This window comes from Bdellovibrio bacteriovorus, from assembly GCF_002208115.1.
In the GTDB taxonomy this organism is placed as follows: Bacteria; Bdellovibrionota; Bdellovibrionia; order Bdellovibrionales; family Bdellovibrionaceae; genus Bdellovibrio; species Bdellovibrio bacteriovorus_C.
On sequence record NZ_CP020946.1, the window covers coordinates 2925946 to 3041288 of the forward strand.

At 50.6% G+C, this 115343-nt stretch carries 107 protein-coding genes, 3 tRNA genes, 3 rRNA genes and 1 other annotated feature (1 of these 114 running past the window's edge); of the genes, 21 read left to right on the forward strand and 92 right to left on the reverse strand.

The features are described from left to right. Nucleotides 1–65: 65 nt before the first annotated feature. Nucleotides 66–371, reverse strand: coding sequence for a hypothetical protein (locus B9G79_RS14040; RefSeq protein ID WP_015090029.1), 306 nt, complete (start codon nt 369–371; stop codon nt 66–68). A gap of 177 nt (nt 372–548) precedes the next feature. On the opposite strand from B9G79_RS14040, the gene B9G79_RS14045 reads away from it, so the two are divergent. Continuing rightward, a complete protein-coding gene (locus tag B9G79_RS14045) occupies nt 549–1415 on the forward strand; it encodes a DUF72 domain-containing protein (protein WP_088566071.1) in 867 nt (288 codons plus the stop codon). 3 nt (nt 1416–1418) lie between these two features. Here B9G79_RS14045 and B9G79_RS14050 read toward each other — a convergent pair whose 3' ends face one another. From B9G79_RS14050 to B9G79_RS14075, 6 genes are all read right to left on the reverse strand, one after another. Continuing rightward, on the reverse strand, nt 1419–1781 hold the full coding sequence (locus B9G79_RS14050) for a 4a-hydroxytetrahydrobiopterin dehydratase (RefSeq protein ID WP_088566072.1): 363 nt from the start codon (nt 1779–1781) through the stop codon (nt 1419–1421). A gap of 62 nt (nt 1782–1843) precedes the next feature. Next, the gene (locus B9G79_RS14055) at nt 1844–4942 is read right to left on the reverse strand and encodes an efflux RND transporter permease subunit (protein WP_088566073.1); all 3099 of its coding nucleotides are present in this window, start codon (nt 4940–4942) and stop codon (nt 1844–1846) included. A gap of 1 nt (nt 4943) precedes the next feature. After that, complete coding sequence (locus B9G79_RS14060) at nt 4944–6221, reverse strand: TolC family protein (RefSeq protein WP_088566074.1); 1278 nt, start codon at nt 6219–6221, stop codon at nt 4944–4946. A 120-nt stretch (nt 6222–6341) separates the two neighbouring features. After that, nucleotides 6342–7787, reverse strand: a complete 1446-nt coding sequence (locus tag B9G79_RS14065) for a L,D-transpeptidase family protein (protein WP_232468704.1) — start codon at nt 7785–7787, stop codon at nt 6342–6344. Nucleotides 7788–7964: 177 nt separating this feature from the next. Continuing rightward, on the reverse strand, nt 7965–8294 hold the full coding sequence (locus B9G79_RS14070) for a DUF1904 domain-containing protein (protein WP_232468705.1): 330 nt from the start codon (nt 8292–8294) through the stop codon (nt 7965–7967). Nucleotides 8295–8315: 21 nt separating this feature from the next. Next, entirely contained in the window at nt 8316–11471 is a 3156-nt protein-coding gene (locus tag B9G79_RS14075) for a tail fiber domain-containing protein (RefSeq protein WP_088566076.1), read from the reverse strand. Between the two features lie 245 nt (nt 11472–11716). Here B9G79_RS14075 and B9G79_RS14080 point away from each other — a divergent pair, with 245 nt between their 5' ends. Then, nucleotides 11717–12823 carry an OmpA family protein gene (locus tag B9G79_RS14080; RefSeq protein ID WP_088566077.1) on the forward strand — a complete coding sequence of 369 codons (1107 nt, stop codon included), beginning with the start codon at nt 11717–11719 and terminating at the stop codon, nt 12821–12823. Between the two features lie 53 nt (nt 12824–12876). On the opposite strand, the gene B9G79_RS14085 is transcribed toward B9G79_RS14080, so the two are convergent. The 7 genes from B9G79_RS14085 to B9G79_RS14115 form a co-directional block, all read right to left on the reverse strand. Next, on the reverse strand, nt 12877–13185 hold the full coding sequence (locus tag B9G79_RS14085; protein WP_088566078.1) for a hypothetical protein: 309 nt from the start codon (nt 13183–13185) through the stop codon (nt 12877–12879). Beyond that, nucleotides 13182–13670 (reverse strand): RNA polymerase sigma factor, encoded by a 489-nt coding sequence (locus tag B9G79_RS14090; protein ID WP_088566079.1) that lies wholly within the window; start codon nt 13668–13670, stop codon nt 13182–13184. The genes B9G79_RS14085 and B9G79_RS14090 overlap by 4 nt, the downstream gene beginning before the upstream one ends. 6 nt (nt 13671–13676) lie before the next feature. Further along, nucleotides 13677–14111: a Spy/CpxP family protein refolding chaperone gene (locus tag B9G79_RS14095; RefSeq protein ID WP_088566080.1), complete on the reverse strand. Its 435-nt coding sequence runs from the start codon at nt 14109–14111 to the stop codon at nt 13677–13679. Between the two features lie 77 nt (nt 14112–14188). Then, nucleotides 14189–14806, reverse strand: coding sequence for a pyroglutamyl-peptidase I (locus B9G79_RS14100; RefSeq protein ID WP_088566081.1), 618 nt, complete (start codon nt 14804–14806; stop codon nt 14189–14191). Between the two features lie 11 nt (nt 14807–14817). After that, a complete protein-coding gene (locus B9G79_RS14105; RefSeq protein ID WP_088566082.1) occupies nt 14818–16554 on the reverse strand; it encodes a hypothetical protein in 1737 nt (578 codons plus the stop codon). 338 nt (nt 16555–16892) lie between these two features. Beyond that, nucleotides 16893–17570, reverse strand: a complete 678-nt coding sequence (locus tag B9G79_RS14110) for a FliG C-terminal domain-containing protein (RefSeq protein ID WP_232468706.1) — start codon at nt 17568–17570, stop codon at nt 16893–16895. 285 nt (nt 17571–17855) lie between these two features. After that, nucleotides 17856–18986: an MIDAS family adhesin gene (locus tag B9G79_RS14115; RefSeq protein ID WP_232468707.1), complete on the reverse strand. Its 1131-nt coding sequence runs from the start codon at nt 18984–18986 to the stop codon at nt 17856–17858. Between the two features lie 320 nt (nt 18987–19306). On the opposite strand from B9G79_RS14115, the gene B9G79_RS14120 reads away from it, so the two are divergent. After that, nucleotides 19307–19882 carry a hypothetical protein gene (locus tag B9G79_RS14120; RefSeq protein ID WP_088566084.1) on the forward strand — a complete coding sequence of 192 codons (576 nt, stop codon included), beginning with the start codon at nt 19307–19309 and terminating at the stop codon, nt 19880–19882. Nucleotides 19883–20037: 155 nt separating this feature from the next. Then, nucleotides 20038–21051, forward strand: coding sequence for an alpha/beta fold hydrolase (locus tag B9G79_RS14125; protein WP_088566085.1), 1014 nt, complete (start codon nt 20038–20040; stop codon nt 21049–21051). Between the two features lie 139 nt (nt 21052–21190). On the opposite strand, the gene rrf is transcribed toward B9G79_RS14125, so the two are convergent. From rrf to B9G79_RS14155, 6 genes are all read right to left on the reverse strand, one after another. Then, nucleotides 21191–21307 (reverse strand): 5S ribosomal RNA (rrf, locus tag B9G79_RS14130). A gap of 250 nt (nt 21308–21557) precedes the next feature. Next, nucleotides 21558–24498 (reverse strand): 23S ribosomal RNA (locus tag B9G79_RS14135). Nucleotides 24499–24609: 111 nt separating this feature from the next. Next, nucleotides 24610–24686 (reverse strand) — tRNA-Ile (locus tag B9G79_RS14140). A 142-nt stretch (nt 24687–24828) separates the two neighbouring features. After that, nucleotides 24829–26342 (reverse strand): 16S ribosomal RNA (locus B9G79_RS14145). The 16S, 23S and 5S rRNA genes sit together here with 1 tRNA gene alongside, the layout of an rRNA operon. Before the next feature lie 89 nt (nt 26343–26431). After that, nucleotides 26432–27111: a sequence feature (most likely nonfunctional fraction of RNA operon), on the reverse strand. 103 nt (nt 27112–27214) lie between these two features. Beyond that, nucleotides 27215–27290 (reverse strand) — tRNA-Ala (locus B9G79_RS14150). A gap of 178 nt (nt 27291–27468) precedes the next feature. After that, nucleotides 27469–27984 (reverse strand): hypothetical protein, encoded by a 516-nt coding sequence (locus B9G79_RS14155; RefSeq protein WP_015090011.1) that lies wholly within the window; start codon nt 27982–27984, stop codon nt 27469–27471. Nucleotides 27985–28210: 226 nt separating this feature from the next. Between B9G79_RS14155 and B9G79_RS14160 the strand changes: the two genes are divergently transcribed. Then, on the forward strand, nt 28211–28516 hold the full coding sequence (locus B9G79_RS14160; protein WP_011163417.1) for a cupin domain-containing protein: 306 nt from the start codon (nt 28211–28213) through the stop codon (nt 28514–28516). A 128-nt stretch (nt 28517–28644) separates the two neighbouring features. Here the strand turns inward: B9G79_RS14160 and B9G79_RS14165 are convergent, their stop codons facing one another. The 41 genes from B9G79_RS14165 to B9G79_RS14370 form a co-directional block, all read right to left on the reverse strand. Beyond that, the gene (locus tag B9G79_RS14165; RefSeq protein WP_088566897.1) at nt 28645–29958 is read right to left on the reverse strand and encodes a replication-associated recombination protein A; all 1314 of its coding nucleotides are present in this window, start codon (nt 29956–29958) and stop codon (nt 28645–28647) included. Between the two features lie 380 nt (nt 29959–30338). After that, nucleotides 30339–30944 carry a hypothetical protein gene (locus B9G79_RS14175; RefSeq protein WP_088566087.1) on the reverse strand — a complete coding sequence of 202 codons (606 nt, stop codon included), beginning with the start codon at nt 30942–30944 and terminating at the stop codon, nt 30339–30341. Between the two features lie 12 nt (nt 30945–30956). After that, nucleotides 30957–33137 carry a type IV pilus secretin PilQ gene (gene pilQ / locus B9G79_RS14180; protein ID WP_088566088.1) on the reverse strand — a complete coding sequence of 727 codons (2181 nt, stop codon included), beginning with the start codon at nt 33135–33137 and terminating at the stop codon, nt 30957–30959. 23 nt (nt 33138–33160) lie between these two features. Continuing rightward, nucleotides 33161–33823 carry a pilus assembly protein PilP gene (locus B9G79_RS14185; protein ID WP_232468708.1) on the reverse strand — a complete coding sequence of 221 codons (663 nt, stop codon included), beginning with the start codon at nt 33821–33823 and terminating at the stop codon, nt 33161–33163. Between the two features lie 17 nt (nt 33824–33840). Beyond that, on the reverse strand, nt 33841–34434 hold the full coding sequence (locus B9G79_RS14190) for a type 4a pilus biogenesis protein PilO (protein WP_088566089.1): 594 nt from the start codon (nt 34432–34434) through the stop codon (nt 33841–33843). Further along, entirely contained in the window at nt 34427–35038 is a 612-nt protein-coding gene (locus B9G79_RS14195; RefSeq protein ID WP_088566090.1) for a PilN domain-containing protein, read from the reverse strand. Before B9G79_RS14195 ends, B9G79_RS14190 begins: the two co-directional genes overlap by 8 nt. Next, nucleotides 35035–36090 (reverse strand): type IV pilus assembly protein PilM, encoded by a 1056-nt coding sequence (gene pilM / locus B9G79_RS14200; RefSeq protein ID WP_088566091.1) that lies wholly within the window; start codon nt 36088–36090, stop codon nt 35035–35037. The genes B9G79_RS14195 and pilM overlap by 4 nt, the downstream gene beginning before the upstream one ends. Before the next feature lie 170 nt (nt 36091–36260). Then, on the reverse strand, nt 36261–37049 hold the full coding sequence (locus tag B9G79_RS14205; protein ID WP_088566092.1) for a prepilin peptidase: 789 nt from the start codon (nt 37047–37049) through the stop codon (nt 36261–36263). Further along, complete coding sequence (locus tag B9G79_RS14210; protein WP_232468709.1) at nt 37042–37812, reverse strand: ABC transporter permease; 771 nt, start codon at nt 37810–37812, stop codon at nt 37042–37044. Before B9G79_RS14210 ends, B9G79_RS14205 begins: the two co-directional genes overlap by 8 nt. Further along, nucleotides 37805–38548 (reverse strand): ABC transporter ATP-binding protein, encoded by a 744-nt coding sequence (locus tag B9G79_RS14215; protein ID WP_088566093.1) that lies wholly within the window; start codon nt 38546–38548, stop codon nt 37805–37807. Before B9G79_RS14215 ends, B9G79_RS14210 begins: the two co-directional genes overlap by 8 nt. 6 nt (nt 38549–38554) lie before the next feature. Next, nucleotides 38555–39445 carry a substrate-binding domain-containing protein gene (locus tag B9G79_RS14220; RefSeq protein WP_088566094.1) on the reverse strand — a complete coding sequence of 297 codons (891 nt, stop codon included), beginning with the start codon at nt 39443–39445 and terminating at the stop codon, nt 38555–38557. After that, nucleotides 39442–42636: a carbamoyl-phosphate synthase large subunit gene (gene carB, locus B9G79_RS14225; RefSeq protein ID WP_088566095.1), complete on the reverse strand. Its 3195-nt coding sequence runs from the start codon at nt 42634–42636 to the stop codon at nt 39442–39444. Before carB ends, B9G79_RS14220 begins: the two co-directional genes overlap by 4 nt. 15 nt (nt 42637–42651) lie before the next feature. After that, complete coding sequence (locus B9G79_RS14230) at nt 42652–43320, reverse strand: hypothetical protein (RefSeq protein ID WP_011163404.1); 669 nt, start codon at nt 43318–43320, stop codon at nt 42652–42654. Further along, a complete protein-coding gene (carA, locus tag B9G79_RS14235) occupies nt 43317–44381 on the reverse strand; it encodes a glutamine-hydrolyzing carbamoyl-phosphate synthase small subunit (protein ID WP_088566096.1) in 1065 nt (354 codons plus the stop codon). The genes B9G79_RS14230 and carA overlap by 4 nt, the downstream gene beginning before the upstream one ends. Beyond that, on the reverse strand, nt 44381–45283 hold the full coding sequence (locus B9G79_RS14240) for an aspartate carbamoyltransferase catalytic subunit (RefSeq protein WP_088566097.1): 903 nt from the start codon (nt 45281–45283) through the stop codon (nt 44381–44383). The genes carA and B9G79_RS14240 overlap by 1 nt, the downstream gene beginning before the upstream one ends. 35 nt (nt 45284–45318) lie before the next feature. Then, complete coding sequence (gene lepB / locus B9G79_RS14245; protein ID WP_088566098.1) at nt 45319–45993, reverse strand: signal peptidase I; 675 nt, start codon at nt 45991–45993, stop codon at nt 45319–45321. A 75-nt stretch (nt 45994–46068) separates the two neighbouring features. After that, nucleotides 46069–46776 carry a signal peptidase I gene (gene lepB, locus B9G79_RS14250; protein WP_088566099.1) on the reverse strand — a complete coding sequence of 236 codons (708 nt, stop codon included), beginning with the start codon at nt 46774–46776 and terminating at the stop codon, nt 46069–46071. Next, nucleotides 46777–47568, reverse strand: a complete 792-nt coding sequence (gene lepB / locus B9G79_RS14255) for a signal peptidase I (RefSeq protein WP_088566100.1) — start codon at nt 47566–47568, stop codon at nt 46777–46779. A gap of 10 nt (nt 47569–47578) precedes the next feature. Continuing rightward, the gene (lepA, locus tag B9G79_RS14260) at nt 47579–49378 is read right to left on the reverse strand and encodes a translation elongation factor 4 (protein ID WP_088566101.1); all 1800 of its coding nucleotides are present in this window, start codon (nt 49376–49378) and stop codon (nt 47579–47581) included. A 73-nt stretch (nt 49379–49451) separates the two neighbouring features. Then, nucleotides 49452–50561 (reverse strand): methionine adenosyltransferase, encoded by a 1110-nt coding sequence (metK, locus tag B9G79_RS14265; protein ID WP_420042858.1) that lies wholly within the window; start codon nt 50559–50561, stop codon nt 49452–49454. A gap of 179 nt (nt 50562–50740) precedes the next feature. Then, the gene (locus tag B9G79_RS14270; RefSeq protein WP_088566900.1) at nt 50741–51346 is read right to left on the reverse strand and encodes a hypothetical protein; all 606 of its coding nucleotides are present in this window, start codon (nt 51344–51346) and stop codon (nt 50741–50743) included. A gap of 77 nt (nt 51347–51423) precedes the next feature. Next, on the reverse strand, nt 51424–51774 hold the full coding sequence (hpf, locus tag B9G79_RS14275) for a ribosome hibernation-promoting factor, HPF/YfiA family (RefSeq protein WP_088566103.1): 351 nt from the start codon (nt 51772–51774) through the stop codon (nt 51424–51426). A 94-nt stretch (nt 51775–51868) separates the two neighbouring features. Continuing rightward, entirely contained in the window at nt 51869–52348 is a 480-nt protein-coding gene (locus B9G79_RS14280; RefSeq protein ID WP_232468710.1) for a hypothetical protein, read from the reverse strand. An 86-nt stretch (nt 52349–52434) separates the two neighbouring features. After that, entirely contained in the window at nt 52435–52986 is a 552-nt protein-coding gene (locus B9G79_RS14285; RefSeq protein WP_048349825.1) for a 5'-methylthioadenosine/S-adenosylhomocysteine nucleosidase family protein, read from the reverse strand. Between the two features lie 16 nt (nt 52987–53002). Beyond that, entirely contained in the window at nt 53003–53500 is a 498-nt protein-coding gene (locus B9G79_RS14290) for an adenine phosphoribosyltransferase (RefSeq protein ID WP_088566105.1), read from the reverse strand. Between the two features lie 62 nt (nt 53501–53562). Then, nucleotides 53563–54336 carry a substrate-binding periplasmic protein gene (locus B9G79_RS14295; protein WP_198298018.1) on the reverse strand — a complete coding sequence of 258 codons (774 nt, stop codon included), beginning with the start codon at nt 54334–54336 and terminating at the stop codon, nt 53563–53565. Between the two features lie 329 nt (nt 54337–54665). Beyond that, on the reverse strand, nt 54666–56102 hold the full coding sequence (gene rpoN, locus B9G79_RS14300; protein WP_088566106.1) for an RNA polymerase factor sigma-54: 1437 nt from the start codon (nt 56100–56102) through the stop codon (nt 54666–54668). A gap of 42 nt (nt 56103–56144) precedes the next feature. Next, nucleotides 56145–56867 carry an LPS export ABC transporter ATP-binding protein gene (gene lptB, locus B9G79_RS14305; RefSeq protein ID WP_011163389.1) on the reverse strand — a complete coding sequence of 241 codons (723 nt, stop codon included), beginning with the start codon at nt 56865–56867 and terminating at the stop codon, nt 56145–56147. Beyond that, nucleotides 56864–57880 (reverse strand): LPS export ABC transporter periplasmic protein LptC, encoded by a 1017-nt coding sequence (lptC, locus tag B9G79_RS14310; RefSeq protein WP_088566107.1) that lies wholly within the window; start codon nt 57878–57880, stop codon nt 56864–56866. Before lptC ends, lptB begins: the two co-directional genes overlap by 4 nt. 117 nt (nt 57881–57997) lie before the next feature. After that, on the reverse strand, nt 57998–58588 hold the full coding sequence (locus tag B9G79_RS14315) for an ExbD/TolR family protein (RefSeq protein WP_088566108.1): 591 nt from the start codon (nt 58586–58588) through the stop codon (nt 57998–58000). Beyond that, nucleotides 58588–59064 (reverse strand): ExbD/TolR family protein, encoded by a 477-nt coding sequence (locus B9G79_RS14320; protein ID WP_011163386.1) that lies wholly within the window; start codon nt 59062–59064, stop codon nt 58588–58590. The genes B9G79_RS14315 and B9G79_RS14320 overlap by 1 nt, the downstream gene beginning before the upstream one ends. A gap of 12 nt (nt 59065–59076) precedes the next feature. Further along, a complete protein-coding gene (locus B9G79_RS14325; protein WP_011163385.1) occupies nt 59077–59742 on the reverse strand; it encodes a MotA/TolQ/ExbB proton channel family protein in 666 nt (221 codons plus the stop codon). A 28-nt stretch (nt 59743–59770) separates the two neighbouring features. Then, nucleotides 59771–61894 carry an AgmX/PglI C-terminal domain-containing protein gene (locus B9G79_RS14330; RefSeq protein ID WP_088566109.1) on the reverse strand — a complete coding sequence of 708 codons (2124 nt, stop codon included), beginning with the start codon at nt 61892–61894 and terminating at the stop codon, nt 59771–59773. Continuing rightward, entirely contained in the window at nt 61891–62178 is a 288-nt protein-coding gene (locus tag B9G79_RS14335) for a hypothetical protein (protein WP_051026263.1), read from the reverse strand. Before B9G79_RS14335 ends, B9G79_RS14330 begins: the two co-directional genes overlap by 4 nt. 43 nt (nt 62179–62221) lie before the next feature. Next, entirely contained in the window at nt 62222–63067 is an 846-nt protein-coding gene (locus B9G79_RS14340) for a tetratricopeptide repeat protein (protein ID WP_088566110.1), read from the reverse strand. Then, the gene (locus B9G79_RS14345; RefSeq protein ID WP_088566111.1) at nt 63067–66267 is read right to left on the reverse strand and encodes a tetratricopeptide repeat protein; all 3201 of its coding nucleotides are present in this window, start codon (nt 66265–66267) and stop codon (nt 63067–63069) included. The genes B9G79_RS14340 and B9G79_RS14345 overlap by 1 nt, the downstream gene beginning before the upstream one ends. Before the next feature lie 3 nt (nt 66268–66270). Continuing rightward, a complete protein-coding gene (locus tag B9G79_RS14350; RefSeq protein WP_088566112.1) occupies nt 66271–67860 on the reverse strand; it encodes a tetratricopeptide repeat protein in 1590 nt (529 codons plus the stop codon). Continuing rightward, on the reverse strand, nt 67857–68657 hold the full coding sequence (locus tag B9G79_RS14355) for an outer membrane beta-barrel domain-containing protein (protein WP_088566113.1): 801 nt from the start codon (nt 68655–68657) through the stop codon (nt 67857–67859). The genes B9G79_RS14350 and B9G79_RS14355 overlap by 4 nt, the downstream gene beginning before the upstream one ends. Nucleotides 68658–68670: 13 nt before the next feature. Next, complete coding sequence (locus B9G79_RS14360) at nt 68671–69393, reverse strand: outer membrane beta-barrel domain-containing protein (protein WP_088566114.1); 723 nt, start codon at nt 69391–69393, stop codon at nt 68671–68673. 3 nt (nt 69394–69396) lie between these two features. Next, a complete protein-coding gene (locus B9G79_RS14365; RefSeq protein ID WP_232468711.1) occupies nt 69397–69864 on the reverse strand; it encodes a KdsC family phosphatase in 468 nt (155 codons plus the stop codon). A gap of 116 nt (nt 69865–69980) precedes the next feature. Continuing rightward, nucleotides 69981–70403, reverse strand: coding sequence for a hypothetical protein (locus tag B9G79_RS14370; protein WP_088566115.1), 423 nt, complete (start codon nt 70401–70403; stop codon nt 69981–69983). Nucleotides 70404–70488: 85 nt separating this feature from the next. Between B9G79_RS14370 and B9G79_RS14375 the strand changes: the two genes are divergently transcribed. The 3 genes from B9G79_RS14375 to B9G79_RS14385 are packed head-to-tail and all read left to right on the forward strand — an operon-like array spanning nt 70489 to nt 72757. Then, nucleotides 70489–71277, forward strand: a complete 789-nt coding sequence (locus B9G79_RS14375) for a basic amino acid ABC transporter substrate-binding protein (RefSeq protein ID WP_088566116.1) — start codon at nt 70489–70491, stop codon at nt 71275–71277. Beyond that, nucleotides 71277–72020, forward strand: coding sequence for an amino acid ABC transporter permease (locus B9G79_RS14380; protein ID WP_088566117.1), 744 nt, complete (start codon nt 71277–71279; stop codon nt 72018–72020). Before B9G79_RS14375 ends, B9G79_RS14380 begins: the two co-directional genes overlap by 1 nt. Continuing rightward, entirely contained in the window at nt 72017–72757 is a 741-nt protein-coding gene (locus tag B9G79_RS14385) for an amino acid ABC transporter ATP-binding protein (protein WP_088566118.1), read from the forward strand. Before B9G79_RS14380 ends, B9G79_RS14385 begins: the two co-directional genes overlap by 4 nt. Here the strand turns inward: B9G79_RS14385 and B9G79_RS14390 are convergent. Beyond that, nucleotides 72754–73602, reverse strand: a complete 849-nt coding sequence (locus B9G79_RS14390) for a hypothetical protein (protein ID WP_157678791.1) — start codon at nt 73600–73602, stop codon at nt 72754–72756. The two genes, B9G79_RS14385 and B9G79_RS14390, sit on opposite strands and share 4 nt — an antisense overlap. A 173-nt stretch (nt 73603–73775) precedes the next feature. On the opposite strand from B9G79_RS14390, the gene B9G79_RS14395 reads away from it, so the two are divergent. Then, nucleotides 73776–75140, forward strand: a complete 1365-nt coding sequence (locus B9G79_RS14395; protein WP_088566120.1) for a hypothetical protein — start codon at nt 73776–73778, stop codon at nt 75138–75140. Here the strand turns inward: B9G79_RS14395 and B9G79_RS14400 are convergent. The 4 genes from B9G79_RS14400 to B9G79_RS14415 are packed head-to-tail and all read right to left on the reverse strand — an operon-like array spanning nt 75137 to nt 79515. Continuing rightward, nucleotides 75137–75922: a polyphosphate polymerase domain-containing protein gene (locus B9G79_RS14400; protein ID WP_088566121.1), complete on the reverse strand. Its 786-nt coding sequence runs from the start codon at nt 75920–75922 to the stop codon at nt 75137–75139. The two genes, B9G79_RS14395 and B9G79_RS14400, sit on opposite strands and share 4 nt — an antisense overlap. Beyond that, nucleotides 75919–77079: a hypothetical protein gene (locus B9G79_RS14405; RefSeq protein WP_088566122.1), complete on the reverse strand. Its 1161-nt coding sequence runs from the start codon at nt 77077–77079 to the stop codon at nt 75919–75921. Before B9G79_RS14405 ends, B9G79_RS14400 begins: the two co-directional genes overlap by 4 nt. Further along, nucleotides 77079–78830 (reverse strand): DUF3616 domain-containing protein, encoded by a 1752-nt coding sequence (locus B9G79_RS14410; RefSeq protein ID WP_088566123.1) that lies wholly within the window; start codon nt 78828–78830, stop codon nt 77079–77081. The genes B9G79_RS14405 and B9G79_RS14410 overlap by 1 nt, the downstream gene beginning before the upstream one ends. Before the next feature lies 1 nt (nt 78831). Continuing rightward, the gene (locus B9G79_RS14415; RefSeq protein WP_088566124.1) at nt 78832–79515 is read right to left on the reverse strand and encodes a DUF4956 domain-containing protein; all 684 of its coding nucleotides are present in this window, start codon (nt 79513–79515) and stop codon (nt 78832–78834) included. A 271-nt stretch (nt 79516–79786) separates the two neighbouring features. Between B9G79_RS14415 and B9G79_RS14420 the strand changes: the two genes are divergently transcribed. Continuing rightward, nucleotides 79787–81097, forward strand: coding sequence for a D-alanyl-D-alanine carboxypeptidase (locus B9G79_RS14420; RefSeq protein WP_088566125.1), 1311 nt, complete (start codon nt 79787–79789; stop codon nt 81095–81097). Between the two features lie 3 nt (nt 81098–81100). Here B9G79_RS14420 and B9G79_RS14425 read toward each other — a convergent pair whose 3' ends face one another. Beyond that, nucleotides 81101–81745 (reverse strand): hypothetical protein, encoded by a 645-nt coding sequence (locus B9G79_RS14425; RefSeq protein WP_088566126.1) that lies wholly within the window; start codon nt 81743–81745, stop codon nt 81101–81103. A 141-nt stretch (nt 81746–81886) separates the two neighbouring features. On the opposite strand from B9G79_RS14425, the gene B9G79_RS14430 reads away from it, so the two are divergent. Beyond that, the gene (locus tag B9G79_RS14430) at nt 81887–83998 is read left to right on the forward strand and encodes a PQQ-dependent sugar dehydrogenase (protein WP_088566127.1); all 2112 of its coding nucleotides are present in this window, start codon (nt 81887–81889) and stop codon (nt 83996–83998) included. Between the two features lie 164 nt (nt 83999–84162). Further along, nucleotides 84163–85209: a hypothetical protein gene (locus B9G79_RS14435; protein ID WP_088566128.1), complete on the forward strand. Its 1047-nt coding sequence runs from the start codon at nt 84163–84165 to the stop codon at nt 85207–85209. Between the two features lie 200 nt (nt 85210–85409). Here B9G79_RS14435 and B9G79_RS14440 read toward each other — a convergent pair whose 3' ends face one another. Next, nucleotides 85410–85961, reverse strand: a complete 552-nt coding sequence (locus tag B9G79_RS14440) for an AhpC/TSA family protein (protein WP_088566129.1) — start codon at nt 85959–85961, stop codon at nt 85410–85412. 140 nt (nt 85962–86101) lie between these two features. Next, a tRNA-Ala gene (locus B9G79_RS14445) sits at nt 86102–86177 on the reverse strand. Between the two features lie 43 nt (nt 86178–86220). Here B9G79_RS14445 and B9G79_RS14450 point away from each other — a divergent pair. Further along, nucleotides 86221–86700 (forward strand): low molecular weight protein-tyrosine-phosphatase, encoded by a 480-nt coding sequence (locus tag B9G79_RS14450; RefSeq protein ID WP_088566130.1) that lies wholly within the window; start codon nt 86221–86223, stop codon nt 86698–86700. On the opposite strand, the gene B9G79_RS14455 is transcribed toward B9G79_RS14450, so the two are convergent. The 6 genes from B9G79_RS14455 to yihA form a co-directional block, all read right to left on the reverse strand. Then, nucleotides 86697–87182 (reverse strand): GyrI-like domain-containing protein, encoded by a 486-nt coding sequence (locus tag B9G79_RS14455; protein WP_088566131.1) that lies wholly within the window; start codon nt 87180–87182, stop codon nt 86697–86699. The two genes, B9G79_RS14450 and B9G79_RS14455, sit on opposite strands and share 4 nt — an antisense overlap. A 16-nt stretch (nt 87183–87198) precedes the next feature. Next, nucleotides 87199–87564 (reverse strand): TRASH domain-containing protein, encoded by a 366-nt coding sequence (locus tag B9G79_RS14460; RefSeq protein WP_088566132.1) that lies wholly within the window; start codon nt 87562–87564, stop codon nt 87199–87201. An 81-nt stretch (nt 87565–87645) separates the two neighbouring features. Beyond that, a complete protein-coding gene (locus tag B9G79_RS14465) occupies nt 87646–88626 on the reverse strand; it encodes a KpsF/GutQ family sugar-phosphate isomerase (RefSeq protein WP_088566133.1) in 981 nt (326 codons plus the stop codon). A 17-nt stretch (nt 88627–88643) separates the two neighbouring features. Next, nucleotides 88644–90308 carry a CTP synthase gene (locus tag B9G79_RS14470; protein WP_269768119.1) on the reverse strand — a complete coding sequence of 555 codons (1665 nt, stop codon included), beginning with the start codon at nt 90306–90308 and terminating at the stop codon, nt 88644–88646. Beyond that, nucleotides 90308–91051 (reverse strand): 3-deoxy-manno-octulosonate cytidylyltransferase, encoded by a 744-nt coding sequence (gene kdsB, locus B9G79_RS14475; protein WP_088566134.1) that lies wholly within the window; start codon nt 91049–91051, stop codon nt 90308–90310. Before kdsB ends, B9G79_RS14470 begins: the two co-directional genes overlap by 1 nt. Beyond that, nucleotides 91048–91623, reverse strand: coding sequence for a ribosome biogenesis GTP-binding protein YihA/YsxC (gene yihA / locus B9G79_RS14480; protein WP_232469318.1), 576 nt, complete (start codon nt 91621–91623; stop codon nt 91048–91050). The genes kdsB and yihA overlap by 4 nt, the downstream gene beginning before the upstream one ends. A 184-nt stretch (nt 91624–91807) precedes the next feature. Between yihA and B9G79_RS14485 the strand changes: the two genes are divergently transcribed. Further along, nucleotides 91808–93037 (forward strand): sigma 54-interacting transcriptional regulator, encoded by a 1230-nt coding sequence (locus tag B9G79_RS14485; protein WP_088566136.1) that lies wholly within the window; start codon nt 91808–91810, stop codon nt 93035–93037. Here B9G79_RS14485 and B9G79_RS14490 read toward each other — a convergent pair. Further along, nucleotides 93027–94010, reverse strand: a complete 984-nt coding sequence (locus tag B9G79_RS14490; protein ID WP_232468712.1) for a flagellar basal body-associated FliL family protein — start codon at nt 94008–94010, stop codon at nt 93027–93029. The two genes, B9G79_RS14485 and B9G79_RS14490, sit on opposite strands and share 11 nt — an antisense overlap. 106 nt (nt 94011–94116) lie before the next feature. On the opposite strand from B9G79_RS14490, the gene B9G79_RS14495 reads away from it, so the two are divergent. After that, complete coding sequence (locus tag B9G79_RS14495; RefSeq protein ID WP_088566137.1) at nt 94117–94755, forward strand: hypothetical protein; 639 nt, start codon at nt 94117–94119, stop codon at nt 94753–94755. Nucleotides 94756–94764: 9 nt separating this feature from the next. Here B9G79_RS14495 and polA read toward each other — a convergent pair whose 3' ends face one another. The 3 genes from polA to B9G79_RS14510 form a co-directional block, all read right to left on the reverse strand. Beyond that, the gene (polA, locus tag B9G79_RS14500; protein WP_088566138.1) at nt 94765–97356 is read right to left on the reverse strand and encodes a DNA polymerase I; all 2592 of its coding nucleotides are present in this window, start codon (nt 97354–97356) and stop codon (nt 94765–94767) included. Nucleotides 97357–97419: 63 nt separating this feature from the next. Next, nucleotides 97420–97722, reverse strand: coding sequence for a helix-turn-helix domain-containing protein (locus B9G79_RS14505; protein WP_088566139.1), 303 nt, complete (start codon nt 97720–97722; stop codon nt 97420–97422). Between the two features lie 99 nt (nt 97723–97821). Then, the gene (locus B9G79_RS14510) at nt 97822–98127 is read right to left on the reverse strand and encodes a septum formation initiator family protein (protein WP_088566140.1); all 306 of its coding nucleotides are present in this window, start codon (nt 98125–98127) and stop codon (nt 97822–97824) included. A gap of 154 nt (nt 98128–98281) precedes the next feature. On the opposite strand from B9G79_RS14510, the gene B9G79_RS14515 reads away from it, so the two are divergent. Both B9G79_RS14515 and B9G79_RS14520 read left to right on the forward strand, forming a co-directional pair. Then, nucleotides 98282–98767, forward strand: a complete 486-nt coding sequence (locus tag B9G79_RS14515; RefSeq protein WP_088566141.1) for an ankyrin repeat domain-containing protein — start codon at nt 98282–98284, stop codon at nt 98765–98767. 3 nt (nt 98768–98770) lie between these two features. Beyond that, on the forward strand, nt 98771–100204 hold the full coding sequence (locus B9G79_RS14520; RefSeq protein WP_088566142.1) for a catalase: 1434 nt from the start codon (nt 98771–98773) through the stop codon (nt 100202–100204). Nucleotides 100205–100241: 37 nt separating this feature from the next. Here the strand turns inward: B9G79_RS14520 and B9G79_RS14525 are convergent, their stop codons facing one another. From B9G79_RS14525 to B9G79_RS14555, 7 genes are all read right to left on the reverse strand, one after another. Then, on the reverse strand, nt 100242–100619 hold the full coding sequence (locus B9G79_RS14525; RefSeq protein WP_088566143.1) for a cupin domain-containing protein: 378 nt from the start codon (nt 100617–100619) through the stop codon (nt 100242–100244). A gap of 232 nt (nt 100620–100851) precedes the next feature. After that, the gene (eno, locus tag B9G79_RS14530) at nt 100852–102120 is read right to left on the reverse strand and encodes a phosphopyruvate hydratase (RefSeq protein ID WP_088566144.1); all 1269 of its coding nucleotides are present in this window, start codon (nt 102118–102120) and stop codon (nt 100852–100854) included. Beyond that, a complete protein-coding gene (locus B9G79_RS14535; protein WP_088566145.1) occupies nt 102113–103138 on the reverse strand; it encodes a hypothetical protein in 1026 nt (341 codons plus the stop codon). Before B9G79_RS14535 ends, eno begins: the two co-directional genes overlap by 8 nt. A gap of 126 nt (nt 103139–103264) precedes the next feature. Further along, complete coding sequence (locus B9G79_RS14540; protein ID WP_088566146.1) at nt 103265–104371, reverse strand: CpaF family protein; 1107 nt, start codon at nt 104369–104371, stop codon at nt 103265–103267. 24 nt (nt 104372–104395) lie between these two features. Then, a complete protein-coding gene (locus B9G79_RS14545; protein WP_232468713.1) occupies nt 104396–104908 on the reverse strand; it encodes a cupredoxin domain-containing protein in 513 nt (170 codons plus the stop codon). Then, entirely contained in the window at nt 104868–105146 is a 279-nt protein-coding gene (locus B9G79_RS14550; RefSeq protein ID WP_011163343.1) for a cytochrome P450, read from the reverse strand. Before B9G79_RS14550 ends, B9G79_RS14545 begins: the two co-directional genes overlap by 41 nt. Before the next feature lie 169 nt (nt 105147–105315). Continuing rightward, nucleotides 105316–105933 (reverse strand): hypothetical protein, encoded by a 618-nt coding sequence (locus tag B9G79_RS14555; RefSeq protein ID WP_088566147.1) that lies wholly within the window; start codon nt 105931–105933, stop codon nt 105316–105318. Between the two features lie 146 nt (nt 105934–106079). Between B9G79_RS14555 and B9G79_RS14560 the strand changes: the two genes are divergently transcribed. Then, a complete protein-coding gene (locus B9G79_RS14560) occupies nt 106080–106862 on the forward strand; it encodes a DsbA family protein (protein ID WP_088566148.1) in 783 nt (260 codons plus the stop codon). Nucleotides 106863–106977: 115 nt separating this feature from the next. Then, on the forward strand, nt 106978–107361 hold the full coding sequence (locus B9G79_RS14565; RefSeq protein WP_088566149.1) for a HEPN domain-containing protein: 384 nt from the start codon (nt 106978–106980) through the stop codon (nt 107359–107361). A 3-nt stretch (nt 107362–107364) separates the two neighbouring features. Here the strand turns inward: B9G79_RS14565 and B9G79_RS14570 are convergent, their stop codons facing one another. The 6 genes from B9G79_RS14570 to sfsA all read right to left on the reverse strand — a co-directional run bounded on the left by B9G79_RS14570 (nt 107365) and on the right by sfsA (nt 112205). Continuing rightward, nucleotides 107365–107721 (reverse strand): hypothetical protein, encoded by a 357-nt coding sequence (locus tag B9G79_RS14570; protein ID WP_088566150.1) that lies wholly within the window; start codon nt 107719–107721, stop codon nt 107365–107367. Further along, on the reverse strand, nt 107721–108680 hold the full coding sequence (locus B9G79_RS14575; RefSeq protein ID WP_088566151.1) for a TonB-dependent receptor: 960 nt from the start codon (nt 108678–108680) through the stop codon (nt 107721–107723). The genes B9G79_RS14570 and B9G79_RS14575 overlap by 1 nt, the downstream gene beginning before the upstream one ends. A gap of 101 nt (nt 108681–108781) precedes the next feature. Continuing rightward, on the reverse strand, nt 108782–109246 hold the full coding sequence (locus tag B9G79_RS14580) for a hypothetical protein (protein ID WP_088566152.1): 465 nt from the start codon (nt 109244–109246) through the stop codon (nt 108782–108784). A 128-nt stretch (nt 109247–109374) separates the two neighbouring features. Continuing rightward, complete coding sequence (locus B9G79_RS14585) at nt 109375–110136, reverse strand: murein L,D-transpeptidase catalytic domain family protein (RefSeq protein WP_088566153.1); 762 nt, start codon at nt 110134–110136, stop codon at nt 109375–109377. 180 nt (nt 110137–110316) lie between these two features. Further along, nucleotides 110317–111363, reverse strand: coding sequence for an NAD(P)-dependent alcohol dehydrogenase (locus B9G79_RS14590; protein ID WP_088566154.1), 1047 nt, complete (start codon nt 111361–111363; stop codon nt 110317–110319). A 110-nt stretch (nt 111364–111473) separates the two neighbouring features. Beyond that, a complete protein-coding gene (sfsA, locus tag B9G79_RS14595) occupies nt 111474–112205 on the reverse strand; it encodes a DNA/RNA nuclease SfsA (RefSeq protein ID WP_088566155.1) in 732 nt (243 codons plus the stop codon). Nucleotides 112206–112438: 233 nt separating this feature from the next. Between sfsA and B9G79_RS14600 the strand changes: the two genes are divergently transcribed. Continuing rightward, nucleotides 112439–114079 (forward strand): 2-oxo acid dehydrogenase subunit E2, encoded by a 1641-nt coding sequence (locus B9G79_RS14600; RefSeq protein ID WP_088566156.1) that lies wholly within the window; start codon nt 112439–112441, stop codon nt 114077–114079. A gap of 1 nt (nt 114080) precedes the next feature. After that, nucleotides 114081–115343: the 5' portion of a dihydrolipoyl dehydrogenase gene (lpdA, locus tag B9G79_RS14605; protein WP_088566157.1), read on the forward strand. It continues 159 nt past the right edge of the window; 1263 of the gene's 1422 nt are visible here — the first part of the coding sequence; the start codon lies at nt 114081–114083; its stop codon lies off the right edge, out of view.

Sequence of the window (115343 nt, forward strand, 5' to 3'; positions counted from 1 at the left end):
TTCTTCAAGCCACATAATACTTTAACAAAAAGGGCGGACCTTTTTACGGGATCCGCCCCTGGACTTTACCTTGCTAGGAAACGGCACCACAATGGACGACCGCGCACTTCACGAACAGAAGCGCTGGCCGTGTCTCCGGCCTCCACCACCTGATCGATACGCTCTTGCACATCATAATCAGCGCTGTCCCCTGACTGAGGCGCAAATGTAAAGACAACGTACTTCATGTCCAGAGTGCCACCTGTGCTGTTGTGGAAAGAACAACTGTGCACATGGCCACTGGTTCTTAATTTTCCATAGTGACTTTCCAAAAACTTCGCACCCGCTGTTAAAGAGGACGCCGTGATCAAAAACATCAGAATCGTTTTCATACAGAACTCCTTTTTTGTGACGTCAGTCTGATGAAGTCCAGTGGCAACCGTCAACGAGGATAGAATTAAGAAGAGTCCATCAAAATATCCAAAGAAATCTGGTTAGGTATTTTTGTATCTTCAGCCGCAAAGAAAGTTCCGAATGAAAAACGGATTTCCGCAAACTAAAATGGGACCATGGAATACAGAATTGGCACATCAGGTTGGGTGTATCCACCGTGGCGAAACAACTTTTATCCCCAGAATCTTCCCCAGAAGAAAGAACTATTCTATGCCAGCCGACATTTGTCCTCGATTGAAATCAACGGCTCGTTCTATTCTTACCAAAAACCATCCACCTATTTGCATTGGTATTCAGAGACACCGGATGATTTTGTTTTTTCTGTGAAAGGCCCGCAATACATCACTCACATCAGCCGCCTGAAAGAGGTCGAAATGCCTCTGGCAAATTTCTTCGCCTCAGGAGTTCTGCACCTGCGGGAAAAGCTGGGCGTCTTTTTATGGCAACTGCCTCCCAGTTTCGTATTCAATCCGGAAAAAGCAGAGCGTCTGGAAAATTTCTTCCACCTGCTCCCCCGCAGCTTTGAAGATGCGGGGGAGCTTGCAAAGAAATCCGAACGTTTCTCTGCAGAATACTCCCCGGACATCATCAGGATTAAAAAACCGATTCGGCATGCCATAGAGGTCCGTCATCACAGCTTTGAAAATCCTGAATTCATAGAACTCCTTCGCCATAATGATGTGGCACTGGTCTTTGCCGAAACCGCCGGCAAATGGCCCTATATGGAAGACATCACCAGCGACTTTCTTTATCTGCGCCTGCATGGTGACGAAACCTTTTATAACAAAGGTTATGAGCCCGAACAGCTTCGCTGGTGGGCCCAGCGAATCAAAATCTGGGCACAAGGCAGAAATCCCAAAGACAGCCTCACCCTGCTGCCAGCGACAAACGGTGGCGTGAGGGATGTCTTCGTTTTCTTTGACAATGATCTGAAGATCAAAGCCCCTCAGGATGCAGAGGGGCTTTTGTTGCTGTTGAAATAAAAATCAATGCGACATCGGCGCGAACTGATTTCCGGCCAGGGCATCGATTTTGGCGGCGCAGATGAAATCATTTTCTGAGATTCCACCCAGCCCCTCATTCACCGAATGGGTGTAGAACTTCACCACACAGCGATTGTAGCCCACTTCCAGTTCGGGATGATGATCTTCGTTGTGCACGATAAAAGCCAGGGCATTCACAAAGGCGATGGTTTGGTAGTAGTTCTTAAATTCAAAGGACTTGGCAATATGAAGGCCCTGCAAAGTCCAGCCGTCCAGAATTCTGAGATACTGCTGGATTTCTTCCGGTGCCAGGGCCTGATCAACCGGGTGACTTTTCTTTCTTAAGAGTTCCGTCTGACTTATCATAGGGCCTCCGTGGGTTTAAGCTTCATTGTCGCTTAAGCACGAAAGGCCCTCAACCTGACAGTTCACATAGAAGTTTCCCGCCTGTCGAAACGGGCGAAAAGACTGTATACACACGGCACCACGTAAAGGGTCAGGAAGGTGGAAACAAACACCCCGCCGATCACCGCAATCGCCATCGGCTGACGAGCTTCTGCACCTGGCCCCAGACTCATGGCTGCTGGCACAGCCCCGGCAATGGTCGCAAAAGAAGTCATCAGAATCGGACGCAGACGAGTCGGACACGCCTCGATCAGGGCCTGATGCACGTGGATCTTTTCGGCATCCCGGCGCTGGTTGGTGAAATCCACCAACAGAATCGAGTTCTTTTTCACGATCCCCATCAACAGAATCAAGCCGATCATGCTGAAAATATTCAACGACTGGCCACCAATCAAGAGCGCCAGGAAGGCCCCCGAGAAGCTGAACGGCAAAGCCATGAACACCGTCACCGGATCAATAAAGCTGTTAAACTGGGATGCCAAAATCATGTAAGCCACGATGAAGCCCAGAACCAGGGCAAAGATCAGACTCATGAAGCTTTGCTGGAATTCTTCGGCAGATCCGCTCAGCAGAACTTTATATTCCGCCGGCAAAACCCTGCGAGCCACTTCCTGAGCCTTGTCCACGGATTGTTGCTGGCTGAGTCCCGGTCCGATATTTCCATAAATAATGATCGAACGCTGGCGATTCTTGCGTGAAATGCTGGAAGCCACAGACGCCTCTTTGATGTCAACGACCGAGGCGATCGGCACAAGTTCCCCACGGTTATTGCGGACTTTCAAATCCTTGATGCGCTCTTGTGGGTTGCGGCCGTTTTCAAGCATCTTCACACGAATATCGTAGCGATGCCCGCCTTTTTCATAACTTCCGACAACCACTCCACCCATCATTGCATTAAGCACTTCACCGATGGCAATGACACTGACACCCCGGTCGGCTGCTTTTTGACGGTTGGGAATGATCTGCACTTCCGGGGCGCCCGCCTGATAGTCCGAGCTGACATCGGTCATGATCTTGCTGGTCTTCAGTTCTTCCACGATCTGTTCAGAGAATTTACCCAGCTCGTTCCAGTCCGGGCCTTGAATGCTGAACTCAACCGGGAAGCCCTTACCGCCCCCGCCGCCAAACCCCTGGGTTGACGGATCCTGCACCTGAGGTTTTGAATCCGGGATGGTTTTATTCAGATACTCACGCACAACCTCGATAAATTCCTGCTGGCTAAGCTCTTTGTTTTTCTCAGCGGATTTGCCGCGCTGACCTTTGGGCTTCATATCAACAAAGATGATGGCATTATTCGCTTCACCACCTGTGAATCCACCCGCCGCCACAAACGTGGAGCTGACTTCGGACCTTTTCAGCAGGAAATCCTCGATAATCTTCACTTTCTCGTCGGTGAAAGAGATCGCAGATTTGGGAGGATTGCTGATTTGAATCATCAAAGAGCTTTGATCCTGGGCCGGCTGGAACTCCCCTTTCAGGAAGGCCACCGATCCAAAACTCAAAACAAAGAAGATCAAGGAGGCAAAGATCACTTTCCAGCGATGGTTCAGGGACACCTCAAGACTGCGGGTGTAGGCATTTTTAAGACGATCAAACATGTGCTCAAATCCACGTCCGATGCGGGTCGTGCGCTCGCCAGATTCGACGAACTGAGAGGCTCGCATGGGCGTCAGGGTCAGGGCTTCCAGCAGGGAAATCATCACCGCCGCGCTCATCGTCACGCCGAACTGGAACAGGAAGCGGCCGATCAGACCCTCCATGAAAGCAATGGGCAGGAAGATCGCAACCAGGGACACGGACGCCGCCATGGCAGCGAAAGTGATCTCCCGGGCGCCGACCAAAGCAGCCTCACGTTTGCTTTTTCCCATTTCCAGATGCCGGATGATATTTTCCAGAACCATGATGGCATCATCGACAACGATACCAATCGCCAGACTTAAACCCATCAAAGTGAAAATATTCAGTGTAAAGCCGGCAAAGTAAAGAATGATAAAACTTCCCAGAACCGACGTGGGGATCGCCAACAGGACGTTGAACGTCGAAGACCAGGAACCAAGGAACAACCAGCACACCAGGGAAGTCAAAATCGCCGCAAGAATCAGAGTCAGCACCAGCTCATGCACGGATTCTTCCACGAACTTTGTGCCGTCATAGTTCACAACGATCTGCATACCTTCCGGCAGGGTCTTTTGAATTTCGGCAATACGGTCTTTCACCGCGTGCGCCACGGTCACCGCATTGGAACCGCGCTGTTTAACCACCCCAAGCCCCACGGCCGCTTTCCCATTGGCGCGAGCAAACTGCACCACATCGACCATGCCCTCTTTGAACTCCACCACTTTTTCAAGGGGGATCGGCATATAGTTCGGCCCTCCGCCGCGGCTGTTCACCAAGATCTTATTAAACTGATCGATGGTCTTTGCCTCGCCCAAAGTGCGTAAGCTGTACTCGGTCTTATTGTATTCCGCACGTCCTGCCGGAGGCTCAGCATGCTCCGTTCGCAAAGTGTTGGTCACATCGATCACGGAAAGCGCATAGCGGTTCAGGTCTTCATTGCGGACCCAAACGCGCATGTTCGGCTCAAGGTAACCCGGCATCCACAGATTTCCGACCCCTGGCACCGTTGTCAGACGGTCACGGACATAGTCCTTCACAAAGACCATCATTTCCTCCAGTGGCATTTTGTTACTGGAAAGGGACAGCCACATGATCGGGAAATCCTCAGGATTGATCTTCATCACTGTCGGAGAATCCATGTTCTGCGGCAAGGCGTCCTGAATCTGGGACATCTTGGCCTGAACATCCTGGAAGGCCACATCGATATCACGCTCCAGATCAAACTCGACCGTGATGTCCGAGGTACTGTTGCGCGCCACGGAGGAAATATTCTTCACACCCTGGATACTGATCAGGGCGTCTTCGATCGGATCAATGACATCGGCTTCCATCACCTCAGGGGCCGCGCCTTCATACCGCACGGAAATGGAAATAACCGGGAAGTCGACATCAGGAAGTTCACTTACCCCCATGCGCATGAAACTGATCGCCCCGAAGACGATCAGACCAAACATCAGCATCCAGGCAAAGACGGGTCTGCGAATTGATAAATCAGACAATGTCATCTTAGTCTTCCTTCACTTTCGGAGCTTCAATTTCTGCCGAAGCCACCTTCAGCTTCACCAGTTCCATTTGTGCTGCAAATCTTGCCTGATCCAGTGCGCGCGCCGCAATTCTGAAATCAGTCAAGGCCACCTGCACGTCGATGTTTCGAGCCAGACCGCGGCGATAGTCTTTCTGCAAAACTTTGTAGTTGCGCTCAGACAAGTCCCCGGCTTTTTCCAAAGCCTCAACCTGCTTTAGGCGCGTCTGGAAATTTTCATAATAAGCACGAATCTCCTGATCAGCCTGCCGGCGCAAACGCGACAACAACAGATCCGCTTCGATCCGCTTGGAGGCCGCTTCGCGCACGCGGGACTGGGTGGTGCCTCCTTCAAACAACGGCACGGTCAGTTTCAACTGAACATCCCAGTTCAGGTCCTCACTATAACCGTCCGGTCTTTTGAAATAGTAATTTCCGGTCAGGTCCAATGAAGGCCAGTGCGCCCCTTTGGCGATGCTGACTTCCTCTTCCATGGCCTGGTACTGACTGCGGGCCGCTTTCACGTCATAGCGGCTTTCAATCCTGTCCAGATAAGACTGCAAAGGAGCGACCTTGACGGACTTGGCCAGTTCCGGATCAGTCAAAGGCTCGGTCGTTGGCAGGCCGGTCAAAAAGGCGAACGCCTCGCGGGCCATCTTCAGATTGCCCGTTATGATCTCGTGTTCAGCATTCAAAGCCGCCTGGCTGCTCTGAGCAGTCAGGGCATCCGAAGAACTGGATTCCCCGCGACGCACGCGTGAGGAAAGTTCCTTCACCCGTTCATCATAGATTTTCAACTGAACCGAAATATTATCCAGATCCTGTTCCAGCGTCAGAATGTTCAGATAAGAACTTGTGACATCCTGATAAAGCTGAATCAGCGCCTGATTGCGGATTTCTTCCTGGGACTGAACCAGGTCTTTCTGCTGACGAACGGCTGCAAATTCACGCAAGCCCCGGAACAAAACCTGATTCGCTGTCAGGGCCACCGTTGTTTGTCGTTCAGGGAAAAACTGCCGAGCCACCGGATCTGACGGAGCCGGCTGCATAAAATAGGTGGCGTTTGCAGAAATCTGCGGGAACATGCCCCCGCGCACCTGCTTCACCCGCTCGCGAATTTGTTGAACTTGTTCATTCTGGATTCCGACTGTTTCATTCTTCTGCAAAGCGGACTGATAAGCCTCTTGCAAAGTCGCGGAATAAGCACCAGAGGAAAGAACTGCGGAAAGACACACAATGGAAAGAGATGTTTTTCTTAGCATCCCATTATTCTTACTGAGGACTCCCAATTTTCAAGACAGATTATTTTAAAGGCGCATTGGGCCAAATAAAAAAGGCCGAAGTTTCCTTCGGCCTTTTCATTCACTCATGCTTGGTGAAATTTATTTGATAACCGCTGGTGGATAATAGTTACCAGCACCCGCCTGCAGGAACTCTGGAACAGAGTTCGTGAAGTCAGTCATACCACCCACACGAACCGCACCGCCTGTTGCATTGTAATTCGGGTGTGAGTAGCTTACGAAGCGACCTTCATCAACCAGGAAGTAACCACGGAAGTTTGTGCCTTGGCCCTTCTTCAACTTTTTGTCGATCTCGTAACGGTCGCCCGACAAGCCGGAAGCCGCAGACTTGCTGTAGTTCAAAGGCATCACTGTCGGATAACGGTTCACCTGATAAACACCACGCTCAATCAGATTCACACCCGGAACCGCACTGATACCCTGAGCACGAATCGTCGCAGCATCCGCCGTCAAACCGTTGGACTGGGCTGCACCGTTCGTCAACAGCATCCATTCCCAAGGAAGAGGGCGCTGGGAATCACGGTATCTGGAAAACGGAGCCGCTTCACGGGAGGCTTCACGAGCATACACACGGTAGATGTCTGTGCCTGGGCCCAAAAGGTGTCTCATGTAAGCCACCGCCTGATTTTCCAAACGCGTGCAACCATGGGAACCCGGGTTGCTGAAGAAGTTGATCATCTTCATGCGAGTGATTTCAATTGGCTTGGAACCGTCTTTACCCCAGCCCATCGTGCCGTGGATCCACTGATAGTTCACGCCACCGTTTTCACCTGCCGGAGTCAGCTTCGCAGCATACCAACCGAACGCGCCATAGTTGGAAGTTTTGCCCTGCTCGTTTTTACGAAGCCACTTTCTTGCACCCATGTACAAGCTCATGCTGTCTGTCACTGGATCTGGAATATCCTTGATGCTTTGACCTGGGGTGTACCAGCGAGGATAGAAGGCTTTACCGTCCTGATAGAACTTCACCCATTCAGAAATGCGGGCATGACCAACCCATGTTTTATAGGCATTATCATCCTGACCATCACCCTCTTCCGGGCGCCCTACAACCATGTCTGTTTCCATCACCATTTTATGCGGGCAGTTTGGCGTCGCCGTGCAACGCTCATAGATACGAGTTTTCTCCGTCGCGATGTTCTGAACCACGAAGTAACGAGATGTTGGCAACGTCAGCTCACGCTCGCTGAGATAGTCTTTGGATACAAAGAAGTCAGAAGAGATATAAGGAGATACAGTGGAAGACTTGATAATCTTGATCTGCACCAGTGGAGTCGCCTCGTTCAAGACGTCATACACTTCCACCAAATCATTTTTGGACAGCTTGCCAATAACATTATTGGCTGTGGTGGAGTTGCTGGAGCGCACGTTCAGCGTATCAGCTGAAATATAGTAACGCTTGCCTACGATCAACTGGCTCTTGCTTACCACCTGGGCGGAAGCATCCGCAACCTGGGCAGAAACAGGGGAACCGGCCAAAACACTCATAAGAACCGCTGCTGCGACTCCGACTAAAGAAGCTTTCATATAATCTCCATTCATTGCAACCAGCCTTAAAGCAAGAAGCGTGAATGGGTTTTGGCACCCTCTATTCAAATAGAACCGGGTTTGAGATTGGGACCTATGAAAGAAATACCCTGCGAAGCTCAATGAGGGCCCTGTAACGAAGGCCCGAGGAGTGTCTAAAAATTTGACAGCGAGGCTTTAGAAATGGATCCCATTTTCATAGTAAGACTCTTGCAGCAGCACCTGGAAAACCACGACAACATCCTCATACCGCCCGATCTTCTTAATCTGTCGAGTGATGATCGAGGCACACTCATCCTGCACCTCCTGAGAGCGGGCAAACCACAGCACTTCCACAAACGGATAAGAAACGGTTTCCTGCCCGGAGGAGAAAAACTGTGTCTGCACCAGTTCGAATGTGAAATTATCAATAGCGGTCTTCATCGCCAGCGCCAATTCCTTGGCAAGGCTGGCACTGAGTTCCTGAACATGTTCTTTTTTTACGGCGCGCATTCTGATGTGTGGCATGCCCGGAAGCATACCACAATGCTATTTGATACCCAAACGGGTTTTGATCAATTCCAGGTCGGCGGCCTGTTGCTGCAACTGCTTTTTGAGTTCTTCATTCTCTTTACGCACGGATTCATTTTCCTGACGCAGAATCATGATCTGTCCATACAGTTCCTGAACCGCGTTCACCGTAGCCCAATGAATCGGATCGACATTCAATTCCAGATAGCCGTCCGCGCGAGTCTTCACAGCATCCGGGATCACTTGTTGAACCTCCTGGGCCACAAACCCTGTCATTGGAACATCAGAAGGAAGTTTGAGAGCATTGTCTTTTTTGTAGTTGTAGCGAATGGTTCGCAGTTTAAGGATTTCGTTCAGACCATATTCATAGTTGCCATGAATGTCCTTCAAGCGACGATCCGAGGCATTCGTCCAGGCCGTCCCCGTGCTCAATCCCGCAGTCCCAACAACGTGCAACTTATAAGACGGCGCCGTAGCTCCGATCCCCACGTTTCCATTTCTGTCGATAGTCATGTGATTGGCGCTGCCAGTGACCGACGTATCCGTCGCCCCCGTCGCCGATGAAGTCGCAAAATACATGCTTCCTGTCGTCGGGGAATAACCGATGGCTCCAGCATACGCACTGCCACCACCATAGCCGGCATAACGTTGGGTGCCGTTATGATAACTGTTAAAGAAGTGGACCAAATCACCCCCGGTATGGAAAATATGGCCTTTGTTGATTTCCAGAGGCTGGCGCGGAGTTCCCGGCCCAATACCAATATAGCCGTTCGTATTCACCTTCAGGGCTTCCGTAGCGCCGATCCACATTCCGATCTGTTGATTGGCGTAAAGATTCAAGCCACCTGTATCTGTACCCGCAACGACAGTCGTTCGAGGTTTGGAGGCGGCAGCAGATCCCATGCCTGAATAGTTGCTCCCCTGGTGGGAGATATACCCATACCGGGCTCCCGTAGCCGCTGTTCCCAAAAGGAACAAAGCACGGGAGTTGGCACTGGTATCATCAGTATTCAACAGGTAATGGGAAACATCCCCGTCGCCAGCTCCATCCACATGAAGCTTCGCAATCGGGTTGGTTGTTCCAATCCCCACAAGGCCTTGCGGATTCACTGTCATTCGGGTCTGCCTTACCGTACCGCCGATTGCCGTGGTTCCGAAGTCGATCGAGGTTCCGTGCGCAGTCGCCGTAAAATCTTCAGCAGCAAGTATTTGAATGGCCCCGGAGTTATTGGAAAAGTTGGTGCCATCATAAGCGCCCAGTCCGTAAAGCCCCATCAGGCGGTCTCCGGTTTGAACAGCCAGACGAGAGGCGTCAGTTCCGCGGGATTTATAGAAAGCGATCTCTGCGCCATTATTGGAATTGGAAATTCGTGAGGCCAGAATAGTTCCGCTTCCGTTGCTATTCACATGCAACGGAGCCGACGGTGAGGTCGTATTAACCCCGACATTTCCATCCCGATCAATCACAAGTCGATACTGATTGTTGGTCTTCAGGGCCAGGCCAAAATAGTCATTGGTTCCAATGAAGGCATCCTGACCAAAAGAGTTTCCGTCCTTAACAAACACATCCGTCAACCCATATCCCGCCGCCGTCGTCGGATTGGTTGCCGCCGTCACGCGGCCATAGGTATCCACCGTCACAGATCTGTAAGTGCCCGCCCCCACTCCGCTGGTGGGAAGATCTGAAGCCGCAATGGTGCGGAATGACGGAGTCCCATTGCCCCCGTTCGGTGCCGCCAGGAATGTTTTTGCCGTCTGCGAACCAAAGTTTGAAGCCGACACAACAATATTTGAACATGTCATCGTATCGGTCAAAGAAGACCACGTCAGAGTCTGCGAAGACGTACAGCTTGTTGCCGGAAACATTGTATTGGTGGCAGTAACCGAGGAACGAATGTCCGCCAAAGACAGATAAGCCGGCACGTAGGTTGAAGTCCCATCATAACGAAGGACCTGGCCCGCCGCCGTCGGCGCCGTTGCGCTGATCGCTTTTCCACGAAGACCGACCACTGAGGCCGCCCCGGTGTTGGCCAAAGAAAGATCTCCACTGATCGCCACACCGGTTGCAACATTGGATCCGTTCCCCACAAAGACTTGTGCAGAAGTCAGGGTCGTTCCCAGTTTACTGCTATCACTCAACGTCTGACACAGGAATTTGCCAACGCCCGATGACCAGTACATAGTCTGCCCCGCCGTGCATCCGGCATCCGCCACGGCTGTATTGAAGGAGCTCTGGGTGACATACCCGCTCAGTGTGGCAGCTAAGCCCGTGACATCGCCGGTCGCGATTGCAGAAGATGTCCATTGAGCCCCGTTGTATTTCAGGAAGTTCCCGCTGGTCGGAGCTGCAGAAGCAACAGCAACGCCCTGAAGTTTAGCCACCGTCGGGCTGGGGTAGTTGCCGCTCAGGTCACCCGTGGCACTGCCCGTGGGGATACGAGCATCCGACAAGCGTGAATCATTCCCTGCGGCGACCGTGTTTGCGGCCGTGCCCACATTCAGTGTCAAAGTCGGGGTTGAAGTTCCATTCACCACCGTCAAGTAAGCGTTGCCAGAGGTCACATCTGTCACAGTACCACCGCTGGCCCCTGCCACCGCTGCACAAGAAAAATTAGTGCCATTATAGCTAAGGAAGGTTCCGGCTCCACAGGTTGGCAAAACAGACTTCAGCACGAAGTCAGCCGCGGTGTTGCTGCCAAGCTTGGCTGCAGAATAAGAATAGCCCGCATAAGGTACCGAACGGATCTCTGAGTCCGGAGAAATCATCTTCCAGCCCGAGCCGTCATGAAACTGCACACGCAGACGACGGATCTCATCAAAGGCCGGAGAATATGTCGCGCCCCCGTCACAGGTGAAAGAGGTTCCGGAATTCTGAAACGCATCCAGCAGTTTGAAAGTCGGAGCCGCCGGATAACCCTTGGTGCCCTTCCCGATAGGAACGTCAAACACCCCTCCGGAATTGGCAAGATTGATCCCATTGACCTGCTCACGGTAAATCACACACAAACCGTCGGGACTTGTGACTTCAAAACTAAAACTGACATTGTTGTATTCCAGCGGAGTTCCATCCACCTTCAGAATGCGTCCTTGATAAGTGAGCGAATTGGGGGACGCTGTCGCAATCTGAGACAAAACAAAGAGGGCGAAGAAAAGTGACGTTCCGAGAATCTTCATACCTGATTTATCGGTATTTCTTTGATCAATATTTAACTTATTTAGTGAGTCAGACCTCATGTCCCGACTTCAGACCTCATATACGCGAAATTAACAGTATATGACATGTTCGTAAGCCAGCCCCCGACTTTTAGTAGAATGATTTTTATTTATCTCAACAAAGAACACCCTTACAGACCTCCAAGAAATTGACCCATTCCCCATAAGGTAAATACTGAAGACGTTCTACAAAAAAGGAGAAGACTATGAAAACAATCATTCTAACAGCTTTGCTTAGTGTCGGTCTGACGGCACAGGCCAACCAAGACTCAGCAACGACGAGTGCATTGGAATTTTCCAGAGAGGAGACTCAGATGGCTCCCCGCGGAGTTCTTCCCTTCTTGGGATTGGGTGGTGGTTACACCGGCTATGAAACCAATGGCGCAACAGAAGGGACCCCTTCCACGATCAAACTGCTGGGTTCCTGGTATTTGGAAAGTCCCTGGGTCATGGATCTGGGCTATGGTGTGAATAACCAGCAGTTCAGTCAATCCTCTGGCACTGCCAACGAAACTGCCATCACAGATGGAGCGTTAGAGTTCGCTGCCCGCTGGGTCTCTGACAATCGCTGGCAATTCGGGGTCGTCGGAAATCAGCTTTTCAACCAGGGTGAAAACTACACCGCAGACCAAGCCGATGCGCAGTTTGTGGGTTTGCAACTCTTAAAGGAGTTCAACATGACTCCAAGCTGGCTGGCCCGTCTGGGTGTGCGCGCTCAGGCATTGACGAACAACACTGAACAACAAGTCGGCATGTACATGGTGGACCTGCAAATCGGCTGGAACCCAGGGGCTTACAAACCATCTGTCCGATCCACTGCCGCAGCGGAACCCACAGTGATGGAAGAAGTCCAAGAGGACATCACTTATCAGGAAAGAGTGGAGCCGGCACGTCCCGTCGCCGCTGTTGAAGCCGGATCTGCACTTAAAGACGTGAACATGAATATGATTGCCGGTGCGGGCAGCGCGATTCAGTTCCGTTCTTCCCAATATGCGATCTCCGGAGCTGACAACCGCAAACTTCAACAAGTCGCCAAAGTTCTGAATGAAAATCCAGACTTGGTTGAAAGAGTTGAAATTCACGGCTACGCCGATGCCACAGGCACTGACGAGGTCAATCAAAGAATCTCTCAAGCCCGTGCAGACTCTGTGAAAAACATCCTGGAAAGAAATGGCTTCACCAACGTGGAAGCTGTGGGTAAAGGTGCAACGGACTCAACAGGCATCCGAGCTCAGGACCGTCGTGCAGAACTGGTCTTTGTCGGTGTGAAGGACGAAGAGGCTTTGAAACGCGCTCTTTCAACTATCCGCTAGAAAAGATAAAGAACAAAAGATCCACAAACGCGAGCCCAAAGGGTTCGCGTTTTTTATTCGCCGTTGAACATGATGGCCATGTCCTGATCAAAGTCGGAATCAACTTCTTTGGAAAACTCACTCCATTCCTGGTACAGATAATCCTCTTCCGCTCCTGCCACCACCACAGGCTTCTGGGTTTTCACTGCAACAACCAAAGCCAGGGTCGCCGCCATCGCAGGCACAAGCACCCACCACGCCCGACGACGACGGTGCTTGCGATCTTCAATGTGACGCCAGATCCGCGAAGACTCGCCCAAAGGGGCGTCCGGCACCGGAGTCGCGTTTTCTTTAAGAAAATTTCTGAATGAATCATCATTCATAGACTCACTCCTTTCTTTGCCAGCAGGTCACTCATCTTCTGACGAGCCAGACTTAAACGAGATTTCACCGTTCCCTCTGGGATCTCCAGAGCCCGAGCGATCTCTTTCAGTGACTGATCCTCCAGATAAAACAGAACCACCACGGCACGCATATCCACATCCAGGGTTCCCAAAGCCAGATCCACCAGCTCACGATGGGAAAGATTCTTTTCCAGACTCTCCTCCACCTGCTCTGGACTGACCTCTTCCCTGCGCCCCGCTTTGCGCAGGTGATCCACCGCACTGTTATAGGCAATCCGGTACAGCCAGGTGGACGCTTCACTCTCCGCACGGAACTTACCACGATGTTCCCAGGCTTTCATGAATGACTCCTGTGTCAAATCACTCAAGGCGGACTCTCCGACCAAACGAAACAGAAGGCCCCGCACTTTGTGTGCATGGGCCTCGTAGAACTTCGCAAAGTCAGCGGCGTCAGAAAAGCTCAAAAGTCGCTACTCCTCAGATCCCTTGGACCCATGGCTGAACAGTTTAGCTCGCTGCTCTTCCGTCAAAACGTCGCGAGCAGACAACAAGGTGTCCAAACGAGCCTTGGATAATTGCTGCTTCTTTTCCAGCATACTTTGATAAGCCGCGGTCACTGCTTCTTTGGAGGCATTGCTGCGCAGGGATTCCTTGAAAGCTTTCCGGGCCGCTCTCATGTCCTCACGGCATTTTTGCTTTTCAGCCTTTGCGGCTTCACGAATGGCTTTGAGTTTTTCCTTTTGCTCTTCAGTCAAATTCAGCTCTTTCATTTTCTTCGGGCTGAAATGATTTTCCAGAGCAATTTCATCATTCTTGTGATGCTCGCGCCCCTCGGAACGAGCCCAGGCATTTGTGGACATCATTGTCGCGACGAGGGCTCCTGCCAAAACCAGATTAAACTTCATGGTTTCCTCCTGTTTTGAATCTTTAGACGACGGCCTCTGCCACCAGGTTCAAAAATTCTTGTCTAGGATCCTAACGATCAGGATCTTTGTAAAATCGAGCTGAGAATCAATTTAACGGCCTTCAGCATGGTTTCCAGCTCCATACCCGGGGGACGGTCGGGTTTGCCCTCAGCCTGCTCAGGCAGATAAGGCACATGAATAAAACACGCTTCCGTTTCGGGTGAAGAGCCCAGAACCTGCAAAGTTTTAAAGTAAACATTGTTGCAGACATAGCCCCCCGCGCTGAGGGATATCTCCACCGGGATCTGGTGCTCTTTTAGAATTTGCATCCACTGTTCCACCGGCGCGGTGGTGAAGAGCGCTGGTGGCGCTTGCGAAGAAATAGTCCCGCGCACCGGCGTGCTGCCGTCCTCGTCGGGTTTTTCGGTTTCATTCCAGTTCAGTCCCACGCGCTCAAGGCAGATGTTCTTGCGCCCACCGGCTTGTCCCAGCATCAGTACGCAATCATAGTCCTGCATCGCCATGGCCGCGGCCACAAGCCTCGGCGCTTTTGCAAAAGACACCGGCAGCAGCAAGGTGTGCACCTGATCATTAAACGTCAAATCCCTCTTGATGTTTTCAAGAAGGATTTGGCTGGGATTGACGGGTTCACCCAAGAATGGTTCAAAGCCCGTAAGCAGAATCTTTTTACCCAAAGCGGCTCCATTTACTCAAAGTGGCTTCGCCATGTCATATAGAAATCACTGCTATATGTACCATTCAGCGGATGACCTTTGATACGGAATTCCACTTTCGTGTTGAATTCCCGAGTCAGAGCCTGCGCTTCAGCATCGGTGCGGGGAACACGAGCGCCCAACTTGCTCAAAGATGAAACTGGCACCCAGAACTCGCGAGTGCTGGTGCAAGTTCCACTGCCGGACCATGGGCCCTTGTCAGCACAGTCACTCCCGCCGTTCCAGTTGAACAGACGGAAGACCACTTTTACCTGATTTGAATTGGAATAGAAGTGCCAGCTTTGCCCGATATGTTCGTACTGCGAACCCAGTTTTTTGAATCCAAAAGTCCATGGCATTTCCTGCTTGGTATTGTAGCTGTCCACGAACTCCGGACTGTGAGTCAGAACAAAAGTGCGCAAAACAGCTGCGGAAGCCTGGGCGCCGTAAGAAGACGAGAACCCGCAATGGTTACCGTACTTCAGATTCAACACACCGACGTTCGCCGATTTTTCGTACAGATCATCATGCTCCATCACTTCCGCATTGATACGGTTGTTCACCACGGAATCATCTTTTGAAGCCCATACCATCAGCGGAGTTTTGACTTCCTCTTTCCAGTTCCAGAAGTTGTTGCTTTTAAAGAAGGCAGGCGTCGTGCTGGCAATCCCGCGGCGTTGCAAAGACGTGGAAGCCAATGAACCGATGTAATCGGCCATGTCCTTGCGACTGGAAGGAATATGGTTGTCAGTGATCAGATCCGGAACATCGGTGACATAGTTACGAGCCTCTTTGAAATGCTCTTTGGTCATTTTCGAAAAGGCACGACCCACCACTTGAGTCCCGTACAAATGATCCAGGGTCGGACGAAGGCTGATCACCGGGCAAATTGCCGTCACAGAGTTATAAACCTTGCGACCACTTGGCAAAAGATACTTGTCGTTGAATGCCGCCCCCATTACAGCCGCATTGCCCCCCAAACTAATCCCCATCAAATGCAGGCTGGAAATACGATCTTTATGCTCCCATTTTTCCATCATCCATTTGCCGACCTCAAGGGCTTCATAACCTTCAGACCAACCGCCCAGAGTCACGCGTTTATTGTAATAGATATAGTCCATGCCCGTCTGATTCGCCAATAGCAGAACGTTGAACGGAGACTGGTCAAACAAATGCATCAAATAGCTTTTCATCGAAGCCGACTGGGAAGCCGAGCAAAACACCCCGCACTTCACAATAACCAGCGGACGAGGACGCGTGTCTTGTTTCAACGCCAAGACCCCTGGGACGCGAGTGCCATCCGGAAGCTTGACCATGAACTCTTTCACCTGAGGATGAGAGAAAAAAGGATACTGGAACTTGGAAAACTTCAACAGCCCCAGCAAACCTGTCCAGGATTTCTGCGTCAGCTCGCCTGAGCATTTGGCAAAGTATGCGCGCGCCACATTGTAATACTGGGCCGTGCTCAGCTTTTTGCCAACGATGCTGTCTTCGAAACGACGGGGATCACAGGCTGGTGTGATCTCTTTTGTACTCAAACCATCCGGAACTTCTTCAAACATTCCTTTGGTGGTCGGAACATCCTGCCCGGCTTCTTTCGCCAGCTCCTGATAGAATTGTGTTTCCAGATCGAATTTCGGCGCATCGGCCAAAGACTGGGCCTGAGCTGAAAAAGCCAATGATGATGCAATACCAATCCCAACAAACATGCTGAAAATCTGCAGCGACATTTTACTACCTCACGTACTTCGAAAGGCTTATCGGGGGCGGTTTTCAGCGAGTTTAGAGAAAATTCAGATTGTCTAAACCCTCGACAAAATAACGGGAAATCCAGACCAAGGACGACCACGAGTTTCCGGCAGAACAACACCGCGGTTTTTCAAAGGGACAGACACAGATTGTTTCAAAATGAAATGCCGACAATCGAATGACTGCGAGCTGGGATGACTATGTCCGTCCGCCATGCTTAAAAAGAAAATGCCCCTGAGAATTATCATCTGCAGGGGCATTTGTGACTGGATCTACTTGTTTTGTACAGTAGCTTTGTTTTATTAAATCATCTGTCGATCTAAGCGATCTTTTTAATCTGCGACAACTTATCCTTAAGCACCGAGTTCTCATGCTTCAAAGCATTCACTTCAGAAGCCAGCTGATTCACCTTGCGCTTCAAGAACTCATTTTCCTGCTGGGACGCCGGATCCGAATCCCCCACAATATTGGGCTTCGAATCTTTCTTCGCCACAGGTTCAGAATCAAATGTCGGTGTCGCGAAAGCATTCACACTGAGCATCTCTTCGATGTTTTCAGGAATGTGCAGTTCAGGGTCCACCTTTTCCAGACGGATAATACCCTGAGAAATAAACCCACGAACCTCAGACAGCATCTTGGAAATACAAGTCGACTTTTCTGCCGCCGTCGGAGCAGACTCCGCCATCATATCGGTAATTTTACGTTTTGAAATCGGCGGCAAACAGGCCAGCAACTGGTCCACTTGCTCCTGCGGATTGCCATGCAGGGCATTTGCCAGGGTCAGCGGCTGCACGCGAGAGAAAATCTCCACCAAGTACTGCCCGTCCCAGCTATACACGCGTGTGATGGTCAAAATGCGTTTACGAAGTGCTTCTTCCCAAGCCGGGCTTTCGCCACCGATCAGCCCCAGGAACTGTTCGCGTTTCGCTGCTGGTGATGTTTCCAACAGTTGAAGAAGTTGAAAGAAGCCGCCCTTTTTTTTGTATCTGTCTAACATGCCCATGGGTAAATTATCGGATGTGTAATACAGGACTAAAGGACATCTGACGGCTATTTTTATTATCAAAAAAGTTTTATTTCACGATGGAACATCACCCATTCGTAGTGCCAAATAGTTAGACAAAAAACTCAAACTTCCCATCCCACTTTGAGAAAAGTTCTTTTGTAACTGGTGCGGGCTTCGGCCGGGGCAGTGTCTTCTCAACAAAAAGACTCTGCTGCTGAAAGTAAAAAAGGCAAAGCTGTGAAGCTTTGCCTTACCAGAACGCTCTGAAATTGATTTTTAATCCAACGATTCACACTTATAGGACAAGCTCACACTGGTGCCTGGGGAAAGATACTGATTGAACTTCAAAGTTTTACCAACCAGGTTGTAACCCACCGGCGCACCGGACACAGTCACGATCAAGTCCTGCGGATTGGAGCAGTTCAACATGATGTCCTTGATGCGATCAGTGATCTTGGAGCGAATCTGACCCAACTGGGAAGTATAGTCGTTGGAACAGATGTCCGCCGCCATACCCCAACCGTTGTTCGTGAAGGACAAGTACACATTCCCGATACTGCCCGTCACCAAACCCGTTGTCGGAGAATAGTTGTCCAAGGTCTGACTGTTCTGCTGAGCAAGACAGTTGTTATCTTTCACCACGATCGCGTGCACGCTCAGAGAGTTGAACTTGTCAGCTCCCAGGCTGCTTTTTACGTTATTAATCAGATAGTTTGGCTGATCCATCTGGTCCAGAACATAACCGCCGTTGTTATAAAGACCGGATCTTTCATCCTCGTCCGCCAGGAAGATCACTGCCAAGTGAGCATCACTGCGAATGAAGCTGGAAGGATTGTTTTTAACAACCAGATTTGCAGCATAGACACCACGCTCATCACCTGATGGACAGTTTTGAGCATAAGCCTGGGAGTAAGCTGAGGACTCAATAGAAGCCAGGTTGCCACCGTTGTTACGGATCCAGTTGGCGATGAACTTCTCACACGCCAGGGTTTCAGGTCTTTGAATGGTGCTGTTGAACAGGCTCATGCGGTTGCTGTGATTGCGGGTGATATAAGGATTGCCACCGAAAGAAACCAAGCTGCCGGCATCGGATCTTGCCACATCGGTGGTTGTCATCGCGATACGATAGTCGATTTGTTGATTGTCCAGATCAGCAATAAAGTTTTGGAATCGTGGAGCCAACCTTGCCTGCTCAAACGACATGGAGGCAGAGTTGTCATTTACTATAAGGATGTCCACCTTACCGCGGCCCGCAGTCTGGGAGTAATTGAATGCGTATTTGCCATTCTCGACCACACAGCCTGAGTCTTTACATTTGCTGTCGTCCAAAGAGAACTTCACCGGGGAACATCCCACGTAAAGCCCTACAAAGAAGGAAATGGCAGCCATTCTGGTAAGTGTTTTCATAGACACACCTCTCTCAACCTCCATACATCCAAGGTCAGTGCCAAATCCGGGTGTTTTTTACAAATATTCGATTTTACAGCGTTTTTACTGTTTCATTTTGACCCCTTGGCACCCTCGCCCCTGTCGATCTCTTGGACAGGAGCCCCCGAAAGACACTTTTTTGTCTGCAATTTCAGAGGTTTATAAACTTCCGGGCACCTAGGCCGAAGGAGCGATTTTGGTCCTCGGGCCGAAAGCCTTTGAGGCTCGGTTCAATCTTTCCAATAATAGAAGGGCTGGCTCTTGCCGGGCCATAGCTGCGCAACATGGGGAGTATCTGCATGATCACAAAACTACTGGGCACTTTTATCATCCTGGCCGCTTTTACGATTGGCTATATTGTTCTGAAGGATGATCTGGGATTGGGAACGATCAAAAAGTCCAACGGTAAACAGGCAGACGCCTGTGTTCAACTGACTCCGGCTCAGCAGCTTGCCAAAATGATCAATGATGATTTCCAGAATCTGGCGGCAAACGGCGAACTGCCTGCAGAATGGTCCAACATCGCAACGGTTGAACTGCGCATGAATTCTGTATTGGCAAAAACAATTCTGGGCAAAGAACGTCCGAATATTCAAAGAGTCAAAGAAGGCGCCAACTATTTGGAACTTGAGATCGTGGATCTGCCTGACGATGAAAATCCCGGTATCATCATTCAGGCAAGCTTGTTCGATATCAAATCCAAAAACAAAATCTTCGAAATCGGCCGTACTTATACGATGAATGATTTGAATCGCGTCGCTCCACCGCAGACTGAAGAACCAGCGAAAGCAGATGCTTCGGCAAAACCAACAGCGCCACCCGCGCCAAATGAGGAGAAACCGACTGCTCAGCCGGCAGGTCAACCAAAGCAATAACTTGAATCCCGTTGAACCAAATTACTGCCTGACCGTCTAAAGAACTCAGGCAGTATTAGAACCACTGCTCTGATTTTTTTAACTTCGGCCTCGAATAAAAAAGCAACTCCCAGCTTGTCGTCGCAACTTCGAGACCAACAGCAAAGGAGATCACCATGAAAAACGCCCTGATACTTTCGGCCCTGCTTATGACCACGGCCTGCGCAAGTAATGGCCCAAAGCCAGCAAGCGAAACCAAATCCCACAAAGGTTTCGATTCCGTACTGTCCACATATCAGTATCCTTTCCCGGTCCAATTCTATAATTTCAAATCTCAGGGCCAGGATTTGAAGATGGCCTACATGGATATTGCTCCGAACAAAGAAAGCAACAAGGGCACGATCGTTTTACTGCACGGAAAGAACTTTCCCGGTGCTTACTTTGAAACACTGATTAACTCCCTCACCGCTGAGGGTTTTCGAGTTATTGTCCCGGATCAAATCGGTTTCGGTAAATCGACCAAGCCAGCATATTACCAATACAGCTTCCATGCTCTAGGACAGAACACACAGAATCTTTTGAAGTCGTTGAATATAGAAAAATACAAACTGCTGGGGCACTCCATGGGCGGCATGGTTGCCAGCCGTATGAGTCTGATGTTCCCGGATTCAGTGACTCAGCTTTTCCTGGTGAACCCGATCGGTCTTGAAGACTGGAAAACAATGACTTCATATCGTCCGGTAGAAGAAGGCTTCCGCGGAGAGCTTGCAAGCTCTCCTGAAAAGATTAAACAGTACCAATTAGACAGTTACTACGACGGAAAGTGGAAACCGGAATACGATAAGTGGCTGGAAATACCCACAGGCTGGATCCTGGGACCGGACTATTCAGTGATTGCCTGGAATGCCGCTTTAACTTCCGACATGGTCTTCACTCAGCCGGTGATCTATGAGTTCAAAAACATCAAGGCCCCGACGGTCTTAATCATCGGCCAAAGAGATCGCACTGCCATCGGAAAAGCCTGGGCCCCGGAAGAAAACAAAAAGAAGATGGGTAACTATCCCGTACTGGGAAGACAAGCCGCCCGCCTGATTCCAAAGTCAAAATTGGAAGAGCTGAAAGGCCTGGGACATATGCCTTTCATCGAAGACTACAACACATTCTGGTCCGCCATGAAAAAGCACCTTTAATAGCCCAAAAGCACCTGAAAAAGACATCTCCACAAACGAAAAAAGCCCGGTTCTTGCCGGGCTTTTCTTTTATCCACTTCCAGATTTTAGACACAAAAAAACCCGGATTACTTTCGTAACCCGGGTTCAAGTAAAATAGAGCTGGCGTCGTGCTACTCTCCCACATGGTCGCCCATGCAATACCATCGCCGCAAGAGGACTTAACTTCTGAGTTCGGAATGGGATCAGGTGTGGCCCCTCTGCTATAAACACCAGCAAAGCGTTTATTAATCAAAGTGGTTAGCTTCTTACACTAACCTTCGTTCTTTGCGCAACTTACTTCCAATCCAAATGGAGAAGTTACTTTCTTTATTTAACAATCGAATGATTGATTTAATTGATTTTTAGCGAGTCGCTGTTAGTTCCACATTTCACTCTCTTACTTATTCAGAGAGCTAGTCTCTCGTTCCTGTTAAGGAAGTCTCTGAGACGAAATCTTCGTAACTTAAAAGTTAGAAGAATGTTTTTTAAAAAAGCCTCACGACCTATTAGTACTGATCAGCTCAATACATTGCTGTACTTACACCTTCAGCCTATCAACCTCGTAGTCTCCAAGGGGTCTTTAGGGGGCCGAAGCCCCAGTGAGATCTAATCTTGTAGTTTGCTTCCCGCTTAGATGCTTTCAGCGGTTATCAATTCCGAACATAGCTACCCTGCATTGCTCTTGGCAGAACAACAGGAACACCAGAGGTTCGTCCATCCCGGTCCTCTCGTACTAAGGACAGGTCTACTCAAATCTCATACGCCCACAGAAGATAAGGACCAAACTGTCTCACGACGTTCTGAACCCAGCTCGCGTACCACTTTAATTAGCGAACAGCTAAACCCTTGGGACCTGCTCCAGCCCCAGGATGTGATGAGCCGACATCGAGGTGCCAAACTCCATCGTCGATATGGACTCTTGGATGGAATAAGCCTGTTATCCCCGGAGTACCTTTTATCCGTTGAGCGATGGCCCTTCCACGCGGGACCACCGGATCACTTTGGCCTGCTTTCGCACCTGCTCGACTTGTAGGTCTCGCAGTCAAGCCCCCTTATGCCAATGCACTCGACGCCTGGTTTCCAATCAGGCTGAGGGGACCATCGCGCGCCTCCGTTACTTTTTGGGAGGCGACCGCCCCAGTCAAACTGCCCACCAGACAGTGTCCCTCTCCTCGTAAAGAGGAGCAGGTTAGATTTCAAAGGTGCCAAGGGTGGTATTTCAAGGTTGACTCCACAATGGCTAGCGCCACTGCTTCAAAGTCTCCCACCTATCCTACACATGCCAACTCTAAAATCACTGCCAAGCTACAGTAAAGGTTCACGGGGTCTTTCCGTCTTTCTGCGGGTACTCGGCATTTTCACCGAGAATTCAATTTCGCGAGGCATTTGGTCGAGACACCGGAGAAGTCGTTACGCCATTCGTGCAGGTCGGAACTTACCCGACAAGGAATTTCGCTACCTTAGGACCGTTATAGTTACGGCCGCCGTTTACTGGGGCTTCGATTCTCAGCTTCGCTTACGCTAACTAATCCTCTTAACCTTCCAGCACCGGGCAGGCGTCAGTATGTATACTTCGTCTTGAGACTTTGCACATACCTGTGTTTTTGATAAACAGTCGCTACTCCCATTTCTCTGCGACCCGAAAAAGCTTGGGGAGTAAATCCTTACACTCTCGCGGGCACACCTTTTCCCGAAGTTACGGTGTTAAGTTGCCGAGTTCCTTGACCAAAATTCACCCCATCGCCTTAGGATATTCACCCCACTCACCTGAGTCGGTTTACGGTACGAGCTAACAAAACTAAATTTACGAAACTTTTCTTGGATGCATGGCTTTTCACACTTCCGGGACAAGTCCCTCGCATTCACACCTCAGAGTTACGACCAGCGGATTTGCCTACTGATCCTCCTACATGCTTACACCTCAATCCAATAAGAGGCTGTGATATCCTACACCGTCATTCCTTAAACACATTTTGCTAGGTAACGGAATATTAACCGTTTTGCCATCGACTACGCCACTTGGCCTCGTCTTAGGGCTCGACTAACCCTGGGAAGATTATCTTTACCCAGGAATCCTTGAGTTTTCGGCGCCCGGGTTTTTCACCCGAGTTCAACGCTACTTATGTCAGCATGATCACTTCTAGTTCGTCCAGCTGTCCTACCGGTCAACCTTCATCCTACACTAGAACGCTCCCCTACCACTAAAATATAAAATATCTTAATCCAAAGCTTCGGTAACACGCTTAGCCCCGTTGTATCTTCCGCGCAGAGTCACTAGACTAGTGAGCTATTACGCTTTCTTTAAAGGATTGCTGCTTCTAAGCCAACCTCCTAGTTGTCAAAGTAACTCCACAACGTTCTCCACTGAGCGTGCATTTAGGGACCTTAGCTGTTGGTCTGGGCTCTTTCCCTCTCGACTCATGACCTTATCACCCTGAGTCTGCCTGCCAGGGAACATATCAATGGCATTCGGAGTTTATTTGGGTTTGGTAATCCGGTAAAGACCCCTAGCCCATTCAGTGCTCTACCTCCATGATATTTTTTACCTGACGCTATACCTAAATATATTTCGGGGAGAACCAGCTATCACCCAGTTTGATTGGCCTTTCACCCCTAATCACAGATCATCAAAAGAGTTTTCAACCTCAACTTGTTCGGTCCTCCACGAGGTGTTACCCTCGCTTCAACCTGTCCATGATTAGATCACCGGGTTTCGGGTCTATGCCTGCATACTAAATCGCCCTATTCAGACTCGCTTTCGCTACGGCTCCACCTGCAACGGCTTAACCTCGCATGCAAACATAACTCGCTGACTCATTATGCAAAAGGTACGCTATCGACCACTTAAGGGTCTCTAACTGCTTGTAGACTTACGGTTTCAGGTTCTATTTCACTCCCCTCTCGGGGTTCTTTTCACCTTTCCCTCACGGTACTTGTTCACTATCGGTCACTAAGGAATATTTAGCCTTATGAGGTGGTCCTCACAGATTCCCACAAGATTTCACGTGTCTTGTGGTACTCGGGATGCCGCTAGGGCCTTCGAAGTTTTCGAGTACGGGGCTATCACCCTATCTTGCCAGACTTTCCAGACTGTTACTCTAACTTCTCCGGTCCCACATTGCGGTCCCACGACCCCTCATTCAAATTAATGAATAAGGTTTAGGCTGTTCCCCGTTCGCTCGCCACTACTGGGGGAATCTCGGAATTGATTTCTCTTCCTGAGGGTACTGAGATGTTTCACTTCCCCTCGTTCGCTTCAAACAACTATGTATTCATTGAGTGATACCATAAATGGTGGGTTTCCCCATTCGGAAATCTCCGGATCAAAGTGTGTGTGCCACTCCCCGAAGCTTATCGCAGCTTACCACGTCCTTCATCGCTTCTTAGTGCCAAAGGCATCCACCGTAAGCCCTTTGTAGCTTAAAAAAATGGAACTAACCTCGCTAAAAATCAACTAAATCAATCTATTCAATTGTCAAAGAACGAAAACCGTTCAGCAAAACTCTAACTTACACCGCATTCCAGTACAGTAGAACTTGGTGGGCCTGGGAAGACTCGAACTTCCGACCCCACGCTTATCAAGCGTGTGCTCTAACCAACTGAGCTACAGGCCCGTTAGGCTTCACTCTCTCAAAACTAAACAGCTAGATAGATTTTTGGGACTCACTTACTCGGGAAGAGTAAGTTGACCTAAGATTGGGTCATTTTAACTTATCAAGAACAAGTCTTGATGAAGATTGACCGGATAATCCTTAGAAAGGAGGTGATCCAGCCGCAGGTTCCCCTACGGCTACCTTGTTACGACTTCACCCCAATCATCGACCATACCTTGGGCGCCTGCCTCCTTACGGTTAGCGCAGCGACTTCTGGTACAGCCGACTTTCATGGTGTGACGGGCGGTGTGTACAAGGCCCGGGAACGTATTCACCGCGGCATTCTGATCCGCGATTACTAGCGATTCCAACTTCATGATCTCGAGTTGCAGAGATCAATCTGAACTTAGATAGCTTTTAAGCGATTTGCTCTACCTCGCGGCTTAGCTTCGCTCTGTGACTACCATTGTAGCACGTGTGTAGCCCTAGGCATAAGGGCCATGAGGACTTGACGTCATCCCCACCTTCCTCCGGTTTAACACCGGCAGTCCATCTAGAGTGCCCAACTGAATGCTGGCAACTAAATGCAGGGGTTGCGCTCGTTGCGGGACTTAACCCAACATCTCACGACACGAGCTGACGACAGCCATGCAGCACCTGTGTACCGACCCTTGCGGGCGACGACATTTCTGCCAATCTTCCAGTACATGTCAAGCCTAGGTAAGGTTCTTCGCGTTGCATCGAATTAAACCACATGCTCCACCGCTTGTGCGGGCCCCCGTCAATTTCTTTGAGTTTTAATCTTGCGACCGTACTCCCCAGGCGGGATACTTAACGCGTTAGCTTCGTCACTGAAGGGGTCAATACCTCCAACAACAAGTATCCATCGTTTACGGCGTGGACTACCAGGGTATCTAATCCTGTTTGATCCCCACGCTTTCGGATCTCAGTGTCAGTGTTCGGCCAGTTACCCGCCTTCGCCTCCGGTATTCCTGTTGATATCTACGTATTTCACCACTACACCAACAATTCTAGTAACCTCTCCGACACTCAAGCTTCGCAGTATCAAATGCACTTCCAGGGTTGAGCCCTGGGCTTTCACATCTGACTTACAAAGCCACCTACATCCGCTTTACGCCCAATAATTCCGAACAACGCTAGGATCCCTCGTCTTACCGCGGCTGCTGGCACGAAGTTAGCCGATCCTTTCTTACAGGGTACATTCATTGTGTTATTCCCCTGCGACAGAGCTTTACGACCCGAAGGCCTTCATCACTCACGCGGCGTCGCTGCATCAGAGTTTCCTCCATTGTGCAATATTCCCTACTGCTGCCTCCCGTAGGAGTCTGGACCGTGTCTCAGTTCCAGTGTGACTGATCATCCTCTCAGACCAGTTAAAGATCGTCGCCTTGGTGAGCCGTTACCTCACCAACTAGCTAATCTTACGCGGACTCATCTTAGAGCGAAAAACCTTTGACCCCTTGAGCCGCAGCTCCTGTGGTCTTATGCGGTATTAGCTAATCTTTCGACTAGTTATCCCCCACTCTAAGGCAGATTATCCACGCGTTCCTCACCCGTGCGCCACTAGTACTCACCCGAAAGCTTTCCCCGTTCGACTTGCATGTATTAGGCACGCCGCCAGCGTTTGTTCTGAGCCAGAATCAAACTCTCCAGTTTAAATTCTGTTTAGAAGCAAACAGCTAGCTTTTACGCTATTGTTTGTTCGAATATTTTTTGAAATTGTGAATGATAATTACTCATCATTCAAAGGGACCAAACTGTCTCACGACGTTTTAAACCCAGCTCACGTACCTCTTTAAATGGCGAACAGCCATACCCTTGGGACCGGCTACAGCCCCAGGATGAGATGAGCCGACATCGAGGTGCCAAACACCGCCGTCGATATGAACTCTTGGGCGGTATCAGCCTGTTATCCCCAGAGTACCTTTTATCCGTTGAGCGATGGCCCTTCCATACAGAACCACCGGATCACTATGTCCTGCTTTCGCATCTGCTCGACTTGTCAGTCTCGCAGTTAAGCACGCTTATGCCATTGCACTATTATCACGGTTGCAGACTGCGATCCGGACTACGAATGGTTTTATGGGATTAGCTCCCCCTCGCGGGTTGGCGACCCTCTGTACCATCCATTGTATGACGTGTGTAGCCCTACCTATAAGGGCCATGAGGACTTGACGTCATCCCCACCTTCCTCCGGTTTGTCACCGGCAGTCTCATTAGAGTGCCCAACTAAATGTAGCAACTAATGACAAGGGTTGCGCTCGTTGCGGGACTTAACCCAACATCTCACGACACGAGCTGACGACAGCCATGCAGCACCTGTGTTACGGCTCTCTTTCGAGCACTAAGCCATCTCTGGCGAATTCTTATCTAGCTATTCAGTTTTCAAAGAGCGAACATTTTATCGTGACTTCGTTTTTATTCCGAATCGCGAGGAACCAATCTTATCAAAGATTTTGTCCCCGTCAACTATCTTTTTTCTTTTTCTTAACTTTCGACCTAAGTCTTAGTTACTGAAGAAGAAAAGTTGGTGGAGGCAACAGGGATCGAACCTGCGACCTTCTGAATGCAAATCAGATGCTCTCCCAGCTGAGCTATGCCCCCGAACGAAGTGGAGCTGTTTTCTCGTAAGGGCCGAAAAAGGTCAATAGCTTTTTTTCGAAAATTTAATAACTCACCCTAAGTCTGTTTAATAACTCACCCTAAGTTGCTCAATAAATAACCGAGGCAGGGGCCTCGGTTATTGCAAAAAGCATAGATAAGTATTTGAATTTACGTGATATTAGGCGCTAGCCTTGAATTTTGACGCGAGCAGTCTGTTGAGCCACTTTCTTTCAAAACTAAGGTCGAACCCGACCTTTTCACCACCCGAAACAATAGCTGTATAGACCTTTTTAAGGATTTCAACCTCATGATCCAAGCCGTTGTCGGCGCCCATGGACTCTTCAATAGCCTCGTACACACTCAATAGATCCGGCGTCGTCACCACTTTAGGGATGCGGGACATATCCAGACCCAGCGTCTCGAGTGGTTTGAATCCAACCAGTGTCTCGGTCAGCAGCACTTTTGTACCATTCTTGAAGTTCACCTGAATGAAGGGCTTGCCTTCAGAGTCTGCGCGGTGAAGGACTTCATTCACGTCCTGAGTGTTGAAGGAGAATAATTTCCCGTCTAGATCCTGGCGAATTTGCACTCGGCCTGACTCGTTGATCTTCGCACGAAGACCTTTGGAGGCATCGACAAAATTCAGGATGTGATCTAGCTCAGCATGTGTCGACTTTGTTTTAGAACTGCTCAAATTACCCTCCCCTAATATTATAGGGCGTCTCTAACTTACATTAGAGATATCGACAATCCCTTGAAGGACTTAACAAGAAAACAAAAAAAGATGAGAATCCGGCCTCTTATCCTGTCGCAATTTGAATAAAATTTCGTGATACTGTTTCAAGCCGGGATTCGTCGGCGGCGCGCCTTGTACCGGGCGTTCCGATTTGAGATAAACTGGCCTGAAAGAGGCACACACTATGATCATCACACGTTGGCAAGCTCCGATCATCCCAAGCAAACAGCAAGTTCTTATGATTCTGGAATCAGAGGGCATGGAACCCTATGAACAGATTCTGGAACCCGCAAAGAAAGTCGGCGATCACCGCAAACCCTTTGCTGAGGTGCGAGTTATCATCAGTGGTGAAATGATTTTCAACGTTTCCGGAAATCAGTTCGTCCTGCGCCCTGGGGACCGTGTTGAGATCCCAGGAAACACCCGCTTTTCTTACGTGGCTCAAGGCGGAGAGCCTTGCGTGACTGTTTGCGCACAAAGAGCGATCTAAGTTTTCACCGAAATCAAAAACTAAAAAGCCCCCTTCTTCGCAGACGGGGGCTTTTTTTTATTTCATTCTGGTCGCCGCCTTTACAACCGCCTGAAAAGCAAAGTCGATCGGCTTCTTTATATATAGATCTATTCCTTGTCCTTCTTAAGCTTCATCCAGCTAAGATAATCGCGGATGTTCTTTTCAAAGCCTCTTGTGGTCGGCTCGTAGATGGCGGTCTTTTCAACCTCTTCTGGCAGATAGCTTTGCTCCACCCAGCCCGTCGGATAGTTGTGCGGGTATTTATAGTCCCGGCCGTAGCCCAGATCCTTTGCCAGTGCTGTCTTTGCGGATCGCAAATGCAGAGGCACTGGCAATGTGCGTGTTTTTTCCACCAGTTCGCGCGCTTTATGCAAAGCCATATACGACGCATTGGATTTGGGGCATGACGCCAGATAGGTCGTCACTTGCGAAAGAGTGATGGCTCCTTCCGGAAGGCCAATCGCCTCTACGGCCTGCAAACCTGCGATAGCCACAGAAATGGCGCGTGGATCGGCGTTTCCGATGTCCTCAGACGCCAAAATAATCAAACGGCGCGCAATAAACACCGGGTCTTCCCCGCCATCGAGCATTCTTGCCAGATAGTACATGGCTGCATCCGGATCGCTGCCGCGAATGCTCTTGATAAATGCCGAAATGGTGTCGTAGTGCATTTCAGAGTTCTTGTCATAGCCCAGAGGATTCTGCTGCAGAAGTTCACGCATGTCGTTCACATCCAACAGCGGACCTTCCACATCGTCTTTAGTGAAGGTGTACAGGATCTCAAGGCTGTTGATCAGGCGGCGGGCATCCCCGTCCGAATATTCAAGCAGGTTTTTACGTGCTTCCTCGGTCAGAATCTTGTCCAAAGGCTTTGCATAGTGGGCTTCGGCCCGCTTGACGATCTTATTCAGATCGTCTTCAGACAGACGCTCGAAAATCACCACGCGACAGCGGCTGAGCAAGGCGCGGTTCAGTTCATAGCTGGGATTTTCAGTGGTCGCCCCCACCAGCACCAGATCGCCCTTTTCAACGAAAGGCAAAAGCACGTCCTGCTGGGCTTTGTTAAATCTGTGAATTTCATCCACGAAAAGAATGGTCTTTTGCTGGTACTGAAGACGACGGTCTTTGCCCGCTTCGCCCACTTCCCGCAGCGCCTTGGCGCCGGAGTCCACTGCATTCAGGTGCACATAGTGGGCATTGAAGTGCTGGGACAATGCCAAAGCAAAAGTCGTCTTGCCGGTGCCTGGAGGCCCCCAAATGATCAGACTGGGTAAATAGCCCTTACGAAGCATCTGTCCTAGCTTCGCCTGCGGCCCCAGGGTCTTTTGCTGTCCAAAGATGTCATCCAGCGTCTTGGGACGCAGAATTTCTGACAGCGGTGAAGTTCCATGGGAGGCTTGAGATGCAGAGAAAAGATCCATAGGAGGGTCATAAACCATCCCCTCCCCAGAAGCCACTATTTAATGCAGCTGATCGTGGGTGTATTTGTGCTGCGAGCACCACTAATAGCGTAGCAGACAACCCCGTCGGGTTGCTTAATCTGATAGATCGCCGTTTCAGTGGCTTCCGGCCTGACCAGGATTGTTTCTACGGTTGTCCCATCTGTGAATTGACTGACGGCAAAGGGCTTCATACCTGCCCAAGAAATTCCAATCCCTATCGCCAATGACATTACGACAAGTAAAGTGGCTTTCATATTCACCTCACTTCAAGTTAAGCGAGGACTGCAAAGATGGGTCAAATCATAATAAAAAAGGGCGGTTTTGCCGCCCTTTTTACATATTTCATTTTGTCAGATGACTTAGTCGCCAAGACTTTCGATGGAAATGAAGCCCGTGGTTCTTTCTGGTGTCAGCTCGCCCGTGGAGTCACGAGAGAAGCCGATGATATCAACAGTTCCGGATGCCTGGAATGAATTGGAAGCAGACAACCCACCGCAGATGATCGGACAGGTCATGGAGATGCTCTGAGCCGGTGTGTATCTCTGCGCTGTATCTGTAGGAGCCTTATAGCTTGCGATCTCAGGGCCACCTACGGCTGCTTCCCCTTTGGTCCACCATGTATCGTTCAAGGCCAACAGGTTGTCTCCGGCAAACTCACAAACGTAAGATCCGCCCGAGAATTGAGGGCCTTGGAATTTCAAGCGCACAGAAGCCACAATCAGAGTCTTTTGAACATTCGGCCAAGCAATCGTCAGATACTGCACTTGGAAGAACGCGGCCCCCACGTCATTGGGTGACGGGTTGCTGGAGTCCTCAGTGCGTTTAGTGATGCAGCTCTTCGCCGAAGCATTGATCACATAGGTGCGGGATGGCGACACCGTCGTCGAAAGCTGACTTGCTTCCTGCGAGCAGTTTGGCAGGGTTACTGCCACCAATGCCAACAATAAAACTTTCCAGTGTCGCATGGGTCCTCCTCGTTAGAAGTCGGTGGTTGTCGGATTGCCTGCGTTGCTGTCGATCTGACCCATGATTCTTGGAGTCAGGAAGATCAACAACTCAGACTTTTCCTTGGAGATGTTCTTGGTTTTAAACAGATAACTTACGAATGGCAATTCGCGGAACCAAGGAACACCCACTTCACCGTCTGTGGCATCACTTTGATAAATACCACCAATAACAGCGGTCTGACCGTTTTTCACCAGAACACGGGTGTTGGCTTCACGGCTGTTCACCGCAAATGCACCCTGACCGGCACTGGACACGTCAGCACCACGGAATTGTCTGTTAACCAGTACTTTCATGATAACAGATCCATCCGCCGTTACCTGTGGAGTCACCTCAAGTTTCAACGTCAATGGTTTGAACTGGAACGTTTCCTGAGTCGCTGTCCCATTCTGAGTCACCTGACGAACCGGAACTTCCGTTGTCTGGTTGATGTCGGCTTTTTCATTGGACAGAGTCATGATCCGCGGAGCAGAGATGATTTTAACCTGCTCTTCGCTTTCGTTCAGAGCCAAAGCCGCTGACAGTGTACCGAAGACATCCAAAGTACCCACATTCAGGTTGAAGTTCAAAGCACCGGAAGAACCCGCCGCACTTTGATTCACGTTGAACGATGGATTCATGTTCACCGGACCACGGGAAGTGGAGCCCAGCTTGATTGGCGCGCCCGTCGCACTCCAGTTCACACCGATATTGCGAGTGAAGCTTTCTTTGGCCTCAACGATTTTACCTTCGATGGACACTTGCGCCGGCTGCGTATCAAGGCTGGCGATCAATCTTGCCGCTCTTTCGAGATTTTCTTCGATATCGGTCACAACCAAAGCATTCGTACGAACGTCGCCGACGACACGGCCACGATCACCCAGGAAATCTTTGATTTTCTTTTCAAGCTCGTCCACTTTGGCGTAGCTGACCGGGAACATGCGAACCTTCAAAGGCTCCAGGTTCTTTCTGGCTTGCGCCAGTTTTGTTGCATCGTCTTCTTCCGCTTTCAGATCCTGAAGTGGAGCGATACGCAAAACATTGCCCTGACGGGTGTAACCCAGCTTTTTGGCTTTCATGATCACGACCAGCGCCTGGTCCCAAGGAACCTGACGCAGTTTCAGGCTGACTGCACCTTTGACGTCTTCAGAGATCACCATGTTCACGCCGGATTCTTCAGTGATGAAGTTCAAAGCGTCACGGATGTCCATGTTGCTGGTCTCGATAGAGATCTTTTTACCGTAGAATTTGGTGTTGCCCGCAAGGAACTCTGTCAGATTCTGGCTTGGCAGAATGTTGTTGTCTTCCATCGCTGTGCTGACGTCAGTCACTTCGGCCGCTTCCGCAGGAGCAGATCCGCTGGCCACGATCAGAAGGCTGTTGCCTTCCTGCTGAACTGCCGGCTCGCCAACACCTTCACGCATCTGGATCACAAAGCGTGCGGTAGAAGAACCCGGGTTTTGATAGGCATCAATCGCCCCCACGCTGCCTTTGATGTCTTTGGTGTTCAAAGAGCGTTTCAAACGGTCTGGCAGGTTGGCATTATCCACTTCAATGATGAACTGGCGCAGATCCGGATTTGTGCGGGTGGTGTACGTCAAAGGACGATCCCCCTGCACGATCACAGTTCCGCCGGTTTCGTTGGCGCGGAACTTAAGGTCCGTGATGTTTGCCGGAGCTCCGGATGGAACGGCCGCAATTGTTTCAGTCACCGGAGCCGGTGCCGGCTCGGTGATGGACGGCTGATCCGCAAATGGATCAGGCGTCGTTTCCGTCACGGTCGGTTCCGGAGTTTGCGCAGGAACATCCGCAACAGAACTGTCTGCAAACGGATCTTCCGTCGGGCTGGTTTCTTCAGGAGCCGGAGCTGGCGTATCGGCCACTTGTTCCTGGCCGCCCGCCTCGTTCACTTCCTCTTCGATGGCCAGATCCTGGTCACCGGCAGGAGCTGCCTGAGATTCAGCCTGGGCAGGTTGTTGATTGTCGATTTCATCGAATTCTGCAAAGTCATCAGAAGCTGAATCAGCCGCTGGAGCGCTTTCATCCGCAGATGTCACATCTGCAGAGGAATCCATGCCATCCAAAGACAGATCGTCTTCAACCGGACGGCTTGCACAGGAAGTCAGAGAGGCAATCATTGCGCTCAGGATTACTAATCTAATGAATCCGTTCATTAGTTCCTCCTCTTAAAAGATAACTACTTTTTTAACTCCATAATGCGTGACTCTTTGAAGGCTTTGCCGTCGTCGTATTTGGTTTCCACGACAACAACCTCCCCTTCACGGATCGCCGCCACGAATCCTTCGCTTCGGCCGATCTTGGAGTTTTTAGTCACTACAAACACAGCCCCATCCGGATCTTTGATCATCGCACGAGGTGTTCTCACATCCCACAAAATACCCACGACCTGTAAACGATCAACTTCCCAGCGCTGCAGAGGCTCGAGAATCTCGTTTGGACGAGCCGCCTCCGGGCCTGCTGGGCGGACCGTTTTAAAGACCTTGAACGGGTCTCTTTTCCCGGTCGGATCGTAGATGTAACCATCACTGGACAAAATCTGCTGCGGAGCCGGAGCTGTCATCTGATCCCCAACCGGCATTTCATTGGCCGGAGGCGGAGGAATCTGTGCTGGCACATCCGCTGTTGGCGGAGTTTGCGCTGCCGGAGTGCCGGCTGGAGGTGGACTGCCCGCTGGGGTGCCACCGGCTGGAGGCACCTGAGTGTTTTCAACCTCTTTCAGAAATTCCGCTGGAAGATCACCGTTAGCCGGAGCATCCTGCGAATGCGCCGGTGCCATGAACTTCATGCTGACCGCAAAGGCCAGCCAAAGTCCCAGAGAGGCCACTAAAATGTAAGACACAATCCATCTTACAGACTTCACTGAGGGTTCTCCGTTGTAGCAGGCTTCTTCTCTTCAGGGGCCAGCTTGTAACCAACCACCTGACCTTCAAACTTCAATTTACGGGAGCCCGGTTCGCTTTCAGAGATCACAACATTCTGAACGCGCGCCATACGCTCGGCCGTGGACACCAGGAAAGTGAACTGGGCCAGCTCTGCGTAACTGCCCTCAAGGGACACTTCAACAGGAACCTCTTCCACGACTTCTTTTTTAATGTTTTCACCCGGTTTTTTCGACTTCACGCTGACGCCGGCATTACGGGCGAAATCATCGATCGCCTTATTGATATCAATAGAGAACAGCACCGCCGGCAAACGACGGGAGATCTCCTGATACTTCTGGCTCAGTTGACCGACTTTTTCCTGCATCTCCTGAACCTGTTTCAGGGTTGCATCGGTGTCTTTCTTTTTGTTTTCTTCTTCCTGCAACTGCTGATTCACAGTGACGATTTGAGCGTCGACAGCGGAACCGTCGTCGTACATGAAGTTCCAATACATGGCGGTCAGGCCCAGGCCGATCACCAGGATTTTACCAATTGTCTGGACTGCGAGCAGATCAAATAGCTTATTCATTCGCTCTCTCCAACAAACAACTGATTTCAAACTTCTTCAAACTGACCCCGTCCGTCACCGTTTCACTGGAGCTGACAAGGTTTACATCCATCAGGAACACACTCTTGGTCAAAGCCTCCAGGAACTGAGAGACCTCGAAGTCACTCAATGCAAGACCCTGGATGTTTACACGTGTCGGGTTCACCTGAACGCGGGTCAACCACGCTTTTTCAGGAATCACTGTCTGCAACAGATCCAATACACGGATCTCACGCTGACGGTCTTTGGAGATCTTCTCCAAAGCAGAAATACGAGCCTCCATCAGAGCCTCGTCCTCTTTGAACTTTTTAATCTCGGCCACGGAATCCGCAGCTTTGGCGTTGTAGGTCTGAAGCTCCGCCAGAATCTGGTTTTTGGAGTTCAGCTCTGCCACCTTGCCCGGCACGTTCTGATTTTCGTAAATATACAAAGCTAAAGGTCCGATCAGCAAAAGCACGAGACGCTTCAGCGCCTCTTTGCGGATCTCATCAGCCCCCATGAAGGAGTCAGAAGAAATCCCCAGAGAAGCCCCGATGGAGCCCCCACCAGAGGTTGACGCTTGTGATGCCAGATTGATCTTGATCATGTCGCATCCCCCTGTTCACGCAGGGCCAGCCCCGTTACAACCCCGGCAAAGGAGCTGATCTGATCAAGATATTCAGGAGAGAATTTTTTCGGATTGGCCTTCACACGCAGGAACGGATTGAACGGTTCCATCAGAATCCCGGTCACACGGGAAACCGTTTCCACCAGTCCGGAGGTCGCAGAGCTTCCACCCGTGTAGAAACAACGGCTTAGAACCAGACCGTTCGTGGTGGCACTTAGGAAATCCAAACTGCTGCGGATTTCTTCCGTCACCGCCTCGTTGGTCGCACTGATGATGCTGTGAACTTCGTCCGGAACTTCACGGCGGGAAATCGCACTGAGCTTCAACGCTTCGGCTTCCGCCACAGTCACACCCATCGCTTTGTGGATTTCATTGGTGTAGTTGGCTCCACCCACCGGAATGTCACGGCAGAAAATCACTTCGCCGTTTTGAAGCACGACGAAGTTTGTGATGGAGGCACCAAAGTTCAGGATACCGATCACTTCGCCCGGGATTTTTCCGTAATTGAGTTCAAAGGCATTGGCCAAAGCAAAGCCAGATACGTCCAATACGCCACAAGTCAGCCCACTGACCTCAATCACTTGAGTATACTGGGTCACAAGTTCGTTTTGGGCGGCAATCAGCAGAATGTCCATGGCATCCGGGGACGCACTGGAATTCAGAATATGATGGGCCAGGCTGATATTGTTGATATCAAACGGGATGTACTGCTCGGCCTCAAAACGAATCTGATCTTTGATAAGTTTACGATCCATCTTGGGAATTGTGATCTTTTTCACGATCACGGCGGTTCCCCACATGGCTGTGGCGATGGATTTACGCTTGGTTTTTACTTCGTTGATCAACTGCTGAATGGCGATACCGACCGAGGCGATATCCACGATCTCCCCGCCAGACACAGCATTGGGAGGCGTTGGTGCAAAACCAAAAGAGAGAAGCTGGGCGCCCTTGCCACTGACGTCCATTTCAGCAAGCTTGATGGAGCTCGATCCAATGTCGAGTCCTATGACCTTTTTCGATTTAAAAAACATGCTTTCGCTGCTTCCCCAGTTGTACCACTCGGATGTCTTTTCAAAGACTTACGTCTTTAGGACACAAGTCTGATATACTAAAATTATTTCTGCTTGGGTGGGGAATGTCAAACAAGGGTCGAGGCTGAAACCAAAAGGTCCAGCCCCGGGGCGAAGGTCTTGCCCTGAAATCAGACAGCCGGAAGGAACAAACCGAGGTACCAAAGGGCGATGGCTTCACCACCAAACAGGTAAATCACCGCACCCAAAGCCAGATAAGGACCGAATGGAATCACCGTCTTTAGTCCAGCTTTCTGCTTTCTGGCAGCGATCAGACCGATCACACTGCCTACGATCGCCGATGTCATGATCACAAACGGGATGGCTTTCCAGCCGACAATGGCACCGATCCATGCCAGAAGTTTGATATCTCCACCGCCCATGCCTTCGTTTTTGGTGAACATATAATAGACGTAAGCCATCCCCCAAAGGAAGCCCCCGCCCATCAACACACCGAACAAGGCATCCAGGAACTCACGCTGAGGGTTCAGGGCCGCGCCAACAAGTCCAATGACAATCCCGGAAAGAGTGAATTCGTCCGGCAAAATCATGTGATCCAGATCGATGAATGTGCAGACAACAAGTCCAAAAATAAAGATCAGATACTCAAGCAGTGTCCAAGTCAGACCTGCATAGTGGTAAGAAAGCGCGAACAGCACCGCCATGATGATTTCCACCAGAGGATAGCGGAATGAAAACTTGGCGTGGCACTTGCGGCATTTTCCACGAAGAATGAACCAGCTCAGGATGGGGATATTGTCATACCACTTGATCTGGGTTTTGCAGCTATAGCAATAGCTGCGGGGCTTGACGACACTTTCCTCGCGCGGCAGACGATAGATCACGACATTGCCGAAGCTTCCAAAAATCGCACCCAAAACAAAGAAAAGGACGTAAAAGCCCGTATCCAGATCAAACAATGTCTTTTCTCCTGAAGAAGAAGTTCGTCGCCAGCACCGCCAACAAAGCCCAGCCCGTCATGTGCGCCAGCATCCACAGAATGTTTTCAGCCGGAATCCCCTTTTCAAGGAAGTACGCTGATTTCCAGTTCATACGATAGAAATTCGGGGTCAACCAGTGCAGCACCTTCACCGCCTGCACAAACATGTCTTCACGGCTTTTTTCCGCGAAGAAAGCCAGGTCCCCCAGCCAATGCCCCAGCAGGAACACCATAAAGCCCGCGCCCAAAGCCAGCACCGGACGCACCACCAGGCTGAAGAAAATCACCAGACACAGAATCACGGCACTTTCACACCACAGGCTTAGTGCAATTTCCAGGAACGACAGAAGGAATTGAGGCTCTTTCCACAGTCCCAACAAGATCCACAGCAAAACAGTCAGTGAACCCATTAAAAGACTGTTCAACGCCAGAACCCCCAGAAGCTTGCCGACGATAAACTGAGCCCGCGACACCGGTCGGGACAGAATCAACAAACAGGTTTGCTTTTCGATTTCTTTCGCCAGCAAATAAGCTCCCGAAAAAAGGGAAATCCCCAGACCTGAAATCTGAATGGCCAGGAATCCAAAATCCGTCAGAATTTTACGTTGTTCCGCAAAAGACAAGGCACCCAAAAGGAAGCTCAAGCCCAAAAGAGCGATGGCAATCAGCACCGCCACCATAAAAACACGTTCACGCAGCATTTCGCGCAGAGTGGTGCGCGCCAGAGTCCAAACCTTATACACGGCCTTCCTCCTTTCCTTTCAGAACAGAGAAGGCTTTTTCAAGACTTTGGAATTCGGCCATGAAGGAGTTTAACACCCCGTCGTACAAAATCTGACCGCGATTGATCACCACCAGATGGGTGCAAAGCTCTTCCATATCCTGCAAAAGATGGCTGCTGAAGAACAGACTGACCCCGCGCTTTTGTTCTTCGCGCAGAATGTCTTTCACCATGGCCCGGCCATCGGGATCAAGACCGGACATCGGCTCATCCAGAATCAGCAGATCCGGGCGGGTTAAAATCGCCTGCGCAATCCCAATTCTTTGCAACATGCCCTTTGAATAAGTTCGCAAGCGGCGGTCACGGGCTTCAAAAAGATCCACTTTTTTCAAAGCTTCGTGAGCTCTTTCATGGAAGTCCTTCATCGAGGCACCGTAACAAAGATTCCAGTGCAGACGCAAAAACTCCATTCCCGTCAGGAATTCATACAAATACGGACGCTCAGGAAGATAACCGATGCGGGTTTTGCTTTCACTGGTCAATGGAGATCCAAAAAAGTTGATCTGACCACTGTCCGGACGAATGAAATCAAAAAGACATTTGATCGTGGTGGTTTTGCCCGCCCCGTTGCTGCCGACAAAACCGGATGTCTGGCCTTCTGGCAAAGAAAAGGTCACGTCACGCAACACATGACGGTCCTTTTCAAAAAGACCGCCTTTGAATGTCTTATTCAGCTTTTCAATTGATAATACAGCCATGAAAAACTATGGCTTCAGCTCGATATTCAAAGCTTTCACCATCTCCCTGACAGGATCATACTGTTTGGAGGTGGCAGGCATCAAGTCGCGAGAACCCAAAATTTCAGAGTAAGTGTCTTTATTGCGGTTCTGTTCCAGAATATCAATCAGGGTGAACATCAATGTATGGGTTGTCTTGGGATAAGCATCATAGAAATCCTGACGAACACAGAAGGGATCATTCGGGATCGGAGCGCTTTTCCATAAAATACGGTATTTGGCTTTCTTGTCAGTACCGAATTTTTCCCAAGCACCCTGCAAACCTTTTTCATCGTCACTGAACACAGCGGCCGCATCGACTTTTTTGGCTTCCAGGAACTGAATGGAGGCCTGGTGATTGCCAGTGAAGACAACTTCTTTGAAGTCCGCATCACTCAAGCCCTCTTTGCGCAAAGCCACCTGAGGATACAAATACCCTGAAGAGGACTTGTCATCAACGAAGGCCACTTTTTTGCCCTTCAAAGACTTCAGATTTTTGATTCCTGATCTTTGTGGCGTGATAATCATGGAATAGTAATACGGCTCGTGCCACACCTTCTTCAGAAGGACTTTGGCTTGCGCCTGCTGTTCAGCAAAGACATAGGTGGAGGAACTGAAAAAGGCGAAATCCACCTTCTTCGTTTTCATCGCCTCAATCAAACCGACATAGTTCTTGGAAACGTAGATATTGACAGGAATATTGAGTTTGGCCTGAAGCTCTTTTGCCAGAGCCAGGCCTTGTTCACGCAGATTCTCGGGATTACCCCCAGGGATCACCCCAATGGTGATGCTGGGAGGGACTGCTTCAGAGGGGCCCTCCGCTGCAAAAGCTGTGGAGATCGAAAGAAGTGTCAGCAGTCCGAGAATGAGTCGTTTCAAAATTCCTCCATGGCCCCCAGGGCCTCGACTGATGATGACTCATTTCTTTCATTTTTCAAAGCAAGAATGAAGGCTTCAGCAGCGTCACTTTCGGTGAGGCATGGAATATTATAGTCAGTGCAAGCTCGACGAATGTCGAAGCTGGCCTCAATCGCACGGCGGCCTGAGGTGGTGTTGATCACAAAGGCCACATCGCCCGAGCGGATCTTGTCCACACAGTGAGGACGGCCTTCATCGACTTTTCTTAAGGACAGACAGTTCACGCCCTTATCATTAAAGAAGTTCGCGGTCCCCGTCGTCGCCGACACCCCGTAACCCATGCGCTGAAGTTCACGCGCCAAAGGCAGCATGACTTCCTTGTCCTTGTCTCGCAGAGAGAAGAACACCTGACCGATTTTTGGAAGTCTTATGTTACTTGAAAGGAAGGCTTTTGCCAGAGCTTCAGAATAATTCCTTCCGCGCCCCATGCTTTCACCGGTGGACTTCATTTCGGGGCCCAGAATCGAATCAGATTCCGGGAACTTTTTGAATGGGAAGACCACGCCTTTTACAGACACGGACTCGGTGTTTCTCCAGTTCAGGTTCTCAAGCTTCAGGTCTTTCTTCTTTTTACCCAGCATCGCCGCCACACCCAGATCAATCAGGGGAATTCCGGTGGCTTTTGCCACAAACGGAACCGAGCGGGAACTGCGCGGATTGGCTTCAAGCATGAAGACCACATCATTTTTCACAGCCAGTTGCAGATTCAGGTGACCGATCACGCCGATGCGGTTTGCCAGTTGTTTGCTGAGCTCCTCAATACGTTCGCAGGTTTCCGGTTTCAATCGGTGCGGCGGCAACACCCCCATGGAATCCCCGGAGTGAACACCCGCGGCTTCGATATGCTCAACGATACCTCCGACCACGACCCAGTCCTCTCCACGCACCAGATCCACATCCACTTCCAAAGCTCCGGCCAGGAATTGATCCATCAGGCATGGCTTGTCAGCAGAGATATAGTCCTTATGGCGCTGGAAGTAAGACAGCAGCTCTTCCGTGTTTTCGATCACTTCCATACGACGACCGCCCAAAACATAGCTTGGACGACAGATCATCGGATAACCCACGGATTTTTCGATACGCAAAGCTTCTTCCAATGATCCCGCCATACCGGAGTTTGGAATGGCAAAATTCAATTCGCGACAGATTTTGGAGAACAATCCACGGTCTTCTGCAAGATCGATGGTTTCAAGCGAAGACCCCAGCAGACGGAAGCCCGCCTTAACCAGATCCGGAGCCACACCAATCGGCGTCTGACCGCCCAACTGTGCCACAAATCCCAGCGGCTTCATGAAGCGCATGATCTCAGTCAGGCTTTCCACCGTCAGTGGTTCAAAGAACAGAACATCGGAGGTGTCGTAATCAGTGGAAACAGTTTCGGGGTTGGAATTCACCATGATGACCTTACGGCCATTTTTCTGGAAGCCCTTCACCCCGCGCACACAACTGTAATCAAATTCAATTCCCTGGCCGATACGATTTGGACCGCTGCCAATGATGACCACCGCATCCGGAGCATTCACCTTGGCAGAAGCCTGAGGCCAGTAAGAAGAATAGAAATACGGAGTGGAGGACTCAAATTCCCCGGCACAGGTGTCCACCTGTTGATAGCGCGGGAACATCTGGTGTTTTTCACGCAAAGCACGGATGTCGGATTCTTTCCTGCCGATCAACGCCGCCAGTCGGGCATCCGTGAAACCTTTGCGTTTGGCCTTCAAAAGAAGATCCACATTGTTTTCAGTGAAATCCGCCTTGAACATTCTTTCAAATTTAATCAGGGCTTCAATGTGCTCCAGGAAGTAAGGATTGATACGAGTCAGCTCCTCGATTTCCGCCACGGTTTTGCCGTCACGGAAGGCCTGGAACAAATGGTAAATGCGACGGCTGTTTGGATAAGAAATCTTGCCGGTTTCAAGTTCCACCTCGGGAATCGCCTGCGGGTCTTTTTCAAGACTGGCCAAAGCCTTCATCAAAGATTCCTGCAGCGTGCGCCCGATACCCATGACCTCCCCGACGCTTTTCATCTGCGTGGTCAGAGAGTCTTTTGAGCCCGCGAACTTTTCAAATGCAAAACGCGGGATCTTGGTGACGATATAATCCAAAGCCGGTTCGTAACAAGACGGCGTTACTTTGGTGATGTCATTTTGAAGTTCATCCAGGGAATAACCAATCGCGAGCAAGGCCGCGATTTTGGCAATCGGGAAACCCGTCGCCTTACTTGCCAGCGCAGAAGAACGGCTGACCCGTGGATTCATTTCAATCACCACACGTTCGCGTGTCGTCGGGTGAACGGCGAACTGAATATTAGCGCCACCCGTTTCAATGCCCACTTCATTGATGATCTTGCAGGCCTCATCACGCATGGACTGATATTCACGGTCGCTCAATGTCTGTTGAGGCGCCACCGTGATACTGTCACCAGTGTGAACGCCGCACGGATCCAGATTTTCGATACTGCACACAACCACGAAGGTGCCCTTGTGATCACGCATGACCTCAAGTTCATATTCTTTCCAGCCCAGGATGCTTTCTTCCACCAAAACTTCGGAAGTCGGGCTTTCATGCAGCGCTGTCACCAGCATTTTTTTGTATTCTTCCGGCGAGTACGCAATACCGCCGCCGCCCCCGCCCAGAGTGTAGTTCGGGCGCAGGATCATCGGATAACCCAGTTCATCGGCGATTTGCAGGCCGTGTTCGTAGGTGCGGATCAGGTGGCTTTTTGGGTATTTCGCGCCGATTTTGTCCAGCAGACCACGGAAGATTTCGCGGTCTTCGCCGGCTTTGATCACCTGAGGTGTCGCGCCCAGCAGTTGCACTTTATATTTTTGCAGGATGCCTTTGGCATGCAGATCCAAAGCCAGATTCAGGGCCGTCTGGCCGCCCAAAGTTGGGATCACAGCATCGGGCATTTCTTTGGCGATGATTTTTTCCAGATAGTCGACCTTTAAAGGTTCAACATAAACGCGGGTGGCGATCTCTGGATCAGTCATGATCGTGGCGGGATTTGAATTCACCAGGATGACTTCAAGGCCCTCTTTCATCAGGGCCTTACAGGCTTGAGTGCCGGAGTAATCAAACTCACAGGCTTGTCCAATAACGATGGGTCCAGATCCGATAATAAGAACTCTCTTAATACTGGACTTGCGCGGCACTCTTTCCTCCTAGAACTAGATCCCGAGCTTCCCCTCATTGGAGTAAATGAGCTCAGGCTTCACGTGTTTATACTGTTCAAATTTATAACGCATTTTAATCAGGCGAAGCATCAGCAGATCCGGATCCAGATCCGGGTCTTTGCGATGGCGCTTGGCCTCGCTCAGAATGAACTTCTTCGCACTTTCAGGATGGAAGCAGAAGCCGCGGGTGAAGACATACGAGTCCCCTTGAGGGATCAAACGCACTTCAAACAATTCATCCTGATCAAAGCCGAAAACAAAAGGAGATGCCTTCACCACCATCACGTTGGAAGAGAAGAAGCCTTTTTTGTTCTGCAGAATGTCCTTGATATAGACATCCCCGTCTTTGATTTTCACAAATTCGAAAATGGAATGGCGGTGCTGCTTCAGCACTTCCAGAGTTTTCAGCTCTTCCTCAGAGAAACGAAGTTCACGCACCAGAAGGCAGGCCTCCAGCGGTGTCTGACCGAAACCTTTCAGCTCACGGGTGAAAAAATACCAGTCATAGAACTGTGCCATGCGAGACTCGTAGTGCTCGGAGTTTTCATCCAGAGTACCGGCGTTTTCAAAGAACTCTTTTTTGGCCATGGCCAATTCGTCCTTGAAGGCGTCGCTGACAAAGTGATTCAGAATTTTTTCAATCAGTTTTTCGTATTCGTTCATATCATCCGCTCTACAAAGTAGCTAAACAGCCCTGAAGCCTCATGCGGCCCAGGACAACTTTCCGGGTGATATTGTATTCCTAAACACTTGCGTTTTTCACTATAAAAACCTGCCACAGTGCCGTCATTGAGGTTCACATGGGTGACCTTCACGTCAGAAGGCAAAGAAGCCTCTTCCACCGCATATCCGTGGTTCTGGCTGGTCATGTAAATCTGATTAAGCAGAGTGTCGCGAATCGGGTGATTGGACCCACGATGGCCGAATTTTAACTTGTAGGTCTTTGCCCCCAGAGCCAACCCCAGAATCTGGTGCCCCATGCAGATGCCAAAGATCGGTTTTACACCCAAAAGCTCACGAACCGTCCCGATAGCCACCTTCACGTCCGCCGGATCGCCGGGGCCATTGGTCAGCATAATGCCGTCCGGATTGTAAGACATAATGTCCTGAACGGAAGAGCGGCTGTTGAAAATCTTGATTTCAGAGCAACGGCTTTGCAACTCGCGCAGGATGTTTTCTTTGCTGCCAAAATCCAGAACCGCCACTTTCGGGCCCACCATGTTGTCACCACGGCGGACTTCAGGTTCTTTGCGGGAGGCAATGTAAACCCAGTCTTTATCGAGGGTCTTTTTAGAAGCGATCAGGCTTTCGGCCTTTTTTAAAGCTTCCGCCTCGGAACCAGCCTGAACCAGCGCGCCCCATGGAGTTCCCCCTTGGCGCAAACGCAAAGCCAGGGCTCGGGTATCGACTTCGGTCAGCAGCGGGATTTTATTTTCTGTCAGGCGCTTCTTCCAGGCCTGATCACGCTCACTGTCCTGAACTTCCAGGCAGATGAATCCTTCGATCCAGAGTTTTCTGGATTCCCAGACGGCGTCTTCGACCCCATAATTCCCCTGCATCGGGGCGGTCATGACCACGATTTGTGAAAAATAAGACGGGTCCGTGGCGATTTCCTCGTAACCGGAGTGAGACGTGTTGAAAACAACCTCGCCGGCGCGATCTTCACCACCCTGCCATTGACCGGTGTAGACTTCCCCACCTTCAAGCACCAGATAGCCGCGCATCACTCCCCCTCTTTCAACGTCATTTGAATCAGACTTTGACGAATCAAAACACCATTGGAAACCTGATCCAGCACTTTGCAGCGCGGATCTTTCAGAACTTCAGAATCAAGCTCGGTCCCCTGATTGATCGGACCCGGATGCATGATCAGGGCTTTATCCGAAAGGGACTGCAGATTTTTGACTGTGAAACCGTACTGATCACGATAATCGGCCAAAGAATACTGGTGCTCGTGACGCTCTAACTGCACCCGCAGAGCCATCGCCGCCGTGGCCCACTGAAGACCTTCTTTCAAAGAGGCAAACACCCGGCACGGAGATTGTGCGGGAAGGAACTCTTTGGGACCACACAGCGCCACTTCGTAACCGAGTTTTTCGGCCAGCTCAAAGTGCGACGCTGCCACACGACTGTGACGAACATCACCCACAATCAAAAGCTTTTGACCTGCACACGTCCCCAGATGCTTGCGAAGGGTGTAAGCATCCAGCAAAGCTTGTGTCGGATGCCCTTTTTTTCCCCAGCCCGCATTCAGAATCGGCGTGCTGATTTTTTCGGAAAGATCCTTCAGATCCAGATCATCCCCGCAACGAATAACCAGGAAAGACGGCTTCATGGCCTCAACATTCAAAACGGTGTCTTCCAGCGTTTCGCCTTTTTCAAGACTGCTGCCCGCACCGCCATCCAGACGCAAAGGATGGATTCCCAAACGTGCGCAGGCGGTTTCAAAACTCATGCGGGTGCGAGTGCTGGCTTCAAAAAACAAAAGGGCTCCGGTTTTTCCGAAGCCCTGAATAGGAGCCGATTTTGATGCCGCAATAGAGTCGGCAATAGAGAATAGGAAATCGATTTTTGTTTTTTCAAGGGAGCGAAGATCAAGAATGGAGAAATTTTTCCTAGACGACATCTAGAACCCAAGACTAGGTACTTGGGCGAACCTTGTCAATGAACCGTAGAAAAAACTCGGTCCCAACGCACTGAAGGATAACGGTCGCCACCCCATTTACGCTGCCAATCCAGTGAAAGCCAAATTAAAGCCACGCGGCCCACCACCTGGGTCATAGGAACCGTACCCCAATAGCGCGAGTCGTCACTGGCATCACGATTATCACCCAACAGGAAAACCTCTCCTGGAGGCACAACCAGCGGGCCGAAATCTTTGTCATCCGGAGTTTTCTGGAAGATCACACGCCAGGAATCCGCCCCCGCAGTCTCTTTAAAGATATCAAAGAGTTCCGCATTGGGGTTGTCCGAAACTGCATCCATCTTTTCATAAGCCACGGGTTCATCATTCAGAACCAGGCGCCCCTTCACGATTTGCACCCGATCTCCAGGCAAACCCACCACACGTTTTACATAAGTCACGGACGGCTGATTGGGATAACTGAAAACCACGATATCCCCGCGCGCCGGCAAAGTCAGGTTCCAGCGTTTGGAAGCAAACGGAATCTGCACACCGTAAGACACCCGGGAGGCAAAGATAAAGTCGCCGGGTTTCAGCGCAGGCTGCATGGAACCCGTGGGAACTTTATAGGCGGTCACCAGAAAGTGACGCACAAACAGTGCGCACACCACTGCCAAAACCAAAGTTGTTAGATATTCCCGCCAACGATTCATCCTTAAATCCTAAACGGACTTGGGCGAGACCTTCAAAGCAATTCTTAGGACTTTTTATTATTTCTTAAAAGCGACCTAATCCAAAGCTTTGAACAGGCGGTTGAAGCGGATTTGTGAGGGGTCGCACACAAATGTCATTGTCGGCAAAGTACTGTTGCAGGAAAGCCAGATGATGGAAGCTTTTCCGACCAAATAATCATTTTTCACAAAGCCCCAGAAACGCGAGTCACTGGATTGATCACGATTGTCCCCCATAAAGAAGAACTGTCCCTGTGGCACTTGATATACTTGCACATCAGCAGAGTTTTCTTCACTCAAGAAACGCACCACATAGGATTTCTGCGTGTTGTTTTCCGTGAAATAATAAAACTCTTTATTGCTCACCAAAGGGCCTTCATAAGATTCCATCGTAAAAGGCTTGTCGTTCACGGTGATGCGACCAGCACGAACTTCGATCCGGTCCCCCGGCAGCCCGATCAGTCGCTTGATATAATAGACATCCGGATTTTCAGGATACTTGAAGACGACGATGTCCCCGCGTTCAGGCGTTGACCATTGCACCAGCCACTTGTCGCTGAAAGGAAAGTGCAGACCGTAAGCAAACTTTTTTACCAGAATGTGGTCATGGATCAGAAGATTCGGAATCATGCTCCCGGACGGGATCACAAAGGGCTCAAACAAGGCCCAGCGCACTCCCATCACCAGCAGAATCGGAAACAGGAATGTCAGGATCGCCTGATTCCATGTTCCTTTCAGATTGGGAGTGGCCTTGGGTTCAGACATCTAGTTCACAGAGTGGAAGAAACGTCCCCAGCGGATGGTCAGCGGGTTGCACAGGAACGGAAGCATTGGCACCGTCTCTTCACAACTTAGCCATACGAACATCGCACGACCCAGGATGTTTTGTTTTGGCAGGAAACCCCAAACACGGCTGTCAGAGGAATTCATGCGGTTGTCACCCATAACAAACAGATGGTCATCCGGAATGGTCACTGGGCCAAAGGTTTCATAGATATCACCCTTGCGAAGCAGGATGGCATGCTCTTTACCCTCTTTGGCGCCTTTGCCCGGAGGCAGGACTTCAGTGAACTCAACATAGTTTTCTTTGCTGTCGTTGATGTTGCCATCACGCTGGAAATCCGCATCGCGCAGCCATGCAAAGTCATCCATATTGGCAGGTACCTTTTTTTCAACCGGTTTGTCGTTGATATAAAGAGTCCCGTTTTCGTAGTAAACCTTGTCGCCAGGCTCACCCACGATGCGTTTGATGAAGAAAGTGCTCATGTCTTTAGGATATTTAAAGACAATCACTTCCCCACGCTCAGGTTCGTTGAATTTCACCAGCCATTTTTCGCTGAAAGGAACACGCAAACCGTAAGTCAGCTTGTTCACGAAGATATGGTCATGAATCAAAAGCGACGGCAACATCGAGCCCGATGGAATCACGTAAGCTTCAATGAAGCCCCAACGGATGAAAAGGGCGATAAACACGGCCAGGAACAACGAGCCCCAACCTTCGGTCCAAAAGTGCTTTGTACGGAAATCCCAGCTTTTCACTTGTTGTTTGTCGCTCATGTTGATTCTCCTAGTCTTCGACTTTCAGGATCGCAAGGAAGGCTTCTTGAGGGACTTCCACATGGCCGATGGCCTTCATGCGCTTTTTACCCTCTTTTTGCTTTTCCAGAAGCTTACGCTTACGGGAAATATCACCACCATAGCACTTCGCGGTCACGTCTTTTCTGATCGCTCCCAGAGTTTCACGGGCGATGATCTTGGCACCGATCGCTGCCTGGATCGCCACCTGATACTGCTGACGAGGGATCAATTCTTTCATCTTTTCAGCCAACAGACGGCCACGGTTTTGCGCCTTGGAGCGGTGAACGATCAAAGACAGGGCGTCAATCGGCTCACCGTTGATCAGAATGTCCAGCTTCACCAGGTCTGATTCCTCAAAACCGACGAATTCATACTCCAAAGACGCATAACCTTTGGAGATGGATTTCAAACGATCATAGAAGTCCATCACCATCTCATTCATTGGCAGCTTGTACTCAATGATGACTTTTTTGTCGGTGACGTATTCCATTTTCAACTGGATACCGCGTTTGTCCTCGCACAGTTTCAAAATGCCGCCGATATAGTCGGTCGGAGTGTGCAGGGTCACCTTGACGTAAGGCTCTTCAAATTTGGCGATCTGGGTGTCCACTGGCATGCCGGATGGATTTTCCAGCATCATTTCGGTGCCGTCCGTTTTGGTAATACGGTATACAACCGTCGGCGCCGTGGTGATCAGATCCAGATTGAATTCACGCTCAAGACGCTCTTGAACGATTTCCATGTGCAACAGCCCCAGGAAACCGCAACGGTATCCGAAACCAAGCGCCGCGGATTTTTCCACCTCAAACGTCAAAGACGAGTCATTCAGACAAAGTTTGTCCAAAGCGTCCTTCAGGTTTTCGTATTCAGAAGCCACAACCGGGAAGATACCGGCAAATACCATCGGCTTGATACGCTGGAAGCCGGCCAGAGGCTCTGTCGCCGGATGTTTTGCTGCCGTTACGGTGTCACCCACCTGCACGTCACGGATGTCTTTGATGCCGCAGACGATAAAGCCCACTTCACCCGCTTCAAGCACTTCCTGCATTGCCGGGAATGGTTTGTATTTCCCCATACGCAGGACTTCATAGTCACGGTCTGTCGCCATGAACTTGATCTTGTCGCCTTTTTTGATCACGCCATCGACCATACGAACCAGGACGACAACGCCCTGATAAGCATCAAACCAAGAGTCGAAAATCAGAGCTCTTGGCGTCAGGCTGCGATCCGCCTTTGGTGGCGGAACTTTTTCAACGATCGCTTCAAGAATGTCGGTGATACCGATTTTTTCTTTCGCGGAAGCATGAATGATCCCTGTGCAGTCCAGGCCCACAGTGTCTTCGATCTGCTTCGCAACACCTTCCGGATCTGCGGAAGGAAGATCGATCTTGTTCAGAACAGGAATGATCTCAAGATTATTTTCCAGCGCCAGATAAACGTTCGCCAGAGTTTGTGCTTCCACCCCTTGAGCGGCGTCGACCACCAGGATCGCACCTTCACAAGCAGCCAAAGAACGGGACACTTCGTAAGAGAAGTCCACGTGCCCCGGTGTATCGATCAAGTTGATCTGATACATGTTGCCGTCTTTGGATTTGAAATCCAGACAGACGGTTTGGGCTTTGATGGTGATGCCGCGTTCGCGCTCAAGTTCCATGTTGTCCAGGAACTGATCCTTTTTCTCACGATCCGACAAAGAGCCGGTGGCAGAAAGAAGACCGTCAGCCAAAGTAGATTTGCCGTGGTCGATGTGAGCGATGATAGAGAAATTGCGTATGTATTTAGGATCCATGGGCGGTAGTATAAATAAGAAGCGCCGAGTTGCTAGTGACAACTCGGCGCAATGATTAAGGTTTTATTAAAATTTAAGCCAAAGTCTTTACAGCGTCTTTCAGTTGGTCGACCTTGTTCAGGCGCTCCCAAGTGAAGGACTCTTCGTTACGACCAAAGTGGCCGTAAGCCGCTGTCTGGCTGTAAATCGGTCTTAGCAGGTCCAAATCCTTCGTAATGCGAGCTGGGCGCAAATCGAAGACCTGGCGAACTGCTTTTTCAAGCACTTCAGGGCCTACTTTGCTAGTGCCATAGTCATTTACGGTGATGCTGACAGGCTCAGCCACACCGATCGCGTAAGCCACCTGAACCAGGCAGCGTTCCGCAAGGCCCGCACCCACGATGTTCTTAGCGATATGACGTGATGCGTAAGCAGCAGAGCGATCCACTTTGGAAGGATCTTTACCAGAGAACGCGCCACCACCGTGAGCACCGTGACCACCGTAAGTGTCCACGATGATTTTACGGCCGGTCAAACCCGCGTCACCCATTGGACCACCCGTTACGAAACGGCCCGTTGGATTGATGAAGAATTTGGTTTTTGCATCGATCCAGTTGCCCGGGATGGATTTTTTGATCAGTTCTTCCGTGATGAATTCTTTGATCGTAGCATTGGAAACGCTGTCTGCGTGCTGAGTGGAGATAACCACCGCATCAATGCGTTTTGCGATGCCGTTTTCGTACTGAACTGTCACTTGGGATTTGGCATCCGGGCGCAACCAGTCCACTTTATTGGCTTTGCGAAGAGCGGCAAGGTCTTTCACCAGTTTGTGAGACATTGCGATGCTCAAAGGCATCAGCTCTGGAGTTTCATTGACTGCATAACCGAACATCAGACCCTGGTCGCCCGCGCCCTGATCGTCGGAAAGAGTTTCTTTAACGCCCACGGCGATATCAGGGGACTGCTGGCCCACGGCAATCATCACGCCGCAAGTTTTGTAGTCGAAGCCCTTGTCAGAGTGATCGTAACCAATGCGTTTTACAACTTCACGGGCTACTTCAGAGAAATTAACTTTTGCAGAAGTTGTGATCTCGCCACCAACAACCACCAAGCCGGTCGTCAGCAGGGTTTCACAGGCAACACGGCCCTTCGGATCCTGTGCCAGGATGGCATCCAGAATACCGTCAGAGATTTGATCGGCCATTTTGTCGGGGTGACCTTCGGAAACAGATTCACTCGTAAACAGGTAGTTTTTCACTGCGTTCGTTCCTCATTAGGGAATGGTGTTAATGAGCTCGGCCCCCACCGGGACCATCCTAAAAAACAGTCAGAATTGAGCTGGAATTTAGCGAGCGGCCAAACTATCAAAAGCACCCGGAGGGGTCAAGAGTCCTTGGGTTTGTGGTGGTAAAAATAGGCAAGCTCCAGGAAAAACACTGTAAAGCCTCCAACCAGGCCAATCAGCCCCAGGCCAATCATGAACTGAGCCAGAGTCCGCCCCAGCTCACTGATAGAGGATTCCGGCACCAGCCCCTTGCTTTGAAGCAGGAACATCAGCAGATAGGCCCCAACCGACAGGAAGGTCCACAGGATTGCATGTGCCCGGCTGGTCAACAAACCCACGATCAGCGGCAGCACCGCAAACCAGATCAGCGTCGGAGAGAAAAAGCCCCCGGTGAAATAGGAAAATGAAAACTGAAAGATCATCCCCGAGGTCACCATGGAATAGGCTGCCAGGGACATCGAACGGCTCCAGCGGTAAATCAGCGGAGAAAAGGCATGCATGATTGAACAGGCAAAACCGATTTGAGCCAAGGTCGGATTTTCCACGAAAAATAAAGAGATGAAGCTGTAGGTCCACATCAGCAGACCGGTCAAAAGGGTGATCAGAACCAGCAGGCGCCATTTATAATGACGAACATGTTTGTCTTCTTTTACATCCAGGGAAAAGAGGGTGGTCCCCCAAAGAATCTGTTCTTCCTGTTCCAAGTAACATTCCAAAAATACAAGAGGTGGATAATTCCACCTCCTTAGTATAATCGCGGATCAGAAAATTTGCACCTAAATCACGCCGCCTTCTTCCAGCGTGCAAACGTGTCTTGACGTGCGCCTTTCGTAAGTTCCGGTTTTTTGTGGTCTTTATATTGTTTGTTTGTCTTAAGGAACTGTTTCTCCATTTTTTCGGCACATGCGTCCACCGCACCATAAATATCCGGGCCATATGCCGTGGCCTTAAAATACTTCTCGCGAGTGTTCACAGAGATCTCAACACAGAATTCATTTTTAACCTTACTGAAATACACGTTGCCGTAACCTTCTTTAAGCAGGAAACGTCCCACCTCGGACATTCTTTCTTCGGTGTACTTTTCCAGGGAATCGGAGTGATCCAGATGCTTAAAGGTGTAGTTGAGTTTCATGTTTTCTCCTTCTCGGCCCCTTTCAAGGCCTTTGATTTCTTACCTGGACTTCTTATCGGTCCAGCCGGACTAAAGATGAGCCCTATTTTGAGACTCATTTGGTTTTTCTTTGGGTTAATAGACAGGCCTTAAAAATTTCATCGTCCTGCTTATTATTCAGATATTTGGCAACAGGGCTCATGGCGGCAAAAGCCTCTTTGCACTGACCGCGGCTGAATTCGAGCTTTGCGTCGAAATAGGAATCCCGAAGGGCTGCGGGCAGGCGGTCCACCGTTTTCGGCTCGGCCTCACCACTTTCAATTTTGCGTTTATACTCGCGCAGCGCATCTTCAGACTTGCGGCGCAGCTCCCGGATGTCGGAATACTTGGGTACATGGGAAGGAATCTTGCGGGAGGTCTCCAGCGCGCCCTCATAGTTGCCGGCTTCAAAATAGCCCTGCGCCTTTTCGTGCAGAGCCGCGACCTCGGCAGGATCCATCTTGTGTTTTTTGGAGCCAAAGGGGTTGGCAATCAGCCCCAGGGTCAGACCCGTCAGGGCCACGGCATACATGGCGATATTAGCTGGCTTGATCATGGGAAACTTATCGGCAATCCCCGACCAAAGATGAGGATTTTCCATGTTCCAAAAAGAGACGGGCCCCTTTCGGAGCCCGCTAAATTCTAACTTGGGATGGTCACCATTTTTTTATAAAATTCCAGAAGCTTTTTAGCCCCGTGAACCAGATTGGCTTCCCAGTCATTGTGGGCATTGTGATCCGCCCCGTCGGTGATGTATTTCAAAGAGATCAACTGCACGTTCATTTTGCGACAGACCTTGGCCAGCGCATAACCTTCCATATCCACCAGTTCGCAAGGAACTTTCGGAGTGCCGGTTTCAAAGCTGTCACCGGTGCCGCACACACCGTGAGAAAGCTCTGGGAAATACGGAATCAGATCAATCGCGCCAGGGAGTGGGTCAAACGGCGTCTCGCCAACCTTGAATCCCAAAGGAGAAATGTCCATGTCTCTTTGGACGAAGCTTGAAACCTCGACAAGATCATGGGTTTTAAAACGGGAGCTTCCCGCAGTTCCCAGATTGATCATCACTTTGCATTTGGTTTTATGAATCACGTCCATCGCCACCAGCGCGGCATTCACCTTGCCAATGCCAGTGTAAACCACCGGGATATTTTCTTTTTCAAAGAAGCCCTGGGATTCGCCCGGAAGCGCCATCACCAAAGCCACGTCATTAATATTGAACAAGCGAAGCCACCTTTTGATCGTTGTAGGTCATCTTGTTAAGGAACGTCAGATTGACCAGAACTGCCACCGATTCAACGGAGTACCCGGCAAGCAGGCACAGGTCAATGGCCGCCTGCAAAGTGCCACCCGTAGCCAGGACATCATCCACAATCACCACACGGCCCCTGCCCGGTGGCAGTTCGATTTCAGCCGTGCCGTATTCCAGAGCGTAAGAAACTTTTCGCGTTGGTGGAGGCAGCTTGCCCGCTTTACGAATAGGCAGGAAACCTTTTTTGTGAGTCGCCGCCATGTGCGCCGCCAGAATAAATCCACGGGATTCAATGCCCGCAAAATAATCAACGTGGGTCAGGTCCACGTGTTTCAGAAGATTGTGGGAAACAAAAGTAAGGGCTTCTGCATTTTGCAGCAGAGGTGACATGTCACGGAAGATGATCCCCGGCTTTGGAAAATCAGGAACATCACGAATCAGGCTCTTTAAATCCATGGGGCACTCCTCGCAGTTGCTCCCTTATTTTTAAGGGAAACACCGCTGCGAGTAAAGAAAATCTATTCCACCACCGACGTCACATTCACACTGCGCTGTCCTTCAGGCCCCACCCAGTTTTCCAGGATGCTCCTGTAACCCGCGGAAGCTTTGAGCATGGAAAGCCCCATTTCAAATTTCTTCATCAGCGCCTTGGTGTCGGGATGTTTTTTTGAGAAGTGCACATAGATGGGCTCTTCGCTCATCTCAATCATGATTTTAAAACGATCCCGAAACTCGGGTTTGCTTTTCAGATAATAATAAAAAACATACTCATCAATAGCGACAAAGCCCACACGGCGGGAGTTCAGCATCATCAGACTGGTCAGGTCGTTGGCCGTAAAGACCTTGTTGATTTTGGAGTTTTCATCGAACTCAACACCAAAGGGAAAACCATTGGGAAGCGCCACCGTGCGCCCTTCAAGGTCTTTCACTTTCTGCACCTTCTCCGCAGTTCCCGTGCGCAAACCAACGATCAAACCTTTGCTTTTAAAAAGCGGCTCTTTGGGAAAAAGAAAATCCGCATCCATTTCTTTGCTGCGAGCCGAATTAAAACAAGCCGCAAATTTTCCACTTTGCGTCTGCGCCAGACAGCGCGGATAAGGCACCTGAACCAGCTCAATGTCTTCGCCCACATTCTTGAATGCCGCCCGCACAATATCCACGGACATGCCCACAGCACGCCCCTTCTCCCGAAAAGCAAATGGCGGCCAAGAGTCCTCCACCATCAATTTCAAAGAAGCAGACCAAGCATCAAAGCAAATAAGAATTACTAGCAAGAAACCAAATCGACCCATGCCTGCTACTTAACAAAACAAGAACCCACAATACACCTTACACTTAAGTAATAACTAAACAATCTCACCGATACTTTCGGAACAAAGCACCAAAAGGCCCCATTCCCCTCCCCACGCGAAAGCAACACCATACGCAGAGAACTACCTTCTTTGAAAACAAAGGAACACTTCGAACATTAGCATGAGGCTTGGGATGAGCTATCCCGGGTCGACTGCGAGTTCCGCAGCGAGAAATAAAACGACGTAAAACAAGAAGGGGAAAAACGAGCGAGGACTGTCCGAAGCAGACGGCCCGGGATGGCTCATCCCAAGCCGTTCTTCGCAAAAGACTAGAAGTACTTCTTACGCTGAGAAGAAGGAAGAATCTTAAGCATGTCGCGGTATTTGGCCACCGTACGACGCGCAATCTGAATACCTTCGACCTTCAGCAAATCCACGATCTTTTGATCGGACAATGGATTCTTCGGATCTTCCTTGGCAACCAGATCCTTGATTTTGATTTTCACCGACTCGGAAGCCAGGGAGTCACCATCCGAAGAGCTGATACCGGAGTTGAAGAAGTATTTCAGTTCGTAGATACCCTGCGGAGTGTGCACGTACTTCGCCGTGGTCACACGGCTGACTGTGGATTCATGCATGCCGATATCGTTGGCGATATCACGCAGAACCATCGGCTTTAAGTGCTCAGAGCCCTTTTCAAAGAACTCGCGCTGATGCTTCACGATGGATTCGGTCACCTTGTAGATCGTGCGCTGTCTTTGGTGGATGGACTTGATCAACCAAACGGCAGAACGAAGTTTTTCCTGGATATAATCCTGGGTCTTGTCGCCGGTGGTTTTGCCACCTTTAAGCATGTTTTTATAGAAATTCGAAATTTTCAAACGCGGCAAACCGTCTTCATTCAAAGACACCACGTAGTCATCACCGACCTTGTACACGTAAACGTCCGGAGTCACATAGTGCGTGTCACTGCTGACGAAGGCACGACCCGGTTTCGGATCCATCGCATAGATGATTTTGCAGATTTCCACGATGTCTTCAACGTCGCGGTTCAAAGCTTTGGCGATGGCTTCATAGTTTTTCTTTTCCAGATCCTTCACGTGATTTTTGATCAGCGTGACCAGATCATGGGTGTCCTCTTCCATGTGTTTGGCCTGGATCAGCAGACATTCCTGCAGATCTCGCGCCCCCACACCTGGAGGATCAAATTCATGAATCAGGGTCAGTGTGTCTTCCAGCAGCGCCAGATCCACTTTTTCCTCTTCAGCAATTTGCTCCAGAGGAACTTTGATATAACCGTCATCATCGATGGCGCCGATCAGGGCGTCCGCGGCTCTTTCCTCTTCTTCAGAGAAGCCGTTCATTTTAACTTGCCAGTAAAGGTGATCGTGCAGGGTTTGAGACGCCGTGATGACGTTCTCATAGTTCATGATCTCTTCAGAACCCGCCATGCCGGATTGTGGAGGCTTTTGGTTGGCTTCGATGTAGGATTCCCACTCGAATTCATCCTGCTTTTGTGGATCCTGAATGTTCTGCTGATCCGGGGTTTCGGAATGCTCAACTTCGTTGGCAGCCTCTTTGGTTCTTTGAAGGTCTTCTTCTTTCAGCGCGGATTCGGCCTCTTCCAGAATAGGATTTTCTTCCAGCTCGGAGCGCACAGCCGACTCCAACTCCATGCGGGACATCTGCAAAAGCTTGATTGCCTGTTGCAGCTGTGGAGTGATTACCAGAGACTGGCTCAGGTTCATCGTCTGTCGAAGAGCCATTAAAATTTCCCTTTCCCAAGAACCGTAACAGCCGGGATGGCTTTACAGCTTAAAGTTTTCGCCGAGATAGAACTTACGTGCCAATTCGGAATTTGCGATTTCATCAGAACTTCCGCTGACCTGAATCTTCCCGTCCTTCAATATATAAGCATAATCGCAAATGCCCAAAGTCTCACGCACGTTGTGATCCGTGATCAGAACTCCTATACCTTTGGCCTTAAGTTCGCGGATGATATTCTGGATGTCGGCGACCGCAATAGGATCGATCCCCGCAAACGGCTCATCCAAAAGAATGAACTTGGGCGACCCAGCTAGAGCACGGGCGATCTCCACACGACGGCGCTCGCCCCCGGACAGGGCATAACCATAGCTGTCGCGGATGTGCCCCACGTGGAAGTCCCCAATCAACTGTTCCAGCTTTTCAGAGCGGGACGCCCCGGAATATCCATGAGCCTCCAGAGCCACGATGATATTTTCAGCCACCGTCAGCTTGCGGAAGATGCTGGGCTCCTGAGCCAGATAACTCAGCCCCACCCGTGCGCGTTTGTACATGGGTTCTTGGGTGATGTTGGTTTCATCCAGATTGATCGTGCCTGAATCCGGCTGAACCAGACCCACGACCATATAGAATGAAGTGGTCTTACCGGCACCGTTCGGACCCAGCAGGCCTACAACCTGACCGGATTCGACGGAAAAAGAGGCGCCATCAACGACCTTGCGCTTTTTAAAGGACTTAGAAATGTCTTTGATGGTGAGCATGCTCATTGATCTTTATTCTCCACCTTCGCACGTACTCGTTCCACTTTAACCTTTTTTCCGCCTTCAAGGAAGACGATTTCCTCGCCCGTCAGTTCATCGTTATTTTGAATCACTTTTGGACGACCTTTGAACGTGTACTGATTTGCCAGCAGGTCCAGGTTCACACTTTCCGAAGTGGCGAATTTGTCCACGTCACTGACACGGACCCCGCCTTTCACGGCCACGGAACTCAGAATATCGGCTCCTTTTCCGTAAAGGAATGAGGCCTCGGGCCCTTCCAGCTTCATGTTATCGTAATTCATGCGAACAGCCCCCAAAAAGCGGGCCTCGCGGTTTTTACCGCTGAACTCTGCACCGTCGGCGGAAATATCAAAGGTTTTTCCGTCCTTCATTGGCTTTTGCGCCGTCACCTTGTTCTGAATCAGCATCTTGGATTGCTCAACCAGAACACGCATGCTGGCACCCTTCAGGAACAATCCGGCACCGGAGGAGTCCCGCGGCCCTTCCATCAGCACCTGCTCAGGGCTGGTGATTTGACGGGTTTTTGACGAATAGAAAATCGAGGGTGTTTTGAAAACATAGCCGTTCTCGGACTTGGTCACGACATTGCCGATGACACTCAGATCTTTGGACTTATCGTCAATGGTGCCTTCATCCCCGGTCACCGTGAATTCCAGCTTTTCCTTGTTATAGAAAAGCACCCGCACCTGTTGTAAAGCCCATTTGCCGCCAGCCTGACTGCCCTCGGCGGAAACAGCAAACAGCTCCCAGTCCCGATTGCCGGACTGGCTTTCCACCAAGTGCACTCCGCCCATTTTCTGTTCGGCCAGACTGGAGGGACCGGACTCTTCCTTGATACCTTTTTTCTTGCGCTCCTTGGCGGCTTTGTCGCGCTTTTCAACCCGCTGGCGCAGGGCAACCTCGTCTTCGTGCTCCAGATGCGACGGGAAAATAATAAGAATCTCGACGAACAAAGCGACGAGAAGAGCCAGAAAAATATAATTCTTATATTTACCCATAGATGACAAGAATCTTAAACCATCAGGGACCCGTGGTCAAAACTTCCGCGTCGGATGCTGTACCGGGATGAAAAACAAAAAGCCCGGTTTTCACCGGGCTTTCATGTATTTTTATTCTTAATTCGAATTCGTTTCCTGCGGAAGCTTGGTCACCGCGAAGTTGATTTCGCCGGCACCGGCCTCTGTCACAGTGAACAGAACCTTTTTTACCGTCAGGAAGTCCACGCCTTTGTCGGCCTGAATTGTGACTTTGCTCCAGGCGTTGGGATCCTCTTCCGCCTCTCCACGAGTGGTTTCAACCACGTCACGGATCTTGTTTTGAAGCTTGCCTTCCTGTTCAGCACGGGATTTCACCAAAGCTTCAGACAAAGTGTCTTTCAGCTTGGGAATCAGCCACTCTTCCGTGCCTTTGACATCTTCAAAAGTCGCCACCACATCCTTATCCAGCAGAATCTCTTTGCTGGAAATGGTCACAACATGGGCGGGCTTCAGCTCGCGCACGCTGGTGGCTTTTGGCAGAACAACTTCCTTCGGGATATAAAGAATTTCACCCGTGGCATTGTAGTTCTGCAGCAGGAAGATAACCAGAACCGTGAACATGTCGACCATCGCTGTCAAAGACAACAAAGCCGTCACATCACGCTTCCCTTTTCGTTTGCTTAAAATATTGTGATAACGATGACGTTCACCAGGTCTGAAGATGGCCATTACTGCGGCCCTCCCGTCGCCACGGATATTGCCGAGAACCCTGCGGTCAGACAGTTATCCATTGCCTTGATGAGTTGTTCATAGGGGATGACGTCCGCAACCGAAACAATCGCATCCACTTTTTCTGGATACAGCTGCTTCACACGCTGCAGTTGCGCCACCAGACCCGCTTCATCAAATTGTTCGTTCACCATGGGAAGGCTGATCACTTGTTTCCCAACAGTTAAAACATAACCCATTTCCTTCACATCCACTTTCAGCACCACATCGGCGTTTGGTGGCGGTGTCGGATTGGGTTGCGTGTCCGATTTCTTCCCATAGAGGGAACTACCAATTTGAATCATAGACACTTGAGTCCAAACGGCCGTGATAAGCAGAAACGTGATAAGAACGCTCATCAAGTCGATGAAAGGCACGAGGTTCAGCTCGATATTCTTTTTTCTGCCGCTGGAATCGCCGCTATCTATGTGAGCCATTGAAAACCTCTGTTAGTCTTTGATTTTTTCTCTGTTTGCAACAACCAGGTTCAACAGACTCATGCTGGTCTCAACCACTTCATTTTCTGTTTTCTGGATGCGGTGCTGGAACAGACCGTAAGCCACGATGGAGATGATCGCCACCAAAAGACCAAACGCCGTACAGTTCAGGGCGTGGGAAATACCTTTGGAAAGTTCCAGAGCTTTGGTTGCAGGATCGGCTGCCGCCACCGCACGGAAGGAACCGATCATACCGATGATCGTTCCAAGAAGACCCGCAAGTACGGCCACGTTACCGAAGACCGCCAGGAAGGAAGTCCAACCTTCAACTTTTGGCATTTCGCGCATCACTGCTGCATCCATTGCCACTTGCACTTCTTCATCAGGACGCTTGTTCATGGCCTGAACAAGACCGGCTTTTACTGTATTCGTCAATGGAGCCGGACGAGCATCACAATAGCTGATGGCCTGGCGCAAGTCGCCGGCTACAACCATTCTGAAGATCTGGTCAGTGAACTCTTTTTTGTCCACGGCAAGATTTTTAAGCTTCATCATTCTTTCGATGATCACAAAAAGCGCCAGGATGGCGATAACTGCGATCACGTACATGACGAAGCCACCCTCAGCGAAAGCACGCTGGATGAAATTCATGTTGTCTACTGTAACTGTTGGGTTCACGGGAAGTTCTCCTTCTTAAAAACTTTAATTAATTAGCCTGATTCAAAACAAACGGGTACGCCTGTACTTCAGCTGTCATTCCGGTCGGTGGTTCTGGGAACACCCAGCTTGCCAGACGACGGCGGATACATTCTTCCACACCCGGATTACCCAGAGAGGAATCGACAACTTTCACGTTGCGTGCCTGACCTCGCTCGATGATCTCCCAAGCAAGAATCACTTTACCTTCCATCTTCTTGCCCTTCTCAAGAGTGTTCAAAGCACGCTCGTAGCAGCTTTTCACCTCGTTAAGTTTAGAGCGGATCACACGACGGATAGCTTCTTTATCAATGGTAGCGTCGAAGGATTCTTCAGCACCACCGCCTTCGATTGCCACTGTGGTCTTCGAACCGAAGCCCTCAGATGCACCGTAAGCAGCCTGACCTGACCCACGACCCTTGGTGCCGATTCCGGCGATCCCTTGAGTTGCGGTCCCTTTTCCACCTGCTCCGGCATCCTTGAATTTGGATCCCAGATCATCACCCGCACGGTCTTCATTGAAGCCCGCAGTTCCGGTCGCCTTGTCGGCCATACCCAGAACCTCACCGGCTCCAGAGTACGCTTTGTCGATGTTGGCGCGACTGCCCCCGCCACCGAAGGCGCTGAACAGACCCACTTTGGAAAGATCTTTGTTGGAAGACTGAGCATTCGCACCAGCGGTGTTACCCGTTTTGATCGCGCCACCCTGACGAGTGGACGTGAACTTCTTGGTACGGTCTTTCGCGTTGGGCTTCGGCGCCACTTCGCTGGCTCTTGCCGCCACCTGGGCACGCTGAGCCTGCTGTCCGGTCGTTCCTTTTTTCTGTGCTTCCTTGTTCGCATCAGCCACAACCACTTTCTTAGGTGGAGGCGGAGTCGGCGTCGCCACCGGCTGCGGCGGCGGAGTCGGCGGCACTGGCGGAGGAGGCGTCGGTGTTGGCGTTGGCGCCGGCGGTGGATTTGTGAACACCACCTGGGCAATACGCTGAACCTCTTCCTGCTTGTTTTCCTGCCAGTCTTTCGGGGTTGTTGCGGAGATATACAGCGCCAGCAAACCCACAATGATCAATGACATCGCCACACCGGTCATTTCTGAACCGGAAAGCATCATTGGAAGCATCGGAACTGTCGGCGCCTGTGGAACAAAGCGGATGTAAAGGCACAGGTTTCCACCCGGCAGATTCACACACAGCATTTCATTCTGATCAACACGCACGCTGTAACCGTTGCCGCCCTTTTGCGCCTTGCCGGATTTGGCAAGGTCTTCCACGTGCTGGATCACGCCGCCAGAGATCACCATCTCGGTGTCCATCTCGTTGGTGGTGTTCACACGCAGACCCGCAGACATGTCCAGCAGCGGATAACCGCGCGGCACCAGTCCGTCAGGAAGAGCCACAGACAAGTCCCCGCCCGCATTCACGCGGATGGTTTTGTTGCCCTTGAAATGATAAGTCGTAAGGATGCGCTCTTTCCAGGTGACCAGAACCTCGACCGTCGTGCCTTTGCCCGGCTTCAGGTGCGATTTCAGATTCTGAATCTCGCTTGGAGGAGCGAATGTTTTGCTCTTTTTGGCTTTTTTGTAAGAAGTGCGCTCTTTGCGGATTTCAGGTTTTACCGGAACCGCAGTCAGAACAGGCTTTTCCTCGGCCTTTGGAGCTTCCACTGGAATACTCGGTGTCACCGCCGGGATCACCGGAGTGACTTTGATTTCCTCGGTCTTCACCACGGCCGCAGGCGGCATGGATGGTTCCGGCTTTGGCGGAGGTGGTGCTGGCACTTCAGCAACAGGAGCCGCAGCTTCAGAAGCTGGCGCGCCCGGAACCACTTTAGGTTTCGGCACACCCACAAAGAAGGCAATACGGAAAGGACCCACTTCGATTTCATCGCCAGAAGCGATGGCTTCATCCAGAACAGCCTGCCCGTTTTTGAAAGTCCCTTGAGAGGAACCCAAATCACAGACATACCATCCGTTGTCACGAAGTTCGATCAGACAGTGGATTGGTGAAACTCCGTCGGCATCCAGATCCAGATGCACTTCGGCATTGTGCCCGACCACGATTTGATCCTGATCGAACTGTTTAACACCAACGAGCTGATTGTTTTTAAAAATTCTAAATATTAACGGCGATCTCAATTAGCACCCCGGACCCGCTGGATATCCTCTGTTGTTCGTCTCATCTCGGGTAAAAAGTTTTCTCTCAACTTGATCAATCTCTTATAGTTGAAGTTTTTCTTCTGAAAGAGATAAAACAGTTCCGGCTTCTGCGTCGACCCTTCAACCAACTCGTCCTCGAAGTTCAGCGTCGCTTTCTTCTTCGTGGTGGTTGTCGTTGTTGTGGTCGTGGTCGTCGTGGACCGAGAGGATGACTGCGCATGGCTCACTTCGAAAATGAAAAGTGCGGCCAGCATAATTGTCATGTGTCTTACGTATCGCAACATAGTCCTCACCCGATCCTTCACTCTATTTTATCCCAGCTTTCGCCTTATTTTCCAAAGCAATAATGCGATTACGGCTATCTGCAGGTCCACCTACAAACTTTAGTCTGTTAATGACTTCCAAACCGTCCTGATACTTCTGCATATGATCGACCAGCAGAATAGCGTAGTTGAACAGAACCTCTTTGTTGTTACCGCTGTCTTTCAGTGCCGCTTTATACATTTCCTCTGCACGGTCCAGTTTCCCCTGAGCCGTCAGAGCAATTCCATAGTTGTTCAAAACGCGAGGATCACGCACACCCTTACGATAAGCGGTCTCAAGCACAACACCGGCCTTAGCGAAGTCACGCTCCTGAACATAGATCGCACCCAGATTTGCTGCCGCCACTGCTTCGTCATTGTTAATGTCCAAAGCCTTGCGGAAGGACTTCACAGCATCACGGCGTTCGTTCTGCGCCAACTGGACGATGCCCAGATTGGAGTAAAGCTCTGCTGTTTTGGGGCTGGAGCTGATGGCTTTCCCCAAAAGATAGCGGCACAGATCAAAGCGGCCGCGCTTATAGTGATACATCGCCAGGGCATTCAGGGCCCGGGCATCATTCGGGGACTGGGTCAGAATCTGAGTCGACGCCTGATAGATTCTTTCGTCAGACTGGGATTTGATCGCCTCATTCAACGCCGCATACTGGGAAGGTGCCGGCGGAGTCACCGGACGAACCGGCTCGACCTTTTCCAGATCCTTAAACTCGTCAACCTCAACCTTAGGGGCTTCCGCCACCGCCGTTTTGGTTTCTTCAGGGGTCTCTTTGGTTGGACTGGAAGAACAAGCCGCCAGTGCCAGCAAACTGAAACAAGTGATTATTCTTTTCATTATTGACCTATCCAATTCACCAGACGAATGTCAGAGCCCACTTCGCCACCGTTGTAATAACCCTTCGGATCCTTGCTGTTCATAAACTCGTAAGCAGACTTGAACCCGTCGTTGTACACTTCCAGTTCCAGACCGCGATCCACTGTGGCCTTGTAACTTTCACGAGCCTTGGTGTTGAACGGCTCTGCGAACTTTTCCACACCGGCTTTGTACTGCTTGGTTTCTTCTGCGTTCAAGCCTGGAGGCAGTGGCGCATTGATGATCGCCTGAGCCATGTTCAGGTTGGCGGCGCCCAGAATCGAAAGCGAGCTTACGATTTCTTCCGCGCTGTCAAACTTGATCACTTCCGCAAGCTCTCCGGTCAACTTGGTCAGCAGCGCGACTTTTTTGTCAGCCGCTGCCTTTTGTTTGGCCGGATCTTTAGGGAAGGTCACGGATTTCATCTCTTTGAAAGTGTCCTCTGCTTCAGCCAGCTTGATACGGGCGGCGTAAGTCGCACCCACACCCTTCTTGTTAGGCGCAAAGCGCTTTTGGATTGCCAAAGTTTTCTGGCGCCATTCCTGGGCTCTGGTCGTCGCTCTTTGACGAGCCGAAAGCTCACTGACCCAGTAAGCACTTTCAACCACCCGCTCCTGATCACGTCCGCCGGCTTCCACGTATTCCGTGTAGCGGGCAATCGCCGCCCCGGTCTGACCGGCTTTGCGATGGATCTGGGCCATGCTGAAAACTGCCTCAACGTTGTCGCTGTGTTTTTTGTTCATTTTGGTGAAGTCCGTGTAAGAACGGATGGCTTCATCCGATTTACCCAGAGCCTCATACAATACCGCCGCATTGAACATCAGGTTCGGAGCCAGGGAATCAGTTGGATTTTCTTGAGCCGCCTGACGGTAAAGTTTGGCTGCTTCCTCGAACTGAGCAGAATCCTGATAAAGCTTCGCCAGCAAACGGCGGGCTTTTGGCTTCAATTTATCCGCTGCCGGATCTTTTGATGTCAAAACGCCCTGATAAGCCGCGATCGCCGGCGCATTCATGCCTGCACGCTCATAGTTCACGGCCGCATTGAAGTTCGCATTGGCTGCCAGATTGGACTTCGGATTTTGTTTCGCGAAGGACTCAAACACCTGCGCACTGTCTGCGTATTTCTTTTCAAGCTCCAGATCCTGCCCGCGTTTGAAGGACGCCTTTTCCATCACGCCACGGATGTCCGCGCCCGCTTTGGAGGAAGCAATGCCCGGAACAGCCAGAAGTTCGGCCCCGGTTTTTTCCAATCCCACATAGTCTTTTCTGAGATTGTAAATATCCAGCAACAAGTTGGCTGAATATTCCGCATATTTGGTGTTCGGATGCTGCTTCACGATGTCACGGAAGTGAGTCGTCGCCTGATCAAAGTGATTGCTTTGATAGTACAAACGGCCCATACGGAATTTGATTTCCACGGCTTTTTCAGACGTTGGGAACTTTTCCACGTACCACTGACCGGCTTTGATAAAGCGGTCCACTTTCGGCTCCAAAGGAACCGGATCGGTGGAATTCCCCACGCGTTTTTGCATTTCCTGATCGGACGGGATGCTGCGCTCGACAGACAAGATCAAGTTCTGCGCGGCTTTGCCATAGAACTTGCTTTGAGGGGCGTTATCCACCACCCATTTGTACTGCATGGAGGCTTCATCGTATTTGCCCATATCGTACAGCAATTCACCGAAGTAGAAGTGCATGTCCGCCACCGTCGCTGAATCCGGGAATTCACGCAGGTACAACTGGTAACCTTCGTAAGCCTGGGATTGCGAATACTGGGCACGGGAGTTCTGCGCAGTCTGGTGCTGCTGCAAAACATAGTTGCGCAGCGTGGTTTCACGCAGTTTATAGGAATTTTCAATCAGCTCTTTGTTGCCTTTATTGGCAGCATACCATGCTCCGGTGGAGTCATAGTCTTTCACCCAGCCGTAAAGCTCGGTTTTAAAGCGCTGCGTGTTCTTCGCATAGAAGTAGTTTTGCACGATCTGATACTGGTACTCGAAAGCTTTGGGTGCTGTCGGGTTCTGGGAAATCAGAAGTTTGAACACATCACGGGAAGCATCTTTGTTACCGCGATCAGAATACTGATACGCCAGTCTTTCCAGATAAGGGCTGTAGTTGTTGCCCACAAGGTTCTTGAAGTAGTCCGCCGCCTTGTTTGGATCGCCGCCTTCCGCATAGAACACCACGATGTCACGCAGGGCCTCGCCCTCAAGACGTGTGCGGTTCACTTTCATACGGCTTGCCAGTTGATCGCCAGTTTCGTTCTTGCCGGCTTTGATGATGTATTCAAGATACGTCATCGCCTGCTGAACCTTGCCCAGACGGAACAAACACCATGAACCCTTGTACAGGGCAAAGGTGTGCAAACGGTGTTTCTTTTCCTTGATCAGGAAAGAATATTCTTTATAGGCATTCGCCCATTTTTCATTTTCAAAATAATATTCAGCCAGGGCAAAGTGCGCCTCGCCGACAAACTGGGAATTCGGATAGCCGCGGGTCAGTTTTTCATAGTAATCCGCACCTTTTTTTACTTCACCCAGCTCGAAATAGTTGTAACCCAGGAAGAAGAGCGCCTGGCTCATCTTCTCGTCGCGCGGGAAGTCACGCTGGAACCATTCATAAAGCTGAACGGCTTTTTTGTTGTATTCGCGGGCTTCCGCCGTATCCAGACGAGGTTTGGATTTGGTTTTGCCGGCCTGGAACGCACGCAGTTTTGCGTCGTATTCATCCTGTTTGCGGGAATCAATCAGACTGGCTTTTTCAACATACAGTTCGGCCAGACGCAACCACAGTTCACCGCGGTTCGGGCTGGTTTTGAATTTTTGTGTCAGCTTGTACAGTTCGCGGATCTGCTGATCCAGGACCCGTTCGTACTCGGCCTGACCGTTGCCGCTGTCTCTTTGCATGATTTCAGAAGAGCGTGGAGGTTTCACGGATTCCAGATTGTAGTTCTGAACATCCTGCTTGAAACCCATGTTCGCTGAAGGCAGTGACGTGTCCGTCTTGGACATCTGCACCCTGCCGCCGCGACTGCCATCGTTGGCCTGGGACAACAGTTCACCGACAGTCTTTTTCTTGACGGTTTTGGTGGTCTTAACAGTTTTGGTCTGAGCGCCCGCAGTGGACGCCAGAACAAGACTCATAAATCCGGAAACAAGAAGTTGATGCCTGTTGATTTTCATACTTTACTCGCAGCTCTGTTTTCCAAGGTAGTGGTAGTTTCCAACTTCATCCAGCCAGTACTCACCCTGGAACGGATAGTACTCGTAACCGTTTTCGATGTAGAACTTGCGGTTCACGTTTTCATCGATCTGGTCACCGCTGATGTCTTTACCCGCGATTTTCTTTTTGATGCTTTCCTTACGGCCCGTGATCATCTCGTAACGGATGAATCCGGCCTGTTCGTAAAGATCACGCAGTTCCACACGCATATTCAACAGATGCGCTTTGACCATGTCGCCGATGGCAAATTTGGTGTTTTTGCTGCGGTTTGCAAGGATCTTCAGGGAATACTGACCCAGCGGAGAAGCACGGAATGAGGAATTGGATTCCACACGCGCTTTTTCCTGGTTCAGCTTTTCCAAATAGTGCATCGAACGCTTCACATCCCCCTGATCCAGCACGTTTCTTAGAACGATGTATGGCAGTCGCAGGTTCGCCGACTTGTCCGTGGTCTTCATCAAGTGGGCTTTTTCGACCTCTGCATAGAAGGTTCCGGCTTCGTTGGAAGATTTCAGGAAGTCGCCGATTTTGGAGCGGACCGGGCCGTATGTTTTTTCAAACAGGCTCAGGACCTTTTCCATCTCGTCGTACTTACAGATGTACAGGTATACGATTGAGCGCAAAAGCAAGCTCTCCGGCATATAGAAGTCTTCGTAATATGCCGAGTGGAGAGTTTGGAAGTTACTCAAAGAGGAACGGAAGCGCGCCGCACGCAGCATCGCCCAGCTCTGCTCAAAGACCGCGTCATGCCACATCAAAGTGTCGCGGGGAACCTGGGAGTAAGCTTCCACGGAAGCATCCCAATCCTGCTTTTGATAAAGTGCGCGGGCCAGACCCATTTGTGCCGCCACTTTGTTCGTGTCCGTCACCGGAGCACGACGGCGGGCATCGAGCATTTTGTTGAAGGTGCCAACAGCCAAAGACGGCTGGTTGGCTTCAAGCTCTGCCAGACCCTTTGCGTACAACGCCTGGAAGTAATAGCTGCTGGTCGGAGAAACACGACTGAACAGGTCCGCCGCTTTGGCAAATTCGCGGTTGCGCAGACGGATCTCCCCCAGACGGAAGTTGATCATGTCGCGCAGATTCGCCGGGAAGTCATTCAAGTCCACACGGGAAATCGCGTAGTTCAGGATCGTGTCATCACCAAGGGTATCAGCAACAACAGACAGCTTTTCGATGGCCATTTTGGAGTACTTTGGATGCTTCATGCGGATCACATCCACGAACTGGAAGGCGGCCGTCTGATACAGTTTCAACTCAACCAGCATGGTGCCCAGGATGTACTTGATCTGCGGACGCTCGGAAGCCAGTTCAGAACGGCGACTGAGCGAGAACAGCGCATTGGCTGCGGATTCATACTGCCCGCTTTGCGCCATGCGAAGGGCGTTGCTCAGTTGGTTTCTCAGAGTGGCTTCACGGGTGTTCCCCGATACAAGCGGAGCTGCACGACGTGCCGGAGCTGGCTGCTTTTTCAGTGTTTTACGCTGTTGGGCATCGCCCACCACCGGAACTGCGATACTTGCGGCAATCAGGAGAGGTAATAATTTCTTCATCGGTAACTAGCCTCCGGGAAGAACCAACTCATACCCACGGTAAGGAAGAGGTTGTTGAAAGAATTTGTCGATCCGTCGATGCCTTTGGCATTGAAGAAGTTCCAACTGAAATCCCAGCGAACCGCATAGGCTTTGCTCAAGGCAAAAATCTGCCCTGCCGCCAGATGCACAGTACCTGCGCTTTCACCGGACTGGGTCTCAGTGTTGCCGTAGCCGGCAGACAGGTACAGGTCAAACGGAACGATCGTTTCATTGAACCAGGTCATTTTTCCGTAAACCGGCACATACATCAGATCCACACCGATAAAGGATTTTGGATAAACCAGATTCTCGGTGGAAACGCCGTTGATTTCGCGCAGTTCATCAGTCGCCTGACGATTGGAAGTGGTCAGACCGAAATAGTTCAGTTCCAGACCCCAGCTTTCAGACATAAAGTAGCTGGCTTTCGCCACCCCACCGAATGTCAGGAAGAACGGATCATTCGTCACTGTCGTCAAACCACCAAACAACTGGAAACGGCCGGTTTTAGGCAGGAAGCGTTTTTGAATGATGGAAATTTCCTGGAAGGGAGCCAAGGTCCCCAGGCCCGAAAAGTCCGTCAGCGTATTGTCTTTCGGAGCGGTCTCCTGATAAGACGGAGTGGAATCAGAAATGGACGGCTGCTGTCTTGGCGCTTCTTTTTCCAGCTCCAGTTCGATCACATCCAGTTCGTCACCTTCAGACTGGGCATGACCCAGGCCCGGCACTAGGAGCGCCAGGGACACAATTACCAGAGAAGTGAGTTTTCTGCTTAACATCTGTCAGCTCCTCTTAGAACAGATAAGACAAACCCACATCCAGGTTTGTAGTGTAGGTTAGACGTTCTTGGAAATCATTGTAATCAGGTTTGGGATCGCTGGGTTTCAGCGCCCCGTTCAGGAACGGGATCGGAGCCTGGTTGGCATAAAGGCGCAGATCGAAGCGCAGGGCCCATTGCTTGGTGAAATAGAATTTCTGACCAATACCGACAGCCACCGCCGGGTAAGTCTTGTGCACGAACTTCACCGCCCCCACTGAAGCGGAACCGTAAAGAAGCGTGTTGAACACCAGGGATTTGGTCAGACTCATTTTTCCGTAGAAGGCCTTCAGGTTGTAATCACCCATGATCGTCATCTCTGGCGACGGGGCACGGCTGAAATCCAGACCGAACTGCTGATCCAGTTGATCGGCATAGCTGGAAAGACCTGCGAAATTTTTGGCAATCAAAAGACCCCAGGCATGGGCTTCGCTGGTGTTGTAATAGATACCCAGGCCCAGCTTTGAAACGTTGGCAATCGGCTCTGTCATCGCATAGCCATAGAAGCCATCGACTTCAAAGCGGCCCGCTGTCACCACGTTGCGGTTTTTCACGCTAACGGGTTTGTCGAAAACAGGAAGCACGGATTCCTGTGCCAGTTCCTCTGTCGGAAGGTTCACCACTTCCGCAAAAGCCGCCTTATGCAGCATCAGCGCAAGAACTATGATGAGAGCGGCCTTGAAACCATTTTTTAGCATGTCTTACCTACCCGATGAAAATGCACCGTATTTATAGATGTAATCACAAACTTCACGAACAGCCCCCAAACCACCAGGTCTGCGGGTCACATAATCAGCCACTTCCATAACCTCATCGACAGCCTCTGGAACTGTTGCTCCAAATGCCACCGCTTCAATCATGGGAATATCAAAAATGTCATCACCAACATAAGCCATCTCTTCAGGCTTCAGGCCGGATTCCTGCTGCAGTTGCAAGAAAGAGGGCTCTTTGTCGAGAGCACCCTCATAGAAATACTGAATACCAAGAGCCTTCACGCGCGCGCGAATGTCCTCTGCCTTACTGCCTGTAATCACTGCTATTTTGTAACCGGATTCCATAAGACGTTTGATGCCCACGCCATCCCGGATGGAATAAAAGCGGCGCCATTCAGTGCCATCAAACCACACGCGTGTGTCAGTTAATACGCCATCAACGTCGAGAACCAACATCTTGATATTTTTAAGTTTTGATATTTCTAATGCCACTGAATCATTGTGAAAAATAAAAGACAATGGAGCAAGTGCCCCACTCTGATACAGGACTTAGGGTTGTGTTGATAACACGACTAAGGTCGGGCTGCTTCGAGTTCGTTCACTCGTTGCTGCAAACGGAATAGTTGCTTTTCAAGTTCCTGGACCCTGACTTTAAGCGCCTCGGTGTCCGCAGAGGCCGAAACCCCCACGGCTTCGCCGCTTAAAAGACCAGCACCCAGTTCGGCACGTTTCAAGTTCAGCTCCTGCAGCTTTTCCAGATCGGCGTCCTCGACAAAACCATCCTGCGCCTGCTGTGATTTTAAAATCTTGTTCTGATCATGAATCTGACGACTGAGCTGCGCCATCTGCTGCAGGTTCTGCCAGCTTCCCTGAAGTTTGCCGAAGTTGGGCGGGAATTCACGCGTGATCACCGAAAAAACAATGACAAACATCACGATGGAAATGAACAGGCTGCGCAGAATCGAGCCGACAACCTTGACCAGAACGGATTTCATGAATTACTCCCGAAATGACATTTGACTCAAAACAGAAGCGGTGGTCAAGTGGACGGGTCCAGTAGACATTTTCGGGGGATTTTGAATGAAACGACTTTCGCTTCTTATCACCAGTTGCCTTCTGCTATTGACTTTGGGTTGCACCAAAAAAGAATCCGGGACCGCCGATACTGTGGCAAAAACTTCCACAAAAAAAGAACTCACAGTTGGAACCGACGCCGCCTACGCCCCGTTTGAAATCGAAAATGCCGATAAAACCATCAGCGGCTTTGATATTGAAATCATCCAGGCCATCGCCGCCAAACAAAACCTGATATTGGACATTGTGAACACTCCTTGGGAGGGGTTGTTCAGTCAGCTAGAATCCGGCGACCGCGACATCCTGATTTCCGCCATCACTATCAATGATGAACGAAAAAAATCCATGGACTTTTCAGAGCCCTACTTCGATGCCGTCCAACTGATCGCGGTTCCGAATACATCCAAAGTCACAAAGTTTGACGACTTGAAAAAGCTGAAAGTCGGCGTTCAGATCGGAACCACTGGAGATGAGGTCGTCACTCGCCTTTTGGGCCGCGCCAGCCCGAACATCAAGCGCTTCGAAGGAACTCCCCTGGCACTGCAAGAGCTGATCAATGGAGGAGTGGATGCAGTGGTGGCGGACAACGGAGTTATCAATAACTTCTTCGCCAACAATCCGAAAGACTTCAGAGTTCTGTCTGATACCAGCTTTTCGAAAGAGCAGTACGGCATCGCCGTCAAAAAGGGCAACACTGAACTGCTGAAAAAAATCAATGACGGACTGAGTGCCATCAAAGCAGACGGCACCTACGACACCATCTTCAAAAAATACTTCGGAGAAAAGAAGAACTGATGTTTTCGTGGTTTCGCACTGACATCATCATCGAATACTGGCCTCTTTTCATGCAGGGGCTTAGCACCACCCTGCAACTGACCCTGATCGGAATCTTCTTTGGCACCGTGCTGGGCCTGCTTTTGGGGCTGGGAAAAATCGCCCGGATCGAGCGCGGTCCCTGGCGCTGGCCGGTTCAGATGTTCGTCCGCCTGCCCTCGCAAATTTACATAGGCTTCTTCCGAGGCACTCCGCTGTTTGTCCAAATCCTGCTGATTCACTTCGCCCTTGTTCCGTTGCTGATCCATCCCGAGGACGGTCTGCTGATTTCAGGTGACGTGGCTCTGTATTTGAAACGGGAATACGGCGCGCTTATTTCCGGGGCTTTGGCTTTAAGTCTTAATTCAGCGGCCTATATCGCCGAAATCTTCAGGGCCGGGATTCAGTCGATCGACCGCGGGCAGTTTGAAGCGGCAAGATCTTTGGGCCTTGGCTATTTTCACACCATGAAGTCCATTATCATTCCGCAGGCATTTCGTCGCATGCTGCCTCCCTTGGGAAATGAAGCCATCACCCTGCTAAAGGATTCTTCGCTGGTGTCGGCCATCGGTCTGGCGGAACTGGCTTATGCCGCCCGCACGGCCGCCGGGGCTTATGCGCGCTACTGGGAGCCGTATCTGTTCATTTCCGCAATTTATCTGATCATCACCCTTGCCATGTCCTATGTAGTTCATCGTCTTGAGAAAAGGTACCAATCCGCATGATTCAGATTCAGGCCCTGGATAAATTTTTCGGCAGCCGCCAGGTTTTAAAAAACGTGTCCTGTGAAATCAAGGACAACGAAGTGGTGTGCGTGATTGGCCCGTCAGGATCTGGCAAAAGCACATTTTTAAGATGCATCAATGCCCTGGAAATCGCCCAAGGGGGCACCATCAGGGTCGACGGTTTTGAAGTCACAAATCCAAGTACTGATCTGAACAAGCTGCGCGCCCATGTAGGCATGGTCTTTCAGCGCTTCAATCTTTTCCCGCACAAAACGGCTTTACAGAACATTATGCTGGCACCCATGAAGGTAAAACATCTTTCAAAGGATGCCGCCGAAGCCAAGGCCCGGGAACTGCTGGCCCGTGTGGGCCTGGCCGAAAAAGCCGACAGCTACCCGCACGAGCTTTCCGGAGGGCAGCAGCAGCGTGTGGCCATTGCCCGGGCGCTGGCCATGGAGCCGCAAGTGATGTTGTTTGATGAACCGACATCGGCTCTGGATCCGGAAATGGTCGGAGAAGTCCTGGACGTGATCAAGTCGCTGGCGCACAGTGGAAAGACCATGGTGATTGTGACCCACGAGATGGGTTTTGCCCGACAAGTCAGTGATCGCATCCTATTTATGGATGAAGGCCAGGTCGTCGAGCAAGGGCCGCCGGAGAAAATATTCAACCGCGCCGAGAGTGAAAGAACCAGGACGTTCCTTGGAAAGGTCCTGCGGTTCCACGGAACACCTTAATACGTCTCAGGACATATCAGGCTTCTTTCCTCTGCGCTGATTGAGAATTTCACGAGGGGCTTGAAATCTCGAAGTCTTTTTCTAATCGTTTCAAATCCTTGATTGTTGCCATCGGTATTTTTCATCCAATAGGCATCCACTTTCTCATTGGACCAGCCGCAGAACTGCTTTAAGGCCATTCCCGAAATCAATCCCGAAGAATGCCAGCCGTTCCAACAATGCGCATAGATGGGCCCGTTTGATTTTCCTTTGATCCGGTCATAGACCATCGCAAGAATCTTTTCGTTCTCGCCGGCCGCTGCATACTGCTTGTATGTCAGGGTCTGATCCTGATGATCGGTATTCTTGCACTTCACACTTTTTTGCGCGGTGGAAAAATTCTCAGAATACAGATACACCGCCGCCGAAAAATCCTCTTTGCACAAATTGTTCAAACCGGTGGCTGGCAACGGATTGGTATTGGATCGTGGCGGGTCAAAATATTTATTATTCGCTCCCCCACGATACAAAACTCCGTGCAGAACCACCCGAAAATTTCTTGTTCCCCATAGATTCGTATCACCAAGACCTTTGTTGTCAGTGGATTTTTCAGAGGCTGATTCAAGCCCGTAGCGAGCTTGAAACTTCTTCACTTCCCGATCCAGACGAAAAATGGAAGGGTCTGTGATTTCCGGCACCGCAGGATTTCCAGTAGCGTTTTCATCACCAGCTTCGCCGTGAGGAGTCTCAATAGCCGTTGTGGAATTCCCGGTGGACAACGTAGAAACACTGCCCTTGGCACAACCGATCAGATTTGCAGTCAGAAAACAGAACAAAATGGTTTTTGACAGAGTGGTGTATTTCATAAACGTCATCTTCAAATACTTCTGTCTGTAAACACAAGTTTGCTGGACCAATAAAATGTGAATGCGAGCCCACAACATCGACATTGGTCTTCTGATCTTGTAAGTATTTTTAATTTTCTTTTCTGGATATAAACAAAGAAGGACCTGAACACTCCCCCAAATGAGGTAGTTGGATGAAGCTTGCTGCAACTTGCACTTCTGCTGTTTTGTCTGTGTTGGCTCCCGTTTCCGGCGCATTCGCCGTCAATCTTGCAAACCTTCAAGGCGAAGCGCGCACAGAATATTTATCGCCCTACGGTGTGCGTGAGCTTTGTGTGATCGCCAAGAAATGGCCGGGCGGCGCTTATCGCAGTGATGACACCGGCAAAGAAAGCACTTTGTGTGGATATGACTTCTATCGCACGATGGGCCTCTGCCCCAAATACAATTCCACCAATCCCGGAGTTCTGCTGATTGCCCCCAATGCCCAGTACAGCAAAGAGGCCATTGATGCCTCTGACTGCAACGTCAAAAAAATGGGTGTTAAAACCGAAGCAAAATTCAAACAGACTATCACCTGCTCGTACACCCCGTCGATTCTTGCCTATTATCACATGTCACGCATCCTCGGAGGAGTCGGAAGAGTTCCGGTCTCGGTGATTCGCACCATGGACTTGAAGGTTCACAGCCAACTGACCAGCAAGGCGGTGCACGCCTTGCGTGATTCAACGGATACTATCGCCGAGGCTTGGCGAAAGCTCGGGGAAATGCATCTGAACCCCCGCGCCTTTCCCCAGCTCACGGACACCACCTTCACGCAGCTTTACGGCGGACTTTCTGACAACGTGAAGAATGAAAATCTCTATAATGATGTCAGTGGCCGGGGCCCCTATAACAGTCGCTATCAGCGTTTCCTGAAACAAAAGCCCTTTCAGAAAGTGGCCAGCACCAAAACTCTGGCCCAAATCGCGGGTTCGGCGGAATTCACCCGGGTTGCTCAGGATGTAATTCAAATGAAAGACGTCGCCGACATGGTTCTGATCGACACCCTGATGAATCAGCAGGACCGCATCGGAAACATCCATTACAAATTTTACTGGTATTCCATCAATCCTTCCACCCATCGGATTGAACGCGCGAAATCCGAAGCGGAACTGGTGGATGGAAAAATCGTCGTGCCGCCCGAGGAAAAACGCCAGATGGCCGGACGGGCCGCCGTGGTCTTGAAAGAAATGATATTAAAAGACAACGACTGCGGAGTTATCAAAGACAATATGATGAGAGCCTACAGTGTTCTGGAAAAAGTCCGGCATATGAGCTATCTGACATATCGTTACTTTATGGCTTTTGAAAAATCGCTGGCAAATCCGGCCACAAAGGCTTACTTCAAAACAGAACTGCTCTTTACAGACAAGGATTATCGGTCTTTGCAGGACAATGCCGCCAAAGCCAGAGAAATCCTGACCGGCGCCTGCCGCACAGGTCAGTTGAAGTTTGATCTGGATCTGGAAAATTATCTGCCGGGTGCGCGACCTCCGCTCACCCCTTGCAGCATTTAAAGATACAACGGGCCCGGGGCTAAAACCTCGGGCATACCCAACAGGGTCGCCATGGAGTTTCCGAACTTCGAGAAAGAACCGCTTTCCAATTCAAAGCGGCGGATCAGATCCACCATCCAATAAGGGATCTTCTTTTCGCACTTCAGTTCCAGAATGACATTGCATCCGGGCTCTTCAAAGGACTCCGGATGATCATAGTGACTCAAAAGACGGCCGTCCGGTCGCACACACCACTCGTTCATCTCCTGATAGCGCAGGTCGCGGTCAAAGGTAACGCGGGCATAGTCATCCACCACCGACAAATAAGCTTTGCGGCGGTACTGAGTCAGAATCACCGGGCCCACATTATAGCTCATTTTCACTCGCAGATACTCTTCCAGGTTCTGCCGGGAACTTCCCTGAATATGCTCCGGAATTTTTCCCCACTCCAGAATTTCCGCCCAATTTTCATCATGAACCAGTGCCCGCTTTTTTCGCACAAATTCACGCAGCTTGTATTTGATTTCAAAAAAGTAGGGCGGCTTGGGACTGTCGCCATAAGAGCGAATTCGCATATTAAAATTAAAGGCATTGGCCGCTTCTTTGAAACGCAACAGGTACAGGCTGGGTGTATCCAGATAAAGACTGTTTATGGTGTAGTGTTTGTCGGACGAAACTGTGGAATAGTAGTCCATTTCGCAATAGGTTTCCACAAAGCGCGAGATGGGATCGACAAGTGCTGCCGGGATCAGATACTTCAGCTCATACCGCTCTAACGCCAGCGGTGAAACCGGGCCGCTCACAAGGCCACCACTTTCTGGGATTTACTCAGATGATTCTTGGTGGGCTCAGTGGCCAGGCGTTCACTTTCCAGAAGATACTCGACAAACAAAGTTAAAATTTCCTGCTGCTGGCTGAGCAAATCAAGTTCTGTCTGCTCTTGCAGCAGACGGCCTTCCAGTACCGCTAACGTATCCTGCCCTTTGACCTTCTGGCTTTCCTTCAAGCCCTGACTGGTCATCTTGTAAAGTCCGGCCAGATTCTGAATTTGATTCTTTAAACTGACCAGTCGGTCCTTGCTGTTTTCGGCTTCCTTTTGCTTCAGAGCTCTTTTCAGAATCAATTCATTCTGTTTTTGCCGGGAAAGATCATCGGACCCCAGATGGGGCAACTGCAAAGTCAGTTCGACCTTGTAACCGATTTCATCCTCTTTGTGGGTCTGCGACACATCCAGTCCCTTCACCCATTGATCTTCGCGGCCTCGCAAAATCTCAAGTTCCCGGCTGATGTCCTTGAATTCAGTTTCTGAAATTCGCGCCGTTAAAGAAGCCTCCGGAGTCGGCAGGCTGCCCACGGCATCCACGACCTCTTGCACACTGATAAGATCAAAGCTTTCCAAAGGGTTTTCTTCCCATTGCGGAACCCAGGATTTTATCCTTTTTGCTGCAAGCTTGTGTTCCTGGGCAATTCCACTTTCAAGGCGTTTTAACTTGTAAATGTCCCCTTGAGCCCCCAGAAAAGATTTCGTCGTCGTGCGCCCGGCGCGCAAAGAAAGGCTTTGCGCCTTTAAGTATCCCTCGGACAACTTCATGGAGCTGCTTAACACGGCCATTTTTTGCTGGCTGATTTGGTATGAGATCAGATTCAGGTAACGCTCATGCAGGGCCCACGCCAAGGAGGCCTCTTGCAGCACCTTTTTTCGGGGTTCCGAATTCGGGCCCAGCTTCCATTCGGGCCACGAGCGAAACTGAAACTTCAGTCCGACTTCGTATTCATTCTTACTGCCTTCCTGTTCGGCGCTGACAAAGCCTTCCACATTGCGCAAAGGATTGCGCGAATCGGTCGGACGCATTTCCTCTTGCGAAGTGTAGGTGGTGTCGGCCCACGCCGTCTTTAATACCTGCTCGGGCGTCACCGCAAATGAAGAAAGTCCCCCCAAAAGGATCCAAGACAAAAGCATCACGGGGTCCTTTTATCTGCTACAAGACTGACGACGGCATACTGACTGGAACTTTTGCTGTCAAAAACGGCGAACATCTGATGAGTGTCGGGATGGAGGGCAAGCCCTTCCAAATGGCGCATGCGGAATTCATGCAACAGTTCGGGGGAAGTCTGTCCAGGGGATATTTTCCAGATGGCACTGCAGGAAGCCCCCCGGCAAGAGGAGGCCAGGTAAAACGCACCTCCGTGCTTGATCAGGTCCGTAAGAACCAGTTCAACATCCTGGTGCGGAAGTTTCATTTCAAAGCGGGCGGCCAGCGTCACCTGAGCGGGCTTCAAAACCCCCTCAAAGGCAGAAGCAAAATCTGACACCTTCAGGATAATCCCTTCGTTGCGATGAAGTACGGGCCCCTTGAGCGACAGATACAGGTCTTTGTTATCAATGGCATGACCTTCAACTTCAAAGCCTTCTTTAGCCAATTTCAGATCGGCTTCATAGACAGCTTTCAACAATGGATCCTGGGAGTTTTTCAACGCCAGCATCAGGGGCTTGCGCAAATCCACATGATGTTCAACGCTGTAGCGCAGTCCGTTGCGTTTTATCTGAGCAAAAATCTGCCGCTCTTCTTTAAGTTTTCCCTTTTTGGTTGCGGACATGGAGCTTAGCAAATAAAGGGAGTCCCCTTGAACAGAGACCGATTCAATATCGGCCATCACCGGCAGGCCGGAAAGCTGAATTTGATGAGGCTGAATCTGCCCCTGTTCATTCATCAGAAAAAGCACCGGCCGATCTTCGGGATAGTCATCAGACACCAGAACAAATTGTTTCAGCTCAGGCACAAAGACCACGCCGGACATCTCTGGCTTGAAAGTCTCGACAATGTTCAGAGGTATGTCCATTTCACGCGGATCCTGTTGCTGGGAATCCAGGTTCTGAGCCGCTTCGTCGGCATTGGCCTGACTCAACAGCGACAAGCTCCATTTTTTTTGAACAAAGACTTTTTCGCCCAACAGGAACTCATTCGTGCGGGGAATCTTGATCACCACCTCACGGCCCCAGGCCGGCAGGGTTTGAATGCGCAACAGTCTTTCCGGAATCTGCACAATGCGCGAACCGATGCTGACCACCGATCCCCGCACGACTTTGCCTCCGGCTGAACTGACTTCCACCACCTGCCCCACGGACAACGTCGAGGACAGGTTTTCGTTGATGTAACCATTCACATAAGTGGGATTGAGAGGAACCAAAGTGATCAGTGGCGCAAAAGCCGGAGCCTTTTCACCGTTTTTGAAGTTCACGGCACCCACGGCGCCATCCACTTCGGCAAATACAAATAGATTCTTCATGCGCCCTTCGATCAAAGCCATTTCCCGGCGGGCGTCTTCAAGTTCAACCAACAAAGGATCCGCCGAAGGAGCCAGATGCCCCAGGTCTTTAACCACCCCTGCCAGTTGCTGGCGCAGGTGCATTTCGGCATTGAGTTTGTCATAGCGGCTTTTCAGAACCCGCAGTTGGGATTCCCACTCTGACTGACCAAGTTCTGCCAGCAAATCGCCTTTGCGAACAATCTGACTGGGAAGCACATAGATGTGTTTGATTTCAACCGGACTGTCAAAGTTCACCTGGAACTCGCGGGACTCCGCCACGCCCAGAATACTGACCGGATCGGACCCCAGTACCAACCCCAGCACCAATACCAGAACCACGGCCACGCTCCAGCAGCCCAATAGAAAACGGTTCTCGGTCCCGACGACGTCAGCTAGTTTCACCTTACACCTCGATCACGGATTCTTGATTCATAAAGTTCAGGCCGCGCACCGAAGAAATACGCCCCAGTTCTTCAACCAGCTCGGCGGAAGTCTGACGAGGCTTTAAGCGCACCTGATAGGAAAAGTCCAAACGCTCCCCTTGCCCCATTTCTCTGATCGTGGCCAAGGCAAAGTGGCGGCAGGATTTTCCAAGGACATCTTCCACCTCACGCTGATCCTGACCAGATCGGGAAAGATTCAAACGCAAAAGGCCGTCAAACTGAGGCCCGGCAGCGAAAGGGGATTTCTGCAGCACCGTCAAAGCCAGGATAAAACACACCGTTCCCAGAATCGCGATGCCATAGGCATGAACTCCGGAAGCCAGGCCCACGGCCAACGAGGCAAAAATAAAAAACATGTCGCGAGGGTCTTTGACGTTCGTGCGGAAGCGAAGCAGGGACAGGGCCCCGATCATCCCGATACCGCGGGCCACGTTGTCACCAATAGCTTGCATGGCAATGGCGATGACAATCGGCAAAAGCACCAATCCATGCAGGAAGTTCAAAGAATAAGAAAGCCCTCGGAAGGTCTTTACATAGGCCACGGCCAGGGCCGTCCCCAGGATGAAGCTGAGCAAAAAGGCATAGATGATCGAAATCCATGTCGGATTGGCGAATGATGAGTTGAGAACTGAAAAATCCAACATACTCTTCCCCCGGATGCTTTCTAAGAGACGATCATTGTCAGTCTTTACCCCTTGATCACAACCAAAATAAAACAGAATGACGAAGACTTAATTGCCCCTTTCCGGTCCGCAATCCCCGACCATGGCAAATGACAAACTGACTGCCAATTTCCGTCACTTTAGACGGAAAAGGCCCTATAACACCTCCTCGGCTCTGACTCATTGAAATTGACCCCGGCACGGAATATGAACTCTGCCAGTCGGTCGCCGAAAAAGCGGCAAAGGAGGACGTATGGCTTCGACATTTAAACTTGGTATTCTGGCAGCTCTGGCTGCACCCGTTTTGATGGCCTCCACGGCCTCTGCCAAGGTTTATGTCAATTCCGTCTGCCATATGAAGGCCTCCACCGCCGTGAAGGACATCGAGGGCGAAGGCAATCTTCAGAAAAAATACCCGCTGGCTTCCATTTCCAAAGTCATCACCACCTTGTGGGCGATCGAAAAGCTGGGCGTGGATTATCGCCATAAAACCGTATTGCACCTGACCCCGACAGCCAACGGCGCCATGGATCTGCATGTGGAAGGCAGTCGTGATCCTATCTTCGGTCGCAACCTCAGCTATTTCCTGATCTCTGAATTGAACCGCATGAAGGTCACAAAAATTGAGAACCTGACCTTTGATGAAAACTTCCTTTTGGACTGGCTGGCGGAGGAATCCCCGCGTATTGGCGGCGTGACCCCACGCTATGAAACCATCGAACAGCAGGCCGAGGCTGTGATCAAGAATCTGAAAGAGTCTTTCTCCACAGCCATCAATCGTGCGATGTATAACAAGCTTCGCGAAAAAGCCACAAAAGCCAAAGTCTTTATGCTGGAAAAGCCCACAATTGAAGTGCGCAACATTTCCTTCCTGCCGAAATCCAACTACAAGAAAGACAAATACACCGGCAGCGTGGTCCTGAAATCCGCTCCACTGCGCACAATCCTGAAGCGCATGAACAACCAGTCCAATAACTATATTGCGGACAACCTGTACTGGAACCTGGGTGGCACAGCGGCCTTCAACACCTTTGCGGCAGCCACACTGAAAGCTGATCAAAATCAGATCGTATTCCACAATGGTTCCGGCAACAACGAAGGCACGACGGCAAAACCCGTCTATAACGAGGCCACTTGTGAAACCATGATCAAGACCTTGTACACGCTGAACAAATCCCTGGAAGCCAAAGGTTACAAGCTGAGTGATGTGCTTTCTGTTGCCAACAAAGACAATGATTCCACCGTGGATAATTTCGGTGGTAATGCCGCAGGTGCGATGATCGCCAAGACCGGGACCGTGAACAAAGCCAAGACACTGGCAGGTTCGATTTCCACCAAAGAGGGTGAATTCTATTTCGCGATTCTTTTGCACACCGATATGGATCAAAGCAGTTCCGACCGTGGTGTAGCGGCACAAATGATTAAAAATAAAATCAGTCAACTTATCAACAAGCGCTCCGGCCCGAAAGAAATTCAGTACACAGAGATTTTGGCGCTGCCATTTGATCAGGGTTCTTACCTGACTGAACAGGAAGCTCCGGTCGTGACCCTTTCCAAGAAGTAAGTTTTAAAAGGGGATGCCAATCCCCACTTCGTTCAAAAACACATTGCTCATGATTTTCAGATCCACCTGCATGTCGCGGCTTTTATACAAAGCCGCAGTCAGGTGGGCAAACGGCATCGGGATCACATCCACGGAATGCCCGTTCACACTGCCCATGAATTTCCATTTATAGCTGTCCAGTTCATAGCACTCCCGGTAAGAATACGGACCGAAGCTCGTTTCTTCGCAGGCCATCGGCGTCTGTCGAGCGTAAACTCCCATGGACCATCCTGCACTGACCCTGTCAGTCAGTTCATAGTTGCGGCCCACCTGAAAAGTTCCGGCCAGATTGTCGTAACAGTCCTTCACCATCGCCGCCAGAAAGGTGACCCCGGTGGCGGTTTGATATTCCAACCCAACCCCCGGCGTGATCACCGCCGCGCCATTGCCGTCCAGTTTACGGGGCATTTCCACGGACGCTGTCATCGTGGGCTTGATTCCGTGAACCACGAAAGAGGGCAGCAGCAAGCTGAGTTTTTCCCGGTCCTTCACCTTGGGCATTTTGAAACTGGAACTGCCCGTTCCCCATTCCGTGCGATCCGTGCTGGCCAGGGTCGGGTTCACAATCAACAAGGTCACAAGACTGACAAGAAGTTTGGCTCCATCCATGAGGCCTCCCTATTAGGATGACACCGGACCCCGGCAGATGGGGAAACCCAACCCCAACAAAGGAATGAATATGGAAAATTTGCATTTGATAAGGGCCTAAAAGCCTCCATAATTGAATAAGGACTTCTAATTGGGGATATCATGCGCGTTTTATTCTGGCTGATTCTGGCTTCTTCCTTGGTTCAATGTACGTCTTTGCAAAAAAGTGCGGACCGTAAAACAGCGGCATCTCGCATGGTGCTGGATAAAAGCGGCTATCTTTATGACCCCTTGGACACCTCCTGCGACGGGTTCCCTCGCCTGCAGGTGGAAACCATGCCCGGCACCTGTCTGGGGATGGTGATGCCCCGGGATCGCGCCGTGGATCGCAGCAATGACAAAAGCTTTATCAAGCCCCGCACTATTTTACAGATTGCCGGAACTCAGGATTTTCTGGTCGTCGATATGGGCGGATGGAGCCCGCAGAACGGCCGCCTGTTCCTGCTGACTCGTTCGGGCTCGTCCCCTTATGAAATCAAAACTTTAAAATTGAATTTGGAAACGCCCCATGGATTGGCATTGGGACCAGATGGGTATTACTACATCGGTGAACGCACCCGCATTTTCAAATTTCATCTGAAAAACAATCAGATCACCGATTGGACTCTGGTGGTGGGAAACCTGGCACGCAAAGAAGGTTACATGCACCCGCTTTCGCAGTTTGTGTTTGATCCACGCAACGGGGACCTTTACATCAACTCTGGGTCACCCAGTGATCACTGCGTGGTTCAGGGCACCGGCGCCTATAAATCCTGTCCGGAAGACCAAGCCCAAGGCAACGGTGCTATCTATCGCATCCCGGCCCAGTTGCTGAAAAACCTTCCTGCAGGTGGCATCAAAAACTATGAAATCACGGCCCTGGGATTACGCAACTCCATGGCCATGGCGATTTCTGATAAGGGTTATCTGATTCAAGGGGAAAACAGTCGTGACTTTGCCGAGCTGGAGGAACCTTACGAAGAAATCAACGTCGTCGATCTGGATAACGGAGTTGGCCGTCATTATGGCTGGCCCTATTGCTATAACTTCCACGCCACTTCGCCTGAATGGCTGTTCCCGGAAAACAAAAACCTTCCTATGCACAAACAGTTTAAGAAACCCGTGGACTGCACCCAAACCAACCCTTCCGGTATCGGTGATTATCAGGCCCCGTGGTTACTGATGCCACCACATGTGGCCCCTTTGCACATGGCTTATTATAAGGGCGAGATGTTTGGTGATCTCTTCGGCGATAAGTTGTTGGTTACGTGGCACGGCTATCAACCCACCGGACATCGTCTGGTCGCCTACAACGTGGACAGCAATGGTCTGCCCCTGGCGAAAGAATCCAGCTCCACTTTCGGCTTCAATCAAAAAGGTGCCTGCAGCACGCGCAAGGCCTTTACTCCTCATGGTGGAATGGCCCGTCATGGTTCTTACACCGAAATCATTTCCAAGTGGGACGAAGTCAAAGGCATTCGCCCTAAGGGGGCTCCGGTGGCCTTCACCGAAGCTTCCGATGGATCCCTGTGGATTGTCGAGGACCGTGAAAACCGCAGCATCGTGCGACTGGCAAGATCAGCCAACGCCAATCATCAGGAACCTTGTGACAAAAACGCCGCTGCCGCCAACGATCCCCAAGTGCAGCTTCTGGCGTGGAGATCCGCAGTCAAAGAAAGTCCTGTGCTGGAAGAAGGCTATCGCAAGGTTCAAACCGAACTGATTCAAAAGCACTGTCTGGGTTGCCACGGCAATATGCAGGCCCAGGACTTCGGCAAGGACCGCTTCAGCAATCTCGATTTCCTGGTGAAAAATGAATGGATTCTTCCGGGGAACCTTGAGCGCAGTAAACTGTATGGCAGCGTCGCTCGCGTGGAAGGCTACACGCCGATGCCTCCGGCCGACAAAGAACAGATCTTTGGCACTGCCGAAGGTGAACGCGTGAACAAGATCATCGCCGCTTGGGTGAATTCACTTCCAACCGATATCGACAGCCGCTACAGCCAGTTCAAGATGGCAGACAAACGAAACATCCGCGCCAAGCCATCCACCAGCGCCACGGTGTGTGGGCAGGTGGCCCAAGGGGACATCGTGTATTTGGACCCTCGCCCGGCCACCGTGACGGCGGCTGACGGTTACAAATGGAGCCGCATCTATCTGGTGCCTTCTCACAGCCGTCTGTATAAACAAGCCTGCCCAACACCGGAAGATGGCGTGTACTATATCTCTCGCTAAATTGGTTTTGTAAGAACTGCCCTGCTGTCAAAAAGTCGGACAGTTCTTGCATTACAAGCTTTCAAGACAAAGCCGTGTAAATCTCGGTATTAGATTCCAAGCTCTAGTTCTGATGGCATCCTTTATGCTCTTCCCCTCCGGATACTGACCGTTCTGGAGGAATTATGCTTCGCGATTCACATTTGAAAACCCTGCTGATGCTTGCCTGTGTTGGCAGCCTGACTTCTGCCTGCGAAATGAAAAAGAATCTGGATGATATGCACAAGTCCACGGTGGAAATGAATGAAACCACGAAACGCATGGAAGAAAAAACCGGCGAGCTGGATAAAAAATCAGAGTCTTTGGATAATAAAACCGCAGAGCTTTATGATGCCCTCAGACAGGGTAATGCCGCTCTTCTGCGCAAAGAATTCCTGCAACAGTTGAATGAATCCAAGGAAATGGCGAAAAAGCTCAGCCTGGGTGTGAAGTACTTCTGGGCTTATGAATTCCAATTGTGGTCGATGCAGGGGCTGGACAACGATCACCGCCGTGAAGAACTGGCATCTTCGGCCGCTCGTGAATTCATCCGTGAAATTCATGAATATGCCCCGACAGAAGATTTTATCTCTCCGACCTCGGACGACAACCGTGACATGAACCTCCTGGCGTTGGTCACAACCCTGCACGAAGTGAATGACAAACAAAAAAACCGTGTCGACCCAAAAGGGATCGAACACATGTCCATGCTGTCTTTGATCGAGCGTGCTTTGAAGCAAAAAGCCGATCTGGATGCAGGTCGTATTTCCCTGAACGACCTGAAGCCGTCTTCGTATGACCTGCTGGCATTTGAAAGCAAACTTATTCAGATCCTGCAAGCCCGCCAAAACTTCATCCTGACCATGCTGGTCGCCAAAGCCAGCAACATCGACAAGGGCCTGAAGAACAAAGTGAAGTTGGGTCTTTTGGGCATGAAGTGGACTTTGGATTTGAGCAAGTACAACGACGTTGAGGTCAACGAAATGACCCGCTATCTGAAGGCCGTGCTGGATACACGTAAAATCCTGAAAGACGCTGACTATGAGATCGTGGTGGATGAAACAATTCAGAAAGTCCTGATGAATGGCCAAGTCGCAAATGCAAAAAAACAGGGCTCTGTGCGTACCGCAGCTGAAAGTCAGATTCTGAACTACATTCAACAGGTCCGCAGCGCCACGGTAAAAACCAAATAGTTGTTTTTCACCACTCTGGACCTCGCGATGATTAAACCCCGCAAGCAGGAATGGCTCAATAATGCTGCGGAGGTTTCAAATGAAACTCAACCTAATCTACTCCATCACGATGATGCTTTTAATCGCGTTCTCGGTGGCCAAGGCAAACGACAAAACTGGGACAACGGTCTCCAAAAAAGATGCGCCCCAGTGCTCTCGCCTTAAGGTGAATAGTCCTGCGGCTCTTCCACGTCCCCTTGATATTCACTGATATATTGATAAGTGACTTTCCCGCCGGGCTTCACCACAAGAATCCCACCAAGCTGCGTGGCATCGCCTTGTTCCGGACTCCATCTTTTGGCAACGTGACCTTGCTCTTTGAGTTTCCTGATTGAACTGAGGCTTTTAAATCCATAGGCCGAAAAAAATCCGCGCTTGAATCCTGCCGCATGAAAGGACTCTAAATTTGGATCGGTAAACACCCAGGCTCCCTCCAGCCCAAGATCTTCTTTAAAAACTTTGATCATGGTCGGTGAGCCGTTGCCTATAAAGTAGATCTGCGCTCCTGCTTTTTCATATTTGTCCCGGTTAGCCCAGACATCCTTGGCATGCGCCCGGCAGGCGATACAGGCAAAGTGCCGCAAGAATATAAGAATGGCCGGTGCCTTCTGCCAAAAAGTTCCCAGCTTGAATTTGTTTTGATCTTCCCCCGTTACAAAAACTTGGGAAAGACGGGAAATATCACAAACAGTATTGGATGATGTTGATGCCATGATCTGTATTTTATTAAAGGGCTGTGGTGAAGTCTAACAAGTGAGAGTCGAGGCTTGAATGTGAGGAAATCAGCCAAAGAAAAAGTCTGTAATCTGACAGACAGAACAACCCGCCTGGCCTTAGCCCGTCAGGTGAAAAATGGTGGAGCCGATCGGGATCGAACCGACGACCTCAACACTGCCAGCGTTGCGCTCTCCCAGCTGAGCTACGGCCCCACTTATAATGACAAGACAAAATAATAGCCCTAAAATAATTCAAATGAAAAGCCAAAAATTACTCTTTGTCTGCCTGGGAAATATCTGTCGCTCCCCCACTGCTGAAGCCGTGGCGGCACATCTTATCAAACAACGGGACCTGCCTTGGGTGGTTGATTCCGCAGGAACTTCCGGAGCCCATGACGGGGAAAAAGCCGATCCGCGCAGCATTCTGCATGGACAACGCCGGGGGTATGAGCTGACAAGCATTTCCCGTGTGGTTCGGGAATCCGACTATTATGACTTTGACTGGATTCTGGCGATGGATGCCAGCAACCTTGAAAATCTGCGACAGCGCTGCCCGGACAAAACCTTGCTGACCAAGATTTCTTTGGTCACCGATTACTGTTCAGAATTCAAAGTCAAAGGCGTGCCCGATCCCTACTACGGGGGCGTCGACGGTTTTGATCATGTTCTGGATATTCTGGAAGACGCCATCGAAGGCCTGATAGACAAAGTTCAGGACCGCAGCGACAAGATTTAACGCACGGACAAAAACACATCCACCTGGGAGTTTTGAGGATCCGCACTGCGCTGATCATAAATCTCAAAGTCTGCCTTGTAGGCGCGCTCAGCTCCCAGGTCCGCTGGGCTCAAACCCCAGATGTGCTGCCAAAGATCTATCACCACATTGGGCATCTGCCCCTGCTTCGATGTGAAGGCCGCATATCGGGATGCTGGCAACACTTTCGCGGCCAGGCCCTCTGGAAGATTATCAAAAGAAGAAACCTCTTTGCCAAGAATGAACGAATACTCGCCGTTCACATCACTTTCATAATCAGTGTAAATTGCGTAAATGGGTCCATCGGCAAGCTGATTCGGGATCTTTTGCATCACCCCTTCACTGAAAAACTTCTGCCACTGGGAGCCGATTTTTCCATTCCCCTGCATTTCAGCGCGGTTGCTGGTGCGAACGGCAATACCGACAATCTTAATATCTGCTTTTTGTGTGAATGAATGGGTCATTGGATCTCCTGGAAAATTACTTGCCGGTGCGGAACTTTTCGAAGTTCTTTTTATTCTCGAAGTAAATCACAGAACCATCGGCACGAGCTGCAATCACGGCCGTTGCCTTGTCCACGGACTTTCCTGATACCGGGTCGATGGCCATGCGAGCCGTGGCATCTTCAGCCAGGGTCTTTTTGCAGTTTTCACAACAGCCATAATAAGTCTTACTTCCCTGCTTAACCGGGATCTGGTCACGCGGGAACACCATATTGGTGACCATGCAGACCTTTTGATTTGGCACGATCTCCAGTGCTTCGGCGGCGTGTGCCGAGCTGATCATTCCTGCCAAAATGACAAATACACCCATTACAAAGACTAACAGAGATTTCTTAAGGGACATATCAGACTCCTGCGTTCGGCTTGTTTGCAGATATTAGGATCCAAAGCCGCCTTTTGTGACAAATAAAGGCGGCCTCATAAATTAACGGACTTTGGCGCGCAACAGGTCCTGGATGTGCAGGATGCCCACGGGTTTGCGTGGATTTGCGGACTCTTTATCCAGAACGAAGACCATTTGAATCTGGAACTGCTCCATCACGAACAGGGCTTTTTCCGCCAGTTCATTCGCATCAATGGTTCTTGGATTGGTGGTCATAAGATCCTTGGCAAGACCCGTCAGCGGATCATTGGATTTTTCCAGACGGCGACGAATATCACCATCCGTGATCACCCCGACCAAATCACCTTTTTCATCAACGATACCTGCGGCCCCGCGAACATCCTTGTGGGTCATGATCGAAAACACCTGGCGAACAGGTGTCTCCAGAGTCACTGTCGGCAAAGCGTCCCCGCCGTGCATGACATCCCGAACGCGGGTCAGAAGGCGATAACCAAGGCTTCCGCCCGGATGGAATTCCGCAAAGTCTTCAGAGCTGAAGCCTTTTTCCGCCATCACGGCCATCGCCACCGCATCCCCCATCGCAAGGGTTGCTGTACTGCTGGCTGTGGGAGCAAGCCCCAGAGGACAAGCCTCTTCTGAAACATGAACGTTCAAAGTGACTTGAGCGGCTTTCGCCAAAGACGATTCTGGTTTGCCGGTGATTGCGATCAGGGGAATGCCTTTGCGGGAAACAAATCTTAAGATGCCCGCGAACTCAGGGGACTCACCGCCATAAGACAGCGCAATCACCACGTCGTTGTTTTCAACAAGTCCCAGATCCCCGTGCGAACTTTCTGCCGGGTGCAGAAACACCGCCGGAGTTCCTGTGGAAGAAAAGGTGCTGGCAAGTTTTCTGGCGATCTGGCCGGATTTACCCATGCCCGTCAGAACAATTTTACCCTCACAGGCTGTGATCATTTTCACCACTTGTTCGAAAGAGTCACCAAGGCGCTCTTTCAATGCCAGAATGGCCTGGGCCTCAACCTCTAGAACTTTCAGACCCTGTTGAATAACTTTGGACATATTCTAACGAACCTTTCTTACTTCTTCTTCAGGCTTGCTTTAACAAAATGCACGAAGAGCGGATGCGGAGCCAAGGGTTTTGACTTGAATTCCGGATGGAACTGCACGCCGACAAACCACGGATGATCAGGAAGTTCCACGATCTCGACCAGGTCACGCTCTTTGCAGATCCCGGAAGCCATCATGCCGTTCTTTTCAAACAGGTCTTTATATTTGTTGTTGAATTCAAAGCGGTGACGGTGACGTTCCATGATAGAGGACGCCTTGTACACCTGATGAGCGCGGGAACCCGAGGCAATCGCACACGGGAAAGCGCCCAAGCGCATGGTGCCGCCCTTATTGATCACTCCGCGCTGCTCGGCCATGGAATCAATCACGAAGTTGCCAGTGCGTTTGTTTTCAGCGTGGAATTCACGGCTGGTGGCATCTTTGATACCACACACGTTGCGCGCAAACTCAATCGCCGACAACTGCATACCAAAGCAGATACCAAAGAATGGAACACGTTTTTCACGAGCATACTTGATGGCCGTGATTTTACCTTCCACACCACGGGTGCCAAAGCCCCCCGGAACCAGAATGCCGTCAACCTTGCCCAATAAAGAATGCACGGTCTTGTCAGTGACCTTTTCAGAATCCACATAAATGATTTCCACGCGGGCGTTGTTGGCAACCCCACCGTGAACCAGAGCCTCATGCAGGGACTTGTAGGATTCTTTCAAATCCACATACTTGCCGACCACACCGATTTTTACGGTATGACTTGGGTTCCCCAGAATCTTCACCAGATTCTGCCAGCCCTTCATGTTCAGCTTGCCGGCAGAAAGTCCCAGACGTGCCACGATCAGCTCATCCAGTTTTTCTTTGTGCAATGCCAAAGGCACTTCGTAAATGAAGCGGCTGTCCTGAGCGGCGATAACGTTTTCCGGCTTCACGGAACAGAACAAACCGATTTTGGCTTTCAGATTTTCATCAATAACTTTTTCACTGCGACAAACCAGGAAATCCGGCTGCAAACCGATTTCACGCAGCTCTTTCACCGAGTGCTGGGTCGGCTTGGACTTCAACTCTCCCGCCGCCGCGATGTACGGCACATAGGTCACATGCACCAGAACCGAATTTTCATGGCCCACATCAATGCGCATCTGACGAATGGCTTCAAGGAACGGCTGACTTTCAATATCCCCGACAGTCCCGCCGATTTCCACCAGAATGATTTCACTGCCCTGAGCGGCTTCATAAATGCGGGCTTTGATTTCTTCGGTGATGTGCGGGATGACCTGCACAGTTCCGCCCAGATAATCACCGCGACGCTCGCGGTTCAAAACCGTGTCATAAATCTGACCGGTGGAAACCGAGTTCGAGCGGTTCATCAGCGCGGATGTAAAGCGCTCATAGTGGCCCAGATCCAGATCGGTTTCAGCCCCGTCTTCAGTCACATACACTTCACCGTGCTGCAATGGCGACATGGTGCCCGGATCCACGTTCAAATAAGGGTCAAATTTCATGATGGTCACTTTGTGACCGCGGCCTTCCAGCAAAGCCCCAAGGCTGGCAGCTGTCAGTCCTTTGCCAATCGAGGAAACCACGCCCCCGGTGACAAAAATAAATTTTTGCTTCAATGCTTTCTTGGTCGACTTCGCTGTCGACACCTTCTTCGTGGTGGTCTTTCTCTTTGCCATTACATCCCCTGTGAGCTTAAGAGTTTTTCGAGTCGCGCCAGATCTTCGGGAGTATCCACCCCGATACTGGCTTCCTTGACTCTGATTACTTTGATTTTTGCACCTAAATACAGAGCGCGCAGCTGCTCCAGACTCTCGGCTTTTTCAATGAGGGCCGGAGGAGCTTCGCAGAACTGTTTCAAAAAATTCTTGGAATAGGCATACATGCCGATGTGTTTCAGACAGCCATCCATGCTGCCGGCCTCTTGGGCCGACAGACGGGAATAAGGCATTGGATAACGGCTGAAATACAAGGCTTCATCCCGGCAATTCGTGACGACTTTGACCGAGTTCATGGATTGCAGTTCTTCCGCACTGATCGGATGCGCCAGCGTGGCCATGTCCATTTTCGGATCATCGACAAACACCTGAGCCAAACGGTCAATCAGCTCGCCAGTCACCAGCGGTTCATCACCCTGAATGTTCACAACAACATCACAGGATACATCTTTAATGGCAGCATGAATTCGGTCACTTCCGGTGGGAAGATCGCTGTCTGTCATGACGACTTTAACGCCGACAGCTTCGGCGGCGGCTTTGATGCCTTCGTGGTCGGTGGCGACAATCACCTCGCTCAGAAGTTTGGACTTCTTGGCTCCTTCAACCGTCCACTGAATCAGGGGGCGGCCTTTCAAGTTCACCAGAGGTTTTCCGGGGAAGCGTGTAGAGCCAAAACGAGCGGGAATCACACCGACAATTTTCATTCTTTTACCCAGTTTTCATAGATGTAGTCTTCAACCGCGTCCTGTCCTTCTTTTTTCAGAGAGGACACACCAAACACGGCACTGAGGCCCGAGGCCTTCTTCACTTTCGCCACCGCTTGCAGCATCTGACTGCGCGACATTTTGTCGGCTTTGGTCAGCACCACGGCCAGCGGGAAGCCACGACGTTCAGAGAACTCTTTCAAAAGCTCTTCGTCTTCGGTCCAGGAGCGACGGATGTCCATCACCAGCAACAGTCCACGAAGCTGTTCACGATTCATCAGATAAGTTTCAATCATGCGGTGCCATTCACGCATTTCATCACCGGAACGTGCGGCAAAGCCGTAACCCGGCATATCCACCATCACATAGGATTGATCCAGCTCAAAGAAATTGAGCAAACGGGTTTTCCCCGGTGTGGAGCTGACTTTCGCAATCTTGTTTTTGGTCAGGGCATTGATGAAAGACGACTTTCCGGCATTGGAGCGGCCGGCAATGGCTACTTCAGCTTTCTTGTGTACAGGGAAGTCCTTTTCCAGAACGGCGCTTTTGATAAATTGAATCGTCTTTGGCATAGCCAAGACTATCAGAGCTCCCCCCATTTCTCAATTCCGAGAACCTAGTCCGCCCCAGGATAATTTGGCGAGTCGAAAAGCCCGAGCCCCGCTTATATTTGAGCCCAGCCCGGTCAAAGTCTTGAAAGGGTGGGTCATCGCATTCCCCACCACAAAGGTGGACACTTTTTAAGCAGGAGACCCCATGTCACAAGCTTTTTTGAAAACAATGGACGAAAACCCCAAAACCCTGTCTTTGCAGGAATTCGTAACCCTGGGCAAAGACTCTCAGTGCCAGATTCAAGTCCAAGGCGAACAGATCGCCGAACGCCACGCCCGCATCGAAAAGAAAGATCAGTCATATTTGATCCGCGACCTGCGCACCCCACAGGGCACCTACGTGAATGACGCCCGCGTGATGGAGGCCTTTCTTCAGGAAGGCGACATCATCCGTCTGGGAGACCAGGAATTCCTGTTCCTGACTGAGCAGGAAGTCACAACCCCCTTCCCGATCAAAAGCCGCAATGAAGTCTGGAATGAAGAACTCCAGACACTTTCCAATGTCGCCAAAACCGAATTCCCCGTCTTGATCCTGGGCCCTTCCGGAACCGGCAAGGATGTCATTGCCCAGGCCCTGCACGAAAACAGCCTGCGCGACAAGGGCCCGTTTGTCAGTGTGAACTGCAGTGCCCTCAGCGAAACCCTGATTGAAAGTGAACTGTTCGGCCACGTGAAAGGCAGCTTCACCGGTGCCATCAATGACCGCAAAGGAGCCTTCGAGGCCGCTCGGGGCGGCACGCTGTTCCTGGATGAAATCGGTGATCTTTCCTACAGCCTGCAGGCGAAACTGCTGCGCGCTTTGGAAAACAACGAAATCCGTCCTGTGGGTGCCGATCGCAATGTGCGCACCGATGTTCGTATCATCGCCGCCACCCACCAGAACCTGTCAGAAAAAATCCGTGAAGGCCTGTTCCGTTCGGATCTGTATTTCCGTTTGAATGTCGTCTCCGTTGCCCCGCCCGCTTTGGCCTTGCGCATGGAGGATTTTGAGGAGCTGCTTTACACATTTGCCCGTAAAATGCGTGTGCGTTTTTCTTTTGGCGCCATCGCCCGTATGAAAAAGCATCCATGGCCGGGAAACATTCGTGAACTGAAAAATCTGGTCAGCCGGGCGGCCGCGCTTTACCCGCGCATTCACATCACTGAAAACCATGTCGAAAAACTGCTGGATAAAACTCTTTTGGAAAAATCCGAAGAGCGTGTCAGCAACGACATGCCGGTGATTAAGGAAATCGAAAAACAGATGATCATCAAACGCCTGCAGGCGAACAAAGGAAATCAACGAAGAACAGCGCAGGATTTGGGAATGCCGAAAAGCACCCTGCATGACCGCTTGAAATACTATGACATCGATATCACGAGCTTTAAGGTTTAACGATCGCGGTTTTGATAAAGATCCGGCGCACATAACCTTTGGTCAGGATCTTGTTCACCTCTTTGCGCAGACGTTCGCAAAGCTCCTGTTTACCCTCCCCTGAGGCTGCCTGATCGAAAGTCATCTCTTCGATCGTTCTCAGGAACAAGTCTTCCACTTCCGCTTCGCGGTCTTTGATTTCGACAACGACATCAGAGGCCGCGCCTTCCACATAGAACTCAAAAGCACCCATGGGGTTGGTCCCGGATTCAGCGGAACGGCGCAGATTCACGACCATTCTTTGCATCAGGAACACGTTCTGAGCCGCGCGGGTGGAATCATAGAAGGATTCCACTTCAGTTTTCGGATCGTACTGATACTTTTGCGATGCCCAGTCGGCCATGGAATGAATGAACAGATCCTCGCGCTGGGGGATCAGCCCCTTCGTGGCCAGACGATACAGGACAACACCGGCCCCGGCCGTGACCACCAGCAAACCCACCAACGCCAGCTTTTTTAGCAACGAGAAAGATTTGAAGGTCGCCATGAATTCGCCAAGGCCCGCTTTCAACCCTTGAGCGGTTCTTTTTGCCCACGCCAGCAATAGAGGGCCCGCATTCACAATGCGATGACGAAGCTGTTCTTTGAATTTTCTGAAGCTTAAGCGCATCATCGTGCGCTTCATTTTTACTTTGTAGGAAATGCGCGGAAGGAAAGGCAGAACCTTGAACAGCTTTTTGCGGAAACCGGTTGCGGACTGCCACAGCTTTTCTTCTTCCGCGAGGGTGTATTCCAGTTCAATGCCTTCTTCATAAATCAGGGCACCACCGGCTTCATCGGGACCGATTTCATTCAGCGATTGAGCAAACTCGGGGTCTGCTTCCGCCAGCGCAGAGTCCAAGGACTCAAGGGACATCAAGTCTTCAGCTTCCCCTTCCGGAGCGCCGTCCTTGATCTCTTCCTCTACCTTGGTCGTGTTTTCCTGTTCAGCCAATCGGATTCCCCCAAGACGATTGTAAGGAAGGAACCAAATACGTCGCAAGAACAATTTATAAACAGAAGTCCATCGGCTAGCATAAAGACTGCAGGAGAGATCTTTGATGAAAGTCCTTGTATCCGTCATTGTGGCCCTGGGGGCCCTGAGTGGTTGTTCCCACCTTCACCGTTCCGCGGACAGCGGATACGCACCGGCTCCGGAAGATGTCCGCTATAGCGACAACTCCAACCGTGGCGTTTATGACCGTCAAACCCGTCAGACAGCTTATGAACTGGGCTTGGACCCGGCTTCATTAAGCAGCCGCGACCTGCAAGCAGTCCGCGACCGCCAGCAACTGCGTCAGTTGGAAAGAAGCCTTTCCTCCCGCAAAGAGCGCGAACAGTACTCCAAGATCCTGCCTTGGCTTAAAAATGATGCCGAAAAAATCGAGGTTCTTTCCATCCCTTCCATCGAAGGTCGTCAGGCCTGGGTGAACCGCAACAGTGTGTGGAACCGCTCGCAGGCTCCGCAGGAGGAAATGAAGGGCTTGATTGAATCGCAGGACATTGCCGTGGGCATGCCACAGGACTATGTGAAAAGATCCTGGGGGGACCCGATGAGCGTGGAGGTCTCGGGCAATCCGCTTTACAAGAATGAACGCTGGAAATATCAGAAGTTTGTGTCCGCCCCGGAAGGTTACCGCAAAGAAACACGCTATGTGTACTTTGAAGGCGGACGCGTGGTGGGCTGGGAAACCGAGTAAGACGAAGCCCTAGTGAGCTTCGTCCCAGTTGTTCCCGATCGCATAGTTGACCTTCAACGGCACTCTTAGTTTCATCACATTTTCCATGATGGAAACCAACTGAGGGGAATGTTTCTGCAGATTCTCCTCAAAATCCTCAAAGATCAATTCATCGTGCACCTGCAGCAACATGCGCACGGGCACTTTTTCAAAGACCTCAATCATTGCCTTTTTCACCAGGTCACTGGCCGTTCCCTGAATCGGGGCATTGATCGCGGCGCGCTCGCCGAACTTTTTCAATGCCATGTTCTTGGATTGAAGCTCGTCGATGTAACGGCGGCGACCAAACAATGTTTCGACATAACCTTTTTCGTGGGCTGTTTTTACCGTGCCATCAATATATTCGCGCACGTTTTTAAAGCGGTTGAAATAGCGATCGATAATATCCTTGGCTTCCGTGCGCGAAATACCCAGGTTTTCCGCCAGACCGAAAGCCCCCTGCCCGTAAGCAATACCAAAGTTCACGGCTTTGGCAGAACGACGGTGTTCAGCAGTCACATCTTTCAAAGGCACCCCGAACACTTCCGCTGCGGTGGCCGCATGAATGTCGAGGTCTTCAGCAAAGGCTTTGCACAAGTTCGGGTCTTCGGAAATATGCGCCAGGATGCGCAGTTCAATCTGGGAATAGTCCACCGACAAAAGCTTCATGCGCGGAGCCGCGATGAACGCCTTGCGCACCTGCTGGCCGCGCGCAGTACGAATTGGAATATTCTGCAAATTCGGCTGCGTGCTGGAAAGTCGGCCCGTGGTGGTCAGGGCCTGATTAAAGCTCGTGTGCACACGCTCGTCTTTAGGATCAATCATGGTAGGCAAGGCATCGACGTAAGTGGACTTCAGCTTGGACATTTCACGCCATTGCAAAACCAGTTTTGCAATCCGATGCTCCAGACCCAACAACACTTCTTCGTCTGTGGAATAGCCGGTTTTTGTTTTTTTCCCGGCAGGCAGGCCCAGTTTTTCAAACAGGATCACGCCCAGCTGTTTCGGGCTTCCGACGTTAAAGGACTCCCCTGCCGCTTCGTGGATTTGTTTTTCGATTTCGGCGATGTCTTTCGCCAGCTCTTCACTTTGTTTGGCCAAAAGATCCTTGTCGATGCGAACCCCCAGACGCTCCATGGACAAAAGCACACGGGCCAATGGAAGATCCAGTTCCTGATAAACCTTTTCACCCTGCACGGTCTGCAACTGGGATTTCAGGGTTGTGGCAAAATTCAATTGAGCATTGTACAGCTGCGATGGTGAAGCCAGATCCGGCAACACATCGGCCATAAAGCGAGTGTAGATCTTGGCAAAATCGGAGGTGTCACCGGCTTTCAGCACGTAAGCCGCCAACTGGGAATCCCAGGCCGCCACCGGAGTTTTCGCTCCGATCTTGTGCCAGAAGAACTTCAGGTCATAGCCATGCCATTGAACTTGGAAAGTGTCGGTCAACTTCCCCAGATATTCGTGATCAGGGACCTGGATGATCTGGGACTCAGTTCCGATGAAGACTCCACGCATGTCGCTAAAGCCCCAAAGGCTTTGGTGTTCCGCCAGGAAGTCTGCCAGCTCGCGGGTTGTCATGCTTTTTTCAGTGAACTGACGCTCTTCTTTGGCAATCACGACGGTTGGCGCAACATCATCAGCAATACTCAATGGCGCGGAGGGGACCGCCGTCTTGATCAACGGACCAGCCGGAGCCTCAGGTGTCGACGCCGTCGGAGTCGTGTCTACAGTTCCAAAAAGACTTTTTTCGAAGGATTTAAAATTCAGCTCATGCAGGAAGGCACGCAGTTCGTCCGCTTTGAACGGCTTCAGTTTGTAGGCCTCAAGGTCATCCGGCATCGGCACGTCACAGGAAATAGTCACCAGCTTTTTGGACAGTAGTGCATTGTCTTTGGAGGCAATCAGCTTTTCACGAACGCTTTTGCTTTCAACTTTGTCGATGTTTTCATAGATGTCTTCGACGTGTTTGAACTGCTCCAAAAGCTTGATAGCGCCTTTTTCCCCGACACCCTTTACGCCCGGAACGTTGTCCGAAGCATCCCCCACAATCGCCAGATAGTCGATAAACTGATCCGGGCGCACACCCCACTTTTCAAAGACACCTTCGGCGTTGTAGCGAACACCCTTCATCGTGTCGTACAACGTGACGCCGTCTTCGATCAGCTGGCCGAAGTCTTTATCGCCGCTGACAATGAACACTTCCATGCCATTGCGACGGCTCCATTTAGTCAATGTCCCGATGATGTCATCGGCCTCGAAGGATTCGACTTCAAATGCGGGAACTCCCAGCAGGTCCGCCAGTCTTTTGATATAAGGGATTTGTTGGGCCAGTTCGTCCGGCATCTCGGTACGGTGAGCTTTGTAGCCATCGTACATGGTTTTTCGGAAAGAGGGTTCTTTGCGGTCATAGCAGAAAACCAGATACTCGGGTTTTTCCTCTTTCAGAAGTTTGATCATCATGGAAAGGAAGCCGTAAACGGCGTTGACCGGAACTCCGCTTGGAGACGACAGCGAACGAATCGCGTAGAAAGCGCGAAAGAACATGGCACTGACGTCAATAAGGTAGATTTTCTTCATGAGGGCCTCCGGATGTAAACCAAAGGTCTACACCGCACAGGCCTGAATGTCGATGATTGATGCCTATTTCAATTCGGCTTTCACGCGAGTGAAATCGATTTGTTCCAGGGCATTTTTATCCAGCTCGTTTTCCGCAGCCGGAGTGTATTTGACTTCATCGCTGCAAGCTTCCGCCTGACGAAGAATGATCTCCAGATCGCCACGGATGGAGGACTCAACGGAACGGCGTCCTTCTTCCCAAGCTTCGATGTCACCAATTGAACAATGCAAACGACGGGCAAGATCGGATCGGCTCCAGCCCAAACGCAGGCGGAGGTCACGGAGAGATTCTTTATTCCAATCAAGCTGCTGATTATTATCTAGCATATAAACCCCTAGGATTACTTCACAAAGTATCCCTTTATAGAGCAGGAATACTATTTGTATTATACCCGGAAGACACTGGATAATGCGATGAGTTATGGACTATTGCTCTGGGAATACAAAGACGAGATCGTGTTCGCCCGCCAGATCCAATTTATCGCGAGCCTGGCGCTCAATAAATGAAGGATCCTTAGCCTGCTTAAGCTGACCGGACAAAGCCGCAATGTTCTGACGCGTCTGCTGGATCTCAAAAGAGATTCTTTCGAAATCACGGTGCAAACCCCACAGACGGAAGGCGTTTCCATTAAGAACGATGGAAACGGAGAAAATCAGCAAACAAACCAGCGCCACCTTCGTGGGACTGTTCAGAAATCGACGTAAACCAACTGCAAACTGTGTGTAAGACATGAATCCATTCTAGCTATATACCCAGACGAAGGCTACAGGACTGAAGCCTAGGTCCAGCCTGATCTTTATAGTTTTTATCAATAGTTCTCATATTTAATATCGATTCGATTTATAAGCCAATTTCACCGATCTTAGTGAAAGCAAGAGAGGTGTTATGAGAACGTGGGCAGACTATCTAAAAACAGCACAAACCGAAGATCCGGTTTTCGATGCTGTTCGCCAAAACGACTACAATCAAGTTATGACTTATCTGAAGAATCTGGGGAATCCCGATCTGAAAAATCACAAGGGTCATTCCCTGCTGATGCTCGCCGCCTATAACGGCCACCTTTCCCTGGTCAGCCTGCTGATCTCTTGTCGAGCGGATGTCAATTCGCGTGACAACAGTGGCAATACCATATTGATGGGCGTGGCTTTTAAAGGTCACGACAAGGTCGCCCGCCAGTTGTTACGAGCCGGTGCAGACCTGAACGCACGAAATCCGAAAGGACAGACCGCCCTGAGTTTTGCCGAGGCCTTTGGCCGCGATGACCTAGTACGCCTGTTCAATGAGCTTCAATCCGAACCCCCTGCCCAAGGATCACGCTTCTGGCGCCGTCTGCAGGCTTTATCCCAATTCTTCATCCCCGCACGAGGTTAATTTATGAAAAAGACACTAACAACATCCGCAGGTATTCCCGTTTCTGAAAATCAGCACAGCCTCACTTCCGGCCCCCGCGGACCGGTGGCTTTGCAGGACTATCACCTGATTGAAAAACTGGCGCACTTCAACCGCGAGCGCATCCCCGAGCGCGTGGTTCACGCCAAAGGCTCTGGCGCCTATGGTACCTTCACCGTCACCCATGACATCACCCGCTTCACGAAAGCGGCGATCTTTTCAAAGATCGGCAAAAAAACGGAAGCTTTCCTGCGCTTTTCCACGGTGGCTGGTGAAAAGGGTTCTGCCGACACCGAACGCGACCCCCGTGGCTTTGCCTTGAAGTTCTATACCGAAGAAGGCAACTGGGACATTGTCGGCAACAACACGCCCGTGTTCTTTGAACGTGATCCTTTGAAGTTCCCCGACTTTATCCACTCGCAAAAGCGCGATCCGCAGACGGGATACAAAAACCCGGTACGCATGTGGGATTACTGGTCAAAAGCTCCCGAGGCCCTGCACCAGATCACGATCCTATTCAGTGATCGTGGCATCCCGGATGGATATCGTTTTATGAATGGATACGGCAGCCACACATTCAGCTTTATCAACGACAAGAATGAACGTGTGTGGGTGAAGTTCCATTTCAAATCCATGCAAGGAATCAAAAACCTTTCTGTCGCCAAAGCAACCGAGCTGGCGGGATCTGATCCGGATTATGCCGGTCGCGATCTATTCGAGGCGATTGAAAGAAAAGAATTCCCGCGCTGGGCGCTGAAGGTGCAGATCATGACCGAACGTCAGGCCGAACAATTCCGCTTTGATCCGTTTGACCTTACCAAGGTGTGGCCGCACAGCGAGTTCCCGTTGATGGATGTGGGGATTCTTGAACTGAACAGAAATCCGGAAAACTACTTTGCTGAAGTCGAACAAGCCGCCTTTTCACCAAGCAACGTCCCGCCGGGCGTAGGCTTTTCACCGGACAAGATGCTGCAAGGACGCCTATTCGCCTATCCGGATGCACAACGCTATCGCCTGGGTGTGAACTATCAGTACCTGCCCGTGAATCGCCCGCATTCGGAAGTAAACAGCTATCACCGCGACGGCAGCATGAGGTTCGACGGCAACGGCGGAAGACAGGACAACTACGAACCCAATGGCTTTGGCGGGCCCGCACAGAACGAAAGCTTCAAAGAGCCTGCCCTGAGCTTATCAGGCACGCTGGATCGCCATGATTCCCATAAGGACAATGACGACTTCACGCAAGCCGGAAACTTGTATCGAATGCTCAGTGAAGAAGAAAAAGACAGATTAACCACAAACATCGCAGGCACGATGAAAACCATTTCAGAGTACCTGCAGACCAAAAACATAGAACACTTCAAAAGATGCGACCCGGATTATGGCGGCCGCATCGCCGCCAAATTGGGATTAGACTAACGAAAGGGCTCGTTGCACAACTTGCGCAACGGGCCTTTTAACCATAAACGACATCGGATTGCTCAAGACGACAACGAATCAGAACGAACTCGGCCACCTCACTGGATTGATTAGAAATAAAATGTGGCAACCCACTTTGTGCCTTAAAGCAAGCACTGTCACCGACCAGCAAGGTCAGCTCTTCGGAACCTTCCTTAGCAACGACACAGCCTTTGGTAACGAAAACCACTTCATCCGTGGCGTTATGAAAGTGAGGCGCCGATGAAGCCTTCCCAGGCCCCAATATCTCATGAGAAATAAAAAGCCCCTGAACCCCCAAAGCACCTGAAATCACCGACGACAAGGAAAACTCCTCACCCGTCTTCGACGACGTCAACTGACGAAAACTTCTATCGGCTAATCTATTTATTTCCATCTAAGTATCCTCAACAAAAAAACTTACGAACACTCCCTCCCAAAACGCAAAAAAGCCCGCCAAAGGCGAGCTTTTGAGCCAGTCCCCCAAAGCCACCCCAAAACCAAGGTCGCTCAAAAGGGTTCGAATGCAAGGCGGAGGGTTCTCTCCGAAACGGAGGCGTGCTCCAAGCACGTCGGAGAGAAGGAGAGAGCCCGACAACGAAGTCAGTCGGACCCTTTTCAGCGGCCGCCTATCGGAAGGCGGCTTTGTCCCAGTATAGGCCCATACCACCCAAGTCTTCTTCGATACGAAGAAGCTGGTTGTACTTCGCCGTTCTTTCACCACGGCACAAGCTGCCTGTTTTGATCTGATGACAGTTCAAGCCTACAGCCAGATCTGCGATCGTCACATCTTCAGTTTCACCAGAGCGGTGGGACATGATTGTGCGGAATTTATTACGTTGAGCCAGGTTCACAGCTTCGTAAGTCTCAGTCAAAGTACCGATTTGGTTTACTTTCACCAACAAAGCATTACCCGCTTTTTTCTCAAGACCCATGCGCAGACGTTTTGGATTGGTCACGAACAAATCGTCACCGATCAACTGCATCGTCGAGCCCATTTGAGCTGTGGACTGAACCCAGGAATCCCAGTCGTCTTCCGCGAAGCCGTCTTCGATGGAAACCAGAGGATATTTCTCTGCCCAGGATTTGTAGATGCCAAGAAGTTCGGTCGGGCTGATGTGACCACCCTGCCATTCGTATTTGCCTTCTTTGAACATTTCAGTTGCAGCCACGTCCAACGCCAGGAACACGTTCTGACCTGGATCGTAACCCGCGTCCACGATGGCGTTCATCAGCAAATCAAGAGCTTCCTGATTGGAGCCCAATTTCGGAGCAAAGCCACCTTCGTCACCTACGGCTGTGGAAAGACCTTTTTTCGCCAGGATCTTTTTCAAAGTGTGGAAGATCTCAGTACCTGCACGCAGGGACTCAGCGTAAGAGTTGTTCACAGTTGGAACGATCATGAATTCCTGAATGTCCAAACCGTTGTTCGCGTGCGCGCCCCCGTTGAGAACGTTCATCAATGGAACCGGTAAGCGAGAAGCCTGGGAACCACCAACGTAACGATACAAAGGCAAACGGCAGTCTTGCGCCGCTGCTTTTGCAACTGCCAAAGACACACCCAGGATTGCATTCGCGCCCAGATTGGATTTGTTTTCAGTGCCGTCGATGTCGCGCAGAATTTTGTCGATGTAAACCTGCTCAGTTGCCTGAAGGCCCACGATCTCTGGAGCGATTTTTTCGCGAACATTGTCGACAGCTTTGTAAACGCCTTTACCCAGGAAACGGTTTTTGTCGCCATCGCGAAGCTCGCAAGCTTCGTGCGCGCCAGTGGAGGCACCAGATGGAACTGCTGCGCGGCCGGTGTTGCCGTCAGCCGTTGTAACTTCAACCTCTACAGTCGGGTTTCCACGGCTGTCCAGGATTTCACGAGAGATGACACTGATGATTTCAGACATGTTGATTTCCTTCTTTCTCGGCGTTTTTATTCATCGTTTTCTTAACCAGATCCATGCTTTCAAAGACAGTGCGCGGGTACTGGGTTTTTACAAACTCCCAGTCAACGCGTCTCATGGCCTCTTTCACTGCCGGGGTCATTTTCCCCTGGGCCGCAAGCATGGTGATCAGTTGCTGGGCGCGCACCATATAGTCATGCAGACGCGCCAGATTCTGACTTAAAACATAGCCCGGAGTTTCGCTGTCGAAATTCAGGTGGGACAAAGAGCCTTCGTGAGGCAGCAGCGAAGACGCTGCATTCTCTGGCACTTCCGCCTGAACGCCGGTGGCGGACTTCAGATTCTGTTTTTCAATTGTACGGATTCTTTCCTCAAGGTCACCGACATATTTCTGAAGATCTTCACGCTCACGCTGGGTGCGCTGAAGATCATCGATCAGACTTTGGAACAAGGCCGGGCTGACCTGATGGCCGACCGATTCACTGAAGATCGAACTTTGCTGGGTCGACCAGTTCAACTGAATGGTGATGCCTTCCCAGTGACAAACCGCCGCCGGCTGACCGACGTAAACCGGCAGGGACTCGAACGCGGCCTTCAGGTAAGTCGTCACCAGCGGATATTGTTCTGCCGGCAAAGGCAGATCAAACGAGATGCTGGCTTCATCACGGCGAAGATTTTCAATCGGTGGTTTTGGAGAGATAAAGTAAGAAAGGAACTGCTCAGGCTGGTTAAAGATTTCCTGAGGATGCGGCATCATGCGCAGAACGCTGTCCAGCACTCCCCACGCACGCAACTCCGGCCCTTCATGTCCCGCACGCTGCAGAATGTTTTCTTCTCGCTTCAGCGGAAGTCGCAGGACGGTTTCCAGAAAGTTTTCCATTTCAGGCGCAGTCATCCAATAAGACGAGTCTTTGAGCAATTCCATCGGAAGATGGATCTGCTCATACAGCGGGCTGAGGTCTTCGCCTTGCTGCTCCAGAACGGTTAAAACTGCGTTTGAAATCTTACAACTAAAGTGCACGAAGAAGGTCTTAGCCTAGTTTTTCCACTCTTTAAACACAAAAAAACGAACGATATTTCACTCTGCGCAGAGCAGCTGCGTTATAGGATTGACGCGGCGTAGATGTAAAAAGTCACCAGGCACCTTTTAGGCTACTTTTGCGAATTTGGATTTTGGGAAGGGAAGATTATTGTCGATGATCTCTTCCATGAACGACGGCACGTTGCCTGTGGGCTGGAGTTTTCCTTCCAGGGTTCCGTCGGGACGGCGTGTTAGACGGGACATTTCAAAGATCGGGATCACGTTGTATGAACCATCCGCACTGAATCCGCGCACTTCGCTGATTGCTGCGATACGGCGAGATCCGTCCGAAAAACGTGAGACCTGGATAATAATTTCAATCGCCGAAGACACCTGAGAACGCAAAGCCTTCTCACTGATCTTCGCATCGCCCCCTTGGGCAAGAGCTTCCAAACGCACAATCGCATCTTCCGGCGTGTTGGCGTGGACCGTTCCCATACATCCCTTGTGACCGGTATTCATGGCGTTCAGCAGCTCCATGGCTTCACTGGAACGAACCTCCCCGACGATAATTCGGTCGGGACGCAAACGCAGAGCGGACTTCAAAAGATCCTTGATCGTGACTTCACCCTTACCCATGGCATCGGCCTGGCGGGTTTCAAACATCACCACATGCTCGTAATCAACCTGCAGCTCGGAGGAGTCTTCAATCACCATCACGCGCTGACCTTTCGGAATGCGCGTGCACAAAAGTGAAAGCAATGTTGTTTTACCGGAACCCGTACCACCGCTGACAATGATGTTTTTTCCCAGGAACATGCAGATGTCCAGGAAACGGGCCCCGTCCTCGGTGATCGCACCAAAGCGGATATAGTCAGCAAAAGTGATTTTGTTGTTCGTGAATTTACGAATGGAAAGTGTCGTGCCCTTGCGAGACATCGGCGGGATCACCGCCGCGATACGGGAACCATCCGGAAGACGCGCGTCCAGACGAGGCGATTCGTCGTCGATACGTCGACCCACGCTTTGCGCGATGCTGTTCACCGCCGCACGCAGATCATCCTCTGACGGAAAAGACTCGGAAACCCTTTCGAGCTTACCCTTTCTTTCCACGAAGATTTCTTTATGGCCATTGATAAGAATTTCGGACACACCCTTGTCATCCAGGTATTTCGCAACAGGACCGAGATTCTGCTGAATGGTCTGTTTGAAAACGTTCGACTGGTCAGACATGGGTGCCTTTCCTCAGATAAAAAATTACTTGGATGCCGGCATACGATCAGGCGTTGCCGCATCGGAATAGATGATGAACTTCCCTTGCACTGCCGTTTCCGGACACTGGTAAGAGAAAATTCCATCTGTTTTTGGCGTCACATGGAAAGTCTTCTGTTCGCCAAACACCGTGTTGTGGTGCTCAGAGAAAGCATCCAGCACAAAGCTGACGTTCTTTTCCTTGTTGTTCACGTTCACCACGTGAATGCGATAGTTACCGCCCTTTTTCAGGCGCACCTGCGCAGGAACGAAACCTTTTTCCGTATTCATGATGACGATATCTTGAGTCGGTTCAACCGTATCAAACACCTTGCTGAGAATGTTGACGGACTGATCCTCCTGCACGCTGGCCGGCAGGCGGTCTTCATTTTTAACCTTGTTGAATTCTACCTGACGACGGGAGAAGTCCACTTCCCACGCATTCGCGACAGACGAAAGCAACAACAGGCAAAGAACCTTAGTGCAACTCTGTGCGATCCTGGAACTCACAAAACTCACGGGCCACCTCCATAGCGATATAATTCACGGATCTTGGATCCATCATGTGGAGCTTCTGAACCAGAAGGTCTTTGTCGCCACGGCAGCCGTTGATTGTCTGAAATGCGTCACTCAGGATCTGTGGGTTCGCCATCATCTCGCGTGTGACTTCGGACCAATCAAGTTTCAATACAGGGTCGATCGCCCCTACTGTGTAGAGAGCATCGAACACTAATTGCAAATCGCCTTGCAGAAACATCGAATCCTCCTAATTGCTCAAGGGCATCCAGCCCACATGGTGTTTCTATCGGTAGGAGTTCATTAGAACTTGAGTCAATTTGAGGCGATTTTTGAAGACTTGAGGAGATCTATCGTTTGACGCTGGCCCAGAGTCGAAGCAGACCTGGGCCCGGTCCGGTCGAGGGAAATTACTGTTCGGAGGCGGCAGATTCTGCCGGTTTTTCAGACGGAGTTTCGCTTTTATGGGTCAGAATACTGCCGGCGATCTCAGAAGGAGATGTCGTGTCCTTCATCATGCGCAGCTTTCTTTCACTGATTGCGTCCTTCGTGACTTCGATTTTTGCGTCACGAATACGCTCTGCAATCTTTCTTTCAAAACCGTCATTTTTCGCATGGGGCTTGATTTCCGCCAGCAAATTCTCGAGGAAAATGACGTAGGTCACCTGCACCACCGGCTTAAAAGCACGAGGATTCTTCAGGGCGTTGATGGCCTCGTCAGTAAGTTGACTGATCGTTTTTTCCCAGGACTCCAACTCATCCAAATTTGAACGCAAAGGAGACACTACTTTCTCGATCATCTCGTCATCATTGGGGCGTGCATACACTGCCTGAAGTGCCTCTTTCAGTGGCACAGCTTTGCCGCTGGAAGACTTTTTCGATTCTTTAACCTTGTCACTGACCAACTGATTCATCTGATCCAGATCCTTCAGTGCCAATTGAGAATAGTTAAACAGCAGACCAGCATGCGCCGTTCCGCCAAGAAACATAACCGCGAACATTGTTAAAAGGAAATTTGATTTATTCATAGAAGTCAGTTTAAAGGGGTCTCAGAGTGAGACAAGTCCTAATTAGCAGGACCTTGGACCGGGATTTTTTCCTTCCCTCTAAACTGAAAATGATGTCAATATAAAGGGGCTCAAAAAATTACAATCATCCATCTTGGAGGAAGACATTGAAAGCACTTAAGTTATTTGGAATTTCAGCACTGGCACTTACATTGGTAAACTGTGCCCCTTCAGCTAAACAACTCAAGGAAGCAGTAGAAAAAGATCCGAGCATCGTGTTCGCAGCGATCGAAAAAGATCCAGAGCAATTCATTGAAGTGGTGAACAAAGCCGCTCAAAACGCTCAACGTAAAGCTCAGGAAAAAGCTGTTGCCGAAGAAGGCAAAAAGCGTGACGACGAATTCAAAAACCCATTGAAACCGGCTATCGAAGAAGGCCGCGTTATCTTTGGCCCTAAAGACGCTAAAGTGACTATCATTGAATACTCTGACTTCGAGTGCCCATACTGCGCTAAAGGTCATGCAACTGTTGATGAAGTGATGAAAGCTTACCCTAAGGACGTTCGCGTTGTTTACAAGCACCTTCCTTTGGATTTCCACCCAATGGCAATGCCTGCAGCTCAGTACTTCGAAGCTATCGCTTTGCAAGACGCTGCCAAAGCTGAAAAGTTCTACAACCTGGTATTCGAAAACCAAGGTGAGTTGAGAACTAAAAAAGAAGGCGCATTGAAAGATGCCGCTAAAAAAGCTGGCGCGGACATGGCGAAACTTCAAAAAGATCTTAACTCTGAAGTGGTTAAGAAACGTATCGAAGCTGACATGGAAGAAGCTCGTAAATTCAACTTCTCCGGTACTCCAGGCTTCCTGATCAACGGCGTTTCCCTGCGTGGCGCTTATCCGTTCGCTGATTTCAAAGAAATCATCGACCGTCACTTGGCTGAAGCGAAGTAATCTTTTTTAAAGATCGAACTTCAAAAACCCACAGTTTGAAAAAACTGTGGGTTTTTTTATTTGCGCGGTACAGGTCCAGCCACTAAAGTAATCGTAACAACACCAAGGAGCTCCTATGAGCGCACACGCAAAGTCCATGATCCTTAAAGCGCAGGACGATCTCGACACCGCCAAGAAGCATTTGTCCGACGATACCCAGCACGATTTGGTGGGCTATAATCTGGCGCAAGCCTGCGAAAAGTTTCTGAAAGCTCTGTGTGAAATGCGCGGCTTGGAATACCCTCACGATGAAGAGGGGCATGATCTGGACGCTTTGATGCAGGTTTTGGAAGAGGGCAATTTCTCTGCCATTTCCTCCCACGCCGACATTATTGAACTGACCCCTTACAACTCCCCGAGCGCCCACATCCGCAAAGACGAGCGCCTGGATATGGAAGAGTACATGGGTTACGTTGAAAACTTGAAAAAACTGGTCGGCGAACAACTTCGCCTGCTGTAGTCGCTATTTTCCGACAGCGCCGCTGGAAGGGGCCTTTTCATCAACTGTGAGAGGCCTTTTTGAGGCGTTGCTAAGCTTCCACTGCCCCCGTTCATTTCGCCACAGCACCTGAGTTTCCCCCGCACGCTTCAGCTTTACCATGTAACAGACTTCATTGGCTTCGGCTCTGCGCGGGCGTTCCATCGGCAGACACAGACGCTGCACTTGGGGGCTGCCGCCATCCTTCAAATACACATAGATGTCTTCACGGGTGTTTTTGGAAAGATCCACCGCGAAGGAATCCAGCACACAACGCAAGCCCGGACACTTTAACAAAGTATTCAAAGACTTTTGGGCTTCCACCAAAGATAACAACTCCATTAGCGTGTCCCCTTCCCGCTTTTGCCAGTCGAGGATTTGCCGGAAGATGGTTTTCCTCCACCATAAGATCCCACGGGCGCTTTGGCCACCTTTCGGCATTCCGGCGAAAGCACGTATTCATCAAAGGCCGCATACCGGGTGTTCAGTTTTGCGCAGGCGTCCGTGTCAGCGGGGCAAGTTTGCCCTTGTTTGGCCAGATTGGCGTTGAACTTGGCTTGCGCTTCTGGCGAGGCCATCACGCTGCAATTGAGCCCCTCGTCCCAGCCGGCATCGACATAGTCCGCCCAGCGAAATTCCCTCACTTGAGTCCACTTGCCTTGAGAACAGCGGAAGTAAGGATTCGGCCCCTCGGCCAAAGCATGATAAAACAAGATTCCCTGATAGTTCGCCATGGCATCGGCATAGGAAATGGTGCCCGTGGATGCCCCGCCCGAATAGCCTTTTTCAGATCCCAAACTGGAATGCAGGGCTGTGGACATGCGATAGCCACTTTGACGATAAGGTGTGTAGAACTCAAAACCCTGATCGATGAAGTGGCCGAATTTATCCGTGCCCACCAACTGGCCGTTTACCTTCACCGTGGAAGCAAGCTTCAAACGGTTGAAAACCCAGCCATTATCCAACACGCCATCATAGACCGACTGCTGTGCCGTCATCTCGCGTTTGGCGATTTCGGAATTATCTTCGGCCCAGGACTCCAACGAACCAATAAAGAATCTTGCATCATTCAGATCGTGAAACAAAATACGCAATTTGCGTGGGTCGCTGCAGGAAATACCTTCAGCACTTGCTTCTGCCTGCAGCTCTTGCAGGCGCTTGTTCATCTCGCGATCAAAAATTTCAGTGCTGTCGGGAAGACTTTTGTTTCGCCCGGTCAGATTGTCAGTTTCCTTGGCTTGCGCAGAAACCACAAAGACGGAAAGCAGAGTTGGCAGAAGTACAGAATGCAGAAAGCTCATAGGACTTCTTATCGGAGGAACGATAAACTCCTATGAGCGAAAAGAAAAAAGCGAATCAGACTTTCATTTGAAGGCGCTAAACAGATTTGGCGCCCCCGTTCTTACTGCTGCAGGCTTACGACATCTGTGAACAGACCAAGAACTTCCTTGGGCTTTTCGATACGGCTAAAAAGACTGTACTTGCGAGCGCAAATAAGCTTCAGCGACGTATCAATGTCTCTGTTCGAAGAATAGATGAACGATTTGGTATAGATTTTTTGAGTCTCCAGATCCAGGCCCTTGTCATTGTCAACAACACTCACCACCGTAAACTTCAAACCCGCTGGTAATACAATCAAACCCTGAGCATTTACATACTGGCTGTTGCGCAGGTTGTTTCCCACCAGACTGATGTAGCAGTGGTCATTCTTGTATTGTGTATAGAAAGACTGACTGGAACGGCTGTTCTGAGCATCAAAAGCAATGTCTTTTTTTAGAACCAGCTGCATCTGCGTCTGAGCCAGAGAAACACTTGAAAGCAGAGAAAGCCCGATAGTGACTGCAAATAAACGAAAAGTGGTAAGCATAAACATCCTTTCTGAAAGGAGCATATGCTTACCACAACTGTTTTGATACTGTCGGACCTATCAATGGGCCCCTTGAGTATTTATAAATTTTCCCTGTTCCCAAATAACGCCGAAACGCCCCTGAGCGTTTATTTAAAGGCGTAAAGAAGGCTGCCACCCTTGATCAGATTGATAACCTTGTCACGGTTGGCTTGAGAAACCGCCGGACATCCCCAACTGCGTCCCTGGATCACGTTGGAATCCTGAACATAACTTGCCCCGTGCACAACGATGGCGCGCGAGCGGGCATTGGAGTTCGTCGTGGACAGGCCATCCAGGCGCAGGGAATAGCCGTTGCTGCCCTGATAGGTCTCTGCCGTTTTATAGAAACCCAATGAAGACGCGTTGGAGCCTTCCACGTTGCTGAACTTTTCTGCGAAGCCGTCGTGATTGCTGTCAGAGCCTTTGCCGTGAGAAACGTGAACATTCCACACTGCGCCCGTTTTCATGTCGATAAAGTACCAGCGTTTCTGTGTGGACTTCTGACTGAAATCCAACACTGAGATCACCGCCTGATTTTTGAACTTCGCCTTGTTTTCGTGGAAGTACAAAACTGCTGTTTCCAAAGCCTTGGTTGGAACAATGTGATTTGGATCCAGGTGCTGATACTGACTTAGCACATCGTCATTCGGGTTGGTCGCGACTGGTGGCGGGGTTTCAGGCTCCACGAGCCCCGGCGTTTCGGTGCTTGGCAACTCGGTGCCACCCTGAGCAGAGTTTCCATCCGCCGGCTGTTGGGCTGCGGGTTCATTATTAGGGTCATCTGGCAGAACCGGAATTCCAGGTCCGCAGGCTGCCAGCAGAAGTGTTGTGGAAAGTACTGCGAGTGTTTTAGCGCGTAAGAAAGACATCGTGCCGATCCTCCGTTGGTTGTTCCCAGAGAAAATCGGTCACTCGTATTTAAAACTTTAAAGACTGTGGAATTGCCTGAATATTTATCAGCGGTTCAGAGGGAAAGTGTCAGCTTTTTTGACACTTTCCCGACCAAAAAACAGGTCCAGAAAAACTGTCGAACAGATGCTCTGCCTGCCTTACTTCAGCGAAGCGATGTCGATAACGAAGCGATAGCGCACGTCGCCCTTCAACATTCTTTCGTAAGCTTCATTGATTTTGTCGATGGCAATCAGTTCAATGTCCGACGTGACACCTTTGGCAGCGCAGAAATCCAGCATCTCCTGAGTTTCTGCAATCCCCCCGATCAGAGAGCCCGCAAGACTGCGACGCGCACCAATCAATGGGAAGGCGTGAATGGCCTCTGGCTTGTCAGGTACACCCAATAGCACCATCGTGCCATCCCGTTTTAACAACTGCAGGTGCGCCCCCAAGTCAATCGGCGCCGACACCGTGTTGATGATCAGATCAAACTTGCGATTGTATTTTTTGAAAGTTTCACTTTCTGAAGTCGCCGCATAGTCATGCGCCCCCAGACGGTGGGCATCATCTTTTTTCTTGTTTGAAGAGCTCAGCACAGTGACTTCCGCCCCCATTGCAGCCGCCAGCTTCACAGCCATGTGACCAAGGCCTCCCAAGCCCATCACCGCCACTTTGCTGCCCGGGCCCACTTTCCAATGACGAAGCGGCGAATAGGTGGTGATTCCTGCGCACAACAAAGGTGCCGCTTTATCCAAAGGAAGTTTGGGTGAAATGCTTAGGACAAAATCCTGATTCACCACGATCTGCGTGGAGTACCCGCCTTGGGTGACGGTCTTGCCGTCTTTTTCAAGCGAGTTGTAAGTGCCAACAAAACCGTTTTCACAGTATTGCTCCAGTCCTTCGTCACAGGAACTGCAGTGACGGCAGGAATCCACCAGACAACCCACGCCGACAGAATCACCGACTTTGAATTTCTTCACGTTGCTGCCGACTTTAACGACCTTGCCAACGATTTCATGCCCCGGAACCATCGGGAATTTGGAGCCGCCCCATTCATCACGCACCTGATGCAGGTCCGAGTGACAAACTCCGCAAAAGTGGATGTCGATCTGGACATCGTCGACGCCAGGATCACGACGCTCAAATTTAAAAGGTTTCAGAGGTTCTTTGGATTGGTATGCGGCGTAGGCATTCACAGGAATCATACGAGTTTCTCCTTCAAGATAATGAGAGGTTAGGCTCGTATTGAGGTCATGACAACCCATGACCCCGAGATTAAAACTTTGGCCCACAAAGAATGTGGGACTGCAGGAAACTACATTTTCAGAGGCAGCAGTGTCTCAGACAACTCGACTGATTCCGGAGTCAGATCCAGCACGAAAGGCGACACGCGCAAACCTTTTTGATGAGCTTCGCGCAGCAGACGACCATATTCCGGATCAATGTCATCTGCCGGAGAAAATGATCCGCAGTCGTGACGCTGGATTGTGAACACGATTTCCGCAGTGTGGCCTTGCTCTATCAACGCCATCAACTCGCGCAAATGCTTTTGTCCGCGCTCGGTCACTGCATCCGGAAACTTCGCCGTGCTATCTTCAGCCAGGGTGACGTTCTTGACTTCAATGAAGTGCATTTTATCACTGTTGTTTTTCTTTAAGGCAAAATCCAGACGGGTTTCAGCGCTGATTTTATATTCCGGCTTTACTTCGTCAAAAGCCGCCCAGTGAGCAAAACCGCCCACAACCTCTTTTTTATGGCCGACAACATGATGAAGGGTTTCGCGCACCACGGTGTTCGGAGTGGCCGTGTTGACCCCCACCCAGGAACCTGTCGGCGACTTGATCATTTCCAGAGTGTATTTCAACTTTCGTTCAGGATTGGTGCTTTCAGAGAACAGGCAATGCTGGCCGGGATTGTTTACACTTTTTAAACTGCCGGTATTGGGAACGTGGGCGGTCACCTGCTGCCCTTGGAACTCGATATCCGCAAAGAAGCGCTTATAACGCTTTAGAAAAATACCTTCTTGCAGCTTGCTGTGAAACTTCATAGGAACCCCAATCTTCAAGTCAAAACCAACACCCTGAAATTAGTCCCTGAAAGGGCCTTTTGTCGACCCCTTTCAAAGCCCCCCGCCCCGCCCGCAACCTATTGGAAACCGTGGAAAAATCACACTGTTACGTGGCATCCTGTGACGACTGATTTTCAATACCGTTTATGCTGCGTGTTATCCCGTGCAAATGCTCTAGGGTGAGTCTAGAACGAGGTGTTTTAGATTTAGATATGAACAACGAAAGGAACTCTCGCAACATGGCAACTGATGTGAAACTGCCCGAGCTTGGAGAAGGCGTTACTGAAGGTGAATTGGTAAAATGGTTGGTAAAACCAGGCGATGCGGTCAAAGCGGACCAGGCTATCGCGGAAGTATTGACTGACAAAGCAACGGTAGAAGTTCCGTCACCGGTTGCAGGTGTCGTAAAAGATCTTAAATTCAAATCCGGCGACGTTGTAAAAGTCGGCGCGACGATGATCACTCTTGATGGTGCAGGCGCTGCAAAACCAGCAGCCGCTCAACCGGCAGCAGCAGCTCCGGCTCCAGCAGCTTCCACTCCAGCTCCGGCTGCAGGTGGCGGTAAGGCACAAGACGTAAAATTGCCTGAACTGGGCGAGGGCGTGACTGAGGGCGAACTGGTTAAATGGTTGGTAAAACCAGGTGACTCTGTAAAAGCAGATCAGGCGATCGCTGAAGTTCTGACGGACAAAGCGACTGTGGAAGTTCCGACTCCAGTGGCTGGTGTTGTAAAAGAATTGAAATTCAAATCCGGCGACGTGGTAAAAGTCGGTTCCACCATGATCATCCTTGAGGGTGCAGGTGGTGCCGCGGCTCCGAAAGCGGCTCCAAGTGCTGGTCCAGTGCAGTCTGCGCCTGCACACTCCGCGGCTCCTGCTGCGAAGGCAGCAGCTCCAGTGGCAACTGCTTCCAGCGACATCTTCCCACCTGTGGCAGACTCCAAAGTTCTGGCGACTCCGGCGACTCGTCGTCTAGCGCGTGAAATGGGCGTTGATATCAACTCTCTTACCGGAACTGGCCTTGCGGGTCGCGTGACTCGTGAAGACGTTATGTCCTCCGGTGGTGGCGCAGCTCCGGCAGCAGCGAAAGCGGCTCCAGCAGCAGCGGCTATGTCCATCCCGAAACCAGCATACCAAGGCCCGGCAGGCGCAGCGGAAGAGCGCGTTCCTCTGATCGGTATCCGCAAGAAGATCGCTGAAAACATGCAGCGTTCTAAACACGTGATCCCGCACTTCACCATCATGGATGAAGCGAAAGTGGATGCGATGGTTGCTCTTCGCGAAAGCCTGAAAGAACACGCAGAGAAAAACGGCACGAAGATCACTTACCTTCCTATCGTTATGAAGGCTTTGATCGCGACGATCCGCGAATTCCCGATGTTCAATGCATCTATCGACGATGCGGCTGGCGAAATCGTTTACAAAAAGTACTTCAACCTGGGCTTCGCAGCGGACACTCCAAACGGTCTTGTTGTTCCAGTGATCAAAAACGCGGACCAGAAGTCCATCCTGGAAATCTCCAAAGAGATCCTGGATCTTTCCAAGCGTGCGCGTGACGGCAAATTGAAACCGGATGAAATGAAGGGTGCAACTATCACTGTGACGAACATCGGTTCTATCGGTGGCACATACGCGACTCCAGTGATCAACCACCCTGAAGTGGCGATCCTGGGCATGTACAAAATCGACGAAAAAGTGGTTCTGAAAAACGGCCAGGTTTCCGCGATTAAAGTTATGAACTACACAATGACTGCCGATCACCGTTTGATCGACGGCGCTGTCGCTGCAAGATTCCTTGCTGCCTTCATCGGCCGCATCGAAAACCCAGGCAAACTATTGGTGGAGCTAATTTAATATGCAAAATTTTGACGTAGTAGTTATTGGTGCGGGTCCTGGCGGTTATGTGGCTGCGATCCGTTCTGCACAACTTGGTTTTAAAACAGCAGTTATCGAACGTGAATTCCTGGGTGGCGTGTGCTTGAACGTGGGTTGTATCCCGTCCAAAGCCATGATCACTGCGACTCACCTTTTGCACAAAGCCCAGCACAATTTCAAAGAAATGGGCTTGAACATCAAAGGTGGCATCGACGTGGACATGAAACAACTTGTGAAATGGAAGCAATCCGTTTCTGACAAGATGTCCGGTGGTGTAAATCAGCTTCTTAAAGGCTACGGCGTTACCATCATCAAAGGTGATGCTGAATTCAAGTCTTCCAAAGAAATCTCTGTGAAGTCTTCTGCAGGGACTGAGTCAGTTCAGGCGAAATACTTTGTTGTGGCGACAGGTTCCCGTCCGATTGAAATCCCTGGTTTCAAATTCGACGAAAAAGACATCTGCTCTTCCACAGGCGCTTTGGCGTTTGATACCATCCCTAAACGCGTGGCGGTTATCGGTGGTGGTTACATCGGTCTTGAGATCTCTTCTTACCTGCGCAAGCTGGGCACGGAAGTGACTGTGATCGAAGCGCAATCTGCATTGTTGGCGGGTGTGGTTGATCCAGACTGCGCGCAGATCGTGACTCGCAAACTGACTAAAGCGGGCGTGAATGTTCTTTACGGCGCAAAAGCCAAAGGTCAGAAAAAAGTCAAAGACGGCTATGAAGTGACTGTTGAGATCAACGGCAAAGACGAAGTTGTAAAATGCGACAAGATCCTTGTGACTGTCGGTCGTCGTCCAAATGGCGATCAGGCGAACCTGAAAGCGGCTGGCATTGCTGTGGATGAGCGTGGCTTCGTGAAAGTCGATGCTCAACGCCGCACGAATGTTTCCAACATCTTTGCTATCGGCGATATCGCCGGTCAGCCGATGCTGGCGCACAAGGCCTCCCACGAGGGTGTTTTGGTTGCGGAAGTGATCGCGGGCCATAACCGCGTTTACGACGCGAAAACAGTTCCGGCAGTTGTCTTCACCGATCCTGAAATCGCAGCCGCCGGTATGACTGAAGCTGAAGCGAAAGCCAAAGGTCACACCGACCTTCTGATCAGCAAGTTCCCGTTCGCAGCCAATGGCCGTGCGGTGAGCATGATGGAAACAGACGGTTTCGTGAAAATGATCGCAGATAAGAAAACCCACGTATTGTTGGGCGTTCACATTGTCGGTCCGGAAGCTTCCAACTTG

What these genes read in the sequence shown, in the direction of transcription:
- metK (WP_420042858.1), bottom strand. Translation starts at nt 50,561, where the DNA reads ATGGCCGATCAAATCTCTGACGGTATTCTGGATGCCATCCTGGCACAG.
- B9G79_RS14120 (WP_088566084.1), top strand. Translation starts at nt 19,307, where the DNA reads ATGATCACAAAACTACTGGGCACTTTTATCATCCTGGCCGCTTTTACG.
- B9G79_RS14335 (WP_051026263.1), bottom strand. Translation starts at nt 62,178, where the DNA reads ATGACAATTATGCTGGCCGCACTTTTCATTTTCGAAGTGAGCCATGCG.
- B9G79_RS14125 (WP_088566085.1), top strand. Translation starts at nt 20,038, where the DNA reads ATGAAAAACGCCCTGATACTTTCGGCCCTGCTTATGACCACGGCCTGC.
- lepA (WP_088566101.1), bottom strand. Translation starts at nt 49,378, where the DNA reads ATGGATCCTAAATACATACGCAATTTCTCTATCATCGCTCACATCGAC.
- B9G79_RS14420 (WP_088566125.1), top strand. Translation starts at nt 79,787, where the DNA reads ATGGCTTCGACATTTAAACTTGGTATTCTGGCAGCTCTGGCTGCACCC.
- B9G79_RS14395 (WP_088566120.1), top strand. Translation starts at nt 73,776, where the DNA reads ATGAAGCTTGCTGCAACTTGCACTTCTGCTGTTTTGTCTGTGTTGGCT.
- B9G79_RS14520 (WP_088566142.1), top strand. Translation starts at nt 98,771, where the DNA reads ATGAAAAAGACACTAACAACATCCGCAGGTATTCCCGTTTCTGAAAAT.
- B9G79_RS14055 (WP_088566073.1), bottom strand. Translation starts at nt 4,942, where the DNA reads ATGACATTGTCTGATTTATCAATTCGCAGACCCGTCTTTGCCTGGATG.
- B9G79_RS14575 (WP_088566151.1), bottom strand. Translation starts at nt 108,680, where the DNA reads ATGAGCTTTCTGCATTCTGTACTTCTGCCAACTCTGCTTTCCGTCTTT.
- B9G79_RS14080 (WP_088566077.1), top strand. Translation starts at nt 11,717, where the DNA reads ATGAAAACAATCATTCTAACAGCTTTGCTTAGTGTCGGTCTGACGGCA.
- B9G79_RS14375 (WP_088566116.1), top strand. Translation starts at nt 70,489, where the DNA reads ATGAAACGACTTTCGCTTCTTATCACCAGTTGCCTTCTGCTATTGACT.
- B9G79_RS14350 (WP_088566112.1), bottom strand. Translation starts at nt 67,860, where the DNA reads ATGAAGAAATTATTACCTCTCCTGATTGCCGCAAGTATCGCAGTTCCG.
- B9G79_RS14105 (WP_088566082.1), bottom strand. Translation starts at nt 16,554, where the DNA reads ATGTCGCTGCAGATTTTCAGCATGTTTGTTGGGATTGGTATTGCATCA.
- B9G79_RS14370 (WP_088566115.1), bottom strand. Translation starts at nt 70,403, where the DNA reads ATGAAATCCGTTCTGGTCAAGGTTGTCGGCTCGATTCTGCGCAGCCTG.
- lptB (WP_011163389.1), bottom strand. Translation starts at nt 56,867, where the DNA reads ATGAGCATGCTCACCATCAAAGACATTTCTAAGTCCTTTAAAAAGCGC.
- B9G79_RS14110 (WP_232468706.1), bottom strand. Translation starts at nt 17,570, where the DNA reads ATGTTAGACAGATACAAAAAAAAGGGCGGCTTCTTTCAACTTCTTCAA.
- B9G79_RS14505 (WP_088566139.1), bottom strand. Translation starts at nt 97,722, where the DNA reads ATGCTAGATAATAATCAGCAGCTTGATTGGAATAAAGAATCTCTCCGT.
- eno (WP_088566144.1), bottom strand. Translation starts at nt 102,120, where the DNA reads ATGTCTGAAATCATCAGTGTCATCTCTCGTGAAATCCTGGACAGCCGT.
- B9G79_RS14455 (WP_088566131.1), bottom strand. Translation starts at nt 87,182, where the DNA reads ATGACCCATTCATTCACACAAAAAGCAGATATTAAGATTGTCGGTATT.
- B9G79_RS14550 (WP_011163343.1), bottom strand. Translation starts at nt 105,146, where the DNA reads ATGTTTCTGCAAGGCGATTTGCAATTAGTGTTCGATGCTCTCTACACA.
- B9G79_RS14365 (WP_232468711.1), bottom strand. Translation starts at nt 69,864, where the DNA reads ATGTTGGTTCTCGACGTTGATGGCGTATTAACTGACACACGCGTGTGG.
- pilM (WP_088566091.1), bottom strand. Translation starts at nt 36,090, where the DNA reads ATGTTTTTTAAATCGAAAAAGGTCATAGGACTCGACATTGGATCGAGC.
- B9G79_RS14580 (WP_088566152.1), bottom strand. Translation starts at nt 109,246, where the DNA reads ATGCTTACCACTTTTCGTTTATTTGCAGTCACTATCGGGCTTTCTCTG.
- rpoN (WP_088566106.1), bottom strand. Translation starts at nt 56,102, where the DNA reads ATGGCTCTTCGACAGACGATGAACCTGAGCCAGTCTCTGGTAATCACT.
- carA (WP_088566096.1), bottom strand. Translation starts at nt 44,381, where the DNA reads ATGCGCGGCTATCTGGTGCTTGAAGGTGGGGAAGTCTACACCGGTCAA.
- lepB (WP_088566098.1), bottom strand. Translation starts at nt 45,993, where the DNA reads ATGAATCGTTGGCGGGAATATCTAACAACTTTGGTTTTGGCAGTGGTG.
- B9G79_RS14405 (WP_088566122.1), bottom strand. Translation starts at nt 77,079, where the DNA reads ATGCTTTTGTCTTGGATCCTTTTGGGGGGACTTTCTTCATTTGCGGTG.
- B9G79_RS14240 (WP_088566097.1), bottom strand. Translation starts at nt 45,283, where the DNA reads ATGTCGTCTAGGAAAAATTTCTCCATTCTTGATCTTCGCTCCCTTGAA.
- B9G79_RS14050 (WP_088566072.1), bottom strand. Translation starts at nt 1,781, where the DNA reads ATGATAAGTCAGACGGAACTCTTAAGAAAGAAAAGTCACCCGGTTGAT.
- B9G79_RS14380 (WP_088566117.1), top strand. Translation starts at nt 71,277, where the DNA reads ATGTTTTCGTGGTTTCGCACTGACATCATCATCGAATACTGGCCTCTT.
- B9G79_RS14085 (WP_088566078.1), bottom strand. Translation starts at nt 13,185, where the DNA reads ATGAATGATGATTCATTCAGAAATTTTCTTAAAGAAAACGCGACTCCG.
- sfsA (WP_088566155.1), bottom strand. Translation starts at nt 112,205, where the DNA reads ATGAAGTTTCACAGCAAGCTGCAAGAAGGTATTTTTCTAAAGCGTTAT.
- B9G79_RS14495 (WP_088566137.1), top strand. Translation starts at nt 94,117, where the DNA reads ATGAAAGTCCTTGTATCCGTCATTGTGGCCCTGGGGGCCCTGAGTGGT.
- B9G79_RS14070 (WP_232468705.1), bottom strand. Translation starts at nt 8,294, where the DNA reads ATGCCACACATCAGAATGCGCGCCGTAAAAAAAGAACATGTTCAGGAA.
- B9G79_RS14440 (WP_088566129.1), bottom strand. Translation starts at nt 85,961, where the DNA reads ATGGCATCAACATCATCCAATACTGTTTGTGATATTTCCCGTCTTTCC.
- B9G79_RS14340 (WP_088566110.1), bottom strand. Translation starts at nt 63,067, where the DNA reads ATGAAAAGAATAATCACTTGTTTCAGTTTGCTGGCACTGGCGGCTTGT.
- B9G79_RS14600 (WP_088566156.1), top strand. Translation starts at nt 112,439, where the DNA reads ATGAACAACGAAAGGAACTCTCGCAACATGGCAACTGATGTGAAACTG.
- B9G79_RS14215 (WP_088566093.1), bottom strand. Translation starts at nt 38,548, where the DNA reads ATGGCTGTATTATCAATTGAAAAGCTGAATAAGACATTCAAAGGCGGT.
- B9G79_RS14175 (WP_088566087.1), bottom strand. Translation starts at nt 30,944, where the DNA reads ATGCGACACTGGAAAGTTTTATTGTTGGCATTGGTGGCAGTAACCCTG.
- B9G79_RS14425 (WP_088566126.1), bottom strand. Translation starts at nt 81,745, where the DNA reads ATGGATGGAGCCAAACTTCTTGTCAGTCTTGTGACCTTGTTGATTGTG.
- B9G79_RS14190 (WP_088566089.1), bottom strand. Translation starts at nt 34,434, where the DNA reads ATGAATAAGCTATTTGATCTGCTCGCAGTCCAGACAATTGGTAAAATC.
- polA (WP_088566138.1), bottom strand. Translation starts at nt 97,356, where the DNA reads ATGAAGAAAATCTACCTTATTGACGTCAGTGCCATGTTCTTTCGCGCT.
- B9G79_RS14360 (WP_088566114.1), bottom strand. Translation starts at nt 69,393, where the DNA reads ATGCTAAAAAATGGTTTCAAGGCCGCTCTCATCATAGTTCTTGCGCTG.
- B9G79_RS14290 (WP_088566105.1), bottom strand. Translation starts at nt 53,500, where the DNA reads ATGGATTTAAAGAGCCTGATTCGTGATGTTCCTGATTTTCCAAAGCCG.
- B9G79_RS14165 (WP_088566897.1), bottom strand. Translation starts at nt 29,958, where the DNA reads ATGGATCTTTTCTCTGCATCTCAAGCCTCCCATGGAACTTCACCGCTG.
- B9G79_RS14385 (WP_088566118.1), top strand. Translation starts at nt 72,017, where the DNA reads ATGATTCAGATTCAGGCCCTGGATAAATTTTTCGGCAGCCGCCAGGTT.
- pilQ (WP_088566088.1), bottom strand. Translation starts at nt 33,137, where the DNA reads ATGAACGGATTCATTAGATTAGTAATCCTGAGCGCAATGATTGCCTCT.
- B9G79_RS14045 (WP_088566071.1), top strand. Translation starts at nt 549, where the DNA reads ATGGAATACAGAATTGGCACATCAGGTTGGGTGTATCCACCGTGGCGA.
- yihA (WP_232469318.1), bottom strand. Translation starts at nt 91,623, where the DNA reads ATGCCAAAGACGATTCAATTTATCAAAAGCGCCGTTCTGGAAAAGGAC.
- B9G79_RS14345 (WP_088566111.1), bottom strand. Translation starts at nt 66,267, where the DNA reads ATGAAAATCAACAGGCATCAACTTCTTGTTTCCGGATTTATGAGTCTT.
- B9G79_RS14540 (WP_088566146.1), bottom strand. Translation starts at nt 104,371, where the DNA reads ATGTCTGACCAGTCGAACGTTTTCAAACAGACCATTCAGCAGAATCTC.
- B9G79_RS14075 (WP_088566076.1), bottom strand. Translation starts at nt 11,471, where the DNA reads ATGAAGATTCTCGGAACGTCACTTTTCTTCGCCCTCTTTGTTTTGTCT.
- B9G79_RS14315 (WP_088566108.1), bottom strand. Translation starts at nt 58,588, where the DNA reads ATGGCCATCTTCAGACCTGGTGAACGTCATCGTTATCACAATATTTTA.
- B9G79_RS14095 (WP_088566080.1), bottom strand. Translation starts at nt 14,111, where the DNA reads ATGAAGTTTAATCTGGTTTTGGCAGGAGCCCTCGTCGCGACAATGATG.
- B9G79_RS14515 (WP_088566141.1), top strand. Translation starts at nt 98,282, where the DNA reads ATGAGAACGTGGGCAGACTATCTAAAAACAGCACAAACCGAAGATCCG.
- B9G79_RS14065 (WP_232468704.1), bottom strand. Translation starts at nt 7,787, where the DNA reads ATGAAAGCTTCTTTAGTCGGAGTCGCAGCAGCGGTTCTTATGAGTGTT.
- kdsB (WP_088566134.1), bottom strand. Translation starts at nt 91,051, where the DNA reads ATGAAAATTGTCGGTGTGATTCCCGCTCGTTTTGGCTCTACACGCTTC.
- B9G79_RS14060 (WP_088566074.1), bottom strand. Translation starts at nt 6,221, where the DNA reads ATGCTAAGAAAAACATCTCTTTCCATTGTGTGTCTTTCCGCAGTTCTT.
- B9G79_RS14460 (WP_088566132.1), bottom strand. Translation starts at nt 87,564, where the DNA reads ATGTCCCTTAAGAAATCTCTGTTAGTCTTTGTAATGGGTGTATTTGTC.
- B9G79_RS14435 (WP_088566128.1), top strand. Translation starts at nt 84,163, where the DNA reads ATGCTTCGCGATTCACATTTGAAAACCCTGCTGATGCTTGCCTGTGTT.
- B9G79_RS14555 (WP_088566147.1), bottom strand. Translation starts at nt 105,933, where the DNA reads ATGAATAAATCAAATTTCCTTTTAACAATGTTCGCGGTTATGTTTCTT.
- hpf (WP_088566103.1), bottom strand. Translation starts at nt 51,774, where the DNA reads ATGAAACTCAACTACACCTTTAAGCATCTGGATCACTCCGATTCCCTG.
- B9G79_RS14485 (WP_088566136.1), top strand. Translation starts at nt 91,808, where the DNA reads ATGTCACAAGCTTTTTTGAAAACAATGGACGAAAACCCCAAAACCCTG.
- B9G79_RS14195 (WP_088566090.1), bottom strand. Translation starts at nt 35,038, where the DNA reads ATGATCAAGATCAATCTGGCATCACAAGCGTCAACCTCTGGTGGGGGC.
- B9G79_RS14295 (WP_198298018.1), bottom strand. Translation starts at nt 54,336, where the DNA reads ATGGGTCGATTTGGTTTCTTGCTAGTAATTCTTATTTGCTTTGATGCT.
- B9G79_RS14320 (WP_011163386.1), bottom strand. Translation starts at nt 59,064, where the DNA reads ATGGCTCACATAGATAGCGGCGATTCCAGCGGCAGAAAAAAGAATATC.
- B9G79_RS14115 (WP_232468707.1), bottom strand. Translation starts at nt 18,986, where the DNA reads ATGAAAACACTTACCAGAATGGCTGCCATTTCCTTCTTTGTAGGGCTT.
- B9G79_RS14470 (WP_269768119.1), bottom strand. Translation starts at nt 90,308, where the DNA reads ATGGCAAAGAGAAAGACCACCACGAAGAAGGTGTCGACAGCGAAGTCG.
- B9G79_RS14415 (WP_088566124.1), bottom strand. Translation starts at nt 79,515, where the DNA reads ATGTTGGATTTTTCAGTTCTCAACTCATCATTCGCCAATCCGACATGG.
- B9G79_RS14570 (WP_088566150.1), bottom strand. Translation starts at nt 107,721, where the DNA reads ATGGAGTTGTTATCTTTGGTGGAAGCCCAAAAGTCTTTGAATACTTTG.
- B9G79_RS14450 (WP_088566130.1), top strand. Translation starts at nt 86,221, where the DNA reads ATGAAAAGCCAAAAATTACTCTTTGTCTGCCTGGGAAATATCTGTCGC.
- B9G79_RS14230 (WP_011163404.1), bottom strand. Translation starts at nt 43,320, where the DNA reads ATGAACGAATACGAAAAACTGATTGAAAAAATTCTGAATCACTTTGTC.
- B9G79_RS14040 (WP_015090029.1), bottom strand. Translation starts at nt 371, where the DNA reads ATGAAAACGATTCTGATGTTTTTGATCACGGCGTCCTCTTTAACAGCG.
- B9G79_RS14590 (WP_088566154.1), bottom strand. Translation starts at nt 111,363, where the DNA reads ATGATTCCTGTGAATGCCTACGCCGCATACCAATCCAAAGAACCTCTG.
- B9G79_RS14525 (WP_088566143.1), bottom strand. Translation starts at nt 100,619, where the DNA reads ATGGAAATAAATAGATTAGCCGATAGAAGTTTTCGTCAGTTGACGTCG.
- B9G79_RS14160 (WP_011163417.1), top strand. Translation starts at nt 28,211, where the DNA reads ATGATCATCACACGTTGGCAAGCTCCGATCATCCCAAGCAAACAGCAA.
- B9G79_RS14280 (WP_232468710.1), bottom strand. Translation starts at nt 52,348, where the DNA reads ATGATCAAGCCAGCTAATATCGCCATGTATGCCGTGGCCCTGACGGGT.
- lepB (WP_088566099.1), bottom strand. Translation starts at nt 46,776, where the DNA reads ATGTCTGAACCCAAGGCCACTCCCAATCTGAAAGGAACATGGAATCAG.
- B9G79_RS14390 (WP_157678791.1), bottom strand. Translation starts at nt 73,602, where the DNA reads ATGAAATACACCACTCTGTCAAAAACCATTTTGTTCTGTTTTCTGACT.
- B9G79_RS14465 (WP_088566133.1), bottom strand. Translation starts at nt 88,626, where the DNA reads ATGTCCAAAGTTATTCAACAGGGTCTGAAAGTTCTAGAGGTTGAGGCC.
- B9G79_RS14285 (WP_048349825.1), bottom strand. Translation starts at nt 52,986, where the DNA reads ATGGCGCTTCCGGGCGAATCCCAGGGCTTCTTTGAAAAAGAAAATATC.
- lepB (WP_088566100.1), bottom strand. Translation starts at nt 47,568, where the DNA reads ATGAGCGACAAACAACAAGTGAAAAGCTGGGATTTCCGTACAAAGCAC.
- B9G79_RS14355 (WP_088566113.1), bottom strand. Translation starts at nt 68,657, where the DNA reads ATGTTAAGCAGAAAACTCACTTCTCTGGTAATTGTGTCCCTGGCGCTC.
- lptC (WP_088566107.1), bottom strand. Translation starts at nt 57,880, where the DNA reads ATGGGTAAATATAAGAATTATATTTTTCTGGCTCTTCTCGTCGCTTTG.
- B9G79_RS14585 (WP_088566153.1), bottom strand. Translation starts at nt 110,136, where the DNA reads ATGTCTTTCTTACGCGCTAAAACACTCGCAGTACTTTCCACAACACTT.
- B9G79_RS14430 (WP_088566127.1), top strand. Translation starts at nt 81,887, where the DNA reads ATGCGCGTTTTATTCTGGCTGATTCTGGCTTCTTCCTTGGTTCAATGT.
- B9G79_RS14510 (WP_088566140.1), bottom strand. Translation starts at nt 98,127, where the DNA reads ATGTCTTACACACAGTTTGCAGTTGGTTTACGTCGATTTCTGAACAGT.
- B9G79_RS14565 (WP_088566149.1), top strand. Translation starts at nt 106,978, where the DNA reads ATGAGCGCACACGCAAAGTCCATGATCCTTAAAGCGCAGGACGATCTC.